Genomic DNA, 115,343 nt, shown 5'->3' with positions numbered 1-115,343 from the left:
GACGCGCATCGGCCAAGTCATTATGAGCAAAGCCCCGTGTGTCGGCACGCCCGGTGCGCATCCCTTCGAACGCGCTGGCATGGACCAAAGCGTCATGCAGGATCAGATCCCCCGCGGCGGGGAGGCTGGAAAAGATGGCCTGATTGGCCTGAAACCCACCACCCATGAACAGCGCGGCCTCGGCCCCAAAAAAACTGGCAGCGAACTGCTCCAAAGCCTCGTGCTCGGGATGGTTGCCACGCAACAGGCGCGACCCGCCCGACCCCAACGGCACCCCGCGCGACAGCGCGTGCTGCGCGGCCTGGGCCAATTCGGGTGACTGAGCCAGCCCCAGATAGTCGTTCGACGCGAAATCCAACCCCCGACGCGGTGACAACACCCGCCGACGATGCCGGTTGCCCAGCACCTCAAGCATCGAGGACAAGCGCGCCGTAACCGTCATTCGGCCGCGTCAGCCCGGCTGTCCTGCGCCGCGACCTCGGCCTGAAGCCCCAGCTTGGCAAAAAGAACCGCGTCGGTGTCTTCCTCAGGGTTTTCCGCCGTCAGCAGCGTTTCGCCCACAAAGATCGAGTTCGCACCGGCAAAGAAACACATCGCCTGCAGCTCATCGCTCATGTCGCTGCGCCCGGCAGACAGGCGGACATAGGATTGCGGCATCATGATCCGCGCCACAGCGATCACCCGCACAAAGTCAATCGGATCAATCGGCTTGGCATCGGCCAGCGGTGTATCCTGCTGCGGCATAAGCATGTTGATCGGAACCGAATCCGGCGCAGGCGCCATGTTGGCCAGCGTCACCAGCATGTCCATGCGGTCCTGAACGCCCTCACCCATGCCCAGAATCCCGCCCGAGCACACTTTGATCCCCGCCTCTTGTACCCGGTTCATCGTGTCGATCCGGTCGGCAAAGGTCCGGGTGGTGATCACTTCGGAATAATAGCGCTCGGACGTGTCGATATTGTGGTTGTAGTAATCCAGCCCCGCATCACGCAGTTGCACCACCTGCGTGTCACTCAGCATGCCAAGCGTCATGCAGGATTCCATCCCCATGTCGCGCACGCCTTCGACCATGGCAACCAGCGCAGCCATGTCGCGGTCTTTGGGCTCGCGCCACGCGGCCCCCATGCAGAACCGAGTCGCGCCGCCCTCTTTCGCCTTGCGGGCCTCGGACAGAACCCGCTCGACCTCGATCAGTTTCGAGGCCGACAGCTTGGACCCATTGCGCGCCGATTGCGAGCAATAGGCGCAGTCCTCGGCGCAGCCTCCGGTCTTGATCGACAAAAGTTTCGAGGTCTGGACCTTATTGGGATCGAAATTGGCGCGATGCACTGTCTGGGCGCGAAACAGAAGATCCATCAGCGGCAGATCATACAGCGCCTGAGCCGCGTCACGAGTCCATGAGTTAGTTTGGTTCTGCATTTTATCTATAATCTTTTATGTAACCCGAGATTGCGGTCATTTTTTATCGATAAATTTTGTGGTTGCAATATTTTTCACTCAAACCAAGTCAGGGCAAATGGACGCGGGCATCTTAAAAATGCGAGCGCCCAATATGCGCACGGGCAGTCAAATCACCGCTGTTTTTGCTGATAAGCTCGTGATGCTGAACGATCTGCATCTTTTTCCGGATGATACGCAATTTGACGCCGGGCCGGCTTGGATAGGCTGGTGTCACATAAACCCGCCCCAAATTTCCGGGCGACGTAAATTTCCAAGCAAGAGGACATCAGCCATGAGAGTATTGAAAATCCTAACATTGGGCGCAGCGATGGGTGTTGCAGCGCTAGGGATCAGTCAGTTCAGCACGTCGGTCAACGCGCAAGTGTCCGACGACTGGCAGCCTCAATGGACCGAGGATGGTCAACTGGTTCTACCGACAGGCTACAGGGAATAGGTGTTCCTGGGCTCACCCCTGACGCCGAACGCACTAAACGGCGGGCAGGCCGGGTTCCCGGAATACCACAATGTTTACATGCATCCGACGGCCTATGCTCAGTACAAGGAAACCGGGGAATTTCCCGAAGGCACTATCTTGTTGAAAGAGCTGCAACTGACCCAACCCGGCGAGGAAGCGGACGGATCGCGGCTTGAGGTGTCGGGACAGGGTTATTTCCCGGCCGGGTTCAACGGCATCGACATCGCGGTCAAGGATTCCTCGCGCTTTGCGGAAAGTAACAACTGGGGCTATTTCAACTTTGGCCACCATGCCCCACCCTATGCCGAAACCGCCGCCTCCGCCCCAATCGAGGCCTGCGCCTCGTGCCATATCGACAATGCGGACGAGGATATGGTTTTCACCCGCTTTTACGCGATCCTCAGCGCGAACTAAGCGGATCGACCTCTGAATGCCATCGCGTCAGGTCGGCGCAGTGGCCAATAGGTGGCCAATACATTCGCACCCCAAAAACCTCTCTGGACTTTCACGTGTCACATAAGCTTTTTCTCGTCGCCTGTTTTGCCGCCTGCCACGCTCTGGCGCAGATGGAGGCTGCGGTCGATCACTGCGATGCCGAACCAGCGCCGCGTGTGGACTGGCACGGCTGTGATCTGGCGCGTCAGGATTTCTCGGGCTTGGATCTCAGCCACGCCAACCTCAGCGGCGCAAAACTGACTGCAGCCAAGCTGCGCGGGACCAACCTGTCCCATGCCGATCTGACCGGCAACATCCTGATTGGCGCGGATTTGCAACAAGTCAATTTCGCGGGCGCGGACCTGCGCGGGGCCTTCATGACCAAAGCCCAATTGGGGGGGCAACAATTTCGAAGGCACCAGATTTGACGGGGCCTATTACAACGACGCGCGACAATGCGCCGTTGGGTCCGTTGGCAGTTGCAAGTAAACAGACCGCCATGATTTCGCGCCGCCAATGGATGCGGGTTGCGGGCTGTGCCATGCTGTCGGCACTGGCCCTTCCGGCGCTGGCCGATGAGCCGCAACTCGACCGTCACCCGGCCCCAGAGGTCAGCTTTTTCGCCAATGCCTATCTGATCGAAGGCCCTCAGAGCTGTGTGTTGGTCGACGCACATCTGAACCTGAGCGAGGCGCAGGAACTGGCGCGTCTGGTCCGCGAAACCGGCAAACCTTTGACCCATATCGTGATCACGCACCCGCATCCCGACCACTATCTGGGCCTGCAATTTCTGGGGCCACAGTTTCCACAAGCAATTGTCGCAAGCGCAGCACAGTCTTTGACATTCATTGAAACCGCGGCCTTGGACTGGCCCAACAGGGGATGGCCAAATCCGAGCGGATTGCTGGCATGTTGACCCGCTACCCCGATCACGTCTTCCCTTTGGCTCCGCACAACAGCATCCTTGCCAGCCGATCCTAACGCTGTGGCAAAAGGCAAACGCGCAAGGACCGATAATGGTTTACTTGCGGGGCGGATGTGACAAAGGTCCGACATGACAACATCAGCCCCAACAGATTCGCACGACCAGGCCACAACTCATTCGTATCTGTCTGCGCTTAGGGCGACGCTGGGCGAAGCCGCCGTCCTGACCGGTTCAGATATTTCCGAGACCTACACCCGAGACTGGACCCGAGACCGGCACGGACAATGCCTGGCCGTTGTCAAACCCACCACTTCAGCCGAGGTGTCGCAGGTCTGTGCCCTCAGCCACGCCACAGGCATCGGTATCATCCCCCAAGGGGGGCATACCGGTCTGGTCGGAGGCGCGCAGCGCAATCGGGGCGATTGCATTCTGATTTCCACCCAACGCATGACCGCAATCGAAGAGATCGACGCCGACGGCATGACATGCACGGTGCAGGCGGGCGCCGTCCTTGAAACAGTGCAAACGACCCTAGGCGAGCAGGGTTTCCAGTTCGGTGTTGCCATCGGCTCTCAGGGCAGCGCTCAGATCGGGGGGCTCATATCCACGAATGCGGGCGGAGTGAATGTCCTGCGCCACGGCATGATGGGTTCTCAGGTTCTGGGGTTGGAAATGGTGCTGCCCCAAGGGCAGATCCTGTCGTCGATCACAGGATTGCACAAAGACAACCGGGGGCCGGACCCGTTGCGGCTTGCTATCGGCGCCGAAGGGGTATTTGGCGTGGTCACCCGTGCCTGCCTGCGCATTCTTCCCCGCCAGACACATAGCGCCACCGCATATGCCGGCTGCGCCTCGATGCAGGGCGCGCTGGATCTGCTGCGGCATATTCGCAGCAACGGGCACGAGGTCCTGTCGGCCTTTGAAGTGATGTCCCAAAGCTGTATGCCATTGGCCCAATCCGTTGACCCCTCGATGATCCTGCCGGTCGATGCGCCCGTCCATGTGCTGATCGCGTTTTCATCCGCGATGGACCTACCGCTGCAAGACCATCTGGAGGCACTTCTGGCCTCAGCATTTGAGCAAGGGGTGGTGCAGGACGCCGTCATCGCGCAATCGCAATCTCAGGCCGCCCGGTTCTGGTCCATCCGCGAAGGGCTGGTCGAAGGACAGATCAAGCGCGGCTACCACGTGCGCAGCGATGTGTCGGTTCGCTTGGGGCATGTGCCCCAAGCCGCGGTCGCGCTCGAAACCATGCTGGCTGAGGAGTTTCCGGGCTGGATACCGCAGACCTACGGCCATTTGGGCGACGGCAACCTTCACTTTAATGCCCTACCCCCGGAGTCCAAGTCCGAGGAAGAGGCGCGCGCCGTCGGAAAGACCATCGAAGCGCGCATATTTGACATTGTCACAGAGCTCGGCGGCTCATTTTCAGCAGAGCATGGCATTGGCCGCACCAAGGCCGGGTGGTTCCGAAAAACTCTTCCTGCACGTCATGATCTGTTGGCTCAGTTGAAATTCACGCTCGACCCAAAAGGCATCATGAACCCTGGATGCCTTCTTGCCGAAAACCTGACGCATCCGCCCGACCGGGAAGATCCTAAAACAACCGGCGCAGGCAGTCCTGCAACAAGGTGAGGCCCTCCTGGGCCTCACCTGAGATAAGCACGCGATTGCGCTTTCGTTATTCCAACAGACCCTGCTCGCGGTAATATTTGAGCGCTCCGGGATGAATGGGCGCGGACAGGCCCGCTGAAACCATTTCTTCTTTGGTCAGATTTGCGAATGCCGGGTGGAACGTACGGAAGTCGTCGAAATTCTCAAAGATCGACGACACCAGCGCATAGACCGCCTCGTCCGAGACCTTGGCCGAGGTCACAAGCGTCGCGCCGACCCCGAACGTGTCCACATCCCCGTCGGTGCCGCGATACATGCCTCCGGGAATGGTCGCTGCCCGGTAATAGGCGTTGTTGTCGATCAACCCGGTCACGGCGTCACCGGTCACCGGAACCAGTTTGGCATCGCAGGTCGTCGCGGCTTCGGTCAGGTTGCCGGACGGGTGGCCCGCAGTGATGATGAACGCGTCAATCTGGTTGTCGCACAGGGCGCTGGACTGTTCCGCCGATTTCAGCTCGGCCGCCAGTGCAAACGTATCCTTTGTCCACCCTTTGGCGTCCATCAGCACCTCCATCGTGCCGCGCTGGCCCGATCCCGGATTGCCGATATTAACCCGCTTGCCTGCCAGATCATCGAAATGCTCAATCCCGGAATCGGCGCGAACCATCACGTTGAACGGCTCGGCATGGACCGAGAATACCGCGCGCAACTCTTCGAATGGCCCGGCCTCTTCAAATTTTGAGGTGCCGTTCAGCGCGTGGAACTGCCAGTCGGACTGGGCCACGCCAAATTCCAGTTCGCCCTCGCGGATCGTATTGATGTTATAGACCGAGCCACCGGTGGATTCGACCGTGCAACGCACCCCGGTTTCCTTGCGATTCTTGTTCATCAGACGGCAGATTGAGCCACCAGTCGGATAGTACACGCCGGTCACGCCGCCAGTTCCAATGGTCACGAACTCTTCGGCCTCAGCGGCCACGGTGCCAAGCGCAAGCGTCAGGGTCGACGCCAAAATCAGTTTCTTATTCATAATTTCCTCCCTTTGAGATTGTCTTGAGTGTCGTTTGGTCAGGTTGGTTCAAGCTGGTCCTGATAGCCGAACAGCGCAGGCAAACCGCCCGTGTGCAGCATCACGACCTTCTGGCCCTTGCGGATCGCGCCGCTGTCCAGAAGCCCCAAAAGCCCTGCAAAGGTCTTGGCGGTGTAGACCGGGTCCAGAAATATGCCTTCGGTCCGGGCCATAAGCTCCAGTGCCGTGCGGGTCCGGTCCCCAATTTGACCATAGCCGGGGGCAAGCGCACCGTCCCAGACGTGGATGTCTTCCTTCACCAAAGCCGGGTCAAAACCCATCAACGCTGCCAGCTTGCCAAGAACTTTCTCCATCCGGGCCTTCTGCTGGGTTTGGTCGCGGCGGACGCAGATGCCGTAGACTTGCGCGCCATGACCTGACAGGCGCAGCCCGGTCAGGAACCCTCCATGGGTCGCGCCACTGCCGGAAGGCACCACCGCCACATCAAATTCCGCCATCTGATCGGCCAGTTCCGCGCCGCCCTGCACATAGCCCAAGGCCCCCAGCGGTGGGTGATCGACGCCAAGATGAATGACATAAGGTGTTCGCCCTTCGGCCCTCAGGCGCGCGGCGCGATCGTGCAACGCATTGTCCGCTCCGACCTCGTCCTCGCCTACCGGAAAGTGCATATGCTCGGCCCCCAGAATCTGCGCCAGCAGAACATTGCCCGAGCGGTAATAGGCCGGCCCCATCCCCGGTACGCGTTCTTCCAGTTGCAGCACCGACGTCATACCCAACCGCGCCGCAGCGGCGGCGGCAGTGCGCACAAAATTGGACTGCACCGCGCCCGTGATCAAAACCGTGTCAGCCTTCTGATGCAGGGCTTCGCCAAAGTAGAATTCAAGCTGCCGGGTCTTGTTGCCGCCAAAACTCAACCCGGTCAGGTCGTCGCGCTTTAACCACAGGTCGATGCCCAACCGGTCCGACATCCGGTTCATCCGCTCGACCGGAGTGACCTCAGTCATCAACCGGATGCGGGGAAATTCGGTCAGTTTTCGATCAATCTGCATGTGAATGGTCATCCTGTGTCATCCCATCATCCAGGCCCGTCGAATGAGGGCCACGCAGGCCAGAACCGAGATCACCCGGATCGCCTGCCCAATTACGCGTTGCGGTAACTTCGGGCCAATCAAACGACCCAAAACGCTGCCCAATACCGTCGCGGCGGCAAAAGGCACCAACCACGGCGCACCAGCAAAGGCCGTCCAATCCAGCGCCAAATGCAGCGCAAAGGCGCTGCCATAGGCAACCAGAGCAACGGGTTGCACCAGTTTGCGGGCAGCTTGCGGCGACCGGCCCACCGCCAGCAGACCAAGCACCATCAACGGCCCCGGCGTGGCCGCCCAGACAGTTGCCAGGCCGGACAGACCCGAAATGGTGCGGAATCCTGATGGTCCGATGTTCTGCCCGAATGGGATCAACGAAGTTGCAACCCCAATCAGCAGCAGCGCGGCGGTCAAAAACAGAACCGCGCGTTCGGACAAAAGCGGATAGATCAGCAGCCCCAGCGCGATCCCAGCCAGGCAGGCCAGAACCGCGTCCCGCACAAGCCCCCGGTCGCGCCGCCAGACCTGCGGGTCGGTGGCCACAAGCGACACAAGCGTGTTCAGCATCAACAGAACCGGCACCGCCGTCGCCGTGCCCAGCAACACCATCATCACCGGAGCCACCACGATGCTGAAACCGATCCCGACCCCAACCTGAAGCCCGGCCCCTAAAACGATGGCAATCAGCAAGATCAGCAAATCAGCCGACACGGGGCAAGGTCCTTTCTGCGGTTCGCAGCGATGACCCTAGCGCTCATCTACTATGATGAAAAATCATCTTATTGTATTTATTGATGCTCAAATGTTATCAACTTGCATGCGCATTACCGCCCGCCAGATTGAGCTGTTTCAGATGGCCTACCGCCACAGGTCCACCCGAAAAGCCGCCGACGCCCTGCACATCTCGCAACCTGCAATCAGCCGCGTTGTGGCCGAGCTCGAGGTTGAGATGGGCGTGGCCCTGTTTGACCGCGCCGGACGAAAGTTCGAACCCACCGCCGCGGCGCATAGTTTGCAGCAGGCAGTTCAGAAACACTATCAAGGGCTAGATCGCATCCGCGACACCGCCACCCAGATCGCCCTTGGGACCGGAGGGCATTTGCGCGTGGCAACAGTTCCGGCCGTGGCCGATACGCGGGTGGCCATTGCAGCCGGACGGTTGATGGCCGAGTTTCCGGCCTTGCGCGTGGATGTGGTCGTTCTGAATGAAAGGGCTGGTCTTGCGGCCCTACGAGAAGGACGGGTGGATTGTGCGGTCGTCTCCTCGGACCCCGGAGACCCCAACCTCGCCTGCACCCGCCTGACCGATCTGGACCCGGTCGCAATCGTGCCGCGCACCGATGCGCTGGCCGACAGATCCGAGGTTTCGGCGGCTGATCTGGCGACAAGACCGCTGATAACGCTGACCCCGCACAGCCCATTTCGACGCGCGGTCGAGATGATGTTCGACCGCGCCGGCACATCGTTTCAGGTCCGGGCCGAGGCCGAGACACAGACCGCTCTGGTCCATATGGTGGCGCAAGGGGCCGGGTGCGCCATTGTCGATGCAAATATCCTGCGCAGCTCAGATACCGCGGGCGTTGCGACGTTGCGCCTAACATCGCCCCTAAGCTGGCCGACCCGAATTGCGACCTTGTCCGCGTCACAAGACATCCCCGGCCTGCGCCGGTTCACCGCAGCGGTTCTGGACACCCAAGCACCCGGATCGTCACCCTAGATTCCGATCATAGCGGGCTCGTCTTCGACGACGATAAAGTGGTTCGCATCCAGATCGGCAACATCGACCCCCTCCAGCAACAGGCTGGAATCATCGGCATATTGCAAAAGCGCACCCTCGCTGGTCTGGATTAAATCGACCATGGGGTCGTAGGTGTCCTGGTACCCCACATTGATCACTACGGCGTCAAAGTTGAAGTCGAAATCATCCACCACATCATGACCAAATCCGCTGACCCCGTCCGCTGAGGCATTGCGCGCAACACCAACCATATCGTTACCTTCACCGGTACTGATCGTGTCATTGCCCATATAGCCAGCAATCAAATCGTCCCCGGCGCCGCCCTCAAGGATATCATCCCCGGCACTTCCAAAGATCAGATCGTTGCCTGCGCCAGCTTTGACCGTAGCCGCCGCGCCAGCGGACAGATCAATATGGTCGTCCTGCGCGGTCAATATGAGGGTTTCAAAATTGATGTATTGCGCCTCGGTCGCGCCCTGTTCGACCAGATACTGAGGGTCCTCGGGATCGAAAACGAAATCATAAGCCAATTGCACGCCTTGTGCCCTGCCCGAGAAGTCCAGCGTATCGACCCCGTCGCCACCATCTACCGTGTCCAGCCCGCTCCCGGCAAACGCGATATCGTCGCCGCCCAGCAGATCAACACTATCCCCGCCCGCAGTGCCGACCCAAACGTCATTTCCTTCGGTGCCCACGGCGGACCCTCCGATCAGGGTGACGTCTGCGGTGCCACTATTGTTAGACGAGTCCACCTCATTCTGGGCATCCGCCACCAGAATGACCTGATAGTCCCCGGCGGAAAGACCCGCATCCAAACTGGCCGATCCCGTGAGAGTCGCCGAACCTCCAGCCGTCAGAGTGGCCGAACCGCTCCAGATCACAATATCGTCGCCTGACACAGTACCGTCCGTCGACAGATAGGCCGTGAAGCCCGTATTGATTGCCGGGTCAGAGCCCAAGTTCGAGACGTCAAAGCTGAAATCAAGCTGCCCGCCTGTCGGGCCAGACAAATATCCCTCGGGTCCCAGATCCAGATCCGAGGACGCGGCGATGCTGAGCATTCCCACCGACAGGTCCACCACGGGCGCGGGCGGAGGGGTCAGGGTGACGGTATGCACAATGGTGTTGTTGTCAGGCTGCGTATCGGTCGATCCGTCATCCCATTCGACGACGCTTATCAGGTGATAGGTGCCCGGCGCGAAGCCTTCGGGCAGCCAATGCGTTCCAGTCACATTTGTCGTCATCTCGGGATCGGTGCCGCCAGTGATCACTGAAATACGCTGATCATCTTCGGAAATCGTTGCATCGGTCGAGATATAGGTGGCGACCGTATACCCCGACACATCCATGTTCGAGGCGTCCTGAATGACATAGTCGATCTCGATCCGCGCGCCGCCGTCCAAATCAAGGTCCGATCCGTCGCCAACCGAGGCCGAAAGCAGTTGCAAATCGGTGCTGGGAGCCTCGACTGTGATCTGAACCCACTCTGTCAGGTTGTCGGTCTCATCCTCTTCGGTCAGGGCATCGCCACTGTCCACGCGTACCGCAACCCAATAGGTGCCGGGCTGCAACGCGCCGGGATCAAGCGTGAAGGAAACCGAGTCGCGGCTGCCGGTCGCCAAAGCACCCAGTTGCGCCGTGTCAATTGTGTCGATGATCGCCCCTTCGTCCGGAGCGGTGGCAATCACAAGGTCAACACTGGACGCGGTAGCGTCGATCACACCGTCGGAAGCGATCGAAACGCTCACATCCGTCACCTCACCCGGCGACAGCACGGTGTCCTCGACTTGCACCGCCTGCGCGCTCAGATTGGCAAAACGAGGCAATATCACATCAGAGGCTGTTTGGGTCATATCCGCAAACTCGAACAGCTCGACATCAGACAGGGTGTCTGTCCCCTCGGGTCCCGAAATCTGAATGCGCCCGTCACCCAGCAGCGTGACCTCATAAGCATCGCGCGCATAGGCATAGACCGCCGTGTCGGTCCCGCTGCCACCCAGGATCGTATCATCGCCACCGCCGCCTGTCAGACGGTCGTTACCACCTTTGCCGTCCAGCACCTCATCCGCGCTGGTTCCGGTCAGAGTGTTGTCCCGTTTGTTCCCCGAAATGACATTGCTGCCACCCTTGTTTGGCTTCGGCATCGAAAATCTCCTGCACAAATCACTTTGAGATTTTAGGTGCCAAGGAATTGCGTCAACAATTTGACGTTGTGTGATATGTAGATATGATTAATCTTAGATTGTATTTTGACATGCTAATGTCTGTGCTTTTTGGGCCTTCCCCGGCCCAAACAGTTTCTCTCATTCTCGGAAAACGCCTTGTTTTGTGCATGCATTTCCATTGAACTGCTGAATAGACAGGCGACCAATATGACGGCTTCCCGGTTTTCTGGTCTCGCCACGTGGGAGAGCACATAAATGACCCGATCCGAGATCTTGCAGGTTTTGGCAGATTTGACGGCCCGGTTGCAGGACGCCGACGAACTGACCACACGTCTGCAAGCCGCCGGGTTCAGCGAAGATGAGATCGCGCTGACCCAACAGCTCACCACCCAATGCGCGGGTATTAGCCCCAGCTCCGAAAATGGCGCGGCAGAACAGACGCTGGCCCGTCTGGTGGATGCGATCAACACCATCCCCGAGGGGTTCGCCCTTTACGATGCGGATGACAGGTTGGTGCTGGCCAATCAAACATACCGCCAGATGCTGTATCCGGGCCATGAAGATGTAATAAAACCGGGAATGAAGTTTGAGCAGGTCGTCCGCAAAGCCCTTTCGCTGGGCGTGATACAGGACGCAGCCGGTCGTGAAGAGGAATGGCTGACCAAGCGGCTCAAGCGCCACTTCAACCCTGAAGGCACCCAGATGCAAAGCCGCGCCTCGGGCGGGTGGATCAAGATCAGCGAGCGCAAGACAAGCGACAACGGGATTGTCGCTATCTACAGCGATGTCTCGGACCTGAAGAAGGTCGAGGCCCGTAACGCCGAACTGGCGCAGATCCCCGAGGAAAACCCCAACCCGGTCATGTGCATCAGCAATGACGGGGTGCTGATCTATGCCAACCGCTCCAGCGACCCGCTGCTGGACGCGCTGGACCTAAAAGTCGGCCAGCGGGTCGGCCCCGACTGGCTAAAGCGGGTCGAGACAGGCCTGCGCCAGAACGAACGACAGGATTTCGAATGTCAGGCGGGCGGGATGGTCTATGCCCTGCTGCTCTGGCCCCTGCCCGATGCCAAACATGTCAACCTCTACGGCCGCGATGTCACCCAGTTGAAACAGGCCGAGAACAGGATGCGTGAACTGTCCCGCATCCCCGAGGAAAATCCCAACCCCGTTATGCGCATCAGCGCCGACGGCAAACTGATCTACGCCAACCGCGCCAGTGCGGCGCTGATCTCGGCGCTTCAGCTCAAGGTGGGCGACCGGGTCGGCACCGGATGGCGCAGGCGCGTTGCCAAGGGCTTGCAAGAAGATCAACGCCAGGATTTCGAGTACGAGGCCGGCGGCTTAATTTACGCCCTGCTTCTGTGGCCCGTGCCCGATGGTGGCTATGCCAATATCTACGGGCGCGACATCACCACTCAGAAACAGGTGGAAAGCGAATTGCGCGTAGCCCGTGACATCGCTGAGACGGCGAACAAAACCAAAAGCACCTTCCTCGCCAATATGAGCCACGAGCTGCGCACGCCCCTGAACGCGATCATCGGCTACAGCGAGTTGATGCTGGAAGACGCCATTGACCAGAATGATGAGGCCAACCTCAGCGATCTGACCAAGATCCAATCCGCCGGGAAGCACCTGTTGGCCCTGATCAACGACGTTCTGGACCTGTCCAAGATCGAAGCGGGCAAGATGGAGTTCAATCTGGAATCCTTTGACATCTGCCAGATGGTCATGGATGTGAGCACGACGGTGCAACCTTTGGCCGAGAAAAACGCCAATGCGCTGGAAATCTCGTGTCCCGAGGATATCGGCGAGATGGTATGCGATCTGACCAAGGTCCGGCAGGCCCTGCTGAACCTTCTGTCCAATGCCTGCAAATTTACCGAAGACGCAAAGATCGCTCTGACTGTGCAGCGCACGGATGATCCCGATCTGATCGAATTTGCCGTCACCGATCAGGGCATCGGCATGACACCCGAGCAAGTCGAGAAGGTTTTCGAGGCTTTCACCCAAGCCGATTCCTCGACCACCCGGAATTACGGCGGCACCGGGCTGGGGCTGTCGATCACCAAGGTGTTCTGCGAACAGTTGGGCGGCGATATCGGCTGCACCAGCACACTAGGCGAAGGCTCGACTTTCACTATCCGCCTGCCGGGTGTCTGCCGCGATCCCGCAGCCAATCTGCTGCACGGGCCGGGCTATACCGGGGGCGATCCGAACAGTGATCCGACTGCGCCGCTGATATTGCTGGTCGACGATGATCCTACCGTGCATGATCTGCTTGGGCGGCGTCTGCGCCGCGAAGGATACCGGGTGCTAGCCTCGACCAGGGGTGAGGATGCGCTGGAATTGGCGCGCAAGACCCGGCCTGACGCGATCACGCTGGACGTGTTCATGCCCGAAATCGACGGTTGGGCAGTGCTGTCCAAACTCAAGGACGATCCCGAACTGGCCGAAATTCCGGTGATCATGCTGACCTTCGCTGATGACCGGTCCCGCGGGTTGTCGCTGGGCGCAAGCGAGTATCTGGGCAAGCCGATTGACACGGTCGAATTGCTGAACGCCCTGAAACAGCATTGCTCCGCCCAACCCTCCACCCGCGTACTGGTGGTCGAGGACGAAGCCGCCACGCGCGAGATGATCTGCCGTGTTCTGGGCAAAGAGGGCTGGCAGATTGATCAGGCCATAAACGGGCTGGACGCGCTGAACCAGATGTCGAAATCCACCCCGGATGTGATCCTGCTGGACCTGATGATGCCCGAGATGGACGGGTTCGAATTTCTGGCCGGAATGCGCAAGAATCCCGATTGGGGTGAAATCCCCGTCATCGTGGTGACTGCGAAAACCCTGTCGAACGAAGACCGCGCGCGGCTGAATGGCTCGGTCCAGACGCTGATCAGCAAGGACGGGGACGAGGTTGAAACCATCTTGTCCCAGTTAAACGCCATCCTGCCCAACGCGCGAACTGGGAACCGTTAGATCATGCGCCCCGAGCCCGACAATGAAACCCAGCGCGCCAAGGCGGCGTGGCTGGCCAATCTGCGCCAGAGCCTGATCTCACCGGTTAGCGCCATCGTGGGGTTTAGCGAGTTGCTTCAATCCGAGGTCGACCGACAGGCGCTGTCGGACGTGGCCTCGGATCTCGACCGGATATCGAAGGCCACCGCCGATCTGAACACACAGGTGGATCAGCTTTTGCACCCCGAAACGGCGATGAAACTGACCGTAGGCGGCGATGAAAGCGTGCAGCGTTTGCGCCACGACCTGCGCACGCCCATGAACGCAATCAAAGGCTACAGTGAAATGCTGCTGGAGGATCTGGACGATCTGGATGCAAGCCACCTTCAGGGTGACCTGGTGGGCCTTTTGGACCATACCGACGCGCTTTTGCAGCAAATCGACCATCTTGCCGCTCTGTCCGATGATCCGGCAGGCAATTCGGCGGACATCCCCGACGCGCCGCAGGACACTGCCGCGATGTTCGCCAACTTGGCCGACAGCATGCGCTCGATCGACCCGATTGCCGAGACCGAGCTTTTAACCGGCAACATCCTTGTGGTCGATGACGTCGAGGCCAACCGGGCGCTGCTGGCCCGACGGCTTCAGCGCGATGGTCATCAGGTCTGGACCGCCGTTGGCGGTTATTCGGCGCTGCAAATGGTGTCCATGCAACCCTTCGATCTGGTCCTGTTGGACCTGATGATGCCTGACATCAACGGGTTTGACGTGCTGGCCCGATTGAAAGAGGATGACGCCCTGCACGACATACCGGTCATCATGATCTCGGCACTGGACGAAATAGAAAGCGTCGCCCGCTGTATCGAAGCCGGGGCCGAGGATTATCTGCCCAAACCCTTCAACCCGGTGCTGCTACAAGCGCGCATCAACGCGGCGCTGGAAAAGAAACGCTGGCGCGTGCGCGAACGTCACTATCTGGATCAGATGGAGGCAGAAAAGCAGAAGTACAAAGACCTTCTGCACAGCATCCTACCCCAGAAAATCGTGACGCGCCTGAACCAAGGCGAAGCGACCATCGCCGACCGACACAGCGATGTCACGGTCCTGTTTTCCGACATCGTGGGCTTTACCGAGATGTCGGCCAAACTGCCCCCGGCCCATGTGGTGTCTTACCTGAACCGCATCTTCTCGGGCTTTGACCGGACCGCGACGGAACTGGGCGTCGAGAAGATCAAGACTATCGGAGATGCCTATATGGTCGCCGCCGGTGTCCCGGATCACCGCGATGACCACGCCGAGGTGATTGTCGAGATGGCCCACAGGATGCTGGCGCAGGTCGAGGCGCTGAATCGCGAGGTCGATCATCCAATGCATATCAGGATCGGCATCCACAGCGGGCCGGTGGTTGCGGGCATTATCGGCTCGCACCGGTTTCTCTATGACATCTGGGGCGACACGGTGAATGTCGCCAGCCGTCTGGAATCAACCGGTGCACCCGGTCAGGTGCAGGTGTCCGAAGACACCGCGTGGCGGATCGCACACAGGTTTCAAGTCTCGGACCCGATCGAGACCCGCATCAAGGGCAAGGGTCAGGTCAGAACGCACTTCGTCACGGGGCGCAAACCGCCAGCGAAATAGCCGGACTTGTCAGGAGGCAGGCACCAGCTTGTCCATTTTTTCCAGCAGTCGGCTTAGCTCGACCGGTTTGGTGTCGAAATCATCGCACCCGGCCTCCAGCGCCTTTTCCCGGTCGCTGGCCATAGCATGCGCCGTCAAGGCAACAACCGGAATCGCCGCCGTCTCTGGCGTGGCCTTGATGCGGCGCGTCGCTTCCCAGCCGTCGATCTCGGGCAAGCTCATATCCATCAGGATGATGTCAGGGTTTTCCGAACCCGCCATCGACACACCCTCTAACCCGTCTTTTGCAACCACGACCTCATAGCCCTTGCGCTGCAAACGGCGCGACAGCATATCGCGGTTCATCTCGTTGTCTTCCACCAAAAGAACTTTAGTCAAAATTTCCCCCCGCGCAGCCGCGCTTTTTGACTGTGAATGATGCCGGCCAGGCACAAAGCCCCCGTTCAGTCGCCTCCCCTGCGGCTCAACCACCCTAACCTTGCCGGTGACTGCATTGTCTCATCAATTTATTTTCGTGCAACGGGTATTTCGGAGGAGATATTCAATCCTTTGCGACTATTGCTTTCGCAACGCGGATTTCGTCCACCAAAGGTCACATGCCTTCGCTGATAATTTGGTCGCCAGACCGATCCCGACCAACTGGCTTTGCGCCGGTTGTTCGATATCGCCAATGTCAATGTCGCGCCCGGCCACCTGCACCAAAAGACCCGACCCATCCAAGCCCCTCAACTGCCCTTTGACCCGGAATAGCCCCTCGGGGCGGGCACGCAGGGCGGCTTGCAACGCCGCCCGGTCAACAGGATCCGGGCCGGTGAACGACCATTTGGTATAGGCCGGGTGCGGAGTCTGCGGCAGATCAATCGGACCCTGCGGCGCGATCAGCACTTGTGTGATGTCCAGATCCTGCGTCCGGGTCAGCACCGCTGTGGTATTCAGGCCCGACAGGGTTTGTCGCAACGCAGGGGACGGGTCACATTTGCTGACGGCAATAATATCGCCGCAGGCGATCTGCCCTAGAACCTGAGGCGCAATCAAAGGATCAGCGCACAGCGCCTGCACCTGCTGACCGTCCACAACCGTCACGATCCCTGCATAGTCCAGATCAGGCTCCGCCTGCGCCACGTTTGCAATCCGCGCGGGGTCGGCGATGCCGCTGGCCTCGATGATCAGATGATCGGGCCTTGGGCGACGGTCCAGCACATCGCCAACCGCCAGAAACAGATCAGCGCCCATGGTGCAGCACACACAGCCATTGGCCAGCTCTATCGTGTCCTCTTTGGCCGAAACCAGCAGGTCGGCATCAATGTTGATCGCACCAAAATCATTGACCAGCACAAGAATGCGCAACCCGTGATCGCCTGACAGAATCCGGTTGATCAGCGTTGTCTTGCCCGCTCCCAGATACCCTCCGATCACCGTCATGGGCAGCGGCGTCATAGCCGATGCACCTCACCGCCCAGCACCGTGCCCAAGACGGTAATATCCTTCAACGCGTCCGGATCCACTGCGGTCGGGTCCGCGTCCAACAGTACGAAATCAGCGCGCTTTCCGGTTTGGATCGAGCCGATCTCGGCATCCATTTTCAACGTCTGCGCCGCGCCCAGAGTGATGGCATAAAGCGCCTCCTCGACCGAGATACACTGCGCCGGGCCCAACGTCTGGCCGCTCATGGTGCGGCGGTTCACGGCGCACCACGCGGTAAACAGCGGCCCCATAGGCGTCACCGGCGCATCCGAGTGAATGGCGGTGATCACCCCCGCATCCAGACAATCACGCACCGCATCCATCGACTGCGCCCGATCCGGGCCGATGGTCAGAGCCGTGTGCTGATCGCCGAAATACCACAGGTGATTGGCGAAGATGTTGCAGGCAACGCCCAGCTCAGCCGCGCGGCGAAACAGGGCGACATCCATCATCTGGCAATGCTGCAACACGTGGCGCGCACCCGGCCACGGATGTTTGCGCGCCGCCGCCTCCAACGCGTCCAGCGTCACCTCGGCCGCCTCATCCCCGTTGACATGAATATGCATTTGCAGCCCTTGGCGCTGCATCTCTTCGCACAGCTGGAAAATCTGGTCGGGCGCGGTGTTCCACAGCCCGTTCGGCTGCCCGCCCACGTAACCCGGCGCCCGCACACGCGCTGTCCACCCCTGAATGGACCCATCCGTCATCAGCTTAACCGCGCCTAGCCGCAGCTTCTCGGTCGAGCGGTCACGCATCGCCCGCGCCTGTGCCGCAATCTCGGCCGGGGTGCCGCCCATCGCCCCCAGCGCAGGGACAAGACGCACGGGGAAATCCGACCGCGCAGTCGCAGCGGCCAAACGCGCGACATCCTCATCGCCCAGCGTGGCAAACAGATCGGTCACGGTGGTGACGCCCGCGCGCTTGCAGACCTCACCATAAGACCGCAGCGACGCATCGGTCTGCGTCAGGTCGCGAAAGTCGATCCCCGTCCGGCGCATGACTGGAAACATCGCGGCCATTTCCTGCAACTCTCCGGTCGGCTGACCGTCCGACCCCTTGATGACGCCCTCGACATTGGTGGCAGCGTCATAGCCCGCCAGCGCAAGCGCTGCGCTGTTGCCGCAGAGCAGGTGAAAATTCGAAAAGATGATAACGATGGGACGCGTGGTGCTGACTTGATCCAGATGGTGGCGGCTGAGCCGCTCCGAGGTCAGGAAAATCGGATCGAACCCCCAGCCGATCAGCGGCTGATCCAAAGCCAGGGTCGCCTCGAACTCTGACAGCCGCGCAATTACCTGATCAATCTGCGTCATACCGTTGTGCATCTGACCCTGCGGGTCGATCCGGTCGTGATAGCCGCAATAGGCATAGTCCCACATGGCCCCAGCCATCATATGCGCATGGCCTTCGACAAAACCCGGCATCAACACCGTGTCAGACAGATCGACATGGGCCTCGGCCCCGCCCCACGGGTCTGCGCAATCCGGTCCGCCTACCGCCAGAACCCGCCCGTCGCGCACCGCCACATGGCCGGCGCGCGGCTGGTTTCTGTCCATCGTGACCACGGATTTCGCATGGAAAAGAAGCGTTTTGCCCATGTCCCCCTCCTCTCGGGTCTCCTACAGCTAGCCAAGCTTGGTCACTTGGAAAAATAGAATTAGTATCAGAGTATCACACAAAAAATACAGGAATTACCCGTGCGCTTTACCCTCAAACAGCTTCAGTATTTCGATGCGGCCCTGCGCACCGGTTCGATCGCGCGGGCCTCGGTCGAGATGAATATCTCGCAATCCTCGATCACGGCCGCCATCGACATGATCGAAAGCACGACCCAGGCCGAACTGTTGCGGCGGATGCCTGCCAAAGGCATTGTCCCCACCGACAAAGGCATCGAGATCGGTGCTCGTATCCGCACCTTTCTGGAACAGGCACGCATCTTCGAATCCGATCTGCTGACCCTAACCGGAGATCCAGCTGGCACTCTGCGTCTGGGCTGCTATGCCCCCACCGCGCCTTATGTTCTGCCACCGATCCTCAAGCGCATTTCGCAGGATTTCCCCCAGATCAGGGTCGAGATTAAAGAGGGCGACATGCTCAGCATTGCCGAAATGCTCAACAGCGGCGTGGTCGATCTGGCCCTGACCTACCGTCGCGCCGCGCCCAAGGCGCAGCCCTTCTTGCCCATGTTCAAGGCGGCACCAATTGCGATGATCCCCGATGTCTCTCCCTTGGCCCAAAAGGACCAGGTGGCGCTGTCCGATCTGGCCGACCTGCCGATGATCCTGCTGGATCTGCCTGGCGCCCCGGATTATTTCGAGGCACTGTTCACCACCGAAGGGCTGCGCCCGCGTATTGCCCACACCACCAAAAGCTCCTCGGTTCTGCGCGGGATGGTCGCGGCGGATCTGGGCTATGCCATTCTGAACATCTGCGGGCCGCTGGACCGCAAAGGTCAGAACGGCTATGTCGCGCGGCCGATTTCAGGGGATCAGGATGCGCCTTTTTACGGGGTAGCCTATACCGGCGCGGGCAAACGCTCGGCCCTGGTGCGCAAGGTGCTGGAAACCTGCCGCGAGATCTCGGATCAGGGCGGGTTTGATCACCTCCTGACGCAGCCTACGCCGTACGCGGCGCAATAAACCCAAAAAATGCAATAATACCCCCAGAAAACAACTGTTTTCTGCATCAATGAGGATTGGGTAGCGTTTCCCTGTCCCACTCACAGATCCGAGGGATCAGGCTTTAGCTGCCTGACACTCTTTGGCGCGCTGGGATTTGCAGAATTCTACCGCCCCGTAATAGGCTTACGGAATATCAACAAAATCGGGGCGGCAAACGGCAAGATCAAACAACAAGAACGCACCAACCAGGAGGACTTCATGAAACTTTGGAACTTGAAAACGGTGACGATGCCGGTACTGGCACTCGCACTCTCCGCCACATCCGCACTGGCCGCTGACATCACGATGAATGTCGGCTTTGGCGCGCCAGAGGAATCGCTCTATGGCCGGTTCGGCAAGATTTTTCAGGAAAAAGTGGCCGAGCACTCGGACGGTGCAATCGAAGTCAAACTGCGCTGCTGCAACCAGATCTCCAGCGAGGACGAGGCGTTCAAGGCCATGCAGCTTGGCACGGTTGATGGGTTCTTTATCACCGCCAACAATGTGTCACCCCATTGGCCGCTGATGGATGTCACGGTGCTGCCCTATATCTTCCAGAACGCCGAACATCTGGACCGGGTGCTGAACGGCGAAGTCGGACAGCAGATGAAAGATCAGTTGCAAGCCGATACCAGCGTCCACCTGCTGGCCTTTGGTCCGGCGCTTTATCGGGATTTCTACAACTCTGTTCGCCCCGTGAACACCATGGCGGATATGGAAGGTCTGAAAATCCGCGTCCCCAAGAACGAGGTGATGATTGCCACCTTCGAAGCCTTTGGCGCAAACCCAGTGCCGCTTGCGTGGTCCGAGACCCCCACCGCGCTGCAAACTGGCACCGTGGATGGTGGCGACAACGGAACATCCTTCATTCGCGACATGAAGTTCTTCGAGTTCGAGCCGCATCTGGTCATCCTCGAGCATTTCGTGGCCTTCGCACCTCTGTTCGCGTCGGACAATTTCATGAAGAAGTTGAACGATGAACAGCGTGCCCAGATCATGGCCGCCGCTGCCGAGGCCGGGGCCGAATTTGCCGCTCAGGTCGCGACCGAAACCGAAGAGGTCCGCCAGTGGCTGGTTGACGAAGGCGGCATGGCCCGCACCGACCCGGATCGCACTGACTTTATTGCCGCGGCCCAAGGCGTGCAGCAGGAGTTCGCGGAAAAACGCGGTGATGATTTCATCGCCTTGGTGAACGCCATTCAGGCCGCCGCCCAATAAAAAAAACCGGGGCGCCACAAGGCGCCCTTTTTTCGGCCCGGCAAGCGGACGAGGGACAAAATGGCTGCACTCAAGTGGCTCGAACGGCATTTCGAGGAACTGATCTGCTGCACCTGTTTGGCGGTGATCGCCGTGGCAGTCTTTGCGCAGGTGGTGGCGCGCTACGTGTTTCAGGTGGCGCTGCACTGGACCGAGGAAACCGCCGCCATGTGCATGGTCTGGGCGGTCTATATGGGCGCATCGCTATGTGTGCGCGAGCGGTTCCACATCCGCATTATGGTCGCGGTACAGGCGCTACCCACCGGCTTCGGCAAGATCGTCATCTTCATCGCAGATATCTTCTGGGCCTTCTTCTGCCTCTTCATGCTGCGGATCAGTTGGGATTATCTGACCGTCTTCTGGCGCTTTCCCGAAACCAGCCCCAGTTTGGGCATCAACCAATTCTACCCCCAAACCATTCTGGTGATCGGCTATGGGCTGATGCTGATCCGCCTGGCGCAGACCTATGTCAATTGGTGGCGCGACGGGCGCAACGGCCTGCCCGGAATGCTGGATGAGGAATGGGAAGCGACCTCGAAGGATCAGGAGCATCAGATATGAGCGCCTTGATGATCCTGGCCATCGCCTTTGTGGTGCTAACCGTCATGGGCGTGCCACTCTTTGTGTCGGTCGGTCTGACCACGGCGCTGGCGCTGTATCTAATCGACATCCCCTATACCCTGATGGCGCAGACCGGCTATGGCAGCCTGACTCCCTTCCCGCTGCTGACCATTCCACTGTTTGTGCTGGCCGGGCGATTGATGGAAGTGGGCGGCATGGCCACCCGCATGATTTCGATCGCGACCAATCTGGTGGGGGCCTATCGCGGGTCAATGGGGCTGGTGACAGTGTTTGCCTGCATGTTATTTGCCGCACTTTCGGGCTCAGGCCCTGCCACCACGGCGGCGATCGGGTCTGTAACCGTACCCGCCATGAAACGCGAAGGCTATGACGTGCCCTTCGCCGCCGCCATCACCGCCAGCGCAGGCGCATTGGGCAGTCTTATCCCTCCCTCGAACCTGCTGATCATTTACGGACTGGTGTCTGAAACCTCGATCCCGCGCCTGTTTCTGGCGGGGCTCATTCCCGGCGTCATGGTCACGATCCTGCTGATGATCACCACCTATATCGTCGCCCGCCGGCGCGGATATGGCGGCGACGGCGAGCGGTTCTCATGGGGTCCTTTCCTGCGCGCGGCTTGGGACGGAAAATGGTCCATCGGCGCGCCGGTTCTGATCCTTGGCGGCATCTATGGCGGGGCCTTCACTCCGACTGAGGCCGCCGGCGTGGCCGTGTTCTATTCGCTATTCGTGGGCTTCTTCATCTATCGCGAACTGACCCTGAAAAAGCTGATCGAAGCGCTGCGCTTTACCTCGCTGCTGACCGGCATCCTGATCCTGCTGACGCCCACGCTGGCCTTCGGGCAACTGACCGCGTTCTATGACGTGCCCACGGCCGTGCAAGACGGCATCACCTCGATCACCGAGAACAAATTCCTCGTCCTGCTGCTGATCGGCGTGTTCTACATCTTCATCGGCACTTTCATGGAGTCGCTGGCTCAGATCGTCCTCTTCACCGCTGTGTTCCTGCCTTTGGTCAGCTCTCTGGGCGTTGATCCGGTGATGTTCGGTATCTTCACCGTCATCACTTGCGAAATCGGGTTCCTGACACCTCCCCTTGGCGCCAACCTGACGGTTGCGGCGCGGATCTCCGGGATATCCATCGAACGCATATCCGTCGCCGTCCTGCCGTTCATCCTCGCCTATATCATCGGCATGGTGATCCTGATATTCTTCCCCGACCTCACCACCTTCCTGCCCGACTGGCTGTACGGAGAAGCGAAATAGGAGGCACCCATGTTCGATCTTGTTCTCAAAGGCGGCACCATTGTCGATGGTACGGGACAGGACGGCTATTTGGGCGACGTGGCAGTCACAGGCGAGACCATCAGCGCCGTCCTGCCCGCCGGTGAGTTGACCGGGCAGAAGTCCGCGCAAGAGATCGACGTCTCGGGCCTGGTCGTCGCGCCGGGTTTCATCGACATGCACACTCATTCCGATTTCACGCTGATCGCTGATGGACGCGCGGAAAGTCAGGTGCATCAGGGCGTTACGACCGAGGTGATCGGCCAATGTGGTATCAGCTGCGCGCCCGTTAACAGCCCAGGCGATATCAGCCGCGTGGCCCCGTGGTACACCGATCAGGCCAAGCATGACACGTGGCTGGGTTTCGGCGACTATTTGGATGTGCTGGATCGCACCGAACTCGGCGTGAATGTCATGGCCTTTGTCGGCCACGGCACCGTGCATCGCGCGGTTCTGGGCGATCAGCTTCATCCGGGCGAGGCCGAAGACGTCACCGAAATGGCCCGGTTGGTCGATCAATGCCTGGACGAAGGCGCAGGTGGGTTCTCCTCGGGTCTGGAATATTTCCCCGGCAGCCTCGCCTCGCCGGAACATCTGGTGCCGATGTGTGAGGTCGCGGCCAAATACAAACGCCTCTACGCCACCCATGTGCGCAACCGCGATACGCATTACGATCTGGGCTTTGCCGAAGCTATCGCCACGGCACGCCAATCCGGCTCCAAGCTGCAGATCAGCCATATCCAGCCCAAATTCGGCGCGCCGGACTATGCCATGGACCACACACTGGAAATGATCGACCTGGCTCGCCGCCACGACGTGGACATCGCCTTTGACGTAATCCCGCATGACTGGAACCATACCCTCATGGCGGCGATCCTGCCGAAATGGGCGCAGGCAGGGTCCGTGGACGATGTGCTTGCGCGACTGGCCGACCCTGAATCCCGTGCGCGGATCAAGGCCAACCCCCAACCCATGTGGTTGATCGTCAAGGCTGAGAAATGGTCGGACATCGTCTTGCTGAACGCCACCGTCAACAAGGACATCGTCGGCGCCGACTTCGCCGAGATCGGCCGAATGCGGAATTGCCACCCCTATGACGCAGTGCTCGATATCCTGATGGAGGAAGGCGAGAACCTGATGGCCTGCATGTGGTCGTCCAAATCCTTCCGCAACTCGGATGTGGAACTCTGTCTGGAACAACCCGAATGCGCCGTGATCTCGGACACTGTCGCTATCGCCAATGAGGGCGTCCTGAAGGACCACATTGGCTCGCTATCGGGTTACGGCTGGGCCGCTCGGTTCCTGCAATACTACGTGCGGGACAAGTCGACGCTGTCTCTGGAACAGGGGGTGGCCAAGCTGACCTCGATCCCCGCCAATCGGTTGGGGCTCAAGAACCGCGGGGTTTTGGCCGCAGGGCAACAGGCCGATATCTGCGTGTTCGATCAGGTCAATATTGCCAGCAACGCAACCGCGAAACACCCCCGCCGCTATGCCTCGGGCATTGCACATGTGCTCGTGAACGGGGCATTGGCGATGCGGAACGGCCTGCGCACATCCAGCAATTCCGGTCAGGTTCTGCGTGATTTCAGTGCTTCTGGTTAACCCTCCTGTCTAGCCGCTGGATTCGATCCGCACTTTTCTGATCTCGGGCGCGATGCGGCTATAGGCGGCCAGCAGACGCTCGGACCAGTTGCGATGGATATAGTCCGCCTCGAACCGCGAGGGGGCGACAAGGGTAACGGTCCCCCCTGCCCTCTCGGCCTCGATCAAATGGCGAAACCAGCTGGCCCAAAGCTCGGGATCGCGCCCGTGCAAAATGGCCTGAACCTGCGTCCAGATATCTCCATCGCTTTCCTCGGGCGCCGGAGGTTTCACTTTAAACGGCACCACATTTGTGCTGGGCTCGGGCGAGTCTGACATCCGCGCGACAAAATCCGCGCCAATCGTCGGCCAAACCTCGGACGTGTCGATCAACACCTGTTTGAGGTCCAGCTCATACACCGCCACCCTGCCCCGCGCGGCGGGGCGTTTGACCGCAATCCAACCCATAGACCGCAGCTTGGACATCTCACGTTTGACTGTGCGTTCATTCACCGACCATAGCCGCGCAATCTCTTCCCGCCCGATCGACAACTCATTCGCGCGCCAGTTATACCGCGAGGTGATCAACGCAATGATGCGTAGAATACTGCGCTGCCGATGCTTGTCGCCTGACAAAGCGTGCACCGTCATCGCGGATAGGATATCATATTTTATGGCGGGCGCGTTTAGCCCAACCGGTTTTGCAACCTGCATTCCAATCTTACCGCTCTGTCTGCCTCGGGCGGAGTTTCCACCCCTGTTGCGCTGTTTGCCAACGCTTTTCGTCTTGATGCCCTGATTAGCGTCCAAAGCGACGATTCTGTCAAGAGAAGTTTGATTTGACCCGGTTTTTCAGCAACTCAAATCCAATTTCAAAAAAGAAAAATGGTGAAGTATTGGTGATGGGGGACATTCTGGTTGTCCCCTTAAGTGGCATATTTGTCCCCCCAAATCGACCGATAGAGAGTCTAACGCCCCCCTAAATATAGCGTCCTGCCCTATTTTCCAGAGGCACTGCGAATCACCGCGATTCGGGTCCTGAAGGACGTTGATTTCCCTTGTTTATGTTACCCATGGGTAAGATCGTGATCTGAGTATATTTTCTTTTGCTTAAAGTGCAAATAGGGCGTAAATAGTGAAATCATAAAAAATAGCGTCCATAATAGTGAGACCCGAGGCATGTATACGCACGAAGACCTGAACGCATTGCGGAACCAGTCCCTTAAGTTGCAGGGCTGGATTCGGCAGCAAACCTTTAGTCCTGAGATGGAGAAGACTCTTCGTCGTTTTTCCAGCTGGGAAGTGTCCGAGCTGATCTTTCGCATTAACCAGTCGACCTTTCGGGGCAAGCTGGCTGCGGATCCCTCGCTGCCGGGTGGTGAGGTGGAACCAGACGGCCGGCAACGCTGGTTCAGCCTGGAAGAGGTGAATGAGCTCCGCCGGCGGCTCAAGGTGAACCGCAAATCTCTTATGCCGCCCCGCCCCGTTGGTAAGCGCGCGATACGTGCGGCGGTGGCAAACTTCAAAGGCGGCGCTGGTAAGTCGACCGTTGCGCTTCACTTGGCTCATGCGGCGGCGCTGGATGGCTACCGCGTGTTGGTGGTGGATTTCGATCCGCAAGCCACTTTAAGCCATTCCATGGGCCTGACCGATGTGGCCGAAGATTTCACGGTCTGGGGTATTATGGCCCGCGATCTGATCCGCGAAACCGAGCGTATGAACAACCGCCCCGTCGCTGCTGAATCAGGCACCGCCCTGCCCCGCCGCGAATTGCCGCCGTCGATCACGGATATGGGCCTGGGCGATCTTCGGATTGGGGATTTCATCAAGCAAAGCTCGTGGTCGACCATTGACGTTGTCCCCTCCTGCGCCAACGCCGCCTTTGTCGAGTTCGCCTCGGCCCAGTATCGTCACTTGAACCCAGAGTGGTCATTCTTCGCGGCCGTGTCGCGTTATCTGGATCAGATCCCCGATGATGCCTATGACCTGATCCTGTTCGATTGCCCGCCTGCGATTGGGTATCAATCCATGAACGCGGTGTTCGCGGCAGACATGCTCTATATTCCCTCAGGGCCCGGCTATTGGGAATACGACTCGACAACCTCTTTCATTGGCCAGCTGGCCGAAGCGCTGGAAGACCTTGCCTACGGTTTCGACAAGACCTTACCCACGGGTAAGATTGGCTTGCCCAAGACATTCTGTGAAATGCGCTTTCTGCTGACCCGGTACGAGCCGGGCAACGCGTTGCATTCGGCTATGTTCGAAGCGTTCAAGAAAGTGTTTGGCGAACATGTGGCCGAGCATCCGGTTGAAATGACCCGTGCGGTCGAACAGTCCGGCCGATTTCTGAGTTCGGTCTATGAAATGGACTACCGCGAAATGACGCGCGAGACATGGCGCCGGGCGCGGTCTACATTCGATAACGTGTACGAGGAATTCCGGGGCGTGATGCTTTCGGCCTGGGACCAGTTGGAGGATGACGCATGAGCCGCAAACGCAGAATGTTCGACATCGACATGCCATCCATGGAGGATATCCCGGTTGGCAAAGTTCCTGACAAGGTCTTGGAAAAACGCCGCGGCCCGATGGCCGCCGCGATCTCGGAAAACGCCGAAGCGTTGCGCGGGCAACAATCGACAGAGGACACCATACGCGCCGAAAACGATCGCCTGGCCCATGAGCTTGTTCGTCTGCGGTCCGAAGGTCTGGTGACTGAGCATGTACTTCTGGCTGATGTGGTAACTGAAAAGCTGACCCGGGATCGCAAGGACGGCCCGGATCCTGAATTGGACGAGTTGAAGGATTCGATCCGCGAAATCGGATTGTCGAACCCAATCCGGTTGGAGCGTCGGGCTGATGGTCGGTACGAGCTCATTCAAGGGATGCGGAGATTGTCTGCCTATCGAGCTCTGTATCAGGAAACCGGCAATGAAGTGTATGCGGCTATCCCGGCGGGCATTTCGGAAGGCGCGGATCTGAATGACAGCTACCGTCGCATGATAGATGAAAACCTGATCCGCAAGGATATCTCATTTGCGGAAATGGGTGCATTGGCGCGGGCCTTTGCCGAGAACCCTGCGAATGAATGCCCGGACGTGGACAAGGCCGTTGCGCTTTTGTTCAAGTCCGCCAGCTATACCAAACGCAGCTATATCCGATCTTTCGCCAGCCTGCTGATGATGCTGGACAAGGTGCTGATGCATCCTAACGATATTCCGCGCAATGTCGGCGTTGAGCTGAAACGTAAGTTGGATGCCGATCCCGGTTTGGCGCGTCATGTGAGCACCAGTTTGATGAACGAACCGGATCGCGACGGCGCGCGTGAAGTTGCTATTCTCCGCTCGTTTTTAGAGCCGACAGCTGACAACCCCAAGAAAGTGCCAGGTGCAAGCGGTGGAAAGACGCGGCGAGCGAAGACTACGTTTCAAGTTTCGGGCAGGGCAGGGGTGGCGAAGTGCTCGGCCTCAAGCGGGCGAATTGAACTGCGCTATAATCTGGACTTCACACGGGTGAACCGTGCCAAGCTAGAGCAAGCGATCGCCTCATTGCTGGACGAGTTGCAGGAAGACGACGACCTTACCCACGGGTAAGATCAGCAACATGCTAACAAACAGAAACGCCGGGCTAGTGTCTGGCGTTTTTCGTGCGCCATTTTTAGGGCGGGTTTTCCCATAAGCTGTTTTGGACTTGATGGTAGTTGGCAGAGAAGCTTGTGGCCGAGCTCAGGCATATGATGCGAGCTTGGGATTGGATGCTTGGAACGCAATGACTGGGTCTGTCTACAAAGGAGGGGTTCGTGGACCCAGTAAGCACAGCGGTCGGTAGGGCAACGGTGCAACATGTAAGGGTAGGGGGGACTGCAGGAGGTGGACACAAGGGGATGTATTGGAGTCAAATCCTTATTTAGTAGGCTTGAATGCCGCTTTGGCTGTCTAGTTCGTGACGAGGATAGATTATGTGCTCAATCATGTAGTGCGCAAAAAGTCTTTATTATGATCATTACAAGACTGGTTGGCTGACGCAAAACACAAACTCGATCAGGAGTATCAGGTGCATACTAATGGGTCTTGACGCTCATAAGAGCTACGAGTGCCAATCGCTGGGATCAGTTTCTCGTTGGCAAAAAGATTGCTATCAAATGAGAACGACTTAACGGTTCCGATCATCCGAATGTGGGAATAAATGCGCTTAGCTCTTTTCATTCTCTTTCCGATTATGTTTGTCGGTTTGGTTGTTTTTCTGATCTTTGGTTTGAAACCGCCCAACAATATTAAGCTGGCTGCTGGCATAAACGGCGGCGGATACTGGCAAGTTGGACAACTCTATAAAGCGGAACTTGCACGTGACGGCATTCAGGTAATTCTGGTTGAAACCGAGGGGTCCGTTGAGAACATTCAAAAACTTGTTTCCGGCGAAGTGGACGCCGCTTTTGTTCAAGGCGGTCTCGAACTACCCCAGGACGAAAACTTACAGTCCCTGGGTGCCATTTTTCTTGAACCCATGGTGGTGTTCCGTGGAACGTCTAGTTCAGTTGGGGCCAATGCAGGCGAATGGGGAGACATACGTTTAGCAGCAGGAACCAAGGCGTCTGGTACTCGCGCCGCTGCTTTATCGCTAATTGAGGCCGCAGGTTTGCAAAATGTCGGCATAACCCTAGTCGATGCCGGGGGAAACGATGCAATAGAGGCGTTGTATTCCAACGATGCGGATGCAGCGTTGTTTGTCGCACCCCTCGATGCGCCTTATCTTATGGACGCAATTTTTGATCCAGAAATCGTTTTCGTTCCCATGGCTTTGGTCGATGCTCTGGCATTGAAACTTTCAGGCGCAAATTCGGTAACTGTACCGGCAGGATCAATCACACTGGACCCTCCGAGGCCGCCGGAGGATGTCAAAATCTTAGCGTTGAGGGCTTCACTTATCGCCGCTTCCGATCTTCATCCTGCAGTAACCGATAGGTTGGTGAATGCAGCGAAGAACATTCATAGCGAAGCCACTATTTTGCAAAGTGCGCGCGAGTATCCAAACACAGCTTCACCGCCTGTGCCACTAAACAAAATTGCGACAGAACTCATAAATTCTGGGCCAAACTTTTTGCATGGCGTCTTGCCATATTGGATCGCAGCGCAATTTGGCAGTGTATTGCTGTTGTTATTGCCTTTGTTGTTCTTAGTTCCTTTTCTGCGGATCGTCCCGTCTGGCTACGTTTGGTTTCAAAAGCGTAGGGTCTGGCGTTTTTACCAGCGCATCGCTGCGCTTGAGGAAGAACTCAGCAAGGCACAGACTTTGGCTGGGGTGGAAGAAGTCGCCAATAAATTCGAAGAAGTGGACACCGCACTTGCAAATCTGAACCTGCCGCTCGCATATCGCCAAGGCGCATATGATGCACGTTTGCACATAGACCTAATTCGACAGGAGATTGCGCGCCGTCGAAACGCGAAATTGATGGGCCCTCAGCAATAGCAGGCAATGCGCTAAAGTTTCTTTTTGATTTGAGCTTTCGATACGGTCTTGCGCTTTAGTTAGTGCGGATATGGTTGCTTTGGGCTCACAGCTAGTACCCGAGCAAACGCGGCAATCCAGGAAAACCCCTTCGCACTCCGCTGAGGTACAGAGCCGAAGTTTAGAGCGTCGTTTCCGTTTGATTTCATCTCAACACTCGTGGCCGGACAAGGCAGGGGCGTATACTATCGTCTACTGCGCGAATTGCTGAAACGGAAAAAGCCCGGACATAATTCGCCCGTTTTTGAGCAAACTGGTGCGTGTTCATCGTTCTGTGACGCAGCGTAGGCAGAATTGCACCGCAATCGTCTTTCCCGAATCGAGGAAAAGGCGCTATGCTGCACTGCAGAAAAAGGCATGCTATGTTTCGATTGGACGGATACAAAGCAGTTGTTATCGGTGTCGCAAACGATCAGTCGATTGCGTGGGGATGCGCGCGTGCGCTTCATGCACAAGGCGCAGAGATCGCGCTGACTTATGTAAACGAAAAGGCCAAACCATACGTCGTCCCGCTGGCTGAAGAGGTTGATGCAAAAATCTGTCTGCCGCTGGATGTGCGGGATGCAGACCAGACAAACGCCTTGTTTGATGCAATTCGGGCGCAATGGGGCCGGATTGACACTCTTGTGCATTCTATTGCCTTTGCGCCACGCGATGATCTGCACGGAAGGGTTATCGATACCTCGGCCGAAGGGTTTGGGGTGGCCATGGATATTTCTGTTCATTCGTTTCTGCGCATGATCCGCATGGCCGAACCGCTGATGGCGCGTGGCGGAACATGTATGACGGTCTCGTTTCTTGGGGCGACTCGGGTTGTTGAAAACTACAATATCATGGGGCCGGTGAAGGCCGCTTTGGAAGCCTCGGTGCGCTATGCCGCTGCAGAACTGGGGACCAAAGGCATTTCGGTGCACGCTCTGTCGCCTGGCCCTCTGAAAACCCGCGCGGCCACCGGGCTGTCCGATTTTGATGCACTGCTGAGCGCCGCTGCCGAGCGTGCACCCACCCATCAGTTGGCGACCATCGAAGATGTCGGTGCCTATGCCGCGTTTCTTGCAAGCCGCGAGGCGTTCAACGTGACTGGCGGCGTACACCCCATCGACGGTGGGTACAGCATCGTCTGAGGAAGGATTGACCTATGGCCCGGAATTCAATTGCGAAAGAAAATGCGTCGCACCCTTCAACCGGTGAAAAAACCACAGCGACCGTAAACAGCAACGTGCTTGATGCGATTTCTGGTGTGCTTGATCAATCTGGTATGCAGTACCAAATTTTGTCGCAAGCCGCTACTAATCAGGCACAGAAAATAACTGAGCACCATTCAAACCGGTCTACGAAATGGTCAAACGAACTGCGAGATCTTGCGGTGCAATTCGCGCAGACGAAATCCGTAGGTTCGGCATGGACGGACTATATCAAGGATGCAGGTCAGCGCGTCGCCCTGACGATGGACGTCTTGCGCGAGCGCGGAGACGTTTTCCTCGAACATGAAGCGGCCGGTTGCCCGCCAGTGCTTGTCTATGACTACGAAGTGATGGTTGACGGGAGGGAGCTCGACCGGCCCTGCAACTATCAGCTTTTGCGCATTGTTCCCCCGCAAGGGATCAACGTAGACGATCACAAACGCCCCTACATCATTATTGATCCTCGTGCTGGACATGGCGGTGGTATTGGTGGGTTCAAGTCCGACAGCCAGGTCGGCGTGGCGCTGGCGAAGGGCCACCCGGTATACTTTGTGAGTTTTGGCCGTGACCCGGTCGAAGGACAGACACTGGCGGATGTGATGCATGCCGAAGCTGGATTTGTTCGCACCGTCAGCGCGCGTCACCCAAAAAGCCCGCAACCTGTTGTGACAGGAAACTGCCAGGGCGGCTGGGCGACCTTGCTGATGGCGGCCTGCAACCCCGATCTGACCGGGCCTCTGGTGCTCAATGGTGCGCCGGTCGCACCTTGGTCGGGTGAAGTTGGTGAAAATCCAATGCGCTACAATGGTGGGATGCTTGGCGGTACATGGCAGCCGATGCTCTGGTCAGATTTGGGGAACGGCAAATTTGACGGTGCCAATCTGGTGATGAATTTCGAGCAGCTAAATCCCAGCCGCAACTACTTTGGCAAGTATTTCGACCTGTACCGCGATCCCGAAGCTGGCCGTCAGCGTTTCATCGATTTTGAGCGTTGGTGGGGCGGTTTCTTTCTTCTGAACGAGGCCGAAATTCGATGGATTGTCGAACAACTGTTCGTTGGAAACCGGCTCGTCAAGAATACCGCACAACTGGAACCCGGAGTTCCTGTAGATCTCAAGGCGATCAAAGCGCCGATTTTTGTCTTTGCAAGTCATGGCGACAATATCACGCCGCCGCAACAGGCTTTGAACTGGATCGCTGAAACGTATGCGGACGAAGAAGAGATACGAGTACGCGGCCAGCGCATTATTTACATGCTTCATGATGAAGTGGGGCATCTGGGCATTTTTGTTTCCTCCAAGATTGCGCGCAAAGAGCACACAGGCCTTGCCTCTACACTTGAAACAGTCGAGGCAATGGCACCCGGTCTTTATGAAATGGTCATTGATAACATCGAAGGGGACGGGGTCGAAAAATCCTTCGAAGTTCGGTTCGTCGATCGAACGCTTTCAGATGTCGCTGAATTGGATGACGGTCGCCAGGATGAAACCAGCTTTGCCGCCGTGGCGCATATGTCGGAAGTGCAAGCGGGTGCCTATGAAACCTTTGGTCGCCCAGTCGTGCAAACAATGTCGACACCGGTGACAGCGCAGGCTTTGCGCGATGCGCATCCGCTGCGCGTACAGCGTTCGTCGATGTCTTCGAACACAGTTATGGGGAAAGGGATCGAGAAACTGGCGCAGGACGCCAGAGCGCAGCGCGCGCCAGCCGATGCTGACAACCCGTTTCTAATATGGGAAAAACTCACCGGTGAATGGATCGAGCAATCGATGGATTTGGGCCGTGAATTGCGCGACGCATGGTATGAGGCAACCTTCTTCGCCACTTGGGGCGGGCCGTTCGCAACTTGGTTCGGGCAAGAGTATTCCAAGCGCCGAACCCTGCCAGACCCAGCGTCTTTGCGCAATTTGCCAGAGGTCAACACGGTGCTTGCGCATATGCGGCAAGGAGGTCTGCCCGAGGCGGTCATTCGAATGCTGATCTTATTGGCCGACAGCCACAAAAGCTTTCGCGCTGAGATTCTGCACCGCTGGGCGCATATCTTTCGGCACGAAGCGCCGTTCAAATCCATTTCGGTTGTAGAACGTCAACGTATGTTGCACGAGCAGACTCTGGTCGCCGCTTTCGATCCGAAGGGTGCAGTCGAGACGTTGCCTTATCTGTTGCCTGACGAGGAGCAGCGCACTGAAGCCGTTGATCTGGTCAAACGCATCATAGGGGAAGTCAAAACACCTTCCAAAGAACTTGAAGAGATGGCCAACTTGCTTGTGCGCGTTTTGGACTATCGTCCCGATGCTGAAACGGGGTCAAAGGCCGCGTCGCAGACGTGAATGGCAAAGTCTTGAAATCGAATGGCGACACAAAATCCAGTCAGAATTGAACTGATTTCATTGCTTTAGGCCTGCAATCTCTATTAGCTTGGAGGCAACCGGATTTACCAAATCAATATTAAACCCTCCGAGCGCACTGGTTCGGTGGGCAGTTTGAAGGTGGAAAGAAAAATAAACTCTTAATCATGCGACTTAGGGTAGGCGATGTCTCAGAGTCTCTTGAAATATACTCGTGTTCTGGAAATCGTTGGGGATACGATCAAAGTTAGGGTTCCGTTGGACGGATCGGCAGAAGCAACCGTCAGGTTCAACGATCTGGCGGTGATCGAAACCATCGACGGGCACAAGACGCTGGCGCAGGCGATTTTCATCGACCGGGATGTGGTGACGCTGCAGGTGTTCTCGGGCACCAAGGGTATCTCGACCGAGGCGACTGCCACTTTTCTGGGTCATCCTATGCAGACGCCCTATTCGGCCAATATTCTTGGCCGCGTCTTTGACGGGGCAGGGGTGGCAATCGACGGTGGGCCGGATCTGTCATCCGAGCCGCGGATCGAGATTGGCGGGCCGACCGTAAACCCTTCGGAACGTGCAGTGCCCAACAAGATGATCCGCACGGACGTGCCGATGATCGACGTGTTCAATACTCTGGTCGAAAGCCAGAAAATCCCGATCTTTTCGGTCTCGGGCGAGCCGTTCAATGCCTTTCTCAGCCGGATCGGCATTCAGGCGGATGCGGATATCGTAGTCTTTGGCGGGCTGGGGCTGATCTTTGACGACTATCACACGTTCCGGACGTCGTTCGAGGATGCGGGCGTGTTCTCGCGAACGGTGATGTTCGTCAATCAGGCGATGGACCCGCTGGTTGAACGGCTGCTGGTGCCCGATATGGCGCTGGCGGTGGCCGAGAAATTCGCGGTCGAGGAAGGTAAGCGGGTATTGGTGCTACTGACCGACATGACCGCCTATGCCGACGCGATGAAAGAAGTGGGAATCAGTCAGGAACGCGTGCCCTCGCAGCGCGGCTATATGGGCGATCTCTATTCCCAACTGGCGCGGCGGTACGAGAAGGCATGTGACTATGCCAAAGGCGGTTCGGTCACTGTACTGACTGTCACGACGATGCCCGGCAATGATGTGACCCATCCGGTGCCGGACAACACGGGCTATATCACCGAGGGGCAGTTTTACCTGCATTCGGGGGTGATTGACCCGTTCGGCAGCCTGTCACGCCTCAAGCAGAACGTGATCGGAAAGACCACGCGTGAAGATCACGGGCAGATCATGAACACGATGATCCGGTTCTATTCCGAAAGCCGCGATGCGGCGCAGAAACAGGCGATGGCCTTTGATCTGTCGGATTACGATCATCAGTTGCTGAAATTCGGCGCGCTATTCCGGGCGCGGTTCATGGATATCAACGTCTCAATCCCGCTGGAGGACGCGCTGGATCTGGGGTGGAAGACGCTGGCCGAGTGCTTCCAGCCCGAGCAGTTGCTGATGAAGCAGGCCTTGGTCGACAAGTATTTCCCAAAGGATACCGATGGCGCGGTTGCAGCTGAATAAATCGTCGCTGGCTCGCCAGCAGACCCAGCTGAAAAGCTATGAGCGGTTCCTGCCGTCGCTGGACCTCAAGCGCCAGCAGTTGATGGCGGAACGTGCCAAAGCCCGCGAAGACGTCCACCGCCTGCAGCAAGAGGTGCACAATCTGGCGCAGCAGGTCGGGGAAAAACTGCCGATGCTGGCGCAGCAGGGGGTCGACCTGGACGGGTTGGTCGAGTTGAAGGATTACCAGTTGAAAGAGGTCAACGTGGTCGGCGTCAAGATGCCCGATCTGGACCGAATCGAAGTTGCCGTGCGACCCTATTCGCTGTTGGCCAAACCACATTGGGTCGATGCCGCCGCCAACCTGTTGCATGACATGATCGAGGCGCGGCTACGCGTGAAGGTCGCCGAAGAAAGGGTGCGCATTTTCGACAAGGCCGTGGCCACGATCACGCAACGGGTCAACCTGTTCGAAAAGGTTCTGATCCCACGCGCCAAGGCCAATATCAAGAAAATCCGCATCTATCTGAGCGATGAGCAGATGCAGGCGGTTGTGCGCTCGAAAATCTCCAAACGCAAACATGCGCAGGAGGCGCTGACATGAGCGTCGCGCGGCTGAAGAAACTGTCCCTCGTCGGACCCGCCGCGCATAAGGGCGACACGTTAGAGGCGCTGCAAGGGCTGGGCTGTATGCATGTACTGCCGCTGGCGCCTCCACCCGCCGAGCCGGAAAAGATCAGCGAACGGGGTGCGCATGATGCCTATAAGGCGCTGCGCTTTTTGACCGACGTGGCCGACCCGCGCCGCCAGATACAACGTGACCCTGCGTTCGATATGGACCAGTTCGTGCGCGACATGCTGGACCTGATGCAGCGCACCCGAGAGGCAACAGATCGGCGGGATTTTCTGGCGCACCGGATTGGGCAAGTGCGCCCGTGGGGGGATCTGGATTTTCCGCCCAATGACGTTCTGGCGGGCAATCGGCTGTGGTTCTACCAACTACCGGTGAAACACCGTGAGGCGCTGTCCGAGGTCAAACTGCCCTGGGCCATTCTGGAACAGGATCACCGCTATATCTACGCTGTGCTGGTCGCGCCCGACGATCCGGGTGATGATATTCTGCCGGTGCCGCGTACCCATACCGGATCGCTGCCGATCCATGAGCTTGAGGCGCAGCTGGAAGAGGCCGAGATTGCGATCGAGGCGCTGGAGGCCGAACGCATCGCCCAAACCCGCTACCTGACGCTGATGCGCCGCAACCTGTCGGCGGCGGAAAGCGCGGCTGAACTCGCCCATGCCACGCAGAAGGTTCGCGACGAGGGCGCGATGTTTGCCCTGCAGGGCTGGGTGCCTGAAGATCGTGTGGATGCGGTGCTGGAGATGGCGCAGGCGCGAGACGCCGCTGTTCTGATCGAGGAACCGGGCCCGGATGACGCCCCTCCGACGCTGTTGGAGCAGCCCGAAAACCGCAGCGCAGCGGTCGATCTGGCGCTGTTTTACCAGATACCGGGCTACCGGGATTGGGATCCCAGCATCATTGTTGCGGCCTCGTTCGCGATCTTCTTTGCGATGATCGTGGCGGATGCGGGCTATGGCGCGGTGATCCTGCTGGGCCTGCTGGCCTTCTGGAAAAAGATGGACAAGTCCCCGGCGCAGCGGTCGTGGCGGCTCTATGGTGTGATCATCGCGGGTGCGACGGTAATTTACGGTGTCATGGTTGGCAGTTATTTTGGCGCGTCCCCGGCAGAGGGGTCGATCTGGGCGCGGCTCAAGATACTGGATCTGAACAATTTCAACGCGATGATGATGATCTCGATCGTGGTGGGGGTGTTCCATCTGGTGCTGGCCAACGCATTGGCCGCGCGGGCGGCGTGGGGACGGCGCAGAGCGGTTGCCAATATAGGTTGGATCGGAGTGCTGATCGGCGGGTTTGTTCTGTGGTTGGCCTACATGAACGACGGCGCGACCCTGCCCGGAGCGGTCCTGATGGTCGCAGGCTTTCTGACCATTCTGCTGTTCACCAGCGAGCGACAGATCACCAAACCCACCGATTGGCTGTGGCGTCTGATCGACGGGCTGCAGGGGCTGGCGGGGGCGATGGGGGCGTTTGGCGATGTTCTGAGTTACATGCGCCTGTTCGCGCTGGGGCTAGCCTCGGCCTCGCTGGCGATCACGTTCAACGATCTGGCGGTCCAAGTGATGCAGGCGCTGAAAGGGCCGGGCATCCTGTTCGGGCTGCTGATCCTGATTGCCGGGCATCTCCTCAATTTCGCACTCGCACTGATGAGCGGCGTCGTCCACGGGTTACGTCTGAATTACATCGAATTCTTTAAATGGGGTCTGCCGGATGAAGGCATCGTCTTTCGCCCGTTCGCCCGCAAGGAGGTTCAGGAATGAATGAGCTTGTATTGACATTGGGTTGGCTGGGAATCTACGCGCCCATGGCTTTGGGTGCGGCGTCTAGCGCAATTGGTTGTGCCATTGCGGGGCAGGCCAGTATCGGCGCGATGACCGAGACCGAGGGCGGCTATGGCCGGTTCATCGGCGTCTCGGCCTTTCCGTCGACCATGGTGATCTACGGCATCGTGATCATGTTTACCCTGAACCGCGATGTGACGCCGGAAAACGCGGGCGGGTTGTTCGGCATCGGCATCCTTTCGGGGATTGCGCTGATGTATTGCGGCATCTGGCAGGGCCGGGCCTGTGCGGCGGCGATCAATGCCACGAAGGAGAAACCGGAAATCTTCGGCCTGTCACTGGCCCCTGCGGCGATCATAGAAGGCTTTGGCGTTTTTGCCTTTGTCTTTGCCTTGGTCATTAGCGCGGGGATCAGCTGATGGCACAGGACGGAATGATCTCGCACGGGGTCGATGCGCTGATCGACAAGCTGCGCAGCGACGGTGTCGCGGCGGGGCAGGCGGATGCGGACAAGTTGCGTTCTGAAGCCAAGGCCGAGGCGGCGAAGATTCTCGCCGATGCCAAGCGCGAAGTGGATGAGTATCAGAAAAAGGCGCGCATCGAATCCGACAATTACCGCGCCGCCGGGGAAGAGGCGTTGAACACCGCCATGCGCGATGCGGTGCTGACGATGAAAGCCGGTCTCACTGATCGGTTCCGCGAAGATGTCGAACGCCTTGTCACCAAGGAAATGGCTGATCCCGAGATGCTGAAACAGATGATCCTTGAGGTCGTCGGGCGCGCTGCAGACGGGGCCAAACTGGACGGTAAGGTGCAGGTGATCCTGCCTGCTAAGGTGGCCACGCAAGAGGATATCAAGCAGAACGCTGACGATATCCAGTCGGGCAAGCTGACGAAATACGTGCTGGGCCTGACCGCCGACATGCTACGCGAACAGGTGGAACTGCACGCTGCAGACAGCACGCAGGATGGCATCCGGGTGCGGGCCGAGGATCAGGGCGTGGTGCTGGACCTGACGGACAAGGCTGTTGCCTCTTTGCTGATGGAGCATCTTCAGCCCCGGTTCCGTGCCGTGCTGGAAGGGGTGATCCGCTGACATGTCGGACCCCGACGCCTATATCGCGCTAATCAGCAGCCTCCCGGGCTCGGAGCGGTTGTTCGTCGCCAAGCAGCCCCCGATCTCGCGCCTTCGGCTGGACCGTCGGTTGCGCGCGCTGGCGCGTGAGGATGCGCAGGTGCTGCGGGTGTTGGAGCACGCTCTGAATTGGGGTGACTACGATATGGACGTGACAGACGTGCAGGCCGTCGAACGGTGCAAGGCCGCGCTGGCTGATATCCCGCAGCCGACCCTACAGAAGCTGTTTCTGGAGCGGATGGACTTGCGTACCGCCGTAGCCGCTTTGCGCCTGCGCAAACAGGGCGGAAGCCCGCCTACCGGAACCTTCGGCATGGGCCGCTGGGCCCGCCACATCCCGGCCAACTGGAGCGATCCGACCTTCAAGCTTGAGACCTCGATGCCGTGGCTCAAGGAAGCGCAGCAACTGCTGGAGGCCGAGGACCCGCTGGGTCTGGAGCGGCTTCTGCTTTCGGTTAGCCATAAACAGCTGAAACGCCACGCCGCCCGCCATCTGTTCGATTTCGAGGCCGTAGCGATTTACGTTCTGATCTGGAATATTTTCGACCGCTGGGCGCAAAGCAATGCGCAGGATGCGGCAACGCGATTTGAAAAACTGGCGCAACAGGCAATGGCCGACGTCGCCGATATCGACTTTGAGGGAGCCTACGCATGACCGCCGCAACCCCCGTCACGCAAACCGCCACTGCCCGCGTTGTCTCGGTGCAAGAGGGGCTGGTGCAAATTCAGGCCAACGCAGATGCCTCGGGCGCGCCGGGGCAATTGGTCAAGAACGAGGTGGTCTTCATCCTGCCCACGCGCCCAGGCCCCGGTGGTCGTCAGGAGCGTTTGAAAGCCGAAGTGCTGCGCGTGCGCGGTGACACGGCGGATGTGCAAGTCTATGAAAGCACCGACGGCGTGGCCGTGGGCGATCCGGTAGAGCAATCGGGCCAGTTGTTGTCGGTTGAACTGGGGCCAGGTCTGCTGGGTCAGGTGTTTGACGGGCTGCAATCGCCCTTGCCCAAGGTCGCCGCTGAGTTTGGCACTTTCCTGCCGCGCGGCGCGGACGTGGCCCCGCTGGATACGCTGGCGAAATGGTCGTTTACACCTTCGGTAAAGGTGGGCGATACCGTGACAGCGGGCGACAGCATCGGCACGGTGCCCGAGGGGCGGTTCGAGCATAAGATCATGCTGCCGTTTAACTGGGTTGGCGATTACAAGGTCGTCTGGGTCCAGAAAGGGGCTGCCACGATCCACGACATCGTGGCCCGGCTTGAGGATGCGCAGGGCGGCGAACACACGCTGACCCTGTCACAGAAATGGCCCGTCCGGAGGGCGTTGCCGGAAAACATCCTGAAGCGCGCCTTGTCTGAACGTCTTTACCCGACCGAGCCGGTTCTGACCTCGCAACGCCTGATCGACACGTTCTTCCCTATCGCGCGCGGCGGGACGGCCTGTATTCCCGGCCCGTTCGGTGCAGGCAAGACCGTGCTGCAGAACCTGATCGCACGGAATTCCAAGGTCGATATCGTGATCGTTGTCGCCTGCGGCGAGCGGGCGGGCGAGGTGGTGGAGACCATCGCGGAATTCCCCAAGATGACCGACCCGACCTCGGGCGGCAGCCTGATGGACCGGACAATCATCATCTGTAACACCTCGTCAATGCCGGTCGCTGCGCGCGAGGCGTCGATCTTTACAGGCATCACACTGGGCGAATATTACCGCCAGATGGGCTATGACGTGCTGCTGATTGCCGACAGCACCAGCCGCTGGGCGCAGGCCATGCGCGAGACTTCGGGCAAGCTGGAGGAAATTCCGGGTGAGGAGGGCTTCCCGGCCTACCTGGAAAGCTCGATCAAGGGGCTGTACGAGCGCGCAGGCGCGATGAAGACCAATGACGGCGCGTTGGGCAGCCTGACGCTGATTGGCACCGTGTCCCCCGCCGGGGGCAATTTTGACGAGCCGGTCACGCAGTCGACCCTGTCTACGGTCAAGTGTTTCCTCGGCCTGTCGTCCGAGCGCGCTTACAAGCGGTTTTACCCGGCGGTGGACCCGATGCTCAGCTGGTCACGATATCTGGATCAGCTGTCCGACTGGTATGACAAGAATGCCGAAGCTGGCTGGACCGGCAAGGTCCGCGATCTGCTGGCGCTTATCGAAAAGGGCGAACAGGTCGATCAAATGATGCAGGTGACGGGCGAAGAGGGCGTCACGATCGAGGACTTTGTCACCCAGCAAAAAGCACTGTTTGTGGACATGGTTTATCTGCAGCAGGACGCCTTTGATCAGGTGGACGCAACCGTCCCGCTGGAGCGGCAGAAGATGACCTTCAAGCTGGTCTATGGCGTGACTCAATCCACCGCCGATTTCGCCGATAAAGCCGAAGTACGTCAGGTGTTTACGCAGCTGACAGGCTTGATGAAGAACTTCCACTACGCGGCCGAAAATACACCTGAATTCAAATCAACTTGGGCACAGATTGAAAGCCTGTGCCGGGAAAAGTTCGAAGTGTGACACGCCAAAAGCCGGCCCCTTAGACAGCTACTATTGTGAGCGAGCCGGGGGCCGATGCGACCGTCAACGCAGCTGAGGTCGACGCGCGTGTCGATCTGTCATCGGGAACGTTCGATCCGGATAACGTGAACAGCTAGCCCGCAAAAAACGGCTTTTGTCTGCGCATGCAAAATTCCGAGGGCTAAATTTCACAAATCAGTTACATCTTTTTGGGTTTTTAATGATCCAAGTCAAAGTCCTGTTTGATTTTGCTTTGCACATTTCACGCAACAGCTTGCAACGAACCTGGCCGGACTGAACGGAAGATCATCGGGCACGCAGGCAGCTTAGCTTTCATTCTCGGTATTTTCAGAGGATCGTTCAAATGAAGTTCAAGTTCCCTACTGCATACACCATTCTCTTTGCTTTGATCGCAGTGGTTGCGATCGCCACTTGGTTCGTGCCCGCCGGTCAGTATGACCGTGTCGCAAATGAACGGCTGGGCAAGGATGTCCCGGTTCCAGGCAGTTATCAGGTAGTTGACCCGCAGCCGCAGGGCTTTATCGACGTGGTTCTGGCACCGATTGCGGGGTTCTACAATCCCGCCACCTATGAGGCTCAGGCCATCGACGTTGCGCTGTTTGTTCTTGTGATTGGAGGCTTTCTGGGGATCGTAGCCCATACCGGAGCCATTGACGCAGGCATCGCCAAAGCGATGGCAAGGATGGAGGGGCATGAAAAGTGGATGATCCCCATCCTGATGGCGTTGTTTGCTGCAGGCGGCACCATCTATGGCATGGCTGAGGAGTCGCTGGCCTTCTACACCCTGATCATTCCGGTGATGATTGCGGCGGGTTATGACGCCGCAGTAGGTGTGGCGATCATCATGCTGGGCGCGGGCGTGGGTACGCTGGGGTCCACCATCAACCCCTTTGCCACCGTGATCGCTTCGGACGCGGCGGGGGTACCGTTCACCAATGGGATCATGCTGCGCTTTGGACTGCTTGCAGTCTGCTGGCTGGCCTGTGTCGCGTTTGTCATGCGCTACGCGGCGCGGGTCAAAGCCGACCCTCAGCTGTCGATCGTCGCCGACAAACGCGAAAGCAATGAAACACATTTCCTCAAAGGCAAACGCGAGGGCGATGCGCCTGTCACCTTTACGGGCACCCATGGTGTAATCCTTGTGATCTTTGCAGCCAGCTTCGGCGTGATGATCTGGGGCGTATCCGTCGGAGGTTGGTGGATGGCCGAGATGTCGGGCCTGTTTCTTGTGGCCGCCATCGTCGTCGGGCTGATCGCACGGATGGGAGAAGAAGAGTTCACTTCGACTTTCGTGGATGGCGCGCGTGACCTGTTGGGCGTGGCGCTGGTGATCGGGATTGCACGTGGCATCGTTATCGTGATGGATGCTGGCAGTATAACCGACACGATCCTGTATTGGGCCGAGGGTGCAGTGAACGGGTTGGGTCAGGTGGCTTTCATCAATACTATGTTCGGGCTGCAGGGGCTGTTGTCTTTCTTGGTGCCGTCCTCATCGGGTCTGGCGGTTCTGACCATGCCGATCATGGCGCCACTGGCGGATTTTTCGAACGTGGACCGTTCTTTGGTCGTCACGGCCTATCAGTCCGCTAGCGGTCTGGTGAACCTGATCACGCCGACCTCGGCTGTGGTGATGGGTGGCTTGGCGTTGGGACGTGTGCCCTATGAACGGTGGTTGAAATTCACCCTTCCGCTGCTGGGTGTACTGATCGTGATCATCATGGTCGGTCTCAGCCTGTCGGCAATTGCGTAAGGCTGTCCGATGACCTCTTCTGATACCCCACACGCTCTTGGGTTTTGGATGTGTACCGCCTTGGTGGTGGGCAATATGATCGGGTCGGGAATTTTCCTGCTGCCGTCGTCTCTTGCAGCGTTTGGGCCGATCTCGATGGCGGGATGGGTTCTGACCGCCGGAGGAGCCATCGTCCTGGCGCTGATCTTCGGACGGCTGGCGCGCCTGTCTTCTGATACCGGTGGGCCATATGCCTATGCCCGCGAAGGCTTTGGGGATTTTGCAGGGTTCATCATCGCGTGGGGCTATTGGATCGCCCTTTGGTCGGGAAATGCCGCCGTGGCCGTGGCCTTTGCTGGATATCTCAGCGTTATGGTCCCTGCCGTGGGCCAAAGCGCATTGGCCGGGTTGGCCGCGGCACTGGGGTCGATGTGGTTGCTGACTTGGATCAACGTGCGCGGCGTGCGTGAAGCGGGGATCATTCAGGTCGTGACCACCGTGATGAAACTGGCTCCGCTGCTGGTGCTGATCGTTTTGGGCTTTGCATATGTAGACAGCGCTAATTTCAAACCGGTGAATGTCAGCGGAATGTCCAACATCTCGGCGATTTCAACTTGTGCTGCGCTGACACTGTGGGCCTTTGTGGGGCTGGAATCGGCGACCGTCCCGGCAGGTGAGGTCAAAGATCCCAAGCGCACCATTCCCCGCGCCACGATCCTTGGCACATGCGTGGCGGCTTTGATCTATATCGCGACAACCTATGTGGCGCTCGGTGTCGTGCCCTCGTCACTTTTGGCGGGAAGCAATGCGCCGCTTGCCGATGTCGCCACGGTCATGTGGGGCTTCGGTGGCGCTGTCTTTATCGCCATCGGGGCCTGTATCTCAACCTTTGGGACGCTGAACGGTTTTGTTCTTCTGACTGGGCAGGTGCCCCTAGGCGCGGCCCGCGACGGGTTGTTCCCGGCCTATTTCGCGCGCCTGTCCCGCTCAGGTACACCGGCCTTTGGGTTGATCGTGTCCAGCCTTCTGGCCAGTGCCCTCATTGCCATGAATTACACACGGTCGCTGGCCGAGCAGTTCGAATTCATCATCCTGCTGGCCACGCTGTCGACCCTGATCCCCTATCTGCTATGCGCCCTGGCCGAGATCATGATCCGTGCGCGTCGGGGCGATCACATCCGGCTGTCACCCAACATCCTTATCCTTGCCACGTTGGGCTTTGCCTACGCGCTCTGGGCGATCTACGGCGCGGGTGAGGATGTGGTTTTCTGGGGCGTTCTGCTGCTTTTGGCAGGTCTGCCCATCCATGTCTGGCTGCGCTGGCAGTCCGGCAAAGCAACACCGAAGGAGACATCATGACTGGATTTGGAGCCCATTCCGAGATTGGCAAACTTCGCAAGGTGATGGTGTGCGAACCGGGCCTTGCCCATTCCCGCCTGACCCCGGGCAACGCAGCCGAGCTTTTGTATGATGACGTTCTATGGGTGCACAAAGCCCGTGCCGATCACGCTGATTTCCGCATGAAAATGGAAGAGCGCGGGGTCGAAGTGCTGGAATTCCACGCTTTGCTAGAGACGACACTCAAGGACAAAGATGCCCGCAACTGGGTGCTGGAACGGCGGATCACGGAAAATCAGGTTGGCGTCGGCATGCTGACTGAGTTGCGCGGATGGCTTGATGAAATGCCGGCCAAAGAACTGGCCAGGTACCTGATCGGCGGCATCGCGGTCGAGGATATGCCCTTCAAGCCCTCGGGCATGTTCGGCAGCTACCTTGGCCCTCTGGGATTTGTGATTCCCCCAATCCCCAACACGCAGTTCACCCGCGACAACAGCTGCTGGATCTACGGCGGTGTGACGGTGAACCCGATGTATTGGCCCGCGCGGCGGCCTGAAACGCTGCTGGTCACCGCGATCTACAAGTTCCACCCTGATTTCAAGAACGGGGATTTCGAAATCTGGTGGGGCGACCCCGACGAAGATCATGGCGCGGCCACGGTCGAGGGCGGCGATGTCATGCCCTGGGGCAATGGCAGCGTGTTGATCGGTATGGGCGAACGCACCAGCCCGCAGGCGGTGGGTCAGGTGGCACGCGCGCTGTTCGCCAAGGGTGCGGCGGAACGGGTTGTGGCCTGCCAGATGCCACGCAGCCGGGCGGCCATGCATCTGGATACGGTGTTTAGCCATTGCGACCGCGAAACCGCGACCGCTTTTGTGGATGTCTGTAACGAGATCCAGTGTATCAGCCTGCATCCGGGCAACAAAGAGGGCTCGATCGAGTTCCGGCGTGAGGACAAACACCTGTTTGATGTCGCGGCAGAGTGCCTTGGCATCAAATCGCTAAACATCGTGCAGACCGGTGGTGATGCGTTCAATCAGGAACGCGAGCAATGGGACGATGGCAACAACGTGGTCGCGTTAGAGCCCGGCGTGGTCGTGGCCTATGACCGCAACACCTATACCAACACGCTGCTGCGTAAGGCGGGTGTCGAGGTGATCACCATTTCCGGGTCCGAACTGGGCCGTGGACGTGGCGGAGGGCATTGCATGACCTGCCCGATCTGGCGCGACCCCGTAGATTATTGAGACTGATGACGAAAAGGAGACGAAGACGATGGCATTTAACCTCAAGGGCCGCAGCTTCCTCAAACTGCTCGACTTCAACCAGCGCGAACTGCGCTATCTTTTGGACCTGTCACGCGACCTGAAACGTGCGAAATACGCCGGATCCGAGATTCAGCACCTGAAGGGCAAGAATATCTGCCTGATCTTCGAGAAAACCTCGACCCGGACCATGTGCGCCTTTGAAGTGGCGGCGATGGATCAGGGCGCTGGCGTCACCTACCTCGGCCCCTCGGGGTCGCAGATCGGGCATAAGGAAAGCATGAAAGACACCGCCCGCGTTTTGGGTCGGATGTTCGACGGGATCGAATACCGTGGCTTCGGTCAGGATTTGGCCGAGACGCTGGCCGACTATGCGGGTGTGCCCGTCTATAACGGCCTGACGGATGAGTTCCACCCGACCCAGATGCTGGCCGACCTGCTGACCATGCAGGAATATGGCGAAAAACCCTTGCATGACATCAAATATGCCTATGTTGGTGACGGGCGCTCGAACATGGGTCATTCGCTAATGATCGCGGGCTGCATGATGGGTATGGACGTGCGCATCGGCGCCCCGAAAGAGCTGTGGCCCTCGGACGAATTCCGAGGTCCCGCCGAAGAGGCCGCCGCGCGCTATGGCGCCAAGCTGACTATCACCGACGACCCGAAAGAAGCCGTGGATGGCGTAGACTTTATCCACACCGATGTCTGGGTCTCGATGGGTGAGGCGGCCGAGGTCTGGGAAAGCCGGATCAAGGAGCTGACACCTTATCAGGTCAACAGCGATCTGATGGCGGCGGCAAACAACCCCAACGTCAAGTTCATGCATTGCCTGCCCGCTTTCCACAACACGGAAACCAAGGTGGGCGAGGACATCCATCAGAAATTCGGCATCACCGAAATGGAAGTGACCGAAGAGGTGTTCGAAAGCCCCGCCGGGATCCAGTTCGAGCAGGCGGAAAACCGGATGCACACCATCAAGGCGGTTCTGGTCGCCACATTAGGGAGCTGAGTCATGCGCATTGTCGTCGCCCTTGGAGGCAATGCGCTGCTGCGCCGCGGTCAGGCCTTGACCGCGGAGAACCAGCGCGAAAACACCGCCATCGCCGCCGAGGCGCTGGCTACCATCGCCGAAGGCAACGAGCTGATCGTGACCCATGGCAATGGCCCACAGGTCGGCCTGCTGGCGCTGCAAGGCAATGCTTACAAACCGGACGAAGCCTACCCGCTGGACGTGTTGGGGGCCGAGACCGAAGGCATGATCGGCTATATGGTCGAACAGGAGCTGGGCAACCGCCTGCCGCAGGAAACCCCTCTGGCCACGCTGCTGACCATGATCGAGGTCGACGCCAAGGACCCCGCCTTTGACAACCCGACCAAGTTCATCGGGCCTGTTTATGAAAAGGCCGAGGCCGAACGGCTGGCCTCTGACAAGGGTTGGGACATCCGTGCCGATGGCGACAAATGGCGGCGGGTGGTCGCCTCACCCCTGCCCAAGCGGATTTTCCAGATCCGGCCGATCAAATGGTTGTTGGAGAAACAGACCGTGGTGATCTGCGCCGGTGGCGGCGGAATCCCCACCGTCTATAACGACGCGGGTACGCTGGAGGGGATCGAAGCGGTGATCGACAAGGATCTGGCCTCGGAACTGCTGGCTCGCGAAGTGGGGGCGGACCTGTTCATTTCAGCCACCGATGCGGACAGCGTCTATTTGGACTGGGGCACAGATGATCAACGTGGCATCAAGACGGCAACACCTGATGCGATCGACGCCTATGATTTCGCCGCAGGCTCAATGGGTCCCAAGGTGGATGCCGCGGTTCAGTTCGCCCGCTTGACCGGCAAATCCGCCGCCATCGGCGCCCTGGCTGATCTGGCTGGGATCGTGGCCGGTACCAAGGGAACGACCATCCGCGACGACGCTGGTGAAACCGTGTTTCACTAACAGGGAGACGTCGCAAGCAAAGCAGAACGGGCCGTCGTGCCCGTCAATTAGCGTCCGAGTGTTTCGGCGCATTCGTGTTTTCTTGCCAACCCGCGGCTTTCAATTGTGACAGCACAGCGCTTGCGTGAACGGGATCGATGTAAAATCTGTTCAGCGCGACAGAAGGATGAAAATCGGGCCAGATCTGTGCCAGTTCTGAAAGAAGCACTTTGGCCATATCTGTCTGACCATCCGCCTGATAGGAGGCGGCTTTGAAAAGCAGTGTCAACTCGCTGACGGGCCCGCCGGAAGCAATGGCCGTATCAAAGGCCGAGATTGCAGCTTCGTAGTTGCCCAAATGGAAGCTCGCGACGCCAAAAATGTTTCGATGTGCGTGATGCGAACCCGGGGCCTTGCGTGGCTGTTCCGGGTCAGAAATCATCTGAGCGTATTTAAAATCTCCAGTCAGTAAAAAGATCACCGCGCTGAAATCCAAAACCCGCGCATCCCTGTCGCTGAGTTTGAAGGCCCGATCCGCCAATTCTTTTGCGGTTTCCAAGTTGCCCGAGGCAAAAGCCAACCAGGCTTGCGACGAGATTGACCAACCGTTCGTCGGGTCGAGATCGACCGCCTTTTGTGACATCTGCGACGCTTCGCGAAGCATCGCCTGTCGCCGGGTTTCATCCGGGGACAGAACGGCCAGAGTTGACAGGCTGTGTGCGGCACCTGCGTAGCCGCCTGAATACTCGGGATCAATGCGGATGGCCTCTTTGAACATTTGTGTGGCCGAGTTCTGATGATCTGTGTCCGCTATGGGAAACAACAGCTCGCTGGCCTTTTGCGACATGTTGGCAGCCTGCAATGTAGCCATTGATTTTGCCGCCAGAGCCAGCCTTTCCTGCGCAGCACTAACCGCGTTGTCAGTTTCTGAATGTTGCGGCGTTTCCTCAAAAGACATCCAGAATACAACTGCCAAACCAATGATCGCGCTGACCATCAGAATGGGCCAGAGCGTTGGCAATCGTCTTGCCTGAGCACGCGTATGTCGTAGCTCAGGCCGTTCTGCCTGCGATCTTGCTTCGAACCGCGGCGTATAGTGGCCTTTGTCGATATGGATATGCACTGGGTCATCCGCACCATAATATTCCGCAAGCGCCCGCCGCAACCTGCGCGCGTCAACCCGAACAACGTTGTCGCTGCCCTTGGTTGGGTCGCGCCCATATACATCCTGCGCGATGATTTTGCCGACTATGGATTGGCCCCGACGGTGCAGGCTTTCTTCGACAACGTAAGTCAGAAAGTCCTGCAACCGCGCCGAGGCTGACAGCTGCGGGCTGTTGAGAACTCTGGCCAGCGCCTCTCGGATGTGGCCTTCGGCCAAAGGCTCGTCTGGCTTTTCCATATGTGATGCGTCGCTCATCTCAGAGTCGCTTAAGTCAACAAAAACAAGTTTCTAAACCGGTATGAAGTCACGGTTTCACGTCGTATTTCACCGTATAACCCCTATCGGGTCCTTTCAACCGCGCTCATGCTGCCATGCATGGCTCTGCATATTGACAGATCGGAACTATACCCTTCGACGGTCGAATTGTACCTGCCGGACCGGCGGGTGCTTATCACGCAGCTTCGGCAATCCAACGTAGTCTTCGCCGAAATCTGCCGCGACTACGAGCTGCTGGCCGGTGACCTGAACGCTCTGATCCGATGCCGTCCCAGCTCGCATCCGGGAACACAGGCCGAACGCGACCTTCTGCTTGAAAGCCTGCAGGGGCTGGTCCGCGAAATCGAAACCGTACTTGAACGCAATCTTGGGGGCTGAACGCCAGCCGCGCGGATCCGATCAACTTATTGGAAACAGCATAGAGGAAAGGGAAACTGAAATGAAATTTAGTCTGGCAATCTGTGGCGCAGCGGCAGCGGTGCTTTCGTCGGATGTGGCGGCTCAGCCCATCATCCACGACGCCGAACATTACATCCTTCATGCTCAGCACGGCGAGCGGTGGTCGACCGAAGATGCCGCGCTTCAGGAAAAACTCGATGCGCTTGCGGCTGAACACGGCACCAAACCCAACATCATCCACATCATGTGGGACGACACCGCCGTGGGCGAGGTTGGCATCCCCGAAATTCAGGCCGTGCGTGGGTTCGAGACCCCCAATATGAACCAGATGGCGGATGAAGGGATCAACTTCATGCGCATGTATACCGAACCCGCTTGCACCCCCACGCGGGCAGCATTTCAGACCGGCCGCTACGCCGTGCGCAGCGGGATGCACACAGTGTCCTTCCCCGTTGAATATTCAGGCATGGATGCTGAGGAGGTGACCATTGCCGAGGTCCTCTCGGGTGCCGGGTACAACACCGCGTTTTACGGCAAGTGGCACCTGGGGGATACCGAGTTCTCATACGCCCACAACCAGGGTTATGACGAGGCCTTGTTTACCCCCTACAATCAGGTTCCGTCGATGTGGATACCGCAGGCTGAGGTCGGCAACGTGATCACCGGCCTCTATCCGGACTTCTATGGTGAAGACAAATATGACATCGACAATTCCTGGCAGCCGTTGGGTCAGGTCTGGACGCTTGAGGGAACCAAAGGCGGCGAGACGCTGGAATGGGGCCCGCCGCCCAATATCGAGAATTATTGGGATATCGAAACAGAAGCGCAGCGCCGGACACTGGCGTTCATCGACAAGAGTGTCGAGGAGCAAAAGCCTTTTTTCATCGCTTATCACCCGATCCTGGCGGCATTTTTTCCTGATCCGCGCAAGACGCAGAAAGACACGGCCAACAAGAACCTTGCGCAAGAAGGTCTGGTTGCAATCGATCAATTCGTGGGAGAGTTGTTTGACTATCTCGAGGCCAAGGGCATAGCTGAAAACACGCTGGTGATCGTGATGGCCGACTATGGCCCATTCATTCACTACGGGCCGCGTGGCATGGTCGAGACGCTGTATACAGGCGGTAAGGGTGACTTTACCGAAGGCGGTGTGCGGGTTCCGGCAATCGCGAAGTGGCCGGGTGTGATTGAGCCCGATCAGATCGTGGGGGACATCTTGCATGTCAGCGACCTTTTCACCACCTTCGCGCGCCTTGGAGGTGCGATGGATGCCATCCCAACCGACCGGGTGATCGACGGTGTCGATCAGACCTCGCTGTTGCTGAACGGAGACGGCTTCAGCCGCCGCGACTATGTCATGATCTATCAGGGTCCCAACCTGTCGGCTGGCGTCAAGGGCCGGTTCAAGCGGGATTGGAAAAACGCAACTCCCGGCCTGTCGAAGAACGAGTTCTATGATCTCTATACCGACCCGCGCGAGAAAACCGGCGAGATGATCGAGCAGTTCCACATCAAGTCGATGTTCAATCGCCAACGCGCTCGGCACGAGCTGTGGATGGACCAATATCCGAACCGTCCCGATCCAACTCCGGGGCCTGCCCTGACGGGTATCGCAAACGAACGGCCCGAGACGCGGCAGCTTTATACCGCTCCAGTCGAGGTCGAGAATTTGCCCTTCACGCCCGAGCAGATCAACAACTATCCGCGTCCGTTCTCGGATAGTGACATGTAACGCCGCTGGTACGGGTCAGAGCCCCTTGGGGCTCTGACCTTTTCAAGCTGGAAACAGGTTTCTCAACGTGATTTTGCAACTCAGCACCCCTGGAGTTCTATCGCTTTTTATAAACGATCATCCGGCGCTTGCTGAAATCAGTCATCAGTTTCATCGAGTGAGATTTTGCAGGCATGTTGCAGGGCACCTTTGTGCTGACCCAGTACTTTTTGTATCCCACCCGGCTATTTCCAACTTAACTCTGGTGAATTTGTATTTGTGTGTCCGTCGATATGGATTTTGAAAACCCTGACGTCGTGCCCGTTGCTTGCAGCGGGCCTCGACAATTCGAGATTGAACCCATCGCTGGGTGATCGAAAACGTCAGACCCTCAAGGATTTTCATCTGGTTGCGGTCGGCTGGACCAGAGGATCAACAGCAGGAAGGAAATGTTGAGGGCAACGTTTAAGGGCGCTCCGACCAAGACCGAGCCAGTGCTGTCGGTGCAAAACCAGACCCATGCGGTGATCTGTGCCACTTTGGCTGCGGCGGCAGGGGATATCGGCACAACGTAGGTTCCCAACGCCCATTGCATCGCGCCTAGCCCGGCCGTCAGACCGCCAACAATTGCAAGCAACAATGGCGCTGGGACGGTGATATCGGCTGCAACCGAGTGGATCGGCCAATACGCCACTGTCAGAAAGATATGCGCCAGACTGTGCAAGGCAGGCAGTGCGGTCAATGTAAATAGAACTCCGGTGGCGACCAATGCCGTGCCCGACCGTCGCATTGCGATGTGTTGTGGGGTCATGACGCCCTCCTTTCGATGGTGTCCTTCATGCGGTCGGGGCGGGTCGAGATCAATTACGTCAGAGGTAAGTGATTTCTACCTGCAGGGTCACTAAGGTGGCACCATGACCCCGTATTCCAGTTTGCTGAAAGAATGGCGGAAGCTTCGGCGGATGAGCCAGCTTGACCTGGCGACCGAAGCCGATGTCAGTGCGCGACATATATCCTTTCTCGAAACCGGTCGGTCCCGGCCCAGCCCAGATATGATCCTTCATCTTTCGGACGTTATGGATGTACCTGTCGACGCCAGAAACCAGATGCTGCAGGCAGAAGGTTTCGCCGCCCGTTTTGCCAAAACTCCCTTTGATGACGCCGCCATGGCCCCGATCCGCGATGCTGTTGAATGGACACTGAAACAGCATGACCCCTACCCGGGGATTGTGTTGGATCGGGTTTGGAGGATCGTCAGATTGAACAAAGCGGCCGAGCTTCTGTTTACACCGCTTGGGATCGAAACCGGGCAAAGCCTGTTGGCGCTTGTTACAAGCCCGGTCATGGCCGAGCTAGTAGAAAACTGGCCCGAGGTTGCGCATCATACAATGCTGCGTTTGCGCTCGGAAAGCGCGAATGCTGGCGGGTTGCCCGAATTGGACGCTGCGGCCAAGGCGCTTGCGCCTTTTGCAAGCATCCACAGGGATATGGTTCCCGGTCCAACGGTTCCGGCGATCTATCGTTTTGGGGAGCAACGGGTGTCGATGTTTGGGACTGTCGCGCAATTCAGCACCGTGACGGATGTCACTCTGGATGACTTGAAGATCGAACTGTTCTTTCCATCCGACGAAGCAAGCGCAAGTTTTCTGAGGGAAATCTCAAGTCCGAGACATGGCGGGTAGAATACGGTCGAGCGTCTTGACGGCGCACCCCTGATCAAATGATCATCGGTTCACTGTCATGGGGTGCCCTGAAGGAAAACCGATGGAAGTGTTTGGTAGTGAAGCCCAGCGACACATGTCCACCACGGGCGAGCATCTTTTGCATCTGCTGGGGGACGACCCTCGGTTCTGTAGCCATGGGCGGGGTATTCAGGTTTCCAATGAGTATAGTGGGGCATTGGATGATGCCTATGCAATGGCCCGGATCCTTGGCGTGACCGCGATAGAGAGCATACCACGTCCTGAGGTTGCGAAAACGCTGGCAAAAATTGAAAGCCAGGGTTTCAAAACAGATACGATAGCCTCCTATCTGGGAGGTCTGAATTGCGTTGACATCGCGCGCCACGTTGTCGAGACGCGGACGCTGCCCGAAGATTTGACCGTGCGCGTGATTGATCGCGACTCTCCGCCGGAATGGCTGGAAGCTTTTGCCGAAGTTGCATTGAGCCACGGAGTTTTGCCTCCGATCGGACCGGTTATGCGTGGAGTGTCCCGGCCCGGGTTTGCCATGGTCGCCGTTGACAGGTCGGGTGCACCGGTTGCAACCGCGGGCTCGGTTCTGTGTCATCCACCCAGCAGCCCGTTGCATCGTCGCGCGCAATGGGGTCAGCTTTCGACCAAACCCCAGCGTATGGGCGAGGGGATTGCGACAATCTTGGGTGCAATGGCTCTGATACACTCTCATGATCAGCTTGGCGCCACCGGGTTCAAGACGGGCATTGCGCCCGGCAATGTTGCGTCTGCCTATTTGTGTGAAAGGCTTGGATTGCAGGACAGCGGCAGCGACATTGTCGCGATCATTGACCCTAAGCTTTTCGCAGAAGACCGGTTGACCAAATGAGCCGTGCAAAAGGGAAATGCAGTATTCTGTCACCAACACGTGAAAGGGCCCGGCTGAAACGTTTTTGAAAACCAATGTGGGGCGCAAAATTGTCGCACTGGCAAAGCTTAGAAACCTTGGGCCCGCACCTGTGATGCCGCAGAAATCAAACCCGACAGGTCAGGCCTGAGTGAACAAACCCCGGAGTCGCAAAATGTCAAAGTCCAATCAGATTAAGAAAATTCAAACGCAGGGCGTGCACCACATCACGATCAACGGAGCGGACCGACAGACGTCGATTGATTTCTGGGAAGGGGTTCTGGGAATGCCGTTCATTTTTGATCAGCCGAACCTCGACAACCCTAACGAGGGGCATCTGTATTTTGACCCCGGCGATGGGCGCCTCATCACAATTTTTACCAATGAAGACCGGAAACCGGATGCGACCCCTGTACCAGAGGCCATCGGGTCTTTGCATCATCTCGCGTTCAACGTCAGCCAAGCCACATTCTGGCAAGTGGCAGCGCGTTTGGATGCGCGGGGCGTTGATAACACGGGTCCCGTCGATCGGGGCTTCATGGATTCGATCTATTTCCGCGATCCGCTGGGGCTCCGGCTTGAAATTGCAAGCTATAGGTTCGAACCGCCCGAAGGCTGTCGCCATGCTGATGTACTGCTAAAAGCGCATAAACTTCGCGTCGCGCGTGGGGATCATCACATCAACCGGGAACATCTGGCAGATGCAATCGAAATGCTGGTTGAACAGAGTCAAAATTCGCTGTCGGCGGATCGCTCTGTGCGCAAGGGATACTGAAGATCTTTGGCCTTTCGCACTAAAGAGTGAGGCGGTGATCCGGTAGGGTTCTGAAGCCGCCAGAATTGGAAAGAAAAGACCGGGCTTGCGTTGAAGCCCGGTCTTTTCTTTGGTGCCGCGGGGTCAGATCCTGCCCGATAAGGTCAGGAAATCTCGCCCATGCAGAGGTATTTGATCTCGAGGAAATCCTCGGTCCCGTATTTCGAGCCTTCGCGGCCCAGACCGGATTGTTTGACACCGCCGAAGGGCGCGACCTCGGTCGAGATCAGACCGGTATTGATGCCCACCATGCCCGATTCCAGCCCTTCGGCCACGCGCCAGACGCGCGCCAGATCACGGCTGTAGAAATACGAGGCCAGACCGAATTCGCTGTCGTTGGCCATGGCGACGACGTCGTCCTCGTCCTCGAATTTGAACAGGGGCGCGACAGGGCCGAAGGTTTCATCCTTTGCGACCACCATGTCGCGGGTCACACCGGTCAGAACGGTGGGTTCAAAGAACGTGCCGCCAAGGTCCGAGCGTTTGCCGCCCAGCGTGACCGTTGCACCCTTGGACACCGCGTCCGAGATATGTTCCTCGACCTTGGCGACGGCCGCGTCATTGATCAGCGGGCCGGTGGTGACACCGTCACCGAAACCGTCGCCCACGTTCAGGGCTTTGGTCTTCTCGGCCAGCTTGGCGGCGAATTCGTCATAGACGCCTGCCTGCACATAGATGCGGTTGGCGCAGACGCAGGTTTGGCCGTTGTTGCGGAATTTGGCGATCATTGCACCATCCACGGCAGCGTCCACGTCGGCGTCGTCGAACACGATGAACGGCGCGTTGCCACCCAGTTCGAGGCTCATCTTTTTGATCGTGCCTGCCGCCTGCCGCATCAGGATCTGGCCAACACGGGTCGACCCGGTGAAGGTGATCTTGGCCACCTTGTCATTGGTGCACATCTCATTGCCCACGCCCGAGCTGTCAGTGCCGGGGATGACGTTGAACACACCTGCCGGGATGCCCGCACGTTCGCCCAGAACAGCCATCGCCAGCGCAGACAGAGGCGTCAGCGTTGCCGGACGGGCCACAAAGGTACAGCCTACAGCCAGTGCCGGACCAACCTTGCGGGCAATCATGGCGTTGGGAAAGTTCCACGGGGTGATCGAACCGACCACGCCCACAGGCTGTTTCAGAACGACAATGCGTTTGTCACGCTGATGGCCGGGGATGACGTCGCCGTAGACCCGCTTGGCCTCTTCCGAGAACCACTCGATGAAAGACGCCCCGTACAGGATCTCGCCCCGCGCTTCGGCCCAGGGTTTGCCCATCTCGGCGGTCAGGATCGTGGCTAGATCGTCGGCGTTTTCCACCATCAGATCGAACCATTTGCGCAGGATTGCGGCGCGCTCCTTGCCGGTTTGCGCGGCCCATTCTTTCTTTGCCGCATAGGCGGCGTCCACGGTCTGCGCGGTGCCTTCGATGCTGACATCGGTCACATTGGCGATCAGATCGCCGGTGGCAGGGTTGTAGACGGGAAAGGTCGCTTCACCCTCAACCCATGCGCCGTTGATATAGGCGCGGGTTTCCAGAAGGCTGGGATCTTTCAGCTCCAGCTTGGTCACTTTGATATCCAGCATGTTCAGGCTCCTTTGGCAGCGTCGACCGAGGCTTCGAGGATATCCATCGCCTCGGCGAAGATCTCGTCCTGCACCGTCAGCGGTGCGAGGAAGCGAATTACGTTCCCATATACGCCACATGTCAGCAGGATCAATCCGCGCTTGAGCGCCTCGGCCCGTACGGCGTTGGCCATCTCGGGGTTTGGTGCGCTACCGTCGGTGGTGTTGAACTCGGTCGCGATCATGAAACCGGGGCCACGAATGTCGACGATCTCGGGTGTACGGGCGCGGATCGATTCCAGACGTTGTTTCAGACGCGAGCCCAGCTCGTTTGCGCGGGCGCACAGGTCCTCTTCTTCGATCACGTCCATCACCGCATGGGCGGCGGCGATGCCCAGCGGGTTGCCGCCATAGGTGCCGCCCAGACCGCCGGGTTGCGCCGCATCCATCAGGTCGGCGCGACCCGTGACTGCGGCCAACGGCAGACCGCCCGCCAGACCTTTGGCCATGGTGGTGATGTCGGCGGCCACGTCATAGGCTTCCATCGCGAACAAATTGCCGGTGCGGGCAAAACCCGTCTGCACTTCGTCTGCGATCATAACGATGCCGTGTTCGTCGCACAGGGCGCGCAAGCCGCGCATCAGTTCGGCCGGGGCGGGGTAAAAGCCACCTTCACCCTGAACCGGCTCGATGATGATGGCAGCAACGCGGCCCGGGTCCAGATCGGCCTTGAACAGTTTGGTCAGCGCGCCCAGCGAATCCTCTGTCGAGGTGCCGTGCAGCTCAACCGGGAAAGGGACGTGATAGGTGTCGGGCATCATCGCGCCGAAGCCGGCCTTGTAGGGCTGCACCTTGCCGGTCAGCGACATGCCCATGAAGGTGCGGCCATGGAAGCCGCCACCAAAGGCGATCACGGCGGGGCGGCCGGTGGCTGCACGGGCGATTTTTACGGCGTTCTCCACCGCTTCGGCACCGGTGGTCACAAAGACGGTCTTCTTGGTGAAATCACCCGGCACCTTTTCGTTCAGACGCTCGGCCAGACGGATGTAGTTTTCGTAAGGCAGAACCTGATGGCAGGTATGAGTAAAGTTCGCGGCCTGCGTCGTGACCGCCTCCATAACCTTGGGGTGGCAATGCCCGGTATTCACAACGGCTATGCCTGCGGCGAAATCGATGTAACGCTTGCCTTCGACGTCCCACACCTCGGAGTTCGCAGCGCGGTCCACATAGACCTGCGTCTGCATTCCCACGCCTTGCGCGATCGATGTGTTGCGGCGTTCAGCAATCTGAGCATTCAGCATATTGCGTCCTTTCGGGTTGTCGGGCGCGCGCCCGTAAATCTGATCGCGTGACTGTAGTAGCCACAGGTTTGAGCGAAAGCCTGTTTCTTGCCAACCATAAGCCCTTGATTTACGGTCCCTGCACCCCTCAAGTGATGCGGATAGTGAACATGAAGAACGCCAATCAGGATGATCTGACCCTTGGATTGCGCCTGCGCGCCCTGCGTGAACGCGCGGGTCTGTCACAGCGGGCGTTGGCCAAAAAGTCGGATGTGCCGAACTCGACCATCTCGCTGATCGAGTCGGGCAAGATGAACCCCTCGGTCGGAGCGTTGCGGCGGATTTTGCAGGGTATTCCGATTGGCATGTCCGACTTTTTCTCGTTCGAGATCGAGGCCGAGCAGACCGTGTTCTACGCCGCAGAAGACCTGACCGAGATCGGCAAGGGCGGGCTGTCGCTGCGGCAGGTGGGATCGAACTTGCACGGGCGCGCGATGATGATCTTGCAGGAAACCTATGATCTGGGCGCGGATACCGGCCGTGTAATGTATGGCCACGAGGCCGAAGAGGGCGGCGTGGTGGTCTCGGGCCGGGTCGAGGTTACGGTGGGCGATCAACGCAAGGTGCTGGGGCCGGGGGACGCTTATTATTTCGACAGCCGCACCCCGCACCGGTTCCGTCAGGTTGGACCGGAAAAATGCCGGATCGTCAGCGCCTGTACCCCGCCGACTTTCTGACCGTCATCGCGGATGTATCCGCACTATGAACCATAGTGTTGCAATGAGTGACCAGTTGATCCACAGTATGATTCATAGTGCGGGATTTTCCCGCATGTCTCATCGGGCGCTCCCCCGCCCAATTCGGAGATTTGAGATATGAAAAAGAAGCCTGCCACTCTACCGCGCGGCTATCGCACCTGTACGGCATCGCTGGCTGTTGCGGACGTGCCTGCGGCGCTGGCCTTTTACGAAAAAGCCTTTGACGCCAAGATTCAGGCCTTTGATGCGGATGAGGCCCCCGGCTTTGCCGCCATCAAGATCGGCAACTCGATGCTGTTCGTCACTGCGGGTTGGGGCGCACATGTTCCGACAGTTGCGGGCACCGTTACCCCGGTGGGCCACCACATGTATGTCGAAGACGCGGATGCCGCGCTGGAGGCCGCTTTGGAAAACGGCGCAACCCTGATGGCCGAGGCAATCGACACCTATTGGGGCGAACGTTGCGCCACGGTTGCCGACCCGTTTGGCCATATCTGGACACTGGCGACGCGGATCGAAAATCTGAAGTCTGAAGATATCAGCGAGCGCCGCAGGGCCCTGTTCCGCGCCATTCAGGATCAGGATGCTGAAGCTGTGGTCGAGACCACTGAGCCGGCAAACCAGACCGTGGCCGCGTGATCCGTCATATGCTGATCTACAGACGGATCGTGGGGTGCCGGAATGGGTGTGTTCATTAATAGGCTAATCATGAACGACGTTCCCTTTCCCACTTTCACGATCCGCCAGAACGACTTGGCCATCCTTGCCGCTGAGAACCGGATCGGAGACTATCCTGTCGCCGTGCGCACTGCGCGCGAGGTGGTTAGCGGCGGCTTTGCCAACCACTCGGCGCATCCCAACACCTGGACGGTCTATTTTTTGGTCGACGGTCAGTGGGCGCTGGTGGAATCCACGCGCGGTCTGCGGCGGGAATGGTCCAGTCTGGACCGGTTGGAGAAATGGCTGCGTAGTTGCGGGTTCCGGTTCTTTTGGGTGCGCAACGATATCGACTTTGTGGAATCCCCCGGCGAGGAGGAGGCCGACTAAATCACCCCCTTGCGGATCGTGGGCTTGCACCAATCCGTGCTTTCATGTTCCGATGAAGAACGCCGGACCACCTCGGCGGTCGCAATCGGCAAGAAGAAGAGACAAACAAGATGACCCCTTTTGCGATAACCGGAATTCAGATGCATGTGGGCGCGTTGCAGTCGAATGTAGATGCGATGCTGCACCGGATCGACATAATGATGGCGCGGTTTCCCTGGACCCAGATGGCGCTGTTCAGCGAGTTGGCCCCCTATGGTCCGCTCGACCGGTTTGCCCAGCCTTTTCCCAATGACGATCTGTCACGTTTTCAGGACGCTGCGCGTCGCTATGGAATTTGGCTGATCCCCGGCTCGATGTTCGAAAAGCGCGAGGACGGGCGGATTTTCAACACCTCGGTGGTGATCAACCCCGAGGGTGAGATCGTTTCGAAATACTCGAAGATGTTCCCGTTCAAACCCTACGAACAGAGCATTTCATCCGGCACGGAATTCTGCATTTTTGACGTCCCGGATGTGGGTCGGTTCGGCCTGTCGATCTGCTATGACATCTGGTTCCCCGAAACCACTCGCCACCTGACCAGCCAGGGGGTCGAGGTTCTGCTGCATCCGGTGTTGACCGGCACCACTGACCGTGAGGCCGAATTGTCGATTGCAAAGGCCACCGCGGCGCAGTTCCAGTGTTACGTGTTCGACGTGAACGGTCTGGCCGCTGGCGGGGTGGGGCGGTCGCTGGTGGTTGATCCCTCGGCCACGGTGCTGCACCAATCGGCGGGGCAAGAGGACATCTTCCCCATCGAGATCGATTTGGATCAGGTCCGCCGCCAGCGCGAGGTCGGGCTGAAAGGTCTGGGTCAGGTCCTCAAAAGCTTCCGCGACCGCGAGGCGGATTTCCCGGTTTATGACCGGGCCAGCGGAGCAGATGCCTATTTGCACACGCTGGGGCCGCTGCGCATCCCGCAAAAGGGCGATGTTGCCGGTGTTGCCGCGTCCGACCCCAGAACAGCGCTGGGATACAACGAAGATACCTCGACCAAGCCCGATAATCTTTATCTCTACAAAGGGCGCTCAGGCACAGACTGATACCAGCGCAGCTTTTCGGGAATTGCAGAAAGGACATTGATCTCATGCACGGCTTATCCGACAGCGAAAAGCTCCACACCATCTCGGACTATTACAGCGCCTCGCAATTGCGGGCGGACAGGTGGAGCGCGCTGCGGGAAACAGCCGAATCTCTGGATCAAAACGCCGGTGACTCTGATCGGGACAGGGCGCGCCGTCTGCTTCAGGCACTAGCCCCTATCGAGGTTTATTTCGCGTTTCCTGGCGCGTCGGCCTTTGACTATTTGCGCAGGCTGCTGGACCACGGCAATTTCGGCGATTTCTCGACCGCCGTGCGCCGGGTCTCGCGCGCGCTGACATCGGGGGCGTATCGGCGTCGCTCGATCCCTCTGATCGCGGATGAGACCGAGGGCGACGAGTTCGAGGATGAAGCGGCTCAAAGCCACGAAGCCCGTGCGCTGGGGCGACCCTATTTCGAGGTAATGATCGTCGACAATGTCAACGAACATCAGGAACGGTTCCTGCAATCCAGCCTGCAACGGATGCGCCGCAGCGAAGACCCGTTCATTTATGAGACCGTCGTGGTGCCCAGCGTCGAGGATGCGCTGATTGGCGTTCTGTTCAACCAGAATGTGCAGGCCGTGATCGTTCGTCCGGGTCTGAGCCTGAAGTCCAAGAACGAAACCAACGTGTTGGGGCGCTATATCAGCCTTTACGGCGAAGGCGCAGATCTTGATGCGCTGTCCCCTTCGGAATACGGGCCGGAAACCTGTCGCCGGATTGGAATGCTGCGCCCTGAGCTGGATGCCTATCTGATCACCGACCGCTCGGCCGAGGATATCGCCGGGCTTGATCTGGGCCTGTGCCGACGGGTGTTCTATAATCAGGAAGATTTTCTGGAACTGCATCTGAACATCCTGCGCGGGGTGCAGCGGCGGTTCAAAACCCCGTTCTTCACCGCGCTGAAAGAATATTCCAAGCAACCCACCGGCGTTTTCCACGCCATGCCGATCAGCCGCGGCAAGTCGATCAGCCGTAGCCATTGGATTCAGGATATGGGGGCGTTCTACGGGTCGAACATCTTTATGGCCGAAACCTCGGCCACATCGGGCGGGCTGGATTCTCTGCTGGAGCCACGCGGCCCCATCAAGGAAGCGCAAGAGGCCGCCGCCCGTGCGTTCGGATCAAAACAGACCTTCTTTGCTACCAACGGTACCTCGACCTGCAACAAGATCGTGGTGCAGGCGCTGGTGCGCCCTGGCGATATCGTTCTGGTCGACCGTGACTGCCACAAATCGCACCATTACGGCATGGTGCTGGCGGGGGCGAGCGTAGTCTATATGGACAGCTACCCTCTGCACGACTACTCGATGTACGGTGCGGTGCCGATCCGCGAGATCAAGCACAAGCTGCTGGCCCTGAAAGCCGAGGGCAAGCTGGATCAGGTGCGCATGGTGCTGCTGACCAACTGCACCTTTGATGGCATCGTCTACAACGTTCAGCGGGTGATGCAGGAATGTCTGGCGATCAAGAAAGACCTTGTGTTCCTGTGGGATGAAGCCTGGTTCGGTTATGCCCGTTTCGCACCCAACACGCGCGTGCGAACGGCGATGCGCTCGGCCAATATCCTGCGTGAACAGTTCCGCTCCGCAGACCATTCCGAAGCCTATGCAGCCCAACAGGTCGAGCTGGAGGGCGCGGATGATGAGACCCTGATGAACACCCGTCTGATCGCCCCGCCGGACGCGCGGGTGCGTGTCTATGCCACGCAATCCACACACAAGACGCTGACCGCGCTGCGGCAGGGCTCGATGATCCACGTCAACGACCAACAGTTCAAAGGCGCTGTGGAAGAAGCGTTTCACGAAGCCTACATGACGCACACCTCGACCTCGCCCAACTATCAGATCATCGCTTCGTTGGATGTTGGCCGCAGGCAGGTCGAGATCGAAGGTTATGAGTTCGTCCAGCGTCAGGTCGAAAGCGCCATGGCGATCCGCCGGGCGGTCACGACGCATCCGCTGCTGAAGAAATACTTCAAACTGGTCACGGCGGGCGACATGATCCCCGAGGAGTACCGCGAAAGCGGTATGACCAGCTATTTCGATCCCGATCAGGGCTGGGCGGACGTTTGGGATTGCTGGGCGAAGGATGAATTTGTTCTGGATGCCACCCGGATTACGCTGCATGTGGGCGCAACGGGCTGGGACGGTGATACGTTCAAGACCAAGATCCTGATGGACAAATACGGCATCCAGATCAACAAGACCTCGCGCAATACCGTGCTGTTCATGACCAATATCGGCACCACGCGCAGCTCGGTCGCCTATCTGATCGAGGTGCTGGTCGAGATCGCCAAGGAGCTGGACGATCTGATGGACGACGCGTCCAAGATGGAAAAGCGCGCCTTCGACAAGCGTGTCCGCAACCTGAGCGAACACGTCCCGCCACTGCCCGACTTCAGCCGCTTCCATGATGCGTTCCGCTGTGTTGAAGGCACCGAAGCGGGCGATATCCGCACCGCGTTCTTCCTGTCCTATGACGAGGACAATTGTGACTACGTGGAACCCGATCATGACATGCTGGACCGGCTGGAGGCGGGCGAAGAAATGGTCTCGGCCACCTTCGTGATCCCGTACCCGCCCGGCTTTCCTATTCTGGTACCGGGGCAGGTGATCAGCCCGGAAATTCTTAAATTCATGCAGGAACTGGACGTGTCGGAGATCCACGGTTTCCGCGCCGATCTGGGCCTGCGCATTTTTACCGAAGACGCTTTGAAATCAGTCAAGAAAACATAAGGGACTGGGAGGACCATATGCCTAAGAAGGTGCTGAAGAACATTTCGGAAATCCGACGGTATTTCCACACCAACAAGGACCCGATCTATTTTGTGTCGGCGACCAATTTCAACTTGTTGGGTTTGGATGAGTGGGTGATGAACTTCACCTATATCTGCTACATGGATTGCTTTGACGGGCGGCATCCTAACGTGTTCGTGCCATCTGAGATGCCGCATGACGAATTCCAGTCGATCGAAGACATCAACAACTATCTGCTACAGCACAAAGAGGTCATCGACCTGGTCAAGCGGCGCGGTGGCAAGCCCAAATTTGTGTTCCTGATGTTCGATGAGACGACCGAGAAACTGGTCAAGGAACTGGGTGGTCAGCTGTGGTTCCCCAAAGCCAAGCTGCGCACCAAATGCGACAACAAGATCGAAACGGTCCGCATCGGCAACAAGGCGGGTGTGCCGTCGGTGCCCAATACGCTGAGCGTGGTCAAAAGCTATGATCACCTGAAGAAAATTTGCGACAAAGCCGGGTTGGGGCATGATCTGGTGCTACAATCGGCCTTTGGCGACAGCGGCCACACCACTTTCTTCATCAAATCCGAGGCGGATTTCAACAAACACAAGGATGAGATCGTAGGCGAGGGCGAGATCAAGATCATGAAGCGGATCGATTGTCGCGGTGCGGCGATCGAGGCCTGCGCGACGTCCGAAGGCACTATTGTGGGACCGCTGATGACCGAGCTCGTGGGCTTCAACGAACTCACCCCCTATCGCGGCGGTTGGTGCGGGAACGAGATATTCTCGACTGCCTTCCCACCCAAGGCGCGCGAACAGGCGCGGCAGCTTACCTTCCAGTTTGGCGAGGAATTACGCAAATCCGGTTATCGCGGCTATTTCGAACTGGATTTCCTGATCGACAAGAAAACCGATGAGCTATGGCTGGGCGAGCTGAACCCGCGTATCACTGGGGCCAGTTCGATGACCAACCATGCGGCTTTTGCCCATGCCGACGCGCCCCTGTTCCTGTTCCACCTGCTGGAATTTTCGAAGAAGCCCTTCGAGTTGGATGTCGAGGAACTGAACGCCCGTTGGGCCGACCCTGACATGATCGACAGCTGGTCGCAGATGGTGATCAAGCATACCGATGACAGCGTCGACCGCATCACGCAGGCCCCGCAATCGGGCATCTACAAGATGCTCGAAGATGGCCGTGTGGTGTTTGACCGCTTCGACTATCACCGTCGCGCAGTGGGAGAGAATGAGGCGTTCTTTCTGCGCATCTCGAATGTCGGCGACTACCGCTATGAAGGGGCCGATCTGGGCATTCTGGTGACGCGGGGACGGTCAATGACCAAGGGGTTCAAGCTGACGGACAAGTCGAAAAAGTGGATTCACGGCATTACGTCGGCCTACGCCGCCGAACCGCTGCCAGCCGCGCAGCCGATGGAAGATCCTGCGTTCAAAATCATGTAGAAGGCTTCATGGCGCTTGTTTTTCGCTCAATCGACGAGGAACAGCCCGGTCCTAAGCTGGCCGGGCTGTTTGCCGAATACTGGCCCGCCTACCATAAATGGTGGGTGCAAGAGGGGTATTCGGCGCGGCCCACCTATCGCGAATGCTTGCGCGCGTTGCAAACGCACATGCCCGAGATCCTGCCGCTATATGAAGAGGTGGTTGAACTGGTGGGCGGCAGCGACAGTCAGGCGCGGTTTCTCAGCTTTTATTGCCCGCCCAAATATCTGTCGGGGTGTAGCCAGGCGATCTGGCGTGGCAAGACACCCATTTTGGTGCGCAACTACGACTACCACCCCAAAACCTTTGACGCTGCATTGTTGAAAACCCGCTGGGGCGGGCGCGGCGTGATCGGGATGAGCGATGGCATTCTGGGCCTGCTGGATGGCATCAACGATACCGGCCTTACGGTCTCATTGACTTTTGGCGGTCGGCGCGAGGTGGGCGACGGCTTCGGTGTGCCGCTGATCTTGCGCTATGTGTTGCAGACCTGTGAGACCACGGCACAAGCGGTAGATGCGCTCTGCCGCATTCCCTGCCACATGAGCTATAACGTCACCGTTCTGGACGCGAAATACAATCACAGCACTGTCTATCTTGCCCCTGACCGGCACCCTCAAATCTCAGATGTGCCGGTGGCGACAAACCATCAGGGGCAGGTTGAGTGGTCCAAACATGCGCGGTTTACCGCAACGGTCGAACGGGAACGGTTTCTGCTGAACCGCCTGAACCAGCACCCCGAAAGCGAAAAGCGTTTCATCGACGCGTTCCTGCGCCCGCCGCTTTATTCCACCGCCTTCAAATCCGGGTTCGGGACGCTTTATACAGCCGTCTACCGGCCCGCGAAGAAACAGCTGCAACTTCTGTGGCCCGGCGCTGCATGGGACGTGTCTTTTGACCTGTTTGCGGAAGATGATCTGACCTTGTTGCTGCCCGATGCGGCTGAAGCGGTGGTTTGACGTCAGGTTTACGGGCCGTTTCCTCAGGGAAGACACTGTGTGTTTCGACATTAAGTGCCAGTAATGCCCGGGCTAGATTCGCGTTCTGGCTCGATCCGTTACAATCGGATGCGCTTCCTTTTCCGGAACTGCAATTTCACCCAGGCGAATGCGATCGGGTTTAACTGAGCAACGTAGCCAGCCCTCCACCGGCTGCCTTTCGCATTTCGGTAATGAGATTTGCGTTCGCCAACGCGGGTCAAGCTTTCTCCGGTGGTATCGCCCACACCTGAAAATATGCGGACCTTGTTGAAGCGGGCGGCATCGTGGCGGTGCGGTTTGCTTAGAAACTGTCGAAGATCCTTTTCGTCCCTTGGATCGGCATATTTAGCGAGCACATCGATGGGTATGGCCGAAGTGACCGACTTGATGGCACGCAGCGCGCCATCCTGAATCTTTTTGGCGCGTTGGAGGTTTTCAGCTTCTGCCGTACTGACGTCAGACGTCTTCCAAGCGATTTCGCCCTGCGGTTTTTCCTGTAGACCCAGAACGCTGCCATGATCGGCAGAAAAGAAGAATTCTACGATATCGCGGAAGTCTTCGACCCAAGGATACATGAACAGAGGAAGGCCATTGGACGCGGCGAAACTTTCGTACTCCAGCCCATTTCGGCGCAGAATAGAGGCAGCCTGAGCGCTCGTGCCAAAATAAAGACCCAGAACATGTGCGTCCTTGCCGATAATCTCATCAATAGACCGCTGTAAACTGCCGCGCCACCCGACGTCGAAGATGGCTGTATGTGTGCCTTCAGGGAAGACCGAGCGGTAGTAGTTGGACAGGACCTCCTTTTCATGCGCGAAAGATTGATAGAACGCGTCAGGGTTTTCACGCAACAGGTTCAGGATGGTGCGGCGGCGCTCTTTTGTCAGTTCGTCCGTGCCGGATAGGCCGGCGTCTGTAAATAGAGATTTCAACAGCGGGCCTGCGGAAATCTTCCCGAGAAACGCGTCCAGCGTTTGCGATCCTTCAAGCGTGGCATGCAACATTCCCGCGATTGTATCAGGGTCTAACTCGGTAAAAGGAAGGGTCAACAAACGCCGGGAAGCAGCGACATATTGAGTTTCATATCCTTGCGGCCAAAGCAGATCGAAAACAGCTTTTGGAAACATTCCATCCCGTGCCAGAAACGCGAGCCGCGAAATACCTTGTTTGTCCATTTCCCGCTTTATCCAAATCAACAGCGATGTAATGAGCGGAGCAATCATCAAGGCGCCAAACGCTTCAAGATACTGGTCGTCGGACAGTTTTCGAAAGTCGACATTTTCCGAGTCGTAGTGATGTGTTTCCAAGTAGTTGGCGGTAAAAATCTGTGAGATCGGCTGCGTTCCATTCAGCAGACTAGTGTGTCGCCGGGGTTTTGGAGATCGCGTTGGCAGGTCTTTGCTGGCCAGTAGCACATGCGATATGAACCCTGCCTGCGTCGCCATTTTCCCGTCTGCATGGCGGTTGTCGCCAATGTGGAGGATCTGGTTGCGGGGTACATCAAAATGCGCTGCGACGTCGTCAAACAGGCTGCCCGTGTGCTTGGTCTTACCCTGTTCACCGGAGACGAAGACGCGCTCCCATCCGGTTATACCCTTTTGCGTCAGGAGATCTTCCAACTCGTCTTTCGGCAGGTACATGTCCGAGGTGATCACCCAACGCGACTTACTGTCCTGAATACGTGTCAGAAGTTTTCTACCCAGGCTCGTCACATGCAACAGATCGCGTTCAGTCCGAAGTTCCAGCTGTTTGATCTTGTCAGCCCGATTTTTTGTGCAATTTGTCAGTTGCGCGAAACAGGCATAGATCTGATCCAGCGTCACGTCTTCGATCCGCTGTGCGGAAGCATCCTCTCGCGCCATTGCCTCGGCGCCAGTGCGATAGTCTTTGAAATGTTGGGTAGCTAGGAGGACCTCAGGGTGGTCCGCCATGAATTCGAACAGATCAACAGGAGACTTGCAGTGGCGGAACAGAAGCGTGTCGAAAATATCGACCGATAGAAAATCAAAGGAATCGACGCGTTCGAGCAGTTGATCGCTTGGAGCCAAGTTGTTCATACCTGTTATTTAAGTTCGAGCCCTGTTGAAGGTGGCAACCAATTGAAACCGGGATCTGACCACCGCATTTTATCGCGGAAATGCGCCGGCCTTCAATGTATCGGTCCGCTCAGGTGCCGAGCCCAAGTGGTTTTTCCGCAGGCTCGTAGGTTAGTTGAACCTGCGGGAATTATCTTATTTTGGACGACAGACCACTGCATCATGCACATGCCCGAAGCTTTTAGGAATAATCTCGACGACTTCCACGAATTTTGACCAGTGGTTTTGAATGTACTGGGGTGTATGGCCAATATCGCGATAATATTCCGGGTCGGTTACGTCTGCGATGTCTGGGTTCGGGTCGGGTGCGTCTACGATGCCTTGCAACATGTAGTGTTCGACCGCGTAGGGGTTTTTCGACCACTCGGCGGTAGACACGCTATACGGGCCGTGAACAGACAGAACCATCAAGCCACGGGTTATGCGCGACAATTCTTTGAGCCAGTGATTTTGGTCAGGTTCTGCAAGATGGGTCAGCACACTATGAGAGTAGACCAGATCGAATTGATCGTCATCGTAAGGTGTTGCGCTGTATGGATCGAGCACTGTGTAGTCCCCGAACGGCATGTTCTCCTTGCAATAGGCAATATTGACAGGGTCAACGTCAGCGCCAAACAAGTTTGGTTTCAATATGTCGGGGATATGTCTGGCGATGCGTCCGCAACCGACGCCCCAATCAAGTGTAACGGTGTCCTTGGTTAGCGGCAGTCCCATAACCTCGCTGATGTTCATGACAACGGTTATGTCTTCTATGCCGCCTGAAATAAACGACTTATTCAGCGCATCCGGTTCAGATCCATCTGTGCCCACGACACAGGGATTATACTTACCCTGTATCCTGCCAATATTGTCGCGCGACGGTATGGGGGTTTCGTAGTCAGGAGCAATGTCGACATTGGGTGTCCGAGCCAGCGGCCATGTAGCAGCAACCGCGCTCCAGTTCCCTACGATCGCCTTGTGTAGATTCAATGCAAGTTCCGCAGGTTGCGCTGGATAAAGCGAACCGTCACCTGTCAGCGCCTGTTTTAGCTCGCTAACTTGTGCGATCAATTCGTCAACGCTGCGCTTGATGTGTTTGTTTCGAATCCGCGATTTCATAGGGTTTTTCACCTTACGGTGCCTTCCGTGTGCTCTACCGGCTATGCCACAACATTCTTAGTATCAAAATCGGGTAACTTCCGAAGCTGACCTACAGAAATCCTGGGCCAGTTTCCGCAAATTACTCAGTTTCTTTTACTGCATGGGTCGATCTGACCAGATCGTTCCACGTTTGGTCTTTCTGCGAAACTTCCTGAGCTGCCATAGGCCAATTGATGCCGATCGCCGGATCATCCCAACGCAGACCACGCTCACTTTCCGGCGCGTATGCCGCGCTGACCGGATAGATAATTTCCGTGTCATCAGTAAGGCTCATGAAGCCGTGGGCAAAGCCTTTCGGCACATACATCATCTTGCGGTTCTCAGCGGTAAGTTCAGCGCCGAACCATTGACCGAACGTCTTTGACCCATCCCGAAGATCGACGATGACATCGAAGATCGCACCTTTTACGCAGCGCATCAGCTTGACCTCGGCGTGGGGGGGAAGTTGATAATGCATACCACGCACTGTGCCCTTCGACATGGTCAATGAATTGTTGATCTGCACGAACTTTCCGACAAGGCCATGTGCTTTGAACTCGTCCTCGCAGAACATTCGGGCAAAGAAGCCGCGGTCATCGCCGCGTTTTTCCAGCTCGATCAGGTAAGCCCCTTCAAGCGGGGTCGGGGTGAACAGCATTTACAGCGACCCCCAGCGAAGATCACGCGACAAACGTCCGCTGTCGATATGCGCACGCAGTGCGTTCAGGCGGATGAAAGACGAACTGCGGAAATCAGTGTCGCCAAAGCCGAAATGTTCCAGCCCTGCGCGCAGACGTTCGATGGATTGCTCGAGTGTCACTTGCGGGATGGACTCGGGGGCCAGCGATTTGAACAGCGCGAAGTCAACCTGGTACGAGCGTTTGTCGGGCGGCGCGTCGGTATTGATCTCGACCACGGTGCCGGGGAATTGTGCTTTGACCTTTTCGGCCAGCTCAGAGATACGCACATTGCTTTCGTCACGTCCGGCATTCACGGCCAGGAATTTACCGCCATTCGACGTTTCGCGCAGAGCTGCCCATTCAATGGCGCGAGCCATGTCCTCGACATCGATCAAGGGCCGCCACGGCGTTCCGTCGCTGAGAACGACGATCTTGTTGGTAGCCATGGCGCAGGCCACGAAGTCGTTCAGCACTAGATCCAGACGCAGCCTGTCGGACATGCCGCAGGCAGTTGCGAACCGCAAAGAGGTCAGGGTCATGTCGCCCAGATCGGCCTCTTGCAGGTCAAGCTCGGTGCCTATTTTGGACCGGGCATAGGCGGTTTGCGGGGCGGTAGCGTCGGTTTCCTTGCGCGGGCCGCCCTCGGCCGCGCCGTACATGGAACAGGAGGAGGCAAAGACGAAATTCGATACGCCACATTCGGCGGCAAGCTTGGCCAGCCGAACGCTTGCGGCGCGGTTGATGTCATGGGTGACTGTTTCGAATTCTTTGCCCATGGGGTCGTTGGAAACGGCGGCCAGATGGACCACCGCGTCGCAGCCCGCAAGATGGTCAGCGGTGATGTCGCGTGTGTCGCCATAGTGCTGTGTGTCATACACGATTTCGGGCAGGAAATCGGACCCGGTCAGCGAATGCGAGAAAAAGCCCGCGTCGTACCCGACCAGATGCAGGTCCGCGTGTCGCTGTTTCAGAAAACGCCCCAGAACGGGGCCGACATAACCTGTGTTTCCGGTCACTAGGATTTTCTTAGACATGCTACGTCACCACACTTTCCATTTTGCTTCGTTGTTGGACCAAAGACGGTTCAAATGCTCTTTGTCCCGCAGGGTATCCATGGGTTGCCAGAAACCATGGTGGTACCAAGCCCGCAACTGATCGTCATTTGCAAGGTTTTCCAGAGGTTCGCGCTCCCAAACCGTGAAGTCATCGTCGATATAGTCCACGATTTTCGGAGAAACGATGAAATATCCGCCATTGATCCAGCCGCCGTCGCCAACCGGCTTTTCCTGAAACCCGAGCACCTTCTCGTCTTGAAGGTCCAGTGCGCCAAACCGCCCCGGAGGCTGAACGGCGGTGACGGTAGCCAGTTTTCCGTGTTGTTTATGGAATTCGATGGCAGCAGTGATGTTAACGTCAGCGACGCCGTCCCCATAGGTGATGCACACGGCCTCGTCATCTTTGAAATACCGCGAAGCCCGCTTGATCCGGCCGCCAATCTGAGAGTTTTCGCCGGTTTCAACCAGTGTAACGGTCCAAGGCTCGGCTCGCATTTCATGGACGGTCATGCTGTTTTGTTTGATGTCAAAAGTGACGTCGGCATTGTGCAAGAAATAGTTTTGGAAATACTCTTTGATAAAGTAGCCCTTATATCCCAGGCAAATAACGAAATCATTGATGCCATGGTGGGAATAGGTTTTCATGATATGCCACAAGATCGGTTTGCCGCCTATTTCAACCATCGGCTTTGGGCGCAATCCGGTTTCTTCTGCAAGGCGCGTACCGAACCCGCCGGCAAGAATAACAGCCTTCATTTTTCTATCTTTCAGTTCCTGGGTGTTTGGATTTATTGAACGCAAATAATTTCTTCGAGTATTTATTGTGGTTTACGCTTCCCAAATGCTGCTGCCCTTTGCAACAAGTATTCCATTCCTACTTTTGTTGCGTTGGCGCGTCCTTTTGATTGACGGCCGAGTTCAGACGATCCAGAGCGTCGGCAATTTCCTTTTGCTGCATATCTATCTTCGAAAGCTGGTCGACAGCCACCGCCTGCCGCTCGATCAGATAACTTTGTCCGGCTAACATGTGCCTCATCCGCATTCGGTTGCGTTTTCGGCTCTGGGTGAGGCGTCTCCAAGTTCTGACAAACCAGTTTTTATGCCGTTCCTGAGCATGGTGCAGCGTAGGTGTTGCCGAAAAATCTGGCTGATCGGCAATGCTTGCATCCCACATGACGTGGTCTTTTTCAGGGCGCGCGGGTAAACGCTCGAGCTTTTCGATCAGGCGGCCATAGGTTTGCTGGCTATCATATTCAGCTGCAATTTCGCGCATCATGGCTGATTTTTCGCGGACAAGCTCCGGACGATCCGTAATTTGCCGGAATATGGTTTTATACGATTCTGTATCTTTGGGTTTGCAAACGAACAACGCGTCGGGATGCCTGGTCGAAAAATCATCCCCGGACGTGTTGATCACTGGAATGCCGAAATACATGTAGTCCAGAAAGCGCATTCTGTAGCTTTGCCACGCCTCGAGCGTGTCTTGGCTGACATTGATCCCAACATCGGCGATGCTCAGATAGTCTTGGACATGTTTACCGCCCTCGTCCCAGTCTTCAAACAGGACAAGGTGTTTACCCAGCTTATCCCGGTACTTGTCCAGAATGGCACGGAATTGCGCGACGTATTCGTCATGATCGCGGTTAAAAGGCTGCACAATTCCCATCATGTAGAGCCGCAGCCTATGAGACGGGTTTTCGACAGTAAATTCGCAGAACGCCTGGAAAAAAGTGTTGAAGTCTGTCCATTTCCAAATGCCGCCGGAATTCAGAACCATGATGTCATCGGGTTCTAGTCCCAGTTTCTGCCGCAGTTCCTGCCGATCAGGGGCCTGTCGCTTGACCTCATCCACGATCCCTTGGGGTGCGACCAGGATACGATCTTCGTAAGGAAACCGCGCCAGCAGGTGCAGCAAGGAAAACAGCACCTGCTTCATACGGATATTTTGGGTGACGTAATAGTCCACATGATAGCGGGCCGCGGTAATCACCCGCCGCAAGTAGTCGTGCGTAAACAAGCCGGGATCTTCAACCCAATGCAAAGCGGGCATAATGGCGATGATCTTGGCATTGGGAAATGTCGGCTTGATGTTGAGAGCGTCGGGGAAAACGCTCACGACAAAATCGACGTCCTTGTTTTTAATATCTGCGGTTTCGTACACATAGGTGGGGTAGGCGCTGACTACCTTCACGCGGAATTTCGGATCCGTAGGTTCCTGCGCTGAGGCCAAGAATACAGTGTGACCGCGTCTGAGCGCTTCGTGCACAAATTGAAACAGGTTCTTGTCGTGGCTGTAGTTCAAGGCAAGCGGTTTGCCGTTTTCCAGCTTTGGAAACTGGATGTTGTCCAGCAGCGCGAGAGTTGTGAGCGTGTGTTTTTGCGACATTTACTTTGCCAGTCTCAATGCTTTGCGTTTTGATTCCCACACTCTTTCAAGACCTTTACGAAGACTGACGCGAGGGGACCACCCCGGAACGCGCGACAATTTGCGATTGGGCTCCATTATTTCATTCGGACGATACGGGCGTTCGCCCCATTGGATGGGGGGTGCTGCCTCCGTGATCTCGCCGATCAATGCTTCGAGATCGCGAAGCGAGTGATGCTCTCCTGAAGACACACCATAGACTTCCAATTGGTCCAGCGGGTCGCCTGCCGCGCGCTCGGTCGCGGCGACAATCGCAGCCGCCGCATCTTCGACGTAGACGAGGTCCATTTTCTGAAACCCCGGCGACATTTTCAGGGGCTCTTGCGCGACGACCGCATTAAAAACAAGATCGACGACTTTGTTGCGCCAATCTGATGGGCCGTAGTTGTCAAACATTCTAAGGGAAATGACATTCAGCCCGTTCTTTGCAAAAGGAACCAGAATATCTTCGGCGGCCTGCTTTGTCGCTGCGTAGTAGTTGAACGGGTCATAGATGTTTTCCGGCGACGAAGTTTGCCAGCTTGTGCCGCATACCACCATGCCCTTCGCCCCGCAGCGCGCCGCGCTTTGGGCCAGAAGCGACGGCAATAGCGTGTTGACCTCGAGCATCGCGCGTATGCCCTCTTCGTCTTCCTTGGCCCGAGAAACGGCCGCGATATGCACGATTACATCAGGCGAAAAGGCTTCGACCTGCGCGCAAATATCCTTCAGTTCTGGTTTCAGGATCAGTGTCTCAACGGTCGCGGAGCCATCTGCGAGAAGGTCGTCAACAGAGGTAGATGATGCCCGTTGCAAGCTGCCTATGTGAAAAGGTTTCTCCGCCAATTGGCGTAAGACTGCTTGCCCCAGAAAACCGGTTCCACCCGTCACCAATACTCTCATCCTGAGCCTCATTCCGCATTCGTCGGGTAGGTCACTCGCACACTAAAGTGACATTTACCAGACACTAGCACATTGGATTTGAACAGGGGCAAATGCAGTGGAGCGGGACAAGCGGAAAATCGCCAGTTTCGAATGGGTTATTTAAGGGGTCATTGCTTGTGTTTATGTCGATTGACTTCTAGCGTGCGGGCTGACTTAACCGCACACAACAGCTATTTTGGGCCGTGAGCTTTTTTGGCCTCCGACGCCTCACTAAGGATCGCATTTGATGGAAGTATTTTCGACAAGCCCAGATTATATGACCTTCGAGGCCAGGGATAGAACAGCGCGTTTCGTTCGGGTTTCTCAAAATCAGGATATGCACTTCCATGCCGCATTTTTCCGCCTAGACCAGGTTCTTGACCTGTCAGGCGGAAAACAGTGGGTTGAAGTGTCGTTCTCATGATTTGGGCGCCATGATCAAAGCGGCGACATGCCGCCTGTTTTCGAAGCTTATTTGGAGCACGGCGCCCCTGAAAATCGAAATTTCAACGCGGCTTCTCACCCGCGGTTACTGGATCATGCTTGGGGCCGCGAGACCTCGGTTTTCGAGCTGGATGGGTCCGAAGTGGATCCGATCATTGGCCTTCGGTTCAGCGACCCGCGTATAACCCTGATGACGTTCAAAGCGTTAAATCTAACGGTGCAATCCAGTCCTCAGGTACCGACGCCGCAGCAGTTGCAAACGCAGTATGCTCCGTTTGTAAAAGACGGCTGGTTTCCTGATCCATTCATGCAGGCGCGGCATGATGTTGTCCGGCTATATTATACGCCGGTGCTTGAACGCGGCGGTGACGCTATCGACATCGGGGCAAACAAAGGGTTTCACACCCATGCCATGCGCAATGCCTTTCGCCGACCGGACCAGAAGCTGATTGCAGTCGAACCGCACCCGACGCTGCATCGCGCGTTGCAGCAAGGTTTTGCGGGCGACCCGCAGGTCGACATTACCAATGTGCTTATCGGGTCTCGGGCGGCCAGCGATGTCAGTTTTACCTATTCCGAAACTCATCACGAGCTTGGCTCCGCGCGCCCAAATTACATTGAAGAGTTCTTCCCTGATATCGAGGATGATTTTAAAACCATCCGTATGGATATGCTGAACGTTGATGTGCTGGTCGATCAGTTCGGCCTGACACCTGGTTTCATCAAAATCGACGTGGAAGGGTTCGAGCTTGAGGTCCTGCACGGTGCTCACAAAACGTTCGAAAACTTCCGACCCGTTGTAGCGTTTGAGTTCAATGTCACGAGTTCACCCAATAACAGCTATCTGCTAGCCGATATGTTTGACCATTTCGACTATGTGATTTTTGATTGCTTTGGCAACCGGCTGGGGGCCACGACCTGGTGCAATCCCAGTATCGCTCCGATTGACCGCGTCGCCATTCCCGCTGAACAGGCCGAGGCCGTGATGGCTGCAGTACAGGGGCCTTTGGACCAGCATTGGCGAGAGTGGCAGCAGGCGCAGAAATCACCCAGCTAACGCAGTTCGGCCTCAGTGTTGCCGCCATCGACGGTAAGAACGTGGCCGGTGGTACGCTCGGACAGTGCAAGGGTCACGAAACCGTCGGCGACGTGGTGAGCCTGAACTTCGCGGCCCAGAAGATTTCCGCCCATATAGGTGTCTTCGCTGACACCACGGGCGGCGGCGCGTTCCTTGATGAAATCGTCCGTTAACAGGCCCGAGCGGATGCGGTCGGCATTCACCCCGTTCACGCGAATGCCCGCACCGGCCAGTTCCAAAGTCAACTGGCGCATCAGGAACATGGTGGCCGCTTTCGGTGTGCCATAGGCCCCGAAATTCTTGCCGGGATTGACCGCCTGTTTTGAGATGTTGAACAGAATCTGCCCGCCGCGTCCCTGCGCCTGTATCACGCGGGCGGCGGCGGTGGCAAAATTCTTGTGGGCAAAGAAATTCAATTCGAACGCCTGCCGGAAGGCCGCATCGTCCAGATCCAGCAAGGCCCCCGACCTTGCTGTGCCTGCGTTTGAGATCAGGATGTCCAACCCACCAAAGGCGAGGATCGCTGCGTCCATCGCCCGCTGGGCCGCACCGTCCGAAGTGATGTCTTCGGCATGGGCGACGTGCCACCGCCCAAGCTGGTCCAGTGCCTGATCCAAGGCCTGCGGGTCCTTGTCGATCAGCACCAGGTTGGCCCCCTTGGCGGCAAAGGCTTTGGCCGTGGCCAGCCCAATCGCGCCCGCACCGCCCGTGATCATGACGACTTTGCCCTGAAACGGCGGTGGCGTTCCCTTGCCCAGCTTGGCCTGTTCCAGCGACCAATACTCGCAGTCGAACATGTCCTTTTCGCTGATTGGATAGAACCCGCCCGCATCTTCGCCAACGGCGCGCACGCGGATATTTTGCTCGGCCAGATCGGCCGCTGCTGCTGCTGCTTTGGCGTTTCCGCCCATGCCGACGATGCCGATCCCTTCGATCCAGGCATGTTTGGGATCAGGGGTCAGCAGGGTTTTGGGTTCCTTGGCGTGCGGAGCCTGACGGTTGAAATAGGCGCGATACTCGTCGGCAAAACCTTCGACCTTGGCTTTGATGGTCTCGCGGTTGGCTAGATCGGCGCGGCGCAGCACCAGCGGGCGGCCCTTGGTGCGGATCACGTGATCGGGTGAGGCCATCCCACGTGTGGCCAGCGCGTCGATATCGGGGCGGGCCATGAAGGTATGGGTATGATCGCCGTTGCGCAGATCAAAGATGGGCATCGCGTCGTCGCGCTCGGCATTCACCTCGGCGATGACACCGCGCAGCATAGGCAGAACCTGCAAACCCTCAGCTGGACGGCGTTCGCCGATAGGGGTGACGCCCGTCAGGCCCAGATAGGCGGCGACCTCATTGCTGTGGCTGACGATCTTGTCATAGCTTTCCTGCGCCGTGTCACCGAAGGCAAAATGCCCGTGTTGCAGCAGCAAGAGCCCGTCGACGGCAGGGTTGGCGTCGTAGACATCAGCGGCCGCTTTGGCCAGATCGAAGCCGGGCATGATATAGGGTACAATGCCCAAACGATCGCCGAAGATCTCGCGGCAGATCTCGGCTGCGTTAGGCAGGTTAGCAAGGATCAGGAACGGAGTTGCATGGGTGTGGTCGACAAATTTATGGGGCAGGAACGCATGCAGCAGCGTTTCGACCGACGGGTTGGGCGAGGTCGAATCCAGCAAGTTCGAGCGCTGGTAGTTGACCATGTCTTCGTCGGAAAGGGTTTCAAGTTGCCGGGCCTTCAGCAAAGGATCAAGCCAGACCCCTGGCAGACCCGGTGCCTCGATCGTGTCCAGATCCCAGCCCGAGCCTTTGACATGCAGCACCTGGCGCTGGTCGCCGAACAGATCAGGACGCTCCAGTTTAACCGAAGTATTGCCGCCACCATGCATCAACAGGTCGGGGTTCTGGCCGATCAGGCGCGAGGTATAGACACGTTCTGCCAGTTCCTGATCGGCAGGGTCATCGCCCGCCGCCGCGCGCCATTCCTGTGCTTTTGCCGCGTCGTACCAGTTTTCAATCATCGGTGTTCTTTCGGTTTGCAGTCTGTGGGCTTTCAATGGGCTTTGTCGGGGAATAGGCCGGCCAGGCCTTGGGTGCTGGCGTCGCAGATGCCACGTTCGGTGATCAGCCCCGTGACCAGACGGTTGGGGGTGACGTCAAAGGCCGGATTGCCGCCTGATGTGCCCTGTGGCGTGACCAGAACCTCGCCGATCTGACCCTGATTCAGACCCTGAATAAGGGTAATCTCGGCCTCGGGGCGATCCTCGATGGGGATTTCGGCGACCCCGTCTTGCAGCGACCAGTCTATTGTGGGCGAGGGTAAAGCGACATAGAACGGCACCCCGTTATCATGGGCCGCCAGCGCCTTGAGATAGGTGCCGATCTTGTTGCACACATCGCCGCGTGCGGTGGTGCGATCGGTGCCGGTGATGACCAGATCGACCAGCCCGCGCTGCATCAGATGCCCGCCTGCATTGTCCACCACATAGGTGTGCGGGATGCCATGTTCGCCCAGCTCCCACGCGGTCAGGGCCCCTTGGTTGCGGGGGCGGGTTTCGTCGACCCAGACATGGATCGGAATCCCTTCGTTATAGGCGTGGTACATCGGGCTGGTGGCCGTGCCCCAATCGACCGTCGCCAGCCAGCCGGCGTTGCAATGGGTCAGAAGGTTCACTGGCTCGCCTGCGGGCTTCTTCGCGGCGATCTCTCTGATCAGGGCCAGGCCGTTTTCACCAATGCGGCGGTTGATTTCGATATCTTCCTCGAACACCTCCTGCGCCAGCGCCCAGGCAGCGTCAGCCCGGTTTTCAGGGGGCAGCGGCAGCAGAGTCGCGCGGCACCGCGCCAGCGCCCAGGCCAGATTTACTGCCGTGGGCCGCGTCGCGTTCAAAACGGTGCTGGCGTGTTCGAAATTCGCGTCCGAGGAGTCCCTCGTCATCGCCTCGGCCATGCCATAGGCGGCGGTCGCCCCGATCAGAGGCGCCCCGCGCACCCACATGTCGCGGATTGCGACTTCGAAATCTTCCAATGCGGACAAGTTGACGACTTTGAATTCATGCGGCAGCCAGCGTTGATCAATGATCCGCACTGCGCCGCTTTGCGCATCGCGCCAGATCGACCGATAGTGAACGCCGCCGACTTTCATTGCCTATCCTCCTGGTTGTGTCGTGCCCCCGAGGGCCGTGTCCCCGCCGCAACAGGCCCAAAACGCGCCAGCCCTTCGAAATGAGGATTGTAAACCACGGGCGCAGCGGGTCGGTTGACGAAATGAGACATGCAAGTTGTTGGCGATTGGCCCGGCATTGTCAAACCCTTGCAAGGTGAAAAGATCGGTGGGTTTCAGCAGCCTATGGTTGTACCGCCACAATTCCGGGGCAGATTGGGTTGCACATCTTAGCTATCCGGTCTCTGCTACGGCAAACCGATTTGTAGGAGAGCACCATGCCCCAATCCCCCGACACAAACCGCCGTATTGTTCTGGCTGAACGTCCCAAGGGCCAGCCAGACGAGAACACTCTGCGGTTAGAGACAACCGATGTCCCGACGCCCGGGGCAGATGAAATGCTAGTGCGCACGGTCTTTCTGTCTTTGGACCCCTATATGCGTGGACGCATGAATGATGCAAAATCCTATGCCGAGCCGGTGGCGATCGGCGGTGTTATGACTGCGCAGGTCGTGGGACGGGTCGAGCAGTCGAACCTTCAGGGCTTTGCGGTTGGCGATTATGTCCTGAACATGAGCGGCTGGCAGGATTATGCGATCTCGAACGGGGCGCAGGTGGTCAATCTTGGTCAATCACCAGACAACCCGTCCTGGGCGCTGGGGATTTTGGGGATGCCGGGCTATACGGCCTATGCCGGGCTGCTGAAAATCGGTGAGCCTAAACCCGGTGAAACCGTTGTTGTCGCCGCAGCCTCAGGCCCGGTAGGGGCGACTGTGGGTCAGATTGCCAAGCTGAAAGGTTGCCGGGTGGTCGGCATTGCGGGTGGGCCCGAGAAATGCGCGCATGTGGTGCAAAATCTGGGATTTGATGCTTGTTTGGATCATCGCTCGGATGATTTGGCTGGACAACTGCGTGATGCCTGCCCGGATGGCATCGACGTCTATTTCGAGAATGTCGGCGGCAAGGTGCTGTATGCCGTACTGCCTTTGTTAAACCCGTTTGCGCGCGTTCCGGTTTGCGGCGTCATGGCCTGGTACAACCTGCCCGGTCTGCCCGAGGGGCCGGATATGGGCCCGGTGATCATGGGGACGTTGTTGCGGATGAAGGTACGCATGCAGGGTTTCATCATTTTCGACAATTTCGGCCCCGAAGTGTATCAGGAGTTCGTTCGCGATATGACCGGCTGGCTAAAAGACGGCTCGGTCACTTACAAAGAACACTTGGTCGAGGGGCTGGAAAACGCGCCTGAAGCGTTCAATCAGCTATTGGCCGGGGGAAATTTTGGTAAAATGGTCGTAAAGGTGGGCTGATCTGACAGCCTCTCATTTTTACGCACCGCCCCGGACAAATCAGTCTGCCGGGGCGGTCGCGGGTTAACTTGCTGCCGCCAAAAGCGAGGCGTTGCCACCGGCGGCGGTGGTGTCAATACACACGTGACGCTCAAGCTGGCAGCGGTCGCCAAAATCCGCGTCATTGATCAGCGGGATCAAAGCACCGGGTCGCTGCGCCAAGGCCGCGCGGATGGCGCGAAGCTGCGCCTCTTCTCCCCAACAGACAACCGCATCGAAGCCCGAAATCGAGCCTAACACAGCGGGTTCCAGTACACCGTCCACCGTGTTCGGACCGCTCGCCGCAGGCGCAACGACGACGGCGGAACAGCCATGCGCCACAGCGATTTCGCGCTGCGCCTGCGCGGCCTCAAGCGATGGGCCAAGACACAGGATGATGCCACGGCCATAGGTCGACAGCGTGTTCGACTCGCCCGTCGGTCCTGGTAGCTGGTGCCGTTTCAACGCGATACGCGGCGGGCGTTTGGTTGCCGTCAGGACAGCCTGAACCGTGGCCTGATCGGCGGCCTGCCCCGTGGCCGCGGCAAGGCTATGCGTCGCGGGTTTGGTGAAACGCTTGACGTAAGACGGACCGCCCGCCTTGGGCCCGGTGCCCGACAATCCCTCACCCCCGAAGGGTTGGGACCCCACGATCGCGCCAATCTGGTTGCGGTTGATATACATGTTGCCGACGTTCAGTTGCGACGTAACCTGTTCGATCCGGTCGTCGATGCGCGAGTGCATTCCGAAGGTCAGGCCAAAGCCGGTGGCATTTATCGCAGCGACCACCGCGTCCAGCTCCGACGCCTTGTAGGTGGCCACATGCATGACCGGGCCGAACACCTCTTTTTCCAGATCAGCAATACCCGATACACGCAGGACGGTTGGGGCCACGAAAGTGCCGTCTGTCGGAGTATCCAGTTGTTTCAACACGCGTCCCTGCGCGCGTGCGCCTTCGACATAGGCTAGAATTTCACCCTGCGCGCCGTCACTGATCACTGGCCCGACATCTGTGCGCAAGTCCCATGGGTTGCCCACGACCAGCTCATCCATCGCTCCGTATAGCATCTCGAGGAATGGTTCGGCCACGTCCTCTTGCACGTAGAGCAGCCGTAGCGCAGAACAGCGCTGACCGGTGGATTGGAAGGCCGAGGCGACGATATCCTTGATCGCCTGTTCCGGCAGCGCCGTGGAGTCCACGATCATCGCGTTCAGCCCACCGGTTTCGGCGATCAAAGGGGCCTCGGGGGCGATCTGATCAACCATGGCGCGGTTGATAGTCTGCGCCGTGTGGGTCGAGCCGGTAAAGCACACCCCTTTGATCCTTGGGTCCGACGTCAGCCGTGCGCCTACGACCGAGCCGCGGCCCGGCAGCAGTTGTAACGCAGTCTTCGGAACGCCGGCTTCATGCATCAGGTTGACGGCGACCCAGGCGGTGATGGCCGTTGGGTCCGCCGGTTTGGCCAGGACACCATTGCCAGCGGCCAGCGCGGCGGCGATCTGCCCGGTGAAGATGGCCAGCGGGAAGTTCCACGGTGAAATGCAAGCCATCACACCGCGCGCAGGTCGCGTAACTTCGATACCGCGCACGGCGTAGTAGCGCAGGAAATCGACCGCCTCGCGCAGCTCGGCGATGGCGTCCATCGGGGTCTTGCCCGCTTCGCGGGTGAGGATGGCAAACAGCTCTCCGAAGTTCTGCTCATATAGCTCGGCGGCGCGAAACAGGGTCTGGCGACGCGTTTCAGCATCTGCGTTCCACTGGACCGCCGCGCCAAGTGCCGTTTCGACATCCTCCACCGATGCCTCAGCCACCACACCCACTTTGTCCGCGTGATCGGCGGGATTGAGGACAGGGCGGTCTGTGGTGTTTTGCGACGTGCCCTCCAAAAGCGGCCCAACCTGCCAGAACTTAGAGCGAAATGGCGCACGGGCCTGTTCGATCTCGGCCAGATCGTCTGTGTCGTGCAAGTCCCAGCCCCGCGAATTCGGGCGCTCGGTCCCATAAAGGTCCGCAGGCATCCAAACAGCCGCATTAGAGCCTGAGTCCAGCGCATCAAACGGGTCGGCGGCGACGATTTCCGGGGCCACGGATTGGTCCACGATCTGATTCACGAACGAAGAGTTCGCCCCGTTTTCCAGCAAGCGCCGCACCAGATAGGCCAGAAGATCCCGATGCGCCCCGACCGGCGCGTAAATCCGGCACCGGGTGCCGCTGCCCTTCAGGACCAGATCATGCAGGCTTTCGCCCATGCCATGCAGGCGCTGGAACTCAAAGCTGCGTGTGTCTGTGGCCATGTCGAGGATCGCGGCCACTGTATGGGCGTTATGGGTGGCAAATTGCGGATAAATTCGATCTGTCATGCCCAGCAGTTTCTGGGCGCAGCAGATATACGAGATATCGGTGGCCGCCTTGCGGGTGAAAACCGGGAAGCCGCGCAGCCCTTCGACCTGCGCGCGCTTGATCTCGGTATCCCAATAGGCACCTTTTACCAGACGCACCATGATTTTACGGTCCAATTCATCAGCCAGCGCATGCAGCCAATCCAGAACATAAGCTGCGCGCTTGCCATAGGCCTGCACGACCACGCCGAACCCGTCCCAGCCCGCAAGCGACGGGTCGCGCAGAACAGCTTCGATCACGTCAAGGGACAGATCCAGCCGATCCGCCTCTTCCGCGTCGATATTCAGGCCCATATTGGCGGCCTTGGCCTGTTGTGCAAGTTGCAACGTCAGGGGCACCAGCTCGGCCATCACCCGGTCTTTTTGCCCGACCTCATAGCGGGGATGCAGCGCCGAGAGCTTGATCGAAATGCCGGGGTTTTCCCGAATGTCTTGCGCGTCGCATTCCCTGGCCAGCTTGGCGATGGCGTCCGAATACGCGGCCAGAAACGCCTTGGCGTCGTGGGCTGTCAAAGCAGCCTCGCCCAGCATGTCGTACGAATAGGTGTAACCCTCGGCTTCTTGTTTCTTGCCGCGTTCTAGTGCTTCTTCGATGGTTTCACCCAGCACGAACTGCGCGCCCATTTCCTTCATCGCCCGCGCCACCGCGACCCGGATCACCGGTTCCCCCAGCCGTTTCACCGCCCCTTTCAGGGTCGCAGCAATGCCGGTGCCATCCTGCAGAACCTTGCCCGTCAGCATCAATGCCCAGGTGGAGGCGTTGACCAGAGACGACGACGATTGCCCTAGATGCTGCCCCCAGGCCGAAGGTGCGATCTTGTCCTCGATCAGCGCGTCAATCGTATCTGCGTCGGGCACCCGTAGCAGTGCCTCGGCCAGACACATCAGGGCCACGCCTTCATTGGTGGACAGGCCATATTCGGCCAGAAAGACTTCCATCAGGCCGGGGCGGCTGTCGTTGCGGATCGCGCGTACAAGATCAGCCGCGCGATTCTGGACCACCGCCCGCCTTGCTGCGTCAATCGGATTGCGGCTTGTCAGGTCCCGCAATACCTTGGATTCTGCCCGCAGGTGGTTGTGTCGAAGGTTCAGACGAATATCATGTAGCCCAGTCATGTTCTTTCCAATCCGCGTTCGATTTAAATAATCTTACCAAATCGCTGAAAGTTATGTTGACTAAAGCTTCAAAATAGGCGTGTTTATTGACCAAATTTTCTATTTAGTTTTGGCGATTGAGACCGTGTTAATAGAGAAAAATAGTCAACTAGACCGACATGACCTGAAAATCCTACGTATTCTGAGCCGTGAAGGACGTATTCCGGTGACGGAATTGTCGGCGCGGGTCGGATTATCAAAGACACCTTGTCAGGTGCGGATGAAACGTCTGATCTCGGAAGGGTATATACAGGGGTTTCGCGCGATTCTGGACCCTTCGAAGCTGGGGGTCGAACAGGTGGTCTTTGTCGAGGTTAGCCTGAAAATCACCACCGAAGCGGCTTTGACTGAGTTCAATGAAGCTGTGCAACGAGCGCCCGAGGTCGAACAATGCCACATGATTGCGGGTGCCTTTGACTATCTGCTGAAACTGCGCACCAAGGATATGCGCAGTTACCGTGAGATTTTGGGCCGTGTCGTGTCCACGCTCCCGCATGTGGACAGCACCTCGACCCATGTGTCGATGCAATCGGTGAAAGACTGAGCCGCCCGACAGCGTTCATTGATGCAGTGCATCAATGATCTGTCGTGGCATTACCAGATCGCGGAAGGCGCGATGGATGGTTTCATCCGCTTCACTCAGCGGGGCACCACCAAGGTTGAAGCTGAGAAACCCGTGGGGAAGGCTGAGCGCCAGATAGAATTTCTTGCCCGAAAATGCCGCTGAGCAATAGTCGCGCCCACCTTGGTAGCGTTTGGCGATCTCGCTCAGCGTATAAGCGAATTCGGGTTTGACGTATTGTTCCAACTGGTGCGGGTCGTCGGTAAAAACCTCAAAGATCTTCTCGGCATCCTCTAGGCCAAGATCCCAGCGATGTTGGGGCAAGACGTTGCGGCTTGCCCAGCTATACAGCTTGTTTAGGGTCTCACCGAAGTCCTTGACGAAGACCGTGCGTGGCAATGCGGCCGGGCAGTCGATTTCCAGCACGATGCCCGAGAACAGGGTTCTGGTCTTTCGTTTGTTGTCGCTGTCTCTGTAAGTGTCCGAGCAGCTCATTTGCAGCAGTTTGTAATTAGTGTCCCGCCAGGTGCCGCTGATCGCGTGATTTTCGCGCACGCGTTCGGATTCAGGTATGATTTGCAATGAAACCAAGCGCCCAATCGGAAGGAAGCTCATAGGTACGTCCGAGTGCAGCTCCATATGCCCTAGGAATTTGCACAGGATGGGGCGAATGTATTTCGAAACATCGGAACTGACTTTTCCGCCTCGTTCCAGATAAAGGATCAAGGCCGCGGCCCCGCCGAAAGCAAGTGGAAAAATCGCAAAAAGAGGATGAATGTAGTACCCGCCTAATCCGGCCAGTACGACGGCAACAACGCCAGAGAACTTGATCCAGAACATACTGCGCGAGACGGCGGCCTGACGTTCAACTTCTTTCTCGCGTAGGAATGGGGCGATCTGCTGGTCAAAGATCCGGGAAAACCCGGTCTCAAACGGGGCAGATTCGACAAACTGGTATTCTGACATCGTTAAATCCTGACCAACAAACTACGAGTTTGGCGCAGATGCTAGCGATCCCTTGTCCGCCAGAATATCCCCAGACGTGTATCATTTGTATCGGATGTGTCCGTCTTAGCCATGTTCGCGCAGGCGACGCCATTTTCGACACAGAGAAGCGCCTCGCTGGACCTCGAGGCGCGATCTGATGCGCTATCGCAGGCCCAGTTTGGACAATAGCCGGTTGCGTTTCATCAGCCACCATCCGGCCTCGACGGGCCATAGGGCATGGTTCTGGTCGGCCCCTAGTGCAGCGGCGCTGCGCAGGGGCCAGTTCGGGTCGTCCAGCAATTCGCGGGCCACGGCGATCATGTCGGCGTCGCCCTTTTGAATCACCGCGTCGCACACCTTGGGGTCCCACAGGAAACCGACTGCCATTGTCGGCATATCCGCCCAGGACCGGACTTGTGATGCAAACGGCACCTGAAAGCCTTGTTCGATGGTCATCCGCTGTGGGCGATCCTTGCCGCCGATCCCGCCCGAGCTGCAATCGATCATGTCCACCCCGGCAGCTTTGAGCGCCTTGGCGATGTCAACGGTGTCTTCGACGGTCAGGCCGCCGTCCACCCAATCCGACGCCGATAACCGAAAAGCCAGAGGATAGTCCTCGGGCCAGTTTCGTCGGATTTCACGTGCGATCTCGACGGCAAAGCGCACCCGGTTCTGCGCGCTTCCGCCCCAATGGTCCGCCCGCTGGTTGGTGATCGGAGACAGGAATTGATGCACCAGAAAACCATGGGCTGCATAGACCTCGATCATCTTGAACCCGGCCGCCTGTGACCGTCTGGCCGCTGCACCGAAGGCGGCGATGACGTCTTCGATATCGGCCTGGGTCATTTCGCGCGGGGTCGGCCAGCCCTCGGCATAGGGCAGGGCAGAGGGTGCCATTGCAGGCCAAGCCGCTTCCTTGCGCTGCGTGGCGTCTTCATCATTCAGCGGAGTTTCGCCGTGCCAGGGACGCCGCTCCGAGGCTTTGCGCCCCGCATGACTCAGCTGAATGCCCGGCACCGCGCCTTCGCGGGTGATGAAATCGGCGATGGGTTTCAGCGGGGCAATCTGGGCGTCTTCCCACAAACCCAGATCGCCGGGCGTGCGCCGCCCGTCACGGGTGACGGCCGTCGCTTCGGCATAGATCAGCCCCGCACCGCCCATGGCAAACCGGCCCAGATGCACCAGATGCCAATCATTGGCGCGGCCTTCATTCGCCCGATACTGGCTCATCGGTGAGACCGCGATACGGTTCTTGAACGACACAGATCGCAGGTCAAATGGACTGAACAATGAGGGCATTCTGGTCTCTCCGACTGTGATTTTCCGTCAACCTAGCGAAACCGAGCGGGCAACCCAAATAGATAATCTGTTAACGACGCCCGCGCCCAGTTTGACCGGCCCCGCCATCCTTGCGCATGGACAGGCCGATGCGTTTGCGTTTGACGTCCACTTCCACGACCGAGACTCTGACGATCTGACCGGTCTTTACGACCTCATGCGGATCTTTGACGAAGCGGTCGGCCAGTTGACTGATATGCACCAGCCCGTCCTGATGCACGCCGATATCCACAAATGCGCCGAAAGCCGCGACATTGGTGACGGTGCCCTCAAGCCGCATACCAGGTTTCAGGTCGGTGATCTCATTGACCCCTTCCGCGAAAGAGGCGGTCTTGAAACTGGGTCGCGGATCGCGGCCGGGCTTTTCAAGCTCGGTAAAGATGTCCATCACGGTGGGCAGGCCAAAGGCATCGTCGACAAAACGCCGGGCTTGCAGCCCTTTCAGGGCGTCTTTCTGCCCCATGATCTGACGAATGTCGCGCCCACAGGCGGCCACGATGCGGCGCGCCACGCCATAGGCCTCAGGGTGGACCGAGGAGGCGTCCAACGGCTCTGATCCGTCTCTAATCCGAAGGAATCCGGCGCATTGCTCGAAAGCGCGTGGGCCAAGGCGCGCGACGTTCAGCAGGTCTTCGCGGCGGTCAAACGCGCCGTTCACGTCCCGATGTGCCACGATCGCGTCGGCCAAACCCGGACCCAAACCCGATACGCGCGACAGCAAGGGGGCCGAGGCGGTGTTCAGATCGACACCGACCGCGTTCACCACATCCTCGATCACAGTATCCAGCGATTGCGACAGACGGTGCTGGTCGACATCGTGCTGGTATTGCCCGACGCCGATGGACTTGGGTTCGATCTTGACCAGTTCCGCCAGCGGGTCTTGCAAACGGCGCGCGATTGAAACCGCGCCGCGCAGGGACACGTCCAAATCGGGAAACTCGCGCGCGGCCAGTTCCGAGGCGGAATAGACAGACGCGCCCGCCTCTGAGACGATCACCTTGGTCGGGGCTTTCACCGCGCTTGGCAGCAGTTTCAGAGTATCGGCGACAAAGCTTTCAGTCTCGCGGCTGGCGGTGCCGTTGCCGATTGCGATCAGGTCAATGTCATGGGTCGAGATCAGCTTGAGAATGGCGGCTTGCGCGCCGCGCAGATCGTTTTTGGGCTGGAACGGATACAAGGTGTCGGTGGCGACCAGCTTGCCGGTGGGATCGACCACTGCCGCTTTGACACCAGTACGAATTCCGGGGTCCAGTCCCAGCGTTGCCTTGGCCCCGGCGGGGGCGGAAAACAGCAGATCTTTCAGGTTGCGGGCGAAGACCTGAATCGCCTCGTCCTGCGCGCTGCTTCTGAGATCAGCCATCAACTCGACCATCATCGACAGAGACAGTTTGACCCGCCATGTCCAGCCCGCCACCTTGCGAAGCCAAAGATCGCCGGGTGAATTGGTCCGCGTGCCTAGATGGGCGGCGACCATAGCCTCGGCCCTTGCGGCGCCGGTTTCGGGGTCGGGGGCAATATCGAGCGTCACGATCCCCTCTTTCGAGGCGCGCAGCATCGCCAGCGCCCGGTGCGAGGGTGTATCGGCCCAGCGTTCGCTGTGGTCGAAATAATCGCTGAACTTGGCCCCTTCGGTCTGCTTGCCGTCGATTACTTTTGCGGTCAGCAGGGCCTCGCGTTGCATGAAGCTGCGCAACTCACCCAGCAGGACGGCGTTTTCGGTCAAATGTTCGGTGATGATGTCGCGGGCACCGTTCAGGGCATCTTTGGTGGTGGGTACTGCGTCCGAGACATAGCCCCCGGCCAGCGCTTCGGGATCGGCAGAGCGGTCGGCCAATATCGCCTCTGCCAGCGGCTCCAGCCCGTTTTCGCGCGCGATCATCGCCTTGGTGCGCCGCTTTGGCTTGTAGGGCAGATAGATGTCTTCCAACTGCGCTTTTGTCTCGGCCCCGGCGATGGACTTGGCCAGGTCGTCGGTCAGTTTGCCCTGATCGCGGATTGAATTCAGGATCGTGTCACGGCGGGCATCGAGTTCGCGCAGATAGTCCAGTCGCTCAGACAGGGTGCGTAGCTGGCTGTCATCCAGCCCGCCGGTCGCCTCTTTCCGGTAGCGGGCGACAAATGGGACTGTGGCCCCCTCGTCCAGAAGTCTGACCGCAGCGCCTACCTGATCGGGGCGGGCGTTGATCTCGGCGGCGATGGTGCGTGCGATGCGGTCCAAGGGGGTCTCCTTCAACTGGGTCGGAGGGTCTTCTTAGCCACAGGCACCGGCAAGGGAAAGAGGTCGAATTCTAACGGACCAGAGCCAGCAGATCGTCGTGCAGCGTTTTTGAGATTTCTGCATAGCCCCGCGCCCTGTTGCGCGCACGCGCGGCATAGCGCCGTTGCGAGGGCAGGCGCGCGCCCTGACCCGTGATATCGGCAAACAGCCGCTCGGCGCGGGCATCGTTTTCGTCCACGCGGCCGCCGCTGAACTGGGCGGGGTCGAAGGCCAGGATGATCTCGCCATGATAAGGTGCGCTGCTGGTGCCGTCGGCATAGGCCAAGCTTTCCAGACTGGTCAGATCGTCGATCAAGGGCCCAGCCAAAAGCTCGATCATGATCGACAAAGCTGACCCCTTATAGCCGCCGAAGGTCAGCATCGCGCCTTCCATCGCAGCGTGCGGGTCGGTTGTTGGGTTGCCCTCCTTGTCGAGCGCTACGCCGTCGGGCAGGGGTTTGCCTGCGCGGCGGTAAAGCTCGATCTCTCCCCGCGCAAAGGCGCTGGTGGCAAAGTCGAAGGTGAATGGATCCCGACCCTGACGCGGCCAGCTAAAGGCCAGCGGGTTGGTGCCAAGTGACCCGCGTGTACCTCCGGCTGGGGCGACCCAGGAATGGCTGGGCACCATCGCCATCGCGGCCAGCCCAGCCGAGGACAATTGTTCAACCTCGGGCCAGAGGGCTGAGAAATGGAAACACCGGTTGATCGCCATTGCGGCGACGCCGTGCGTGCGCGTTTTCTCGATCAGGTGGGGAAGGGCCTCATGAAAGGCCAGCAAGGAGATCCCGCCGCGTGCATCGACACGGACAATGGCATTGTCTGAGGGGGTGATGACTGGCGCGACATGGCCGTCGACCTTGCCCGCGTCCATCGTTTCTGCACACATGAGCAGGCGAAACAGTCCGTGCGAGTGGCAATCGTCGATCTGGCAGGTGGTCAGCAAATCCGCGATGGCGGTGGCATGGTCCGGGCCATAGCCCGCGTTTTTTAGGATGGTCAGGCTTAGCCCGTGGATCTCATCCAAAGTCAGTTTGACCGTTTCGCTCATGCCCCGCCTTCCTTTTCCATGTTGCCATGGACAGGAATAGCGCGGCGGGGCAGGCGAAGGAACAGCTTTCCGGCGTTAGCCTTCCGATTCTGATTGCAGATAGGCAATGACGTTGGTGATGTCCTCATCCTTCTTCAAGCCGGCGAACTGCATCTTGTTGCCGGGCAGAGTGCCCTTGGGGTCAGCCAGAAAAGTGGTCAGGGTCTCGACATCCCAAACAATGTCCGAGCTTTTCAGCGCGTCCGAGTATTTGAACCCATCCGCTTGGGCAGCCGACGCGCCAACGATGCCGTACAGCGAGGGGCCTACACCGTTCTTGCCCTCTTTAATCTGATGGCACGCCTTGCACTTGCGATATACTTTTTTGCCCGCCTTGATATCCCCTTCAACTGCGGCAACAGCGGCGACCTCAACCGGAGCAGCGGTCCCAGCGTCGGCTTTTTGCTCGTCCATGTTGAAGAATAGGCGTGCGGTGATGGGCACGGTCCGGGTGATGCCGGGAAGGCTGGCCAGCTCCATCAGCTTGTCGACCCCGGCATTTACGCCCGCGTCTTCGGTGCTGAGAAACACCATGTCGTTGGTCGAGACCATCACGGATTTCTCAGAAACCCGCAGGACGAACATTTCAGTATCAAACTCAACATCCGTGCCGATCAGCGACAGTGCCGCTTCGACATCAACGACTGCTGTTTGACCGACGGCCAGCGCCTTCACCTCGTCCATATCGATCTGGGCGGTCAAAGTCGCCGTACCTGCATTGCGAAAGACATGCTCGATCATTCGCTCGTTGCGGATGTCTATATTCGTCTCGACCGAGGACAGGTCGATCTCGATCTCGGCCTTGCCATCGGGGCTGACATGGCCCGACAGGTTGGTGAAGGAATTGACTTCGCCCACGGTGTCTTTCTTGATGGTGCCATAGGCCAGGTGCGAGCCTTCGGGCGACAAGGTCCAATGTTCAGCCAAGGCCGGGGTTGCAATAATTGCCGACGCAATCGTGACTGCTTTCAACATAAGTTTCATTTCATTCCTCCACAGGTTATGACATTCCTGACCTCGCGGGCCCGATCCGTGAATGTCAAACACACACAGGTCACTATTTATTCAATGGGTGGTGAAATTAGTTCCGAACAGGCCGTGCGCGGCGCGATACAGACGCATTCGAAACGCGTCTGGCGCTTTGGGCTTGCCTTGTCCGGAGCCTCTGATGTGGCGGATGACTTGCTGCAATCCACGTGCCTGCGTGCGTTGGAGCGTCACCATCAGGTGACTTCGCATGATCGATTGGACAGTTGGCTGATGACGATCTGCCGCTCGATCTGGTTGAATGAGGTGCGCTCGCGCTCGGTCCGCAAGGCGCAGGCGTTGTCGGTGACGCCCGAGGCGGAATTAATTTCACATGATTCCGATTCCGAAACGAATATTTTCGCGGCTGAGGTGTTTACCCAAGTGATGCAACTGCCAGAAGCGCAGCGCGAAACGGTAATGCTGGTCTTTGTCGAAGGCTACAGTTACCGCGAAGCGGCGGCGATGCTGGACGTTCCCATCGGTACGATTATGAGCCGGTTGTCCAACGCCCGGCAGAAACTTAAAACCGTGATGCAGCAGGATGCTGCAAGCGCCGTTCGACGGAGTGGCAAATGAAGTTTTCCGATGAGACGCTGACAGCGTATCTGGAAGGCAATGTGGATGAGGCCGAGGCAAACGCGATTGAAACCGCGGTTGCGGCCGACCCCGAGCTGGAAGCGCGCCTGATGGCGCTGGATCCGTTTGCACCGGTTGTGCAGGCGGTGTTTGAAAACGTGCCTGCCGAGGCACCGCAGGTCGATCTGCCTGAACCGCAGTCGGCTGTTCCTGTTCACCATTCCGGAAGCCCGTGGCGTTTGGTGGCTGTCGCCGCTTCGGTCGCGGTGCTGGCGGTGTCGGCAACCTTCTGGAGCACCCGGCCCGAGCCGCTGGGCTGGGCCGAACAGGCGGCGATCTACCAGTCGCTATATGTGCCCGATACGATTGCTTCGCTGGACAATTCGGCTCAGGTGCTGGACGCGCAGTTCGAATTGGCCGAGGCCGAGCTGGGACGGTCGCTGAACCGCGACACGCTGGAAGCCCTGCCGGGGATGGAGCTAAAGCGCGCGCAGGTTTTGTCGTTCAACGGAAAGCCGTTGATTCAGGTCGTGTTCGCAGATGAACAGGGGCAGCCCTTTGCCTTCTGCATCATACGTCAGGGCGAAGGCGCCCCCAGCAAGGCCGTGAAGCTTGCCGAGTTGAGCGGTCTGGCAACCGCGACATGGTCCGAAGGAGGCTATGGCTATATGCTGATTGGCAGTAGCCCTCAGACCCCACTGAAGGGACAGTTGGACATTCTGACCACAGGTTTCGCCAGCTAGGTCCGCAGCCACAGAAACACCTTGTGAACCGGTGGAAATACCCGAAATATGTCGGGTATGACCACGAACCCTGCCATGCCTGATCCCGATGAGGATGACGAAACGCTGGGCCCCGGCAGTATCTATGATGTCGACCCGCCCGAGGATGACGATCTGTGGTTTCTGCCCCCCGACGAAGAGCCCGAAGAGGATTTTATCCTGCCCGGCCCAAAGGCCGATCGCAGGCTGTTGTTCGATCCTCGGGATTGGCGGGCGGCGCAAGCCGAGCTGTCCCTAGAATTGGCAGATCTGGCGGCCACATTCGGTGCCTTGGATGAAAGGCTACGGGCTGGTCCCAAAGGCTGGACGCATCGTCTGGCATTGATGGACGTGTCTGATCTGGGTTGGTGGACTGGTGACCGGATCGGTGTGGATCGCTTGGCGCTGTGGACCGGGTTGCGGATCGGCGCGACCGGTGATGACGTACAGGCCTTGTTTCGGTCCGGCTGGGCCGTGCGGCGTCTGACATCGGGTGCTGGACCGTCCGAGGGTGGATGGGCCACCGGGGTGACAGCCTTTCTTGACCGGATGGCGCAGGGGATCGACGAAGTGCCCGAGGCCATTGCCGACCTGGCCGAGGTGATGGGGCATGCAGACGGGCTGCACCCGGTCACGCAAGCCGCGATTGCTTTTCATGCGTGGCGTGCGGTTTCACCCGGCGTCGGGCACGACACCGAAGCAGCCATCATCGCAGCACGCCATGCGGCCACGATGGGTCGGGGCGGCGCGCTTTTCATGCCATTGGCCCTGTCTGGCCCTGGCGCTTTGCGCGGCATGGGTGATACCGGGGAAAAGCTGGGCGCGTGGTATCGGGGTCTTGGGCAGGCCGCCTTGGCCGCCTTGTTGCATCTGGACCGTGTCAGCGCCTGGGATAACCGTGCCCGCGCCGTGACCGGCGACCTGAGCGGACGAACCCCACCCAAACTGATCGAAGCGCTGACAGCCTGGCCCATGGTGTCGGCCCCGTTGGCCGAAGAGTTGACGGGTGCCTCGCGTGCGGCGGTTCAGCGCAATATCGACAGGTTTTCGGATCGCGGCTTGATCCGTGAAGTGACCGGGCAGGGGCGTTACCGCGTCTGGACTGCCGCGCTGTGATCCATGATCCAGTCCCGAAACCGCCGAGCCGGAGGGCGCAGAGTTCGGCGGGACGGGTAGATCAAGTGATAAGCCTCTTGCCCCGGTACCTCGATCCCGTCGAGGCATGGAACCAAGCCTGACAGAGCTACAATACGGTCTGACGCAGGCGCTCGGGCAAGCGCAATGCCCGCGCCTGCCGCCGAAAGCTCGGCCGCGATAAGTGAGTTGTCGGCAAAGAAATATCGCGCCTGACCCCCGGGCAGGCGTAGCGTTTCGAACAGGTGTGGCCAGCTTGCGCGGTGGGTCGAGACCTCGATCAGGGTGAAGTTAAACAAATCCTGCGGCGTGTCGATTTGCGCAGCCAGTTCGGGCGGGGCCACGGGATACAGCCTTTCACGCACCAGTTCATCGCTTTCCGTTCCAAAGAGGTTTGGATTGCCGAACACGATCTGAAGATCGGTGAAACGATTGCTGAAATCAGCGTCCAGATTGCCGGTCGACAGGGACAGGTTGATCTGGGGGTTTAGCGTGTGAAAATCGGTCAGCCCCCCGGCCAAAACCCCATGCGCGAACAAAAGAACTGACTGCACGTAAAGCCGCTGTTCGCGTGTTTCGCCGAACAATCCGGTCGTTGCGGTTTCCAGCATTAGCAGTGATTGCTGCACCGATGGCAGATAGGCGCGTCCGGTCTCGGTCAGGGTGACGGAATGCGCATGGCGGTGAAACAGAGGGGTGCCCAATTGCGTCTCGAGAGCCTTGACCTGTTGGCTGACGGCGGCGGCGGACATGTTTAATTGGGCTGCCGCGCGCGCAAAGCTTTCGGTTCGCGCGGCGGCCTCGAACACGCGCAGCCAGTTCAGCGATGGGATACGGCCTGCCATGGCAGTTAGACTAAGCTGAACTTAGCCTGACGGGCAAGAACCTGTGCTCTGCCATTAATGACGCATCAACTAGGCTGCAATCACATGCAGTAAGGAGGAGCGCGCATGTCTGACCCTGTCTCAATGGCTCAAACCGCCCTGACGCCCGAACAATCCGCTCAGTATTGGGAGGATGGGTATTTGTTTCCCCTGACCGTTATCACGGGCACGGAAACGGCCGCCCTGCGGGCCGAGTTCGAACAGATTGAGCGGGAATGGCTGGATGCCGATCTGCCTTTGCCGTTGAACACCTATAAGCGGGTCAATTCGCATCTTGTAATGCCTTTGGCCGCCCGCGTTGCCATGGACCCCCGTGTTCTGGATCTGGTCGAGGGCGTTTTGGGCCCCGATATCATGATCTGGTCAGCCGAATTTTTCGTCAAGGAACCGCGGACAGCGCACACGGTCGGTATGCATCAGGACCTGACCTATTGGGGTATGGGCGAGACGCCGGATCAGGTTACGGCCTGGATCGCGCTTTCGCCTGCGACGCCTGAAAGCGGCTGCATGGATTTTGTGCAGGGCAGCCATAAGAACCCGATCCTGCCGCATAACGACACCTATTCTGACACGAACCTTCTGTCACGCGGGCAAGAGATCGCCGTGGAAGTGCTGGAGGAGGACAAAACCCGGATAGAGCTGTCGCCGGGGCAAATGTCGCTGCATCACGGTTTAACGATCCACGGGTCAGGACCGAACAGCTCGGACGACCGGCGCATCGGGTTGGCGATCCGGTATCTGAACCCCAATGCCAAACAATTGGTGGCCGAAAAGGACTATGCCATGCTGGCGCGTGGGCGCGACGGGCAGAGCAATTTTGTTCCCGTTCCTCCGCCCAACAGTTTGTTTTCAGCAGAATCGCTGGCTCTGTACGACCAGGTGCGGCGCGACCAGAGCAAGGCTTTGGCCGAGGGCGCGCAGGCGGATGTGCCGCTGTACGGTTAGCGACCGACCCCGGAATAGCTCTCGAACCCGGCCTTTAGGGCCATGTCGCGGGAATAGATGTTGCGCAGGTCGACCATTCTGGCCGAGGTCATCGAGGCCGCCATATCGCCGAGGTTCAGGGCGCGGAACTCGTTCCACTCGGTCAGCAGCACGACCGCATCCGCATCCTTTGCGGCGGCATAAGGATCGTCGAACCAGTCGACACCGGGCAGAAGGGCCTCGCCTTCGGCGCGGCCTTGCGGATCGACGACGCGGACACGGGCACCGCCCCCGATCAGGGCGGGCACGATGGTCAATGAGGGCGCGTCGCGCATGTCGTCGGTGTTGGGTTTGAAGGTCACGCCCAGCACCGCGATGGTCTTGCCATTGAAACTGTCGTCGCAGGCATCCCGGATCTTGTCGATCATCCGGTTTTTTACACCGTCATTGACCCGAATGACCGTCTCGGTGATTTGCATCGGATAGGCGTGATCCTGTCCAATCCGCGCCAGCGCGTTGGTATCCTTTGGAAAGCATGATCCGCCATAACCGGGGCCAGCATGCAGAAATTTATTGCCGATCCGGCCATCCAGACCGATGCCGCGTGCCACTTCCTTGACATCACCGCCCACACGTTCGCACAGGCCCGCGATTTCGTTGATAAAGGTGATCTTGGTCGCCAGAAATGCATTGGCCGCGTATTTGATCATCTCGGCGCTTTCCAGATCGGTCGTCAGGATCGGAAAATCACGCAGGTAGAGCGGGCGGTAGATATCGGCCATCACCCCGGCGGCCCGGTCGTTTTCGACACCGACAACCACCCGGTCGGGCCGCATGAAGTCATCAATGGCGGCCCCTTCGCGCAGGAATTCCGGGTTCGAGGCGACATCGAATTCGGCCTGCGGGTTGGCGGCGGCGACCACCTGTTGAACTTGACGGTTGGTGCCCACGGGAACAGTGGATTTCGTGACAATCACGGTATACCCGGTCAGCGCATTGGCGATCTCTTCGGCGGCGGCCATCACATAGGTCAGGTCTGCATGCCCGTCGCCGCGGCGGGTCGGGGTGCCCACCGCAATGAACACTGCGTCCGCCCCATCTACGGCAGCGGCGAGGTCGGTGGTGAAACTCAACCGTCCCGAGGCGACGTTCTTGGCCATCAGCACGTCCAGACCGGGCTCATAGATCGGAACTTCGCCCGTCTGAAGCATCTCGATCTTGCCTTCGGCCTTGTCTACGCAAATGACGTCATGGCCAAAATCCGAAAAACAGACCCCCGACACGAGCCCCACGTACCCTGTGCCGATCATTGCAATACGCATGTATCAATATCCTTCTTCGGAAACCGCCTTGTGGCGCATTCATTCAGGAAAGTTTCGCCGGTTTCAATGCCCAGCCGTGACCTTGGGTTGCATTCCGGGGTATCTTGCTGTTTCTGAGTCTGCGATCAAGCAGATAGAATGTGTGGAATGGACCGATGACAAAAACAGCATTAATTACCGGCATCACTGGGCAGGATGGCTCTTACTTGGCCGAGTTTTTGCTGGAAAAAGGATATGAGGTGCATGGTATCAAGCGCCGTGCCTCGTCATTTAACACGCAGCGGATCGACCACATCTATCAGGACCCGCACGTGCCGAATCCACGCCTTCATCTGCACTATGGCGATCTGAGCGACACGTCGAACCTGACCCGGATCATCCAGCAGGTGCAACCGGATGAGGTTTATAACCTGGGAGCGCAATCCCACGTGGCGGTCAGCTTTGAGTCGCCGGAATACACTGCCGATGTGGACGCCATCGGAACCCTGCGCCTGTTGGAAGCGATCCGCTTTCTGGGGCTGGAGGAGAAAACCCGGTTCTATCAGGCCTCGACTTCGGAGCTTTACGGTCTGGTTCAGGAAATTCCGCAGCGTGAGACAACGCCGTTCCATCCGCGCTCACCCTATGCGGTGGCCAAGCTTTATTCTTATTGGATCACGGTGAACTACCGCGAAGCCTATGGAATGTATGCCTGCAACGGAATCCTCTTCAATCACGAAAGCCCACGCCGGGGCGAGACGTTTGTCACCCGCAAGATCACGCGGGGGTTGGCCAATATCGCGCAGGGTCTGGAAGAGTGTCTGTATATGGGCAATATCGACAGCCTGCGGGATTGGGGTCACGCCAAGGACTATGTGCGTATGCAGTGGCTGATGTTGCAGCAGGATACGCCAGAGGATTTCGTGATCGCAACCGGGGTGCAGTATTCGGTGCGTCAGTTCATCGAATGGTCAGCGGCCGAACTGGGCGTGACGCTGGCGTTTTCGGGCGACGGCGTGGATGAGATTGCCACTGTGGTCTCGGTCGAAGGCGCGGATGCGCCTGCATTGAAGGCCGGGGACGTTGTGATGCGGATCGACCCGCAATATTTCCGCCCGGCTGAAGTGGAAACTCTGTTGGGCGATCCGTCAAATGCCAAAAACAAACTGGGGTGGGAACCCGAGTTGACCGTTCAGGAAATGTGCGCCGAAATGGTGCGTGAGGATTTGAAGACCGCCAAACGCCATGCCTTGTTGAAAGAGCACGGGTATGACTTGCCGGTCAGTCTGGAAAATGGCTGAGGAGCGGGGCATGCGAAAGATCTATGTTGCCGGACATCGCGGCATGGTCGGTGGCGCGATCCTGCGTCGGTTGCAAGGCCGTAAAAAAGCAGGTGAAGCGCTTGAGCTCATCACCCGCACCCATGCCGAGCTTGATCTGACCGATCAGGCGGCAGTTCGCGACTTCATGCAATCCGAACGCCCCGATGTGGTGGTGCTGGCCGCCGCCAAGGTTGGGGGCATTCATGCCAACAACACCTATCCAGCCAATTTCATTTACGAAAATCTGATGATCGAGTGCAATGTGATCCATCAGGCTTTTGCTGCAGGGGTTCAGACCCTATTGCAATTGGGCAGTTCCTGCATCTACCCGCGCGCGGTTCCGCAACCCATGCGCGAAGATGCCCTGCTAACTGGCGTGTTGGAGCCGACAAATGAACCCTATGCAGTCGCCAAGATCGCGGGGATCAAGCTGTGCGAAAGTTACAACCGGCAGCATGGGGTCGACTACCGCTCGGTCATGCCGACGAACCTTTATGGTCCGGGTGACAATTTCCACCCCGAGAACAGCCATGTGCTGCCCGCCCTAATCCGCCGCTTTCACGAGGCCAAGCGCGACGGGCTGGATGAGGTGGTGATCTGGGGCACTGGCAAGCCCCGGCGCGAATTCCTGCATGTGGACGATATGGCCGAGGCCTCGTTGTTCGTGCTCGACCTGCCGCGCGATATTTACGAGGCCAATACCCAGCCGATGCTGAGCCATATCAATGTGGGCTGTGGTGAAGATATCTCGATCGCGGAACTTGCCGCATTGGTGGCGCGGACCGTGGGGTATGACGGGCGGATTTCACAGGATAGCAGCAAGCCGGACGGGACGATGCGCAAGTTGATGGATGTCTCGCGGCTGGCCGACATGGGATGGCGCGCGCGGGTCGGGCTGGATGACGGTATTCGCGAAACCTATGCGTGGTTTCTGGACCAGTCTCAGGCGCAAATCCGCGCGAAGTAGCCGCCCGACATATTGCCGGGCGTCCTAAGATCAGAACCAGCGACCGATGGCGACAGCGCCGGGGGCGACCATGGCGGCGTCCGAGGTGAACGATTGCACCTTGTAGGCAACCTGCGCCGCGCTTGGGGTGCCCCATGCAGCAAAGCGGATTGTGGTGCCGCCATCACCGGACAGTGCTGGGACAGAACCCGCTGCAAAGGGCATCGGGAAGGTCCAGGTGGCTTCGGCGCTGGTAAACCCCGCGCCTGTCGCCGTGGTGCAATCCGTCGGGCTTAGCCGGGCTGCGCAAATTTGGGTGCCATCTGCAAAACGGACATAGTCGCCATTCACGTTTGAACCCCGTTCGATCACTGCGCCCGTCGGGGTGCCTGCGTTTTCTTGGACCGAGCCCAAAAGGTTGCCGGGCCCATAACCGTAATCCGCCCGCATCAAACGGCCGGTTGTGGTGTCACTGGCGTTTTGCTGGATCGCAGTACCGGATGCAGTGCCGGTTGCGGGGTCAAAAGCCAACGCGTCGCTCCAGTTGCTGCCATCCGGGGATACTTTGATCGTAAACCCAGTGGTTCCGGTCAAACCCATCTCGGCATGACCGGTCCATTCCGACTGGAACAGCAGCGATGCGGTCTCGCCCGCCGCCGCCTTGTTGATCTTCATCTGATGACCAGCGCCATCATGGCTCAGCAGTGTTGCAGCTGCCCGCACCGCAAGTTTGTTGGTATCGTCATACGAAGTTCCTATGCCTACGCCGTTCAGATTCTGCGTACCGGCGGGGGGGGCTATCCAGCTCGACCCGTCCCACGATTTGAGGATGCCATCACCCTGATCCCAGGCACGCCATCCCAAGCTTGGGTCAAAAAACACCCAGCCATTGTCCAGCCATGCAGCCAGCTTCCCGCCCTGTCCCGCCCAATCGCCGGTGGGCGCGGCACCCAAAGCGTGGATGTCACCCTGCGCGGGCGTCGCAGGCGGGGTAACAGCATCGGTTGCGATAAGGCTGAGTTGCACGACCAGATCCAGATGGCGCAGAGCTTCGTTGTGGGTGACATGCTTTTGCGCCTGCGATGGCTGGATAAATGGCAGGTTCAAACGGGGTGAGTTCTGTGACATTGGGCGCGCCCTCCTGTGGTTGTCGGTCCGGCATTCACTGCGCGCCACAATGAGATTAAGCGCATGAATCCCGTGTGACCGGCACGCACGGCGGCGAAACCAGCTGGTAACTTCCAGTTTGCAAGCAGATGTTGGTTAGTCGCGGGCGTAGATGTCTTCGTATCGGATGATGTCGTCCTCACCCAGATACGAGCCTGTCTGCACCTCGATCAGAACCATCGGAACCTTGCCCGGGTTCTCCATCCGATGGACCGCGCCCAGCGGGATGTAGACCGATTGGTTTTCCGAGACCAGACGCACCTCGTCATCAATCGTGACTTTCGCCGTTCCTTCCACAACGATCCAGTGCTCGGACCGATGGTGATGCGATTGCAAGCTTAGCGCGGCGCCGGGATGCACGTGGATGCGTTTGACCTGAAAGCGGTCGCCGATCACCAGGCTTTCGAACCAGCCCCAGGGGCGATGATCCACCGGCAGGGATTCTGCCTGCTTCGCGCCCTTTTCCTTCAGGGCGGCAACAGCTTTCTTCACGTCCTGCGCCCGATCCATACTGGCCACAAGAACGGCGTCTGGCATTGCAATGGCGATCATGTCTTGTACCCCCAACGCGACTACTTCCTGCGCCGAGGATTCCGAGCGGATCAGCACGTTCTGACAGTCGATAGCGGTCGCCTCGCCTGCAGTTGCGACCCCTTGCGCGTCTGGTTCTCCCAACTCGTGAACAGCGGACCAACTGCCGACATCGGACCAGCCTGCGGCATAGGGCACGACGCTCAGGTTCGGGGCTTTTTCCATGACGGCGTAGTCGATCGAGATATCCTCGACCTGCGACCAAGCCTCGGGGTCAAGGCGCAAGAAACCAAGGTCCGTTTTGGCGTTCGAGACTGCGGCGCGCACAGGGTCCATCAATTGGGCCGCATGGCCTTCAAAGGCTGCGATGATATCGCGGACCGCAAACAAGAAGATGCCCGAATTCCACAGATAGCTGCCATCCTCCAACATGGATTGTGCGCGGGCCAGGTCGGGCTTTTCAACAAACCGTTCCAGTGGAACAGCTTGGCCCTCACCGGTCGGTGCATGGCTGAGTTTCAAATAGCCATAGCCGGTTTCGGGGCGGTCGGGCTGAATACCGAATGTGACCAAATCACTGCGAGTGGTGATGGCGTCCACACCGGCTGCAACGGCCGTATGAAATGCCAGTTTGTCCGGAACCACATGATCGGACGGGGCGACCAGCATCACCGCATCGGGGTCGCTGGCGTGCAGATAGAGCGCGGCGGCCAGAACCGCCGGGGCGGTGTTGCGCCCTTCGGGTTCGATCAGAATGGGGCCGGGATCAATGCCAATTTCCGCCAGTTGTTCGGGCACCACAAAGCGAAAAGCATCATTGGTCAGAATCAATGGCTTGGCATAAGGGGCATCCGCAGGGCCACGCATCCGCTCGGCACAATCCTGCAACAGGCTTGTCGCGCCGATCAGCGGCACGAATTGCTTGGGATAGCTTTTGCGCGACAAGGGCCACAGTCGAGTCCCCGCCCCACCGCAAAGAATCACGGGATAAATCGTAGTCATCAATATCTGCCTATTAGCGCGTCGCGCCTATATTGCGCGTCTTGCGATCAAAGGAAAGAGTGGCCGATTACTGGGCCGCCTGATCCGTCGCAACAATGTCATGCAGATATTCGCGCAGATCGTCGCGCAGATCCGGGCGGGCCAGAGCAAAGGCCACGGTGGCTTGCAGGAACCCGGACTTGGAACCGCAGTCGAACCGCTGGCCTTCAAACTTGTAGCCAAAGACGGGAACTCCGTTGCCGATATCTTCTGCAATGGCGTCAGTCAGCTGGATCTCACCGCCGCTGCCTTTCTTCTTTTGGTTGAGGTTGTAGAGAACCGACGGCCCAAGAATATAGCGCCCGATCACAGCCAGATTCGACGGGGCTTCTTCGGGTTTTGGTTTCTCTACCATGCCGCGCGCGCGCACAACCGATCCGATGTTTTCACCGACATCCAGAACACCGTAAGATTTTGTTTTCTCTTGCGGAACTTCCATCGCGGCAACCATATTGCCGCCGGTTTCCTCATAGGCTTCGACCATCTGTTGAAGGCAAGGTTTGTCCCCCGCAATCACATCGTCGGGCAGCATAACGGCAAAGGGCTCATCCCCGATCAGGCGGCGGGCGCACCAGACTGCGTGCCCAAGACCAAGTGCTTTGTGCTGACGAATATAGGCAATCGCGCCGCTTTCCATATTGGTGGCATTCAGCGCTTCCAGCAGGTCATCCTTACCCTTGGCTTTCAATTCCTGTTCGAGGATGTGGTTGTGATCAAAGTAGTCTTCCAGGGCAGATTTCCCGCGTGACGTGACAAAGATGAATTCCGTAATTCCGGCTGCCCGGGCTTCGTCGATCGCGTATTGAACCAGCGGGCGATCCACCAGAGTCATGATCTCTTTTGGGACGGATTTCGTCGCAGGCAAAAAGCGGGTACCAAGTCCCGCTACCGGGAAAATTGCTTTGGTGACCTTGCGTGCCATAGTACCTCTCAAGTTCAATCTATAGTGCCGGAAATTCCGTCTAGTGCCCACGGCGAGTTCATAGGCGGTGCGCCCGGAATGTACAACGTCAACACTCGTATCAAATAACCAATCGCCGACAAGCGTGCCACTCAGACGGCAGGAAGTCAAAACGATCCGATGTCAAAGGTGCGCGCCGGGCGAATGAGTTCCAACGGTTTGGAAACAATCTTACTTATTTGAGTTAAACTAGTGCTGAATTATTAGTTAATCTTGCCTGCAAATTAAGCAGGGTTTGAATACGCCCGAAGTCAGCATTCTGACTTCGGGCCGGGTATCACCCATTGGCCATGATGGCATCCAACGGGTCGTGTTCGGCGACAAAGTGGTCAGTACGAACTTCGCTGAGGCTTGGAACATAGTCGGTCTCACCGGCAGACAACCGGCTGGGCAAAAAGCGCAGCGCGGCTTTGGGGTCCATGGGTGAGGGCAGCTCTCCTGGCAGCTTCAGCCGCTGACGGGTGCGTTCCACATCCGGGTCAGGGATCGGAACGGCCGAGATCAGCGACTTGGTGTAAGGATGGATCGGGTCCGAGCAGATCACCTCGCCATCGCCCAGCTCCACGATCCGACCCAGATACAATACCATGATCCGGTTCGACACGGCGCGTACCACCGACAGATCGTGGCTGATGAAGATCATCGACAGACCGAACTCCTGCTGCAACTCGCGAAGCAATTCAACGATTTGCGCCTGAATGGACACGTCCAAGGCCGAGACTGCCTCGTCGCAGATGATCAGCTTGGGTTTGTTGATCATCGCGCGCGCGATGCCGACCCGTTGGTTCTGACCGCCTGACAACTCGTGCGGATAACGGTTGATCATGTTGGCATTCAGGCCCACACGCTCCATCATTTCGCTGACCATCTGCTTGCGCTCGCGGTCCGTCAGATCGGGGCGATAGGTCTTGAGCGGCTCGGCGATTGAGGCCGAGATTGTCATGCGCGGATCGAGGCTGGCCAATGGGTCTTGAAAGACGATCTGCAAGTCCTTGCGGTACTTGTTCAGCTCGGCCCGTTTCAGACCTACAATAGGATGGCCCAACCAGCTGACATTTCCGCCACTGGGTTCTATCAGTTGTAACACGGCGCGCGCCAGCGTGGACTTGCCGCAGCCGGATTCGCCCACAACGCCCAGAGTTTCACCCTTGCGGATGTCAAAGCTTACGCCATCGACGGCTTTGAGTGGCACTTTGCGCCCGAACAGCCCGCCTTTGACGTTGATCGGGAAATGCACCTTGACGTCATCGACCTTGAGCAGCGGTTCTTCGACCTTCTCCAACGCCTTGGGCGCATCGCCCGCATCAATGCGTGGCATCGCCTCGAGAAGGGTGCGGGTATAGTCGTGCTGCGGGTTGCGGAAAATTGCGCGGGTGTCTCCGGCCTCAACAAATTCGCCCATGCGCATGACTTGAATGCGGTCGCACATACGGGCGACTACGCCCATATCATGGGTGATCAGGGCAATGGCGGTGCCTTCGTCTTTTTGCAGGCGCACCATCAGGTCCAGAATGTCGGCCTGAACGGTCACGTCCAGCGCCGTGGTGGGCTCATCCGCGATCAGCAGCTTGGGATTGCACAGCATCGACATGGCGATCATCACGCGTTGGCGCATCCCGCCGGACAGTTCGTGGGGGAACTGGTCCAGTCGCCGCGCGGCCTCAGGGATACGGACGCGGTTCAGCCAGTCCAGGCAGCGGGCCCGCGCCTTCGCGCCTTGCAACCCTTCATGCACCTGCAGAACCTCGCGCATTTGCTGGCCTATCCGAAGATGCGGAGTAAGTGCCGTCAACGGGTCCTGAAAGATCATGCCCACGTCAGAGCCACGGATCTTGTTCAGGCGGTTGATCGGCAGGTTCAGGATTTCGGTGCCGTTCAGAGTGGCCGACCCCAGCGCCCGTCCTGCGGGTGGTAGCAAGCCCATCGCGGCCATGAAGGTCTGGCTTTTGCCCGACCCGCTTTCGCCCACGATGCCAAGGCATTCGCCGGGGTTGATGTCGAAGCTGATGCCTTTGACGGCCTCGACCACGCCATCGGGGGTGTCGAACTGGACCTTCAGGTCTTTTACGGAAAACAGGCTCATATCAGCGATCCTTCGGGTCCAGAGCGTCACGCAGACCATCCCCGATGAAGAACATCGTGATGATGATGGCGACGTAGAAAGTCAGCGGGAACATCAATTGCCACAGGGTGCCATACCCCATGGTTCCCGCCCCTTCCGCGATGAGACGACCCAGCGAGGTGTACGGTTCTGAAATCCCCAGCCCAAGGAACGAGATAAAGCTCTCGGTCAGGATCATTTCGGGCACCAGAAGCGAGGCATAGACGATCACAACGCCCAGCAAGTTGGGCAGGATATGGCGGTACATGATGGTAAATTCGCTGACACCTGCGGCGCGGGCGGCCTCGATAAACTCGCGGTTCTTCAGGGTCAGGGTCTGACCCCGTACGATCCGCGCCATGGTCAGCCAACCAACCGCGCCAAGGGCGATGAACAGCATGAAGAAGGATCGACCCGCCACGACAAGCAGCAGAATAATCACCAGAGTTGCCGGGATCGCCAGCAAGATGTCGACAAAGCGCATCATGACGCTGTCGGTCCGGCCACCGATATAGCCGGCGGCGATGCCATAGCAGGTGCCAACGATCAGCGCTGTCGCTGCACCGATCAGACCGACCAGCAGCGATGTGGTGGTGGCCTGAATGACGCGGCTGTACAGATCGCGCCCCAAGTCATCGACGCCAAAGAAATGGCCGGTTTCGACTGAGGGCATACCCATGCCCTGCACGTCACCCATAACGTTCCAGTCGATCTCTTCATTGTTCCAGACCGCGAAGTAGGGCCCGACAAGGGTGAACAGAACGATCAGCGCCAGAATGATTACGCTGGCCATCGCGGCCTTGTTGCGCACAAAACGCATCCGTGCGTCTTGCCACAGTGAACGCCCCTGAATGACCGTGTAATCGGTGATATCTTCGGCCAGATGGGCGGCTTTTTGAGATTTTCCAAGCATGTTTCGCCCCTTAGTACCGGATTTTCGGATCGAACCAGGCATAGGCTAGGTCGGTCAAAAGGTTCACGATTACGGTCAGCGCGCCATAGAGGATCGTGACCCCCAAGAGCACCGCATAGTCACGCGAGAGGGCCGAGCCGACATAGGCTTGCCCCAGACCGCCGGTCGAGAAATAGATGTCAACGAAGACCGAACCCGTCAGAACATAGACGAAGACCGGTCCCAGATAGGACACCACCGGCAAAAGCGTCGGTTTCAGCGCATGGCGCCAGATCACGGTTCTGGTCGGCAGTCCTTTGGCCCGCGCGGTGCGGATGAAGTTCGAGTTCAGAACCTCGAGCATAGACGATCGCGTGATCCGCGCGATCGAGCCGATATATGAGGTCGCGAGCGCGATAACGGGCATGATCAGATATGGCCATTGCCCTCCGTTCCAGCCACCGCCCGGCAGCCAACCCAGCCAAAGGGTGAAGGTCAGGATCAGGATCGGGCCCATGATGAAGTTCGGCAGCGCCTGAGCTGCAATGCCCAGACCGACAGCGAAATAGTCGATCCAGCTATTGTGCTTGATGGCCGCCGCAATCCCCAGCCCCACACCAATCGTGGTGGCAAACAGGAACGACAGGGACCCATAGGTCAGTGAGATCGGGAAACCTTGGGCGATGATATCATTCACATCGCGATCCTTGAACTTGAAGGATGGCCCGAAATCGAAATGCACCACGATGTTATACAGATAGTCCCAAAGCTGCTTCCACAGCGGCTGGTCCAGCCCATAGCGTGCCTCGATATTGGCCAGAACCGCGGGCGGCAGAGGCCGTTCCGAGGTAAAGGGCCCACCGGGCGCGAAGTGCATCAGAAAGAAACTGGCGACGATCAGCAAAAGGATCGTCGGAACGGCGACCAATAGCCGCCGGATAATATAGGCAAGCATTTCATGCCCCCAATTATTGGCTGTGCCCCAAAGCGGTCCTTGGGGCACAGCGGGATCTAAAGGTGATTACTCGGCTGTTTTGTAGAGGTTTTTGGAGTACCAGTTCTGCTCTACGTTATTGACCGGCCAGTTCCCCACATCGCTGTCCATCATATAGACGCCAGCATAGTGATAGATCGGGATGACGGGGGTCTCTTGCGCGATGATACGCTCGACCTCGGTATAAAGCGGCGCGGCATCGTCTGCGGTTTTGGCAGAGGCCAGCAGTTCATCAACTTTGGCGTTGTTGTACTTGCCGTCGTTATAGCCCGAATCGGACTGCAACAGGTCCAAGAAGGTCGAGGCTTCGTTATAGTCGCCACACCATGCGCCACGGGCCAGATCGAAGTTCTGGTTGCCACGCTCTTCCAGGAACACTTTCCATTCCATGTTGGCCAGCTCGGCGTTCACGCCCAGTTTCTGTTTCCACATCTGGCTCAGCGCCACGGCAACTTTCTTGTGCGCTTCTGACGTGTTGTAGACCATCTCGAAGCTCAGCGGATTGTCTGCGCCATAACCAGCCTCGGCCAGCAGTTCTTTGGCCAGTTCGTCCCGTTCGGCTTGCGACATCGACGCCATTTCGACGTCCGGAACGGTGAAGCCTGCGGTTGCTTCGGGTGCGAAAGTATATGCCTGCGGCTGACCGCCTGCCATGATGTTCTCGGTGATGATCTTACGATCGACAGCAAGCGACAGGGCCTGACGGACATTCGGGTCTTTGAACGCTTCCGGACCACCTTCGGACAGGTTGAACGTGTAATAATAGTTGCACAGACGCGGGAAGCTGATCGCCTCTTCCGGGTGCTCTTTTTGCAGGCGCGGGAACTGGCCTGCGGGCACTTCGGTGCGGTCCAGTTCACCGGCCAGATAGCGGGTCAGGGCCACGTTTTCGTCGTTAATGACCAAGGCCACGACTTTTTCGATAATCGTGTTGTCGTTGTCCCAGTACATCTCGTTGCGCTCGCGAACCGAGCGTTCCTGCGGCAGATGCTCGGTCAGAACATAAGCACCGTTCGACACGATGTTGCCGGGCTTGGTCCAGGCGTCGCCGAACTCCTCAATCACTTTCTGCGGGGCAGGGAAGGTGGTCGCATGCGTGGTCATCTGCGGGAAATAGGACAGCGGCGCGCTAAGCTTTACTTCCAGCGTGTGGTCGTCGATGGCTTTGACGGCCAGATCGTCAACCGGCTTTTCGCCTGCGATAATTTCAGACGCGTTCTCGATCGACATCAACTCCATGTACCACGCATAGGGCGAAGACAGCGCGGGATCGACGGCACGTTTCCAGGCGTAAACGAAATCGCCAGCTGTAACCGGATCTCCATTGGACCACTTGGCATTGTCGCGCAGGGTGAAGGTATAGACGTCCTTGGCATCATTGGTGGTGAAGCTGGTGGCAACACCCGGCACCAGATTACCGTCTTCGTCCTGGTTCATCAGACCTTCGAACAGATCGCGGACGATCTCGGCGCCCGAAACATCCTCAACTACCTGCGGATCGACCGAGCTGTGCTCGTCCAGAATGCGATAGGTGAACGTCTGGTCATCGGCCAGCGCTTCGCCCGTGGTTGGGTGGGTTCCGGCGGCAAAAGCCGCGCCGGTGATCATAGTAGAGGTCAGCAGGCCTGCTAGAGATGTCCGAATATACTTGTTCATATTGTTAACTCCCGTTTTTTGAAGGCAAGGCGCACGCAGCCGATCAGGGTGGCCCGTTGCCACCTTGATTGCCCGACCAGAAAGCGGCCCGGAACAGGTTCAGATTTTGCTTTGTCAGATCGCAATGAACACCGCGTCACTGGGTTTCGGTTTGCAGTCAGGAATGTTGTTGCGAAAGTCGCCTTTCACTGGGGCAGACGTTGGCATTATTTCAAAAAAGGTTAAAGCCTTTGCCTGCAAATTAGGCAACCTTAGGTGGATTGTGAATGAAACCGAGAGGTCGCAGGCAATAAAATGGCGAAACTTGACGTGTTCTTGACACTTTCGTGAAGCATGAGGCTTGGACTTGACCTGAAGTCTTTGTGTTTCCCTCACGTCACCTGATCCAAAAATGCGAATCGCTCCTGAATCCCTCTGTCCGTCTTGTGATCCGGCAATCAGGCGCTTGGGCCTTGGCACCGCGCACGACAGAGTATAACAGGGCGCATCCCGGTCGCAGCCTACCCGGGTATCAAAACAAGGGTTCAAAATATGAAAACGATCGTAATCTGCTCGGGCGGGCTGGATTCGGTATCTTTGGCGCATATGGTTGCGCAGAATCACGAATTGGCGGGCCTGATCTCTTTCGACTATGGCCAGCGTCACCGCAAAGAGCTGGACTATGCTGCGCTTTGCGCGCTGCGCCTTGGTGTGCCCCATGACATCATCGACCTGCGTTCGGTTGGAGCGGTTCTGACCGGCTCGGCCCTGACCGATGATGTGGATGTGCCCGATGGGCACTATGCCGAAGACAGCATGAAAGTGACCGTGGTGCCCAACCGCAACGCCATCATGCTGACAGTTGCATTCGGTGCCGCCGCCGCCCGTGGGGCAGATGCGGTGGCCACCGCCGTGCATGGTGGGGATCACTTCATCTATCCCGATTGCCGCCCTGCCTTCACCGAAGCCTTTGAGGCAATGCAGAAGCTGGCGCTGGACGGCTATGCCGACGTCTCGCTGTTCACGCCGTTCGTGCATCGCAGCAAAGCCGATATCGTGACCGAGGGCGCGCGTGTGAACACCCCCTTTGCCCAAACATGGTCCTGCTACAAAGGCGGAGACAACCATTGCGGGCGCTGCGGTACCTGTGTCGAGCGGCGAGAGGCCTTCCATCTGGCCGGTATCCCTGACCCTACAACCTATGACGACCCTGATTTCTGGGTGGCAGCCACGACACAGAAGGAAAGCGCCTGATGTATCGGATCACCAAGGAATTCCACTTTTCTGCCTCGCACCAACTGACCCATCTGCCTGACGATCACCAATGCGCGCGGATGCACGGGCATAATTATGTGGTCGAGGTCGAACTGGCCGCCAAGGACCTGAACGCTGACGGGTTTGTCCGCGATTATGGCGAGCTGAAGCCGCTCAAGCCCTATATCGACGAGACGTTTGATCATCGCCATCTGAACGATGTGATGAACATCCTGACCACGGCCGAGAATATGGCGCGTCATTTCTATGACTGGTGTGCTGCCCGTTGGCCGGAAACCGCTGCCGTGCGGGTCAGCGAAACTCCTAAAACATGGGCCGAGTATCGCTCATGACCCGCCTGCGCATTGCCGAGATTTTCGGCCCCACGATTCAGGGCGAAGGCGCGCTGATCGGGGAACCTACTGTATTCGTGCGCACCGGCGGATGTGATTACCGGTGCAGCTGGTGCGACAGCCTGCACGCGGTTGATACTGCCTATCGTCATGACTGGGCGGCGATGACCACGGATGCGGTTTGGAGCCGAGTGCGCGACCTGTCAGGCGGGCGGCCTTTGACCGTGTCGCTGTCGGGTGGCAATCCTGCCATTCAGGACTTTGCGCCCCTGGTCGCGTTGGGACGGACAGAGGGTTATCGGTTCGCCTGCGAAACGCAGGGCTCCATCGCAAAGCCGTGGTTCAACGATCTGGATACGCTGGTTCTGAGCCCCAAACCGCTCTCGAGCGGGGAGACGGTGGATTGGGTCGCGTTCGACGCCTGTCTGACGGCTGCTGGAAACGGCCCCAAAACGGTGATGAAAATCGTGATCTTTGATGAGCGTGACTACGCTTGGGCCCGTGCCGCGGCGGATCGCTATCCGGCGCTGCCACTGTATCTACAGCCGGGTAATGAGACGGTCGACCCCACGCAGCCCGTCGATCCGCAAACCCTGTCGGATCGGCTGCTATGGCTGGTCGAGAAAGTCACCGCAGATGGCTGGTTCACCCCTCGGGTGTTGCCGCAACTGCATGTCCTATTGTGGGGCAACAAACGCGGGGTCTAAAACCCCATCAGGAGAAGACAATGGAAACCATCTACAGCGACCTGACCCAATTGGGCGGCAAAACCGAACTGCCCACCTCTCCCGAAACCGCCGAGCTGGAACGGGTGCAAAACCCGCAGGCCGATATCGACTATTGCGTGCGGTTCACCGCGCCCGAGTTCACCTCGCTGTGCCCGATGACGGGGCAGCCGGATTTTGCACATCTGGTGATCGACTATGTGCCCGGCGAATGGTTGGTGGAATCGAAGTCGCTCAAGCTGTTTCTGGGCTCGTTCCGCAATCACGGCGCGTTTCACGAAGATTGCACCGTGTCCATCGCGCGCCGTCTGGTCGATTTTCTTGACCCGCGCTGGCTACGGATCGGCGGGTACTGGTATCCGCGGGGCGGTATTCCGATTGATGTTTTCTGGCAGACGGGGGCCATGCCTGAACATGTCTGGATCCCCGATCAGGGCGTGCCGCCCTATCGCGGGCGCGGCTGACACCGCCCACTTGGTTCGGGCGAAAACGCGACCCTAAAAAGCCTTGAGTAATCGTGTGGTTCTGCCGATAGTTGACCCTGATATCGGTATAAGGGCTTTTGGGTGTGAGGTATTTCAGTTGGTCGCGGGTGCTCGTGCTGGTTGTGCTTGCACTTGTGTCCGCGCAATCCGTTTTTGCCAGCGACAGTTTTCTGGACCCGCAGGGGCCGATTGCGGCCGTGCAGAAGACCCATCTGCTGCGCGCAACGGCTCTGATCCTGATTGCGGTGATCCCGGTGTTGGTGCTGGTACCCCTGATCGCCTACCGCTATCGCCGTCGCCCCGACACCTCTGCCACTTACCGACCCAAATGGGATTTCTCGGGGCCTCTGGAATTTGCTATGTGGGGTGTGCCGGTACTGATCGTGGCCATCCTGTCGTTCTACTTGTGGAAAGCGACGCATCGGCTTGATCCCTATGCCGCCCCGTTTGGAGACCAACCCGCCCTGAACGTGCAGGTTGTGGGGCTCGACTGGAAATGGCTGTTCATCTACCCCGATCATGGCATCGCCAGCGTGGGAGAGTTCGGCATACCCGTGAACCAGCAGGTGGCCCTGACCTTGACGACCGATACGGTCATGCAATCCTTCATGATCCCGGCGCTGGCAGGGCAGATTTACGCGATGCCCGGCATGACAACCAAATTGCATCTGGTGGCCGACACCCCCCGGACCATGCAGGGCGAAAACACCCAATATAACGGCCGTGGGTTCACCAAGCAGAAATTCGTGACGCAAGCGATGCAACCGGGCGATTTTGAGGCCTGGGTCAACAGCGTCCGCACCCATGGCATTCCGCTGACCGATGAGACCTATCAAACATTGGCCATGCGCACCGACCGCGATGAGGTACAGGCCGCGTTGGGTACGCCGCTCATGCCGCTCAACGCGCTGTATTTCACGATTGAGGAGGGGGATTTGTTCCACTCGATCCTGCACCGATATCACGGTGGGCAACCGCTACCGACAGATCAGCAACCCGGAACTGCAACCTATGGGCAGGAGGGTGCGCAATGACGTCGGAAGCAGGAGGGCTGATCGGGCGGTTAAGCTGGGATGCGTTCCCGATCGTAGGTCTGATCCAGACGCCAAACGCCAATGAGATCGTGGCCAATGCGGCCGCAGCCGTCGTGCTGGTCGGGGTGGTTGCCGTTGTAGGGCTGCTGACATGGTTCCGCCTGTGGGGGCCATTGTGGCGCGATTGGCTGACCAGTGCGGATCATAAGAAAATCGGCATCATGTACATCGTCTTTGCCATCGTCATGCTGGCTCGCGGAGTGTTGGAGGGCGTCGTTATGCGGGCCCAGCAGGCTGCGGGGCCTGGGGACGGGTTCCTTGAAGCCGAACATTTCGCCGAGCTTTTCAGCACCCATGGCACGATCATGGTGTTCTTTGTGGCGGTGCCCTTTGTGTTTGGGGTCGCGAACTTTCTGATCCCCCTGATGATCGGCGCGCGTGATGTTGCCTTTCCGGTCATGAACCAGATCGGCTTGGGCCTGACGGTTTCTGCCGGGATGATGTTGATGATTTCGCTGGTGGTGGGCGCTTTCTCGACCGGAGGGTGGACGGCCTATCCGCCCTATACCGGCGCCGCGTTCAACCCAGGGGTCGGGCCGGATTACTGGATTTGGGCGATTGTCGTATCGGGGATCGGCACCACCCTGACAGGAATCAACTTTGCGGTGACGATCTACAAGCTGCGGGCGCCGGGTATGACTTTCATGCGGCTGCCGATGTATTGCTGGACGATCATTTGCAGCTCGATCCTGATCATCTTTGCGATGCCGCCTTTGGGCGTGGCCGCTTTAATGCTGGCTGCCGACCGGTATCTGGATTTCCACTTTTTCACCAATGACCTTGGCGGCAACATGATGAACTACGCCAACCTGTTCTGGCTGTTCGGCCACCCCGAGGTCTATCTGTTGGTTCTGCCCGCCTACGGGATCTATTCCGAGATTTTTGCCACTTTTTCGGCCAAACGGCTTTATGGGTACAACTCGCTGGTCATTGCGACCATGTCGATTGCGATCCTGTCCTTTACCGTCTGGCTGCACCACTTCTTTACCATGGGGCAAAGCGCGCTGATCAATGCGGTTTTCGGCATCGCCACGATGTTGATCGCCATCCCGACCGGCGTGAAAGTCTATGACTGGATGGCGACGCTGTTTCGCGGGCGTATCCGGTTTTCGGTGCCGATGCTTTACGGTCTGGCCTTCCTGATGCTCTTTGTGATCGGAGGGCTGTCGGGTGTCACCCTTGCCAATCCGACCATCGACTACCAGGTGCACAATACTCTGTTCTTGGTGGCGCATTTCCACAATGTGCTACTGCCGGGGGTGCTGTTCGGGCTGTTGGCCGGGTATAACTATTGGTTCCCCAAGGCCTTCGGATTTCGCCTGAACGAAACATGGGGCCGGATTTCGGTGGCCCTGTGGACGGTTGGGTTCATGCTGACCTTCCTGCCGCTATATTTCGTGGGGCTCATGGGGATGCCGCGCCGGTCGTTCAGTTGGGAAGATCCCAGCTTTCACCCTTATATGATAGTGGCTGCACTGGGCTCGCTGGTCATTCTGGCCGCACTTTTGTCGGTTGTCGCGCAGTTGTGGGTCAGTATCAAACAGCGTGAAACCACACGCGTTCCTGTCGGGGACCCATGGGACGCGCGCACGTTGGAATGGTCCATCCCGGCCCCGCCGCCGCCCTATAATTTCGCCGTTATCCCGCAGGTGACAGACCGTGACGACTTTGCCGAAGCGAAAGAGCGCGGCGCGGCCTATCCAACGCCGGATGCCTACGAGGATATCCTGCTGCCGCGCAACACAAGCATCGGTTTCATCCTCTGCGTGCTCAGCGGGGTGTGGATGTTCGCACTTGTCTGGTGGATCTGGTGGCTGGCGGCGCTGACTACCGTTCTGATGCTCTTGTCCTTTATCGCCTGGACGTTCAGAACCGATACCGAAGAAGTTATCTCAGCCGAACAGGTGCGCAAGGAACACGAGGCCTGGCTGGATCTGGTCCGGGCAGCGACCCCCGTTGACCGCGATCACGAATATGCGTCGGAAAACCGCGGTCTCGCTCGCCCCGATCTGGAGGTGGCGACTTGAAACGCGCGCCCACTCACAGCTATCCGGGCCTGAATCTTGGTCGCCGCCACCCCGGCGCGGACAAGGCCAGTGAGGTCGTCTCGTTCGGGTTCTGGGTCTTTCTGATGAGCGATCTGGTTTATTTTGGCCTGATGTTCGCCATCTACATCACCATGATCGACGCTCAGGCCGGTGGCCCCGGTCCGCGTGAGCTGTTCGATCTGACCAGTATTTTCGCCCAGACGCTGATCCTGCTGACCAGCAGCCTGACGGTCGGGCTGGCAATGCTGGCGCTGAAATACAACCTGCCCCGATCCCGCATCGTGATGTGGTTCGGGATAACGCTGGTCCTTGGCCTCAGCTTTCTGGTGCTGGAACTGCGCGACTTTATGGCCATGGCAGAGAAGGGCGGAGTACCCCAGCGCAGCGGCTTCCTGTCGGCATTCTACGGGTTAGTCCCGCTACACGGGCTGCATGTTGCGGCGGGGTGCCTGTGGTTGATCGTGCTGGGCATACAGCTGCGCGTCTTTGGCCTGACTGATGTGCTGATGTCCCGCGTTGTGCGTCTGGCGCTGTTCTGGCACTTTCTCGACCTGATCTGGATCGGCATCATCACTATCGTCTACTTCGGAGGGCTGACCTATGGATAACCTCACCGAGATGCACCGGCGCGAACGCAGACGCTATGTTGTCGGTTACGGCGGTTCATTGGTGCTGACGCTGATCGTTTTCATCATTGCCTATGTGTTCGGCATTAAAACCACGGGCGTCTACCTGACGATTGGTCTGTTGGGCCTGGCCCAACTGATCGTGCAACTGGTGTATTTCCTGCATATTGATCGCCGCCGCAGCAGCCGCGAGGATTTGGACCTCGTGCTGTTTTCAACGCTTGTCCTGTTGATCATCATCGTGGGCACGGTCTGGATCATGGGCAATCTGTCGGTGCGGATGCATACCTATCCGATGTAGCCCGCGGGGGCCGCGATCAGTCACTGCGTCAGCCACATTCCCAGTACTACCGCCCCCCAGCACAGGGCAAGGCTGAACGCGATGTTGCCAGCGGCCAACACAAGGGTGCGTTCTCGTTTCAGGTCCAGCGTTTGATAGGCAAAGCTAGAAAACGTGGTGAAGCCGCCGCAGAATCCGAATACCAGTCGCCGCGCCTCCTCCCCCATCTCGACTGGCCCGCCGAGAACCCCTATCCAAAGCCCCAGCAACAGGCTGCCCAGCACGTTCACAAACAGCGTTGCAATCGGCAGATCGTGCCGCAGCCGCAAGGCGATCCAATGGCGCAGAACCGCTCCCAACCCTCCGCCGAGGCCAAAGATGGCGTGCAGATAGGCTTCGGTCATCTGGCCCCCTTCACGCCGTGAACGCGCCGCCCGACTGCCTCACCCAACAGGGCTGCGGCAAGGCCTAAGACAATCTCGGACGTGGCAGCATAGACCGCGCCCCATGGGCTAGTTGAGGCGATCGCGGCCAGATCGGCCACGAAAGAGGAAAAGGTGGACAGCCCGCCGCAAAACCCCACAGCTCCCAGATGCAATACATGCGCATGAACCCGGTGCCGGATGGAATAGAGCCAGCCTAGAACGAAACAGGCAAGAACATTGATCCCGAAGGTCGTCGTTACGGCCAAGATACTGGGCAGCGGGACCGACAACCCTTCACGCAGCAGCGAACCTGCCGCGCCGCCGACAAAAACGGCAAGGAACATGCGCCCAATGTTGGGTTGAAGTTTGCTATCAGTCACAGACCCTGCCCAGTTCTTTGTGCCTTTCGGCATACCCACTGGCTGGGGACGGATCAACCATCGACCGCCACTATCACGAATCCGCTGGAACAGGTGACAAATGGCATAAACGCTTGCAACAAAAGATCGAATTGCCCAACTTCCGATGTAACGCAGGCCAGTTCAGGAGAGCCCCAATGATAGTCCGCCGACTCTATTACTTTCTAAGCTGTGTTTGCCTGCCGCTGACCCTGATCCTTGGGTTTGTCTGGTCTCCGATCCA

At 58.3% G+C, this 115,343-nt stretch carries 102 protein-coding genes (2 of these 102 cut by a window edge); 62 read left to right on the top strand and 40 right to left on the bottom strand.

Features of this window, described 5'->3' with window-relative positions; all coding sequences use genetic code 11:
* Positions 1-442 carry the start of an 8-amino-7-oxononanoate synthase gene (locus tag ACR0L1_RS13070; RefSeq protein WP_480859257.1) on the bottom strand. It extends 692 nt beyond the left edge of the window, so 442 of the gene's 1,134 nt are visible here — the first part of the coding sequence; the start codon lies at positions 440-442; the stop codon falls past the left edge of the window.
* Entirely contained in the window at positions 439-1,419 is a 981-nt protein-coding gene (gene bioB / locus ACR0L1_RS13065) for a biotin synthase BioB (RefSeq protein ID WP_170785648.1), read from the bottom strand. The genes ACR0L1_RS13070 and bioB overlap by 4 nt, the downstream gene beginning before the upstream one ends.
* Before the next feature lie 313 nt (positions 1,420-1,732).
* Between bioB and ACR0L1_RS13060 the strand changes: the two genes are divergently transcribed.
* The 5 genes from ACR0L1_RS13060 to ACR0L1_RS13040 all read left to right on the top strand — a co-directional run bounded on the left by ACR0L1_RS13060 (position 1,733) and on the right by ACR0L1_RS13040 (position 4,910).
* On the top strand, positions 1,733-1,894 hold the full coding sequence (locus tag ACR0L1_RS13060) for a hypothetical protein (RefSeq protein ID WP_480859255.1): 162 nt from the start codon (positions 1,733-1,735) through the stop codon (positions 1,892-1,894).
* Positions 1,895-2,329 carry a cytochrome P460 family protein gene (locus ACR0L1_RS13055; RefSeq protein WP_480859253.1) on the top strand — a complete coding sequence of 145 codons (435 nt, stop codon included), beginning with the start codon at positions 1,895-1,897 and terminating at the stop codon, positions 2,327-2,329. It begins immediately after the preceding gene.
* 95 nt (positions 2,330-2,424) lie between these two features.
* Entirely contained in the window at positions 2,425-2,778 is a 354-nt protein-coding gene (locus tag ACR0L1_RS13050; RefSeq protein ID WP_480859251.1) for a pentapeptide repeat-containing protein, read from the top strand.
* Between the two features lie 71 nt (positions 2,779-2,849).
* On the top strand, positions 2,850-3,266 hold the full coding sequence (locus tag ACR0L1_RS13045; protein ID WP_480859249.1) for an MBL fold metallo-hydrolase: 417 nt from the start codon (positions 2,850-2,852) through the stop codon (positions 3,264-3,266).
* A gap of 138 nt (positions 3,267-3,404) precedes the next feature.
* Positions 3,405-4,910 carry an FAD-binding oxidoreductase gene (locus ACR0L1_RS13040; RefSeq protein ID WP_480859247.1) on the top strand — a complete coding sequence of 502 codons (1,506 nt, stop codon included), beginning with the start codon at positions 3,405-3,407 and terminating at the stop codon, positions 4,908-4,910.
* Positions 4,911-4,956: 46 nt separating this feature from the next.
* Here the strand turns inward: ACR0L1_RS13040 and ACR0L1_RS13035 are convergent, their stop codons facing one another.
* From ACR0L1_RS13035 to ACR0L1_RS13025, 3 genes are read right to left on the bottom strand one after another with little or no spacing between them, the layout of a single operon-like run.
* The gene (locus ACR0L1_RS13035; protein ID WP_480859245.1) at positions 4,957-5,919 is read right to left on the bottom strand and encodes a TAXI family TRAP transporter solute-binding subunit; all 963 of its coding nucleotides are present in this window, start codon (positions 5,917-5,919) and stop codon (positions 4,957-4,959) included.
* 38 nt (positions 5,920-5,957) lie between these two features.
* Entirely contained in the window at positions 5,958-6,980 is a 1,023-nt protein-coding gene (locus ACR0L1_RS13030; RefSeq protein WP_480859244.1) for a D-cysteine desulfhydrase family protein, read from the bottom strand.
* A gap of 6 nt (positions 6,981-6,986) precedes the next feature.
* Positions 6,987-7,715, bottom strand: a complete 729-nt coding sequence (locus tag ACR0L1_RS13025) for a TSUP family transporter (RefSeq protein ID WP_170773190.1) — start codon at positions 7,713-7,715, stop codon at positions 6,987-6,989.
* A 106-nt stretch (positions 7,716-7,821) separates the two neighbouring features.
* Between ACR0L1_RS13025 and ACR0L1_RS13020 the strand changes: the two genes are divergently transcribed.
* On the top strand, positions 7,822-8,721 hold the full coding sequence (locus ACR0L1_RS13020; RefSeq protein WP_480859242.1) for a LysR family transcriptional regulator: 900 nt from the start codon (positions 7,822-7,824) through the stop codon (positions 8,719-8,721).
* On the opposite strand, the gene ACR0L1_RS13015 is transcribed toward ACR0L1_RS13020, so the two are convergent.
* Positions 8,718-10,886, bottom strand: coding sequence for a CARDB domain-containing protein (locus ACR0L1_RS13015; RefSeq protein ID WP_480859240.1), 2,169 nt, complete (start codon positions 10,884-10,886; stop codon positions 8,718-8,720). The genes ACR0L1_RS13020 and ACR0L1_RS13015 overlap by 4 nt on opposite strands.
* A 276-nt stretch (positions 10,887-11,162) precedes the next feature.
* On the opposite strand from ACR0L1_RS13015, the gene ACR0L1_RS13010 reads away from it, so the two are divergent.
* Complete coding sequence (locus ACR0L1_RS13010; protein WP_480859238.1) at positions 11,163-13,886, top strand: response regulator; 2,724 nt, start codon at positions 11,163-11,165, stop codon at positions 13,884-13,886.
* Positions 13,887-13,889: 3 nt separating this feature from the next.
* Positions 13,890-15,503, top strand: a complete 1,614-nt coding sequence (locus ACR0L1_RS13005; RefSeq protein ID WP_480859236.1) for an adenylate/guanylate cyclase domain-containing protein — start codon at positions 13,890-13,892, stop codon at positions 15,501-15,503.
* Positions 15,504-15,512: 9 nt separating this feature from the next.
* On the opposite strand, the gene ACR0L1_RS13000 is transcribed toward ACR0L1_RS13005, so the two are convergent.
* From ACR0L1_RS13000 to ACR0L1_RS12990, 3 genes are all read right to left on the bottom strand, one after another.
* On the bottom strand, positions 15,513-15,881 hold the full coding sequence (locus ACR0L1_RS13000; protein ID WP_170773197.1) for a response regulator: 369 nt from the start codon (positions 15,879-15,881) through the stop codon (positions 15,513-15,515).
* 177 nt (positions 15,882-16,058) lie between these two features.
* Positions 16,059-16,940, bottom strand: a complete 882-nt coding sequence (locus ACR0L1_RS12995) for a CobW family GTP-binding protein (protein ID WP_480859233.1) — start codon at positions 16,938-16,940, stop codon at positions 16,059-16,061.
* The gene (locus tag ACR0L1_RS12990) at positions 16,937-18,565 is read right to left on the bottom strand and encodes an amidohydrolase (protein WP_480859232.1); all 1,629 of its coding nucleotides are present in this window, start codon (positions 18,563-18,565) and stop codon (positions 16,937-16,939) included. The genes ACR0L1_RS12995 and ACR0L1_RS12990 overlap by 4 nt, the downstream gene beginning before the upstream one ends.
* Positions 18,566-18,664: 99 nt before the next feature.
* On the opposite strand from ACR0L1_RS12990, the gene ACR0L1_RS12985 reads away from it, so the two are divergent.
* The 5 genes from ACR0L1_RS12985 to ACR0L1_RS12965 all read left to right on the top strand — a co-directional run bounded on the left by ACR0L1_RS12985 (position 18,665) and on the right by ACR0L1_RS12965 (position 24,354).
* Positions 18,665-19,606 carry a LysR substrate-binding domain-containing protein gene (locus tag ACR0L1_RS12985; RefSeq protein ID WP_170773203.1) on the top strand — a complete coding sequence of 314 codons (942 nt, stop codon included), beginning with the start codon at positions 18,665-18,667 and terminating at the stop codon, positions 19,604-19,606.
* Between the two features lie 240 nt (positions 19,607-19,846).
* On the top strand, positions 19,847-20,845 hold the full coding sequence (locus ACR0L1_RS12980; RefSeq protein WP_170773205.1) for a TRAP transporter substrate-binding protein: 999 nt from the start codon (positions 19,847-19,849) through the stop codon (positions 20,843-20,845).
* Positions 20,846-20,905: 60 nt separating this feature from the next.
* On the top strand, positions 20,906-21,445 hold the full coding sequence (locus ACR0L1_RS12975) for a TRAP transporter small permease (protein ID WP_170773207.1): 540 nt from the start codon (positions 20,906-20,908) through the stop codon (positions 21,443-21,445).
* Positions 21,442-22,731, top strand: a complete 1,290-nt coding sequence (locus tag ACR0L1_RS12970) for a TRAP transporter large permease (protein ID WP_170785678.1) — start codon at positions 21,442-21,444, stop codon at positions 22,729-22,731. The genes ACR0L1_RS12975 and ACR0L1_RS12970 overlap by 4 nt, the downstream gene beginning before the upstream one ends.
* A gap of 9 nt (positions 22,732-22,740) precedes the next feature.
* Positions 22,741-24,354, top strand: coding sequence for an N-acyl-D-amino-acid deacylase family protein (locus tag ACR0L1_RS12965; protein ID WP_480503645.1), 1,614 nt, complete (start codon positions 22,741-22,743; stop codon positions 24,352-24,354).
* 9 nt (positions 24,355-24,363) lie between these two features.
* On the opposite strand, the gene ACR0L1_RS12960 is transcribed toward ACR0L1_RS12965, so the two are convergent.
* Positions 24,364-25,047, bottom strand: coding sequence for a DnaA N-terminal domain-containing protein (locus tag ACR0L1_RS12960; RefSeq protein ID WP_480859229.1), 684 nt, complete (start codon positions 25,045-25,047; stop codon positions 24,364-24,366).
* 465 nt (positions 25,048-25,512) lie between these two features.
* On the opposite strand from ACR0L1_RS12960, the gene ACR0L1_RS12955 reads away from it, so the two are divergent.
* The 17 genes from ACR0L1_RS12955 (at position 25,513) to arcC (ending at position 47,238) form a co-directional block, all read left to right on the top strand.
* Entirely contained in the window at positions 25,513-26,820 is a 1,308-nt protein-coding gene (locus ACR0L1_RS12955; RefSeq protein WP_170773215.1) for an AAA family ATPase, read from the top strand.
* Positions 26,817-27,923, top strand: coding sequence for a ParB/RepB/Spo0J family partition protein (locus ACR0L1_RS12950; RefSeq protein ID WP_480859227.1), 1,107 nt, complete (start codon positions 26,817-26,819; stop codon positions 27,921-27,923). Before ACR0L1_RS12955 ends, ACR0L1_RS12950 begins: the two co-directional genes overlap by 4 nt.
* A gap of 592 nt (positions 27,924-28,515) precedes the next feature.
* The gene (locus ACR0L1_RS12945; RefSeq protein ID WP_480503649.1) at positions 28,516-29,796 is read left to right on the top strand and encodes a TAXI family TRAP transporter solute-binding subunit; all 1,281 of its coding nucleotides are present in this window, start codon (positions 28,516-28,518) and stop codon (positions 29,794-29,796) included.
* A 401-nt stretch (positions 29,797-30,197) separates the two neighbouring features.
* Positions 30,198-30,959, top strand: coding sequence for an enoyl-ACP reductase FabI (fabI, locus tag ACR0L1_RS12940; protein WP_170773221.1), 762 nt, complete (start codon positions 30,198-30,200; stop codon positions 30,957-30,959).
* Positions 30,960-30,973: 14 nt separating this feature from the next.
* Complete coding sequence (locus tag ACR0L1_RS12935; protein ID WP_480859225.1) at positions 30,974-33,349, top strand: DUF3141 domain-containing protein; 2,376 nt, start codon at positions 30,974-30,976, stop codon at positions 33,347-33,349.
* 204 nt (positions 33,350-33,553) lie between these two features.
* Positions 33,554-34,915: a V-type ATP synthase subunit B gene (locus ACR0L1_RS12930; protein ID WP_480503653.1), complete on the top strand. Its 1,362-nt coding sequence runs from the start codon at positions 33,554-33,556 to the stop codon at positions 34,913-34,915.
* Positions 34,893-35,498 carry a V-type ATP synthase subunit D gene (locus tag ACR0L1_RS12925; RefSeq protein ID WP_170789890.1) on the top strand — a complete coding sequence of 202 codons (606 nt, stop codon included), beginning with the start codon at positions 34,893-34,895 and terminating at the stop codon, positions 35,496-35,498. Before ACR0L1_RS12930 ends, ACR0L1_RS12925 begins: the two co-directional genes overlap by 23 nt.
* Positions 35,495-37,291 (top strand): V-type ATP synthase subunit I, encoded by a 1,797-nt coding sequence (locus ACR0L1_RS12920; RefSeq protein ID WP_480859222.1) that lies wholly within the window; start codon positions 35,495-35,497, stop codon positions 37,289-37,291. The genes ACR0L1_RS12925 and ACR0L1_RS12920 overlap by 4 nt, the downstream gene beginning before the upstream one ends.
* Positions 37,288-37,731 carry an ATP synthase subunit C gene (locus ACR0L1_RS12915; RefSeq protein ID WP_170352721.1) on the top strand — a complete coding sequence of 148 codons (444 nt, stop codon included), beginning with the start codon at positions 37,288-37,290 and terminating at the stop codon, positions 37,729-37,731. Before ACR0L1_RS12920 ends, ACR0L1_RS12915 begins: the two co-directional genes overlap by 4 nt.
* On the top strand, positions 37,731-38,408 hold the full coding sequence (locus ACR0L1_RS12910) for a hypothetical protein (protein ID WP_480859220.1): 678 nt from the start codon (positions 37,731-37,733) through the stop codon (positions 38,406-38,408). Before ACR0L1_RS12915 ends, ACR0L1_RS12910 begins: the two co-directional genes overlap by 1 nt.
* Position 38,409: 1 nt before the next feature.
* Positions 38,410-39,102 carry a hypothetical protein gene (locus ACR0L1_RS12905; protein WP_480859218.1) on the top strand — a complete coding sequence of 231 codons (693 nt, stop codon included), beginning with the start codon at positions 38,410-38,412 and terminating at the stop codon, positions 39,100-39,102.
* The gene (locus ACR0L1_RS12900; protein ID WP_480859217.1) at positions 39,099-40,940 is read left to right on the top strand and encodes a V-type ATP synthase subunit A; all 1,842 of its coding nucleotides are present in this window, start codon (positions 39,099-39,101) and stop codon (positions 40,938-40,940) included. The genes ACR0L1_RS12905 and ACR0L1_RS12900 overlap by 4 nt, the downstream gene beginning before the upstream one ends.
* Positions 40,941-41,304: 364 nt before the next feature.
* The gene (locus ACR0L1_RS12895; RefSeq protein WP_480859215.1) at positions 41,305-42,711 is read left to right on the top strand and encodes a YfcC family protein; all 1,407 of its coding nucleotides are present in this window, start codon (positions 41,305-41,307) and stop codon (positions 42,709-42,711) included.
* A 9-nt stretch (positions 42,712-42,720) separates the two neighbouring features.
* A complete protein-coding gene (locus ACR0L1_RS12890; protein ID WP_170789895.1) occupies positions 42,721-44,049 on the top strand; it encodes an amino acid permease in 1,329 nt (442 codons plus the stop codon).
* Positions 44,046-45,275 carry an arginine deiminase gene (locus ACR0L1_RS12885; RefSeq protein WP_170789896.1) on the top strand — a complete coding sequence of 410 codons (1,230 nt, stop codon included), beginning with the start codon at positions 44,046-44,048 and terminating at the stop codon, positions 45,273-45,275. Before ACR0L1_RS12890 ends, ACR0L1_RS12885 begins: the two co-directional genes overlap by 4 nt.
* A gap of 28 nt (positions 45,276-45,303) precedes the next feature.
* Positions 45,304-46,305 (top strand): ornithine carbamoyltransferase, encoded by a 1,002-nt coding sequence (argF, locus tag ACR0L1_RS12880; protein WP_480859213.1) that lies wholly within the window; start codon positions 45,304-45,306, stop codon positions 46,303-46,305.
* A gap of 3 nt (positions 46,306-46,308) precedes the next feature.
* Positions 46,309-47,238, top strand: a complete 930-nt coding sequence (arcC, locus tag ACR0L1_RS12875) for a carbamate kinase (RefSeq protein ID WP_480503663.1) — start codon at positions 46,309-46,311, stop codon at positions 47,236-47,238.
* A 43-nt stretch (positions 47,239-47,281) separates the two neighbouring features.
* Here arcC and ACR0L1_RS12870 read toward each other — a convergent pair whose 3' ends face one another.
* On the bottom strand, positions 47,282-48,637 hold the full coding sequence (locus ACR0L1_RS12870) for a hypothetical protein (RefSeq protein WP_480859211.1): 1,356 nt from the start codon (positions 48,635-48,637) through the stop codon (positions 47,282-47,284).
* A gap of 120 nt (positions 48,638-48,757) precedes the next feature.
* On the opposite strand from ACR0L1_RS12870, the gene ACR0L1_RS12865 reads away from it, so the two are divergent.
* Positions 48,758-49,036: a hypothetical protein gene (locus ACR0L1_RS12865; protein WP_480859209.1), complete on the top strand. Its 279-nt coding sequence runs from the start codon at positions 48,758-48,760 to the stop codon at positions 49,034-49,036.
* Positions 49,037-49,097: 61 nt separating this feature from the next.
* Positions 49,098-50,789, top strand: coding sequence for a sulfatase-like hydrolase/transferase (locus ACR0L1_RS12860; RefSeq protein ID WP_480859207.1), 1,692 nt, complete (start codon positions 49,098-49,100; stop codon positions 50,787-50,789).
* A 370-nt stretch (positions 50,790-51,159) separates the two neighbouring features.
* Here ACR0L1_RS12860 and ACR0L1_RS12855 read toward each other — a convergent pair whose 3' ends face one another.
* Positions 51,160-51,579 carry a hypothetical protein gene (locus ACR0L1_RS12855; protein WP_170773252.1) on the bottom strand — a complete coding sequence of 140 codons (420 nt, stop codon included), beginning with the start codon at positions 51,577-51,579 and terminating at the stop codon, positions 51,160-51,162.
* A gap of 103 nt (positions 51,580-51,682) precedes the next feature.
* Here ACR0L1_RS12855 and ACR0L1_RS12850 point away from each other — a divergent pair, with 103 nt between their 5' ends.
* From ACR0L1_RS12850 to ACR0L1_RS12840, 3 genes are all read left to right on the top strand, one after another.
* Positions 51,683-52,450: a helix-turn-helix domain-containing protein gene (locus tag ACR0L1_RS12850; RefSeq protein WP_480859205.1), complete on the top strand. Its 768-nt coding sequence runs from the start codon at positions 51,683-51,685 to the stop codon at positions 52,448-52,450.
* Between the two features lie 82 nt (positions 52,451-52,532).
* Entirely contained in the window at positions 52,533-53,330 is a 798-nt protein-coding gene (locus tag ACR0L1_RS12845; RefSeq protein ID WP_480859203.1) for a hypothetical protein, read from the top strand.
* 211 nt (positions 53,331-53,541) lie between these two features.
* Positions 53,542-54,123, top strand: a complete 582-nt coding sequence (locus tag ACR0L1_RS12840; protein WP_170773595.1) for a VOC family protein — start codon at positions 53,542-53,544, stop codon at positions 54,121-54,123.
* Positions 54,124-54,266: 143 nt separating this feature from the next.
* Here ACR0L1_RS12840 and ACR0L1_RS12835 read toward each other — a convergent pair whose 3' ends face one another.
* Positions 54,267-55,742 carry an NAD-dependent succinate-semialdehyde dehydrogenase gene (locus ACR0L1_RS12835; protein WP_480859201.1) on the bottom strand — a complete coding sequence of 492 codons (1,476 nt, stop codon included), beginning with the start codon at positions 55,740-55,742 and terminating at the stop codon, positions 54,267-54,269.
* A gap of 2 nt (positions 55,743-55,744) precedes the next feature.
* A complete protein-coding gene (locus ACR0L1_RS12830; protein ID WP_170773259.1) occupies positions 55,745-57,022 on the bottom strand; it encodes a 4-aminobutyrate--2-oxoglutarate transaminase in 1,278 nt (425 codons plus the stop codon).
* 149 nt (positions 57,023-57,171) lie between these two features.
* On the opposite strand from ACR0L1_RS12830, the gene ACR0L1_RS12825 reads away from it, so the two are divergent.
* From ACR0L1_RS12825 to ACR0L1_RS12795, 7 genes are all read left to right on the top strand, one after another.
* Positions 57,172-57,738 (top strand): cupin domain-containing protein, encoded by a 567-nt coding sequence (locus ACR0L1_RS12825; protein ID WP_480503670.1) that lies wholly within the window; start codon positions 57,172-57,174, stop codon positions 57,736-57,738.
* A gap of 138 nt (positions 57,739-57,876) precedes the next feature.
* The gene (locus ACR0L1_RS12820; protein WP_170789906.1) at positions 57,877-58,398 is read left to right on the top strand and encodes a VOC family protein; all 522 of its coding nucleotides are present in this window, start codon (positions 57,877-57,879) and stop codon (positions 58,396-58,398) included.
* A gap of 69 nt (positions 58,399-58,467) precedes the next feature.
* Positions 58,468-58,806, top strand: a complete 339-nt coding sequence (locus ACR0L1_RS12815) for a hypothetical protein (protein ID WP_170789907.1) — start codon at positions 58,468-58,470, stop codon at positions 58,804-58,806.
* Positions 58,807-58,916: 110 nt separating this feature from the next.
* Positions 58,917-59,885 (top strand): carbon-nitrogen hydrolase family protein, encoded by a 969-nt coding sequence (locus ACR0L1_RS12810; RefSeq protein WP_170773267.1) that lies wholly within the window; start codon positions 58,917-58,919, stop codon positions 59,883-59,885.
* A gap of 44 nt (positions 59,886-59,929) precedes the next feature.
* Entirely contained in the window at positions 59,930-62,662 is a 2,733-nt protein-coding gene (locus tag ACR0L1_RS12805; protein ID WP_480859198.1) for an aminotransferase class I/II-fold pyridoxal phosphate-dependent enzyme, read from the top strand.
* Between the two features lie 17 nt (positions 62,663-62,679).
* On the top strand, positions 62,680-64,128 hold the full coding sequence (locus ACR0L1_RS12800) for a biotin carboxylase (RefSeq protein WP_170785722.1): 1,449 nt from the start codon (positions 62,680-62,682) through the stop codon (positions 64,126-64,128).
* Between the two features lie 8 nt (positions 64,129-64,136).
* Complete coding sequence (locus ACR0L1_RS12795; protein ID WP_480859196.1) at positions 64,137-65,126, top strand: C45 family autoproteolytic acyltransferase/hydolase; 990 nt, start codon at positions 64,137-64,139, stop codon at positions 65,124-65,126.
* Between the two features lie 98 nt (positions 65,127-65,224).
* Here ACR0L1_RS12795 and ACR0L1_RS12790 read toward each other — a convergent pair whose 3' ends face one another.
* Positions 65,225-66,859 carry an HAD-IA family hydrolase gene (locus ACR0L1_RS12790; protein ID WP_480859324.1) on the bottom strand — a complete coding sequence of 545 codons (1,635 nt, stop codon included), beginning with the start codon at positions 66,857-66,859 and terminating at the stop codon, positions 65,225-65,227.
* Here ACR0L1_RS12790 and ACR0L1_RS12785 point away from each other — a divergent pair, their 5' ends adjacent.
* A complete protein-coding gene (locus tag ACR0L1_RS12785; protein WP_480859328.1) occupies positions 66,860-67,054 on the top strand; it encodes a hypothetical protein in 195 nt (64 codons plus the stop codon). It begins immediately after the preceding gene.
* Between the two features lie 324 nt (positions 67,055-67,378).
* On the opposite strand, the gene ACR0L1_RS12780 is transcribed toward ACR0L1_RS12785, so the two are convergent.
* From ACR0L1_RS12780 to ACR0L1_RS12755, 6 genes are all read right to left on the bottom strand, one after another.
* Entirely contained in the window at positions 67,379-68,341 is a 963-nt protein-coding gene (locus tag ACR0L1_RS12780) for a class I SAM-dependent methyltransferase (RefSeq protein ID WP_480859195.1), read from the bottom strand.
* 121 nt (positions 68,342-68,462) lie between these two features.
* The gene (rfbC, locus tag ACR0L1_RS12775) at positions 68,463-69,020 is read right to left on the bottom strand and encodes a dTDP-4-dehydrorhamnose 3,5-epimerase (RefSeq protein WP_480859193.1); all 558 of its coding nucleotides are present in this window, start codon (positions 69,018-69,020) and stop codon (positions 68,463-68,465) included.
* Positions 69,021-70,076, bottom strand: a complete 1,056-nt coding sequence (locus ACR0L1_RS12770) for an NAD-dependent epimerase/dehydratase family protein (protein WP_170773282.1) — start codon at positions 70,074-70,076, stop codon at positions 69,021-69,023. It lies immediately after the preceding gene.
* A gap of 6 nt (positions 70,077-70,082) precedes the next feature.
* Positions 70,083-70,853, bottom strand: a complete 771-nt coding sequence (gene rfbF, locus ACR0L1_RS12765) for a glucose-1-phosphate cytidylyltransferase (RefSeq protein WP_170773284.1) — start codon at positions 70,851-70,853, stop codon at positions 70,083-70,085.
* A 118-nt stretch (positions 70,854-70,971) separates the two neighbouring features.
* The gene (locus ACR0L1_RS12760; protein WP_480859191.1) at positions 70,972-72,288 is read right to left on the bottom strand and encodes a glycosyltransferase family protein; all 1,317 of its coding nucleotides are present in this window, start codon (positions 72,286-72,288) and stop codon (positions 70,972-70,974) included.
* 195 nt (positions 72,289-72,483) lie between these two features.
* Positions 72,484-73,404: an NAD-dependent epimerase/dehydratase family protein gene (locus ACR0L1_RS12755; RefSeq protein WP_480859189.1), complete on the bottom strand. Its 921-nt coding sequence runs from the start codon at positions 73,402-73,404 to the stop codon at positions 72,484-72,486.
* Positions 73,405-73,672: 268 nt separating this feature from the next.
* Here ACR0L1_RS12755 and ACR0L1_RS12750 point away from each other — a divergent pair, with 268 nt between their 5' ends.
* Both ACR0L1_RS12750 and ACR0L1_RS12745 read left to right on the top strand, forming a co-directional pair.
* Positions 73,673-73,849: a hypothetical protein gene (locus ACR0L1_RS12750; RefSeq protein WP_480503681.1), complete on the top strand. Its 177-nt coding sequence runs from the start codon at positions 73,673-73,675 to the stop codon at positions 73,847-73,849.
* A gap of 27 nt (positions 73,850-73,876) precedes the next feature.
* Positions 73,877-74,926, top strand: a complete 1,050-nt coding sequence (locus ACR0L1_RS12745; protein ID WP_480859187.1) for an FkbM family methyltransferase — start codon at positions 73,877-73,879, stop codon at positions 74,924-74,926.
* Here ACR0L1_RS12745 and ACR0L1_RS12740 read toward each other — a convergent pair.
* Together ACR0L1_RS12740 and mtnA are read right to left on the bottom strand one after the other, a co-directional pair.
* A complete protein-coding gene (locus ACR0L1_RS12740) occupies positions 74,923-76,956 on the bottom strand; it encodes a bifunctional aldolase/short-chain dehydrogenase (protein ID WP_480859184.1) in 2,034 nt (677 codons plus the stop codon). The genes ACR0L1_RS12745 and ACR0L1_RS12740 overlap by 4 nt on opposite strands.
* A 32-nt stretch (positions 76,957-76,988) precedes the next feature.
* The gene (gene mtnA / locus ACR0L1_RS12735) at positions 76,989-78,080 is read right to left on the bottom strand and encodes an S-methyl-5-thioribose-1-phosphate isomerase (RefSeq protein ID WP_480859182.1); all 1,092 of its coding nucleotides are present in this window, start codon (positions 78,078-78,080) and stop codon (positions 76,989-76,991) included.
* 296 nt (positions 78,081-78,376) lie between these two features.
* On the opposite strand from mtnA, the gene ACR0L1_RS12730 reads away from it, so the two are divergent.
* Positions 78,377-79,408, top strand: coding sequence for an NADP-dependent oxidoreductase (locus ACR0L1_RS12730; protein WP_480859180.1), 1,032 nt, complete (start codon positions 78,377-78,379; stop codon positions 79,406-79,408).
* 63 nt (positions 79,409-79,471) lie between these two features.
* Here the strand turns inward: ACR0L1_RS12730 and putA are convergent, their stop codons facing one another.
* Positions 79,472-82,942, bottom strand: a complete 3,471-nt coding sequence (gene putA, locus ACR0L1_RS12725; protein ID WP_480859178.1) for a bifunctional proline dehydrogenase/L-glutamate gamma-semialdehyde dehydrogenase PutA — start codon at positions 82,940-82,942, stop codon at positions 79,472-79,474.
* A 79-nt stretch (positions 82,943-83,021) separates the two neighbouring features.
* Between putA and ACR0L1_RS12720 the strand changes: the two genes are divergently transcribed.
* The gene (locus tag ACR0L1_RS12720; protein WP_480506612.1) at positions 83,022-83,525 is read left to right on the top strand and encodes an Lrp/AsnC family transcriptional regulator; all 504 of its coding nucleotides are present in this window, start codon (positions 83,022-83,024) and stop codon (positions 83,523-83,525) included.
* Positions 83,526-83,540: 15 nt separating this feature from the next.
* Here ACR0L1_RS12720 and ACR0L1_RS12715 read toward each other — a convergent pair whose 3' ends face one another.
* The 5 genes from ACR0L1_RS12715 to ACR0L1_RS12695 form a co-directional block, all read right to left on the bottom strand.
* Complete coding sequence (locus ACR0L1_RS12715) at positions 83,541-84,509, bottom strand: DUF3137 domain-containing protein (RefSeq protein ID WP_170789919.1); 969 nt, start codon at positions 84,507-84,509, stop codon at positions 83,541-83,543.
* Positions 84,510-84,692: 183 nt separating this feature from the next.
* On the bottom strand, positions 84,693-85,829 hold the full coding sequence (locus ACR0L1_RS12710) for an NADH:flavin oxidoreductase/NADH oxidase (RefSeq protein ID WP_480503689.1): 1,137 nt from the start codon (positions 85,827-85,829) through the stop codon (positions 84,693-84,695).
* A 70-nt stretch (positions 85,830-85,899) separates the two neighbouring features.
* Positions 85,900-88,086 (bottom strand): Tex family protein, encoded by a 2,187-nt coding sequence (locus ACR0L1_RS12705; protein WP_480859176.1) that lies wholly within the window; start codon positions 88,084-88,086, stop codon positions 85,900-85,902.
* Between the two features lie 70 nt (positions 88,087-88,156).
* Complete coding sequence (locus tag ACR0L1_RS12700) at positions 88,157-89,173, bottom strand: Ldh family oxidoreductase (RefSeq protein ID WP_480859174.1); 1,017 nt, start codon at positions 89,171-89,173, stop codon at positions 88,157-88,159.
* 75 nt (positions 89,174-89,248) lie between these two features.
* Entirely contained in the window at positions 89,249-90,196 is a 948-nt protein-coding gene (locus tag ACR0L1_RS12695) for a c-type cytochrome (protein WP_480859172.1), read from the bottom strand.
* A gap of 48 nt (positions 90,197-90,244) precedes the next feature.
* On the opposite strand from ACR0L1_RS12695, the gene ACR0L1_RS12690 reads away from it, so the two are divergent.
* Genes ACR0L1_RS12690 through ACR0L1_RS12680 form a run of 3 tightly spaced genes read left to right on the top strand, consistent with a single transcriptional unit; the run spans position 90,245 to position 92,694 of the window.
* Positions 90,245-90,817 (top strand): RNA polymerase sigma factor, encoded by a 573-nt coding sequence (locus ACR0L1_RS12690; protein ID WP_480503693.1) that lies wholly within the window; start codon positions 90,245-90,247, stop codon positions 90,815-90,817.
* The gene (locus ACR0L1_RS12685) at positions 90,814-91,560 is read left to right on the top strand and encodes an anti-sigma factor (protein ID WP_480859170.1); all 747 of its coding nucleotides are present in this window, start codon (positions 90,814-90,816) and stop codon (positions 91,558-91,560) included. The genes ACR0L1_RS12690 and ACR0L1_RS12685 overlap by 4 nt, the downstream gene beginning before the upstream one ends.
* Before the next feature lie 57 nt (positions 91,561-91,617).
* Positions 91,618-92,694 (top strand): helix-turn-helix domain-containing protein, encoded by a 1,077-nt coding sequence (locus ACR0L1_RS12680; protein ID WP_480859168.1) that lies wholly within the window; start codon positions 91,618-91,620, stop codon positions 92,692-92,694.
* Here ACR0L1_RS12680 and ACR0L1_RS12675 read toward each other — a convergent pair.
* Positions 92,667-93,557 (bottom strand): LysR family transcriptional regulator, encoded by an 891-nt coding sequence (locus tag ACR0L1_RS12675; RefSeq protein WP_480859166.1) that lies wholly within the window; start codon positions 93,555-93,557, stop codon positions 92,667-92,669. The two genes, ACR0L1_RS12680 and ACR0L1_RS12675, sit on opposite strands and share 28 nt — an antisense overlap.
* A gap of 105 nt (positions 93,558-93,662) precedes the next feature.
* Here ACR0L1_RS12675 and ACR0L1_RS12670 point away from each other — a divergent pair, with 105 nt between their 5' ends.
* On the top strand, positions 93,663-94,541 hold the full coding sequence (locus ACR0L1_RS12670; protein WP_480859164.1) for a phytanoyl-CoA dioxygenase family protein: 879 nt from the start codon (positions 93,663-93,665) through the stop codon (positions 94,539-94,541).
* Here ACR0L1_RS12670 and ACR0L1_RS12665 read toward each other — a convergent pair.
* Positions 94,538-95,842, bottom strand: coding sequence for a UDP-glucose dehydrogenase family protein (locus ACR0L1_RS12665; RefSeq protein ID WP_170789928.1), 1,305 nt, complete (start codon positions 95,840-95,842; stop codon positions 94,538-94,540). The two genes, ACR0L1_RS12670 and ACR0L1_RS12665, sit on opposite strands and share 4 nt — an antisense overlap.
* 155 nt (positions 95,843-95,997) lie before the next feature.
* On the opposite strand from ACR0L1_RS12665, the gene gmd reads away from it, so the two are divergent.
* Together gmd and fcl are read left to right on the top strand one after the other, a co-directional pair.
* Entirely contained in the window at positions 95,998-97,122 is a 1,125-nt protein-coding gene (gene gmd, locus ACR0L1_RS12660; protein WP_170773314.1) for a GDP-mannose 4,6-dehydratase, read from the top strand.
* Positions 97,123-97,132: 10 nt separating this feature from the next.
* Positions 97,133-98,110 carry a GDP-L-fucose synthase gene (fcl, locus tag ACR0L1_RS12655; protein ID WP_480859161.1) on the top strand — a complete coding sequence of 326 codons (978 nt, stop codon included), beginning with the start codon at positions 97,133-97,135 and terminating at the stop codon, positions 98,108-98,110.
* A 30-nt stretch (positions 98,111-98,140) separates the two neighbouring features.
* Here fcl and ACR0L1_RS12650 read toward each other — a convergent pair whose 3' ends face one another.
* The 7 genes from ACR0L1_RS12650 to ACR0L1_RS12620 form a co-directional block, all read right to left on the bottom strand.
* On the bottom strand, positions 98,141-99,217 hold the full coding sequence (locus ACR0L1_RS12650) for a DUF2793 domain-containing protein (protein WP_480859159.1): 1,077 nt from the start codon (positions 99,215-99,217) through the stop codon (positions 98,141-98,143).
* Positions 99,218-99,352: 135 nt separating this feature from the next.
* Positions 99,353-100,789, bottom strand: a complete 1,437-nt coding sequence (locus tag ACR0L1_RS12645; protein ID WP_170789930.1) for a mannose-1-phosphate guanylyltransferase/mannose-6-phosphate isomerase — start codon at positions 100,787-100,789, stop codon at positions 99,353-99,355.
* A gap of 67 nt (positions 100,790-100,856) precedes the next feature.
* Positions 100,857-101,750 carry a UTP--glucose-1-phosphate uridylyltransferase GalU gene (gene galU / locus ACR0L1_RS12640; RefSeq protein ID WP_170773319.1) on the bottom strand — a complete coding sequence of 298 codons (894 nt, stop codon included), beginning with the start codon at positions 101,748-101,750 and terminating at the stop codon, positions 100,857-100,859.
* 316 nt (positions 101,751-102,066) lie between these two features.
* Positions 102,067-103,872, bottom strand: coding sequence for an ABC transporter ATP-binding protein (locus ACR0L1_RS12635; protein ID WP_480859157.1), 1,806 nt, complete (start codon positions 103,870-103,872; stop codon positions 102,067-102,069).
* A 1-nt stretch (position 103,873) separates the two neighbouring features.
* On the bottom strand, positions 103,874-104,803 hold the full coding sequence (locus ACR0L1_RS12630; protein WP_480859155.1) for an ABC transporter permease subunit: 930 nt from the start codon (positions 104,801-104,803) through the stop codon (positions 103,874-103,876).
* A gap of 10 nt (positions 104,804-104,813) precedes the next feature.
* Complete coding sequence (gene oppB / locus ACR0L1_RS12625; RefSeq protein WP_170773326.1) at positions 104,814-105,737, bottom strand: oligopeptide ABC transporter permease OppB; 924 nt, start codon at positions 105,735-105,737, stop codon at positions 104,814-104,816.
* Between the two features lie 66 nt (positions 105,738-105,803).
* Positions 105,804-107,432, bottom strand: a complete 1,629-nt coding sequence (locus ACR0L1_RS12620) for a peptide ABC transporter substrate-binding protein (protein ID WP_170773328.1) — start codon at positions 107,430-107,432, stop codon at positions 105,804-105,806.
* Between the two features lie 531 nt (positions 107,433-107,963).
* On the opposite strand from ACR0L1_RS12620, the gene queC reads away from it, so the two are divergent.
* The 8 genes from queC to ACR0L1_RS12580 all read left to right on the top strand — a co-directional run bounded on the left by queC (position 107,964) and on the right by ACR0L1_RS12580 (position 114,297).
* Entirely contained in the window at positions 107,964-108,665 is a 702-nt protein-coding gene (gene queC / locus ACR0L1_RS12615; RefSeq protein WP_480859153.1) for a 7-cyano-7-deazaguanine synthase QueC, read from the top strand.
* On the top strand, positions 108,665-109,018 hold the full coding sequence (gene queD / locus ACR0L1_RS12610; RefSeq protein WP_480859152.1) for a 6-carboxytetrahydropterin synthase QueD: 354 nt from the start codon (positions 108,665-108,667) through the stop codon (positions 109,016-109,018). Before queC ends, queD begins: the two co-directional genes overlap by 1 nt.
* Positions 109,015-109,725, top strand: a complete 711-nt coding sequence (gene queE / locus ACR0L1_RS12605; protein WP_480859150.1) for a 7-carboxy-7-deazaguanine synthase QueE — start codon at positions 109,015-109,017, stop codon at positions 109,723-109,725. The genes queD and queE overlap by 4 nt, the downstream gene beginning before the upstream one ends.
* Before the next feature lie 20 nt (positions 109,726-109,745).
* The gene (queF, locus tag ACR0L1_RS12600; protein ID WP_480859148.1) at positions 109,746-110,207 is read left to right on the top strand and encodes a preQ(1) synthase; all 462 of its coding nucleotides are present in this window, start codon (positions 109,746-109,748) and stop codon (positions 110,205-110,207) included.
* A gap of 134 nt (positions 110,208-110,341) precedes the next feature.
* Positions 110,342-111,262 (top strand): cytochrome ubiquinol oxidase subunit II, encoded by a 921-nt coding sequence (locus tag ACR0L1_RS12595; RefSeq protein WP_480503713.1) that lies wholly within the window; start codon positions 110,342-110,344, stop codon positions 111,260-111,262.
* A complete protein-coding gene (locus tag ACR0L1_RS12590; RefSeq protein ID WP_480859146.1) occupies positions 111,259-113,349 on the top strand; it encodes a cbb3-type cytochrome c oxidase subunit I in 2,091 nt (696 codons plus the stop codon). Before ACR0L1_RS12595 ends, ACR0L1_RS12590 begins: the two co-directional genes overlap by 4 nt.
* A complete protein-coding gene (locus tag ACR0L1_RS12585; RefSeq protein ID WP_480859145.1) occupies positions 113,346-113,978 on the top strand; it encodes a cytochrome c oxidase subunit 3 in 633 nt (210 codons plus the stop codon). The genes ACR0L1_RS12590 and ACR0L1_RS12585 overlap by 4 nt, the downstream gene beginning before the upstream one ends.
* On the top strand, positions 113,971-114,297 hold the full coding sequence (locus ACR0L1_RS12580) for a cytochrome o ubiquinol oxidase subunit IV (RefSeq protein WP_237217442.1): 327 nt from the start codon (positions 113,971-113,973) through the stop codon (positions 114,295-114,297). Before ACR0L1_RS12585 ends, ACR0L1_RS12580 begins: the two co-directional genes overlap by 8 nt.
* Before the next feature lie 20 nt (positions 114,298-114,317).
* On the opposite strand, the gene ACR0L1_RS12575 is transcribed toward ACR0L1_RS12580, so the two are convergent.
* Both ACR0L1_RS12575 and ACR0L1_RS12570 read right to left on the bottom strand, forming a co-directional pair.
* The gene (locus ACR0L1_RS12575; protein WP_170773343.1) at positions 114,318-114,680 is read right to left on the bottom strand and encodes a fluoride efflux transporter FluC; all 363 of its coding nucleotides are present in this window, start codon (positions 114,678-114,680) and stop codon (positions 114,318-114,320) included.
* Positions 114,677-115,081, bottom strand: a complete 405-nt coding sequence (locus ACR0L1_RS12570) for a fluoride efflux transporter FluC (protein WP_480859143.1) — start codon at positions 115,079-115,081, stop codon at positions 114,677-114,679. The genes ACR0L1_RS12575 and ACR0L1_RS12570 overlap by 4 nt, the downstream gene beginning before the upstream one ends.
* Before the next feature lie 176 nt (positions 115,082-115,257).
* Here ACR0L1_RS12570 and ACR0L1_RS12565 point away from each other — a divergent pair, with 176 nt between their 5' ends.
* Positions 115,258-115,343: the 5' end (the start) of an FMN-binding glutamate synthase family protein gene (locus ACR0L1_RS12565; protein WP_480859141.1), read on the top strand. It continues 1,495 nt past the right edge of the window; the window shows 86 of its 1,581 coding nt (coding positions 1-86); its start codon is at positions 115,258-115,260; its stop codon lies off the right edge, out of view.

This window comes from Ruegeria sp. J8 (assembly GCF_056531925.1).
The sequence above is the reverse complement of the archived record's forward strand: the minus strand, read 5'-3'. Positions and strand labels throughout refer to the sequence as shown.

Bases quoted from the DNA above. Each gene is read 5' to 3' on its own strand.
- ACR0L1_RS12665 (WP_170789928.1), bottom strand. From the start codon at position 95,842: ATGCGTATTGCAATGATCGGCACAGGGTACGTGGGGCTCGTGTCGGGG.
- ACR0L1_RS13020 (WP_480859242.1), top strand. From the start codon at position 7,822: ATGCGCATTACCGCCCGCCAGATTGAGCTGTTTCAGATGGCCTACCGC.
- ACR0L1_RS12820 (WP_170789906.1), top strand. From the start codon at position 57,877: ATGAAAAAGAAGCCTGCCACTCTACCGCGCGGCTATCGCACCTGTACG.
- ACR0L1_RS13030 (WP_480859244.1), bottom strand. From the start codon at position 6,980: ATGACCATTCACATGCAGATTGATCGAAAACTGACCGAATTTCCCCGC.
- ACR0L1_RS12810 (WP_170773267.1), top strand. From the start codon at position 58,917: ATGACCCCTTTTGCGATAACCGGAATTCAGATGCATGTGGGCGCGTTG.
- ACR0L1_RS12575 (WP_170773343.1), bottom strand. From the start codon at position 114,680: ATGACCGAAGCCTATCTGCACGCCATCTTTGGCCTCGGCGGAGGGTTG.
- ACR0L1_RS12780 (WP_480859195.1), bottom strand. From the start codon at position 68,341: ATGAAATCGCGGATTCGAAACAAACACATCAAGCGCAGCGTTGACGAA.
- arcC (WP_480503663.1), top strand. From the start codon at position 46,309: ATGCGCATTGTCGTCGCCCTTGGAGGCAATGCGCTGCTGCGCCGCGGT.
- ACR0L1_RS12905 (WP_480859218.1), top strand. From the start codon at position 38,410: ATGTCGGACCCCGACGCCTATATCGCGCTAATCAGCAGCCTCCCGGGC.
- ACR0L1_RS12865 (WP_480859209.1), top strand. From the start codon at position 48,758: ATGGCTCTGCATATTGACAGATCGGAACTATACCCTTCGACGGTCGAA.
- ACR0L1_RS12650 (WP_480859159.1), bottom strand. From the start codon at position 99,217: ATGTCACAGAACTCACCCCGTTTGAACCTGCCATTTATCCAGCCATCG.
- ACR0L1_RS12980 (WP_170773205.1), top strand. From the start codon at position 19,847: ATGAAACTTTGGAACTTGAAAACGGTGACGATGCCGGTACTGGCACTC.
- ACR0L1_RS12845 (WP_480859203.1), top strand. From the start codon at position 52,533: ATGGAAGTGTTTGGTAGTGAAGCCCAGCGACACATGTCCACCACGGGC.
- ACR0L1_RS13040 (WP_480859247.1), top strand. From the start codon at position 3,405: ATGACAACATCAGCCCCAACAGATTCGCACGACCAGGCCACAACTCAT.
- ACR0L1_RS12945 (WP_480503649.1), top strand. From the start codon at position 28,516: ATGCGCTTAGCTCTTTTCATTCTCTTTCCGATTATGTTTGTCGGTTTG.
- ACR0L1_RS12910 (WP_480859220.1), top strand. From the start codon at position 37,731: ATGGCACAGGACGGAATGATCTCGCACGGGGTCGATGCGCTGATCGAC.
- ACR0L1_RS13060 (WP_480859255.1), top strand. From the start codon at position 1,733: ATGAGAGTATTGAAAATCCTAACATTGGGCGCAGCGATGGGTGTTGCA.
- ACR0L1_RS12890 (WP_170789895.1), top strand. From the start codon at position 42,721: ATGACCTCTTCTGATACCCCACACGCTCTTGGGTTTTGGATGTGTACC.
- ACR0L1_RS12900 (WP_480859217.1), top strand. From the start codon at position 39,099: ATGACCGCCGCAACCCCCGTCACGCAAACCGCCACTGCCCGCGTTGTC.
- ACR0L1_RS12580 (WP_237217442.1), top strand. From the start codon at position 113,971: ATGGATAACCTCACCGAGATGCACCGGCGCGAACGCAGACGCTATGTT.
- ACR0L1_RS12645 (WP_170789930.1), bottom strand. From the start codon at position 100,789: ATGACTACGATTTATCCCGTGATTCTTTGCGGTGGGGCGGGGACTCGA.
- ACR0L1_RS12590 (WP_480859146.1), top strand. From the start codon at position 111,259: ATGACGTCGGAAGCAGGAGGGCTGATCGGGCGGTTAAGCTGGGATGCG.
- ACR0L1_RS12620 (WP_170773328.1), bottom strand. From the start codon at position 107,432: ATGAACAAGTATATTCGGACATCTCTAGCAGGCCTGCTGACCTCTACT.
- ACR0L1_RS12730 (WP_480859180.1), top strand. From the start codon at position 78,377: ATGCCCCAATCCCCCGACACAAACCGCCGTATTGTTCTGGCTGAACGT.
- ACR0L1_RS13010 (WP_480859238.1), top strand. From the start codon at position 11,163: ATGACCCGATCCGAGATCTTGCAGGTTTTGGCAGATTTGACGGCCCGG.
- ACR0L1_RS12795 (WP_480859196.1), top strand. From the start codon at position 64,137: ATGGCGCTTGTTTTTCGCTCAATCGACGAGGAACAGCCCGGTCCTAAG.
- ACR0L1_RS12675 (WP_480859166.1), bottom strand. From the start codon at position 93,557: ATGGCAGGCCGTATCCCATCGCTGAACTGGCTGCGCGTGTTCGAGGCC.
- ACR0L1_RS12855 (WP_170773252.1), bottom strand. From the start codon at position 51,579: ATGACCCCACAACACATCGCAATGCGACGGTCGGGCACGGCATTGGTC.
- ACR0L1_RS12745 (WP_480859187.1), top strand. From the start codon at position 73,877: ATGCCGCCTGTTTTCGAAGCTTATTTGGAGCACGGCGCCCCTGAAAAT.
- queD (WP_480859152.1), top strand. From the start codon at position 108,665: ATGTATCGGATCACCAAGGAATTCCACTTTTCTGCCTCGCACCAACTG.
- ACR0L1_RS12860 (WP_480859207.1), top strand. From the start codon at position 49,098: ATGAAATTTAGTCTGGCAATCTGTGGCGCAGCGGCAGCGGTGCTTTCG.
- queE (WP_480859150.1), top strand. From the start codon at position 109,015: ATGACCCGCCTGCGCATTGCCGAGATTTTCGGCCCCACGATTCAGGGC.
- ACR0L1_RS12825 (WP_480503670.1), top strand. From the start codon at position 57,172: ATGAAGAACGCCAATCAGGATGATCTGACCCTTGGATTGCGCCTGCGC.
- ACR0L1_RS12635 (WP_480859157.1), bottom strand. From the start codon at position 103,872: ATGAGCCTGTTTTCCGTAAAAGACCTGAAGGTCCAGTTCGACACCCCC.
- ACR0L1_RS12920 (WP_480859222.1), top strand. From the start codon at position 35,495: ATGAGCGTCGCGCGGCTGAAGAAACTGTCCCTCGTCGGACCCGCCGCG.
- queF (WP_480859148.1), top strand. From the start codon at position 109,746: ATGGAAACCATCTACAGCGACCTGACCCAATTGGGCGGCAAAACCGAA.
- argF (WP_480859213.1), top strand. From the start codon at position 45,304: ATGGCATTTAACCTCAAGGGCCGCAGCTTCCTCAAACTGCTCGACTTC.
- ACR0L1_RS12885 (WP_170789896.1), top strand. From the start codon at position 44,046: ATGACTGGATTTGGAGCCCATTCCGAGATTGGCAAACTTCGCAAGGTG.
- ACR0L1_RS12685 (WP_480859170.1), top strand. From the start codon at position 90,814: ATGAAGTTTTCCGATGAGACGCTGACAGCGTATCTGGAAGGCAATGTG.
- ACR0L1_RS12950 (WP_480859227.1), top strand. From the start codon at position 26,817: ATGAGCCGCAAACGCAGAATGTTCGACATCGACATGCCATCCATGGAG.
- ACR0L1_RS12670 (WP_480859164.1), top strand. From the start codon at position 93,663: ATGTCTGACCCTGTCTCAATGGCTCAAACCGCCCTGACGCCCGAACAA.
- ACR0L1_RS13045 (WP_480859249.1), top strand. From the start codon at position 2,850: ATGATTTCGCGCCGCCAATGGATGCGGGTTGCGGGCTGTGCCATGCTG.
- ACR0L1_RS12680 (WP_480859168.1), top strand. From the start codon at position 91,618: ATGACCACGAACCCTGCCATGCCTGATCCCGATGAGGATGACGAAACG.
- ACR0L1_RS12930 (WP_480503653.1), top strand. From the start codon at position 33,554: ATGTCTCAGAGTCTCTTGAAATATACTCGTGTTCTGGAAATCGTTGGG.
- ACR0L1_RS12975 (WP_170773207.1), top strand. From the start codon at position 20,906: ATGGCTGCACTCAAGTGGCTCGAACGGCATTTCGAGGAACTGATCTGC.
- ACR0L1_RS12925 (WP_170789890.1), top strand. From the start codon at position 34,893: ATGGCGCGGTTGCAGCTGAATAAATCGTCGCTGGCTCGCCAGCAGACC.
- ACR0L1_RS12695 (WP_480859172.1), bottom strand. From the start codon at position 90,196: ATGAAACTTATGTTGAAAGCAGTCACGATTGCGTCGGCAATTATTGCA.
- putA (WP_480859178.1), bottom strand. From the start codon at position 82,942: ATGACTGGGCTACATGATATTCGTCTGAACCTTCGACACAACCACCTG.
- ACR0L1_RS12830 (WP_170773259.1), bottom strand. From the start codon at position 57,022: ATGCTGAATGCTCAGATTGCTGAACGCCGCAACACATCGATCGCGCAA.
- ACR0L1_RS12995 (WP_480859233.1), bottom strand. From the start codon at position 16,940: ATGACGCCGCTGCCCATGACGGTGATCGGAGGGTATCTGGGAGCGGGC.
- ACR0L1_RS12750 (WP_480503681.1), top strand. From the start codon at position 73,673: ATGGAAGTATTTTCGACAAGCCCAGATTATATGACCTTCGAGGCCAGG.
- ACR0L1_RS13015 (WP_480859240.1), bottom strand. From the start codon at position 10,886: ATGCCGAAGCCAAACAAGGGTGGCAGCAATGTCATTTCGGGGAACAAA.
- ACR0L1_RS12700 (WP_480859174.1), bottom strand. From the start codon at position 89,173: ATGAGCGAAACGGTCAAACTGACTTTGGATGAGATCCACGGGCTAAGC.
- bioB (WP_170785648.1), bottom strand. From the start codon at position 1,419: ATGCAGAACCAAACTAACTCATGGACTCGTGACGCGGCTCAGGCGCTG.
- galU (WP_170773319.1), bottom strand. From the start codon at position 101,750: ATGGCACGCAAGGTCACCAAAGCAATTTTCCCGGTAGCGGGACTTGGT.
- ACR0L1_RS12895 (WP_480859215.1), top strand. From the start codon at position 41,305: ATGAAGTTCAAGTTCCCTACTGCATACACCATTCTCTTTGCTTTGATC.
- fcl (WP_480859161.1), top strand. From the start codon at position 97,133: ATGCGAAAGATCTATGTTGCCGGACATCGCGGCATGGTCGGTGGCGCG.
- gmd (WP_170773314.1), top strand. From the start codon at position 95,998: ATGACAAAAACAGCATTAATTACCGGCATCACTGGGCAGGATGGCTCT.
- ACR0L1_RS12990 (WP_480859232.1), bottom strand. From the start codon at position 18,565: ATGGGCAAAACGCTTCTTTTCCATGCGAAATCCGTGGTCACGATGGAC.
- ACR0L1_RS12755 (WP_480859189.1), bottom strand. From the start codon at position 73,404: ATGAGAGTATTGGTGACGGGTGGAACCGGTTTTCTGGGGCAAGCAGTC.
- ACR0L1_RS12815 (WP_170789907.1), top strand. From the start codon at position 58,468: ATGAACGACGTTCCCTTTCCCACTTTCACGATCCGCCAGAACGACTTG.
- ACR0L1_RS12770 (WP_170773282.1), bottom strand. From the start codon at position 70,076: ATGTCTAAGAAAATCCTAGTGACCGGAAACACAGGTTATGTCGGCCCC.
- ACR0L1_RS12870 (WP_480859211.1), bottom strand. From the start codon at position 48,637: ATGAGCGACGCATCACATATGGAAAAGCCAGACGAGCCTTTGGCCGAA.
- mtnA (WP_480859182.1), bottom strand. From the start codon at position 78,080: ATGAAAGTCGGCGGCGTTCACTATCGGTCGATCTGGCGCGATGCGCAA.
- ACR0L1_RS12710 (WP_480503689.1), bottom strand. From the start codon at position 85,829: ATGCCCTCATTGTTCAGTCCATTTGACCTGCGATCTGTGTCGTTCAAG.
- oppB (WP_170773326.1), bottom strand. From the start codon at position 105,737: ATGCTTGCCTATATTATCCGGCGGCTATTGGTCGCCGTTCCGACGATC.
- fabI (WP_170773221.1), top strand. From the start codon at position 30,198: ATGTTTCGATTGGACGGATACAAAGCAGTTGTTATCGGTGTCGCAAAC.
- rfbC (WP_480859193.1), bottom strand. From the start codon at position 69,020: ATGCTGTTCACCCCGACCCCGCTTGAAGGGGCTTACCTGATCGAGCTG.
- ACR0L1_RS12935 (WP_480859225.1), top strand. From the start codon at position 30,974: ATGGCCCGGAATTCAATTGCGAAAGAAAATGCGTCGCACCCTTCAACC.
- rfbF (WP_170773284.1), bottom strand. From the start codon at position 70,853: ATGAAGGCTGTTATTCTTGCCGGCGGGTTCGGTACGCGCCTTGCAGAA.
- ACR0L1_RS12835 (WP_480859201.1), bottom strand. From the start codon at position 55,742: ATGCTGGATATCAAAGTGACCAAGCTGGAGCTGAAAGATCCCAGCCTT.
- ACR0L1_RS12630 (WP_480859155.1), bottom strand. From the start codon at position 104,803: ATGCTTGGAAAATCTCAAAAAGCCGCCCATCTGGCCGAAGATATCACC.
- ACR0L1_RS12970 (WP_170785678.1), top strand. From the start codon at position 21,442: ATGAGCGCCTTGATGATCCTGGCCATCGCCTTTGTGGTGCTAACCGTC.
- ACR0L1_RS12800 (WP_170785722.1), top strand. From the start codon at position 62,680: ATGCCTAAGAAGGTGCTGAAGAACATTTCGGAAATCCGACGGTATTTC.
- queC (WP_480859153.1), top strand. From the start codon at position 107,964: ATGAAAACGATCGTAATCTGCTCGGGCGGGCTGGATTCGGTATCTTTG.
- ACR0L1_RS12740 (WP_480859184.1), bottom strand. From the start codon at position 76,956: ATGATTGAAAACTGGTACGACGCGGCAAAAGCACAGGAATGGCGCGCG.
- ACR0L1_RS12850 (WP_480859205.1), top strand. From the start codon at position 51,683: ATGACCCCGTATTCCAGTTTGCTGAAAGAATGGCGGAAGCTTCGGCGG.
- ACR0L1_RS12805 (WP_480859198.1), top strand. From the start codon at position 59,930: ATGCACGGCTTATCCGACAGCGAAAAGCTCCACACCATCTCGGACTAT.
- ACR0L1_RS13005 (WP_480859236.1), top strand. From the start codon at position 13,890: ATGCGCCCCGAGCCCGACAATGAAACCCAGCGCGCCAAGGCGGCGTGG.
- ACR0L1_RS13035 (WP_480859245.1), bottom strand. From the start codon at position 5,919: ATGAATAAGAAACTGATTTTGGCGTCGACCCTGACGCTTGCGCTTGGC.
- ACR0L1_RS12965 (WP_480503645.1), top strand. From the start codon at position 22,741: ATGTTCGATCTTGTTCTCAAAGGCGGCACCATTGTCGATGGTACGGGA.
- ACR0L1_RS12785 (WP_480859328.1), top strand. From the start codon at position 66,860: ATGCAACAGATCGCGTTCAGTCCGAAGTTCCAGCTGTTTGATCTTGTC.
- ACR0L1_RS12715 (WP_170789919.1), bottom strand. From the start codon at position 84,509: ATGTCAGAATACCAGTTTGTCGAATCTGCCCCGTTTGAGACCGGGTTT.
- ACR0L1_RS12960 (WP_480859229.1), bottom strand. From the start codon at position 25,047: ATGCAGGTTGCAAAACCGGTTGGGCTAAACGCGCCCGCCATAAAATAT.
- ACR0L1_RS12955 (WP_170773215.1), top strand. From the start codon at position 25,513: ATGTATACGCACGAAGACCTGAACGCATTGCGGAACCAGTCCCTTAAG.
- ACR0L1_RS12915 (WP_170352721.1), top strand. From the start codon at position 37,288: ATGAATGAGCTTGTATTGACATTGGGTTGGCTGGGAATCTACGCGCCC.